An 86,533-nucleotide genomic window follows, 5' to 3' on the forward strand; every position below is an offset into this window, starting at 1 on the left:
TTTATACTCCAAATTTTCGCAATAAAACAACCATTTAGGTTATTTTACTTTTGCGAAAATTTTGAAAAAGCCTTCTAATGTTGCTGAGCTACGCTCAGGTTTAATATGGCTTTTTATAAAATAAAAATGCCAAACTGGGAAGGGGCCCTGATTTTTAAGGGATAGGGGAAACTGTTTTGGCTTTCAAATTTTAGTTTCCCCTGTCCTTTAAAGAAAAGAATTTAAAAAACTTTGGTCGCAAAGATTAGCTTGGCTCTAGCGAAGTAAAAATAGGAACTTTCTCAAAGAGAGTGTAAAGCATAAGAGTAACGCATGTTTTAATAGCAAAATCCTTAAGAGTGTTATGTATAGATTTTTACTTATGCTTTTTATAATGGTAATTGTTTAGATTATAATAGTAGTTAAAGGTTTTATATATACACTTATTGGCATTATTTTTACTATTAAATTTAATAATTATATTAAGATTAGCATAAATAAATTTTATTATTTTTTAAAATATTTGTATATAAAATTTAGTAAAAGAGCCACTTAAATTAATAAGTGGCTTTAATGCTAATGTAAGCTCTCAATATAGCTCATCGCACTAAGTGCGGCTACAGCACCATCAGCAGCTGCACTAACTACTTGTTTAGGTGCATCTTGTCTTAAATCTCCTGCGGCAAATAGCCCTGGAGTTGAAGTTTGCATTTTTAGATCTACTTTGACTTGACCAGTAGGCAAAATATCGCAAATAAATTTATCTCCATCTTTTAAAACTTCATTTCTTACATTTAACCCAACAAATGTAAATATTCCAGGAACGACTAAATCTCTTATACTTCCATCATTTAATTTAACTTTAACGCCCTTTACACCGGCTACACTATCGCCATATACCTCTTCTATTGTAGCGTTTAAGATTAACTCTATTTTCTCATTTTTCTTAACTTTTTCAACAGAGCTTGGAGCTGCTCTAAATGTATCACGGCGATGGATTAAATAGACTTTTGAGCAAATTCTTGATAAATATTCAGCTTCTTCAATAGCAGTATCGCCACCACCTAAAACTGCTACTTCTTTATTTTTATAAAAAAATCCATCGCAAGTAGCGCAAGTGCTAACTCCTTTGCCAAAAAATTCATCTTCACCTTTAAATCCAGCTCTTTTTGGAGTTGAGCCTGTGCAGACAATCACCGCTTTTGCCTCTTCTGTCTTGCCACCTTCTAAGGTAATAGTAAAGCTACCATCGCTATTTTTAGATACTTTTTCTACTCCAGCCATCTCATGCCTTAGACCAAATCTTGTGCATTGCTCAAGCCATGGAGCCATAAAACTCATACCATCCATTACGGTTGCTACGCCAGGGTAGTTTTCCATCTCAGAGCTACTGGTGATTTGACCGCCAGGCATTCCTTTTTCAAACATTACGACATTTTTTAACCCACCACGAGTAGCATAAAGCCCTGCACTAAGACCAGCTGGTCCCCCACCGATTATAGCTACATCTAACATAGTTTCTCCTAATTTTAAATTTATATCTATATAATATTTACAGATATTACATAAAAATAAATTTGATATAAAAGAATGATTTGAATTGAAGTGAGTTAGGGGCTTACAGCCCCTGTTAATTATAGAAGTGAGTTTATTTTTTCTGCGATTGCAGTTTTAGATTGAGCACCGATTAAAGTATCTTTAATCTCTCCATTTTTGAAAAATAGTAGAGTTGGAATAGAGCGAACGCCATACTCTACAGCCAAATCTTGAACTTCATCTGTATTTACTTTGCAGATTTTTGCCTTGCCATCGAACTCTTCGGCTAATTCATCAATAACTGGAGCTAACATTCTGCATGGTCCGCACCATGGAGCCCAGAAATCCACTAAAGCGACACCCTCTTTAGCGATATTGAAATTTTCAGCAGTTAAGTCAATATATTTACCCATTTTTATCTCCTTTATGGTTTATAGTAAAATTATACATTAAAAAAGTTAAACTAAAAATAACAAACATAATTTTAGGTAACTCAAACTTCATCAAATCAGAAAATATTATAAAATATAAAAGTTAATAAATTTTATTAATTATTAAATTTTAAAAAAATATGGCAAGAAATTTAATCAATATGTGATATTTTCTATCAATTCTATATCTTCGCCATTAATGCAGATTAAATCAATTTGATAAGGAATATTTGAGTTTAAACTTAGCATATAAAAATCTATAGCTTTAATTATTTTTTCTAATTTGGATTTGGTTACTCTATAAATTGTTTGATAATCTTTAGTAGAGGCTTTAACTTCGATAAAATGGAGAGTTGATCCATTACTAGCGATAATATCAATCTCTCCAAATTTGGTTTTGTAGTTTAACTCCAAAATTTTATAGCCATTTTTGGCCAGATATTTGGCTGCTTTTTTCTCAGATTCATGCCCAAAAAGATACTCTTTTAAGCCCAAATTTAACTCTCAATCCTAATCATAAATGGCTTAGCCTTGATGAAGTTTTCGTTTTTTAGGTTATCAATCACTCTTAACATATCAGCCTCTAAGCAAGTATGAGTGGTAAAAAATAGTGTAGCATACTCATTATCTTTGCTTTTGGCTTTTTGCAAGAAGCTATCTATTGAGAGATTATTTTGGCTCATTAAATTCGTAATCTTAGCCAAAACCCCCACTTCATCAGCAACTTTTAATCTTAAATAATATTTAGTTTTGATCTCATTTGGTTTTAATAACCTAAGTGGCAAGGACTCAAGTGGTGCTTTATAGCCAAGCATAGGGTTTCTAATCTCTCTAGCTATATCTATTAAATCACTTATAACAGCACTTGCAGTAGCACTTCCACCAGCACCAGCCCCATAAAATAAGCTCTCTCCCACAGCATCGCCTACGACGCTTACAGCATTCATAACTCCATTTACATTTGCTAGCATCTTATCCTTGCTTATAAATGCTGGATGAACTCTTAGCTCTAAGGTGCCTTCATCACGCTTAGCAATGGCTAAAAGCTTAATGGCATATTCAAATTCATTAGCAAAATATATATCTTCACTGCTAATTTCACTTATGCCCTCTATCATAATATCTTCTGGTTTAGCATGTACGCAGTAGGCAATACTAGCTAAAATTAGCAATTTATGAGCCGTGTCAAATCCGCCTATATCAAATGTCGGGTCTGCTTCAGCATATCCTAGCTCTTGAGCCATTTTAAGAGCTTTATCAAATTGAATTCCACTACTCATCATACTTGTTAAAATATAGTTGCTAGTGCCATTCATTATCCCTATAATTTTTTGGATATGATTTGCACTTAATCCCTCTCTTAGGGCTTTTATGATTGGAATTCCACCAGCGACACTAGCTTCATAGCCAAATGCCGTATCTCCAGCTAATGCTTCAAGCTCATTTCTATAGTATGCTAAAAGGGCTTTATTTGCCGTTACTACCGCCTTTTTACGCTCTAAAATTTTGCTTACTATCTCATATGGTTTATCGATCCCACCCATAAGCTCTACAAATACATCTATATCATCTCTATCTATCACACTTTGAAGATCATCGCTTAGTGGGATTATAGGGTTTTTGTGCTTGGATAGATCTCTTACTACACCTATTACGGGCTCTATGCTTACACCAGCTCTAGAGGCTATTAAGTCGCTATTTTTTATAAGGACATTAGCAACTTCACTTCCTACCGTTCCAAAGCCTAATATTGCTACTCTCATTGGACTTCTTTTAGATATTTTTTGATATTTCTTGCAGCTTGGCGAATTCTATTTTCATTTTCTATAAAAGCTATTCTTACATAGTCATCTCCAGCTACGCCAAATCCAGCCCCAGGGCTTACAGCTACACAGGCTTTGGTTAATAGCTGCTTGGCAAATTCTTTGCTACTTATGTTGCCTACTTGTGGTGGAAGCTTTGCCCAAGCAAACATACTAGCTCTTGGCTTGGCTATATCCCAGCCAGCTGCGCTAAATGCCTCTATGAGAGTATCTCTTCGTTTTTCATAAGTTTGTCTGATTTGCTCAACGCAATCTTGATCGCCATCAAGTGCCACGGTGGCTGCTACTTGAATAGGAGTAAACATTCCATAATCAAACCAAGATTTTATCTTTTTAAGTGCTGCTACTAGCTTTTTATTTCCACAGATAAAGCCTACACGCCAACCTGCCATATTATATGATTTTGATAGAGTATAGCACTCTACGGCCACATCTTTAGCGCCATCTACTTCAAATATGCTTGGAGTTTTGTATCCATCAAATGTAAGCTCAGCATAAGCTATATCGCTAATTATATAAAATCTCTCACGCTTTGCAGTCTCTACAAGCCTTTCATAAAAGCTCTTTTGGCATGTTACTGTAGTTGGGTTGTGAGGGAAATTTACCACTACATATTTTGGTTTTGGTATGCTATCTTTTATGGCGATTTCTAAATTTTCAAAGAATTTATTCTCATCTAATTCATAATTTATATTATAGATTAGAGGCATTTTGGTTACATTGCCACCAGCTATAATAAATGCTTGAGTGTGTATAGGATAGGCAGGATCAGGCACGATGGCGACATCTCCTGGGTTGGTTATAGCTTGAACTAAATGGACAAAGCCCTCCTTGCTACCCATAGTGGCGACTGCTTCTGTTTCAGGGTCTAAGATGACGCCATACTTTCGCTTATACCAATTACATATCGCAACACGAAGTTTATAGATACCTTGAGAGACGCTGTAGCCATGTGTTTTATCTTTCATAGCACTTTCGCATAGTTTGTCTATTATGTGCTGCGGTGTCCTGCCATCTGGATTTCCCATAGAAAAATCTATAATATCAGCACCATCTCTTCTTGCTGCCATTTTAATGGCATTGACTTCTGCAAAAGCGTAGTTTGGCAATCTCTCAATGGTATTAAACCTTATCTCATCAAACACAACTAACTCCTTAATTTGATTTTATATAAATTTTTAAACCTCGTTTAATATTTTCTAAGCTAAAAGCATCATCTATGAGTAAATAGTATGAATTTGGAGGAAATTTGATATAAATTTCCTTTTCTGGCTTATCTGATTTGATCTGAGTTATTAAATTTAAATCCCTATCAAGCACCCTTATATCGCATATCCAGCTATCTGATATATAGCTTTTTATCAATGCTTCACTCTTTTGATTTATATTTAAAAAATATGGCTCAAGTGGCTTAGCAAGGTCAAATTCTACATCGCTAATATAATCATGAGTAGATAGCACAGCCTTAGAAGCATCAATGCTATAAGTGAAGCTAAATTCTCCATCACGCTTAATATCTTTGATAAATATCTGGTTTTTGCCAAGCTCTTTATATAGTGTGCCAGGGTCAAGGATAAATCTTGAGCTCATTGAAATTTGCCAGACTATCCCTTCGGTGTTGCTTTTTAAAGATTTGCTTAAAAAATATGAGTATCCAATGCTTTTTAGTGCTTCAGATATACTCTTAAACATCAAAATATCAGAAGTTGGACTATAAAATGCAATTTCTAAATTTACAGGCTTAGAGTAGCTAATATTTAAAAGCGAATTTACCCTTAGGGTATTTGTGATTTTAGCATAGTTTGGGTTGCCGTTATTATCTATAAATTCAGATTGTATAGCAAATATTTTTTCTATTTTATCTCTATTTTTAGCGTAAGTTTGTTCTGATATAATGCTTTTAATATTGCTATATAGATCAAAGCCAAAACAACTCATAGCAAGGATAAATAATAGAGATATTGATTTTACCATTGAGCGCCTCTATTTAGCTTGACAAATTCAGCATAATCAATCTCTTTTATAACTCCATTTTCTACTACAAATCTCAATGGTTTTTGCAATGTAAATTTTTTCTGATTGCCATCTAATTCTAAGGTAAGCTCACCATGGCCTGTTTGGATTAGTTGGTCTATGCTTAAATTTATATCTAAAGCATTTTTGGTTGTGTATGATTTTTTATTTTTGCCATCTATGTTTTTGATGCCTATCCAAATGGATTTAGCTGGGATAATTTTAGCTATTTTATCTGCTTGATTTACTATTTGTGGAGTTTGAATCTCTATGCTTTGGATGGTTGAATTTGATTCTGTTATAGTGGCGTTATCATCGCTTATAGCTAGAGTTTTGTTATCTTCTATATTAGTGATATTTTCATCATTTTGTGCCGCTACGCTATCTGTGCTTTTTAAATTCTCTTTAGCGGATTCTACTACCGTGGTAGCGGAGTATGCAATGCTTTGGTTTTTCTCAAAATTTAGCAACTCTATACCATCTAAAATATTGGTAAATTTAATCAGCCAAACGATAGCTACAGCTATTAAAGCTATGATTAAAATTATCGTTAGAGCCTTGCTATTATCGCTCTTTGGAGTATATGCTGGAATTTTAGGTGCCACACTGCAATTAGAGCTACCAGCACAACCATTTTCTTTACAATAAGCATTATACTCATCTATCCAATCTTGAAGGTCTAGCCCATACTCACGACTTATGATTTTAGCAAAGCCAGAAGCGTTTAATTTACGAAGTTTTTCATAATTTTTCTCACACATATACTCTAAATATTCAGTCTCTATATGAGTGCGTTTAGTGATCTCTTTAAGATCCATTTCTAAAAGTTTTTCTATACCATTAGCCATTTACAATCCTATCAAATAATATTCCAAATGCCACGCTGACATTTAAGCTATCCCAATCCCTACGCATATTTATGCCTAGGATATTATCACACTTTTGTAATACCTTATTTGGTATTCCTTCACCTTCACTACCCATAATTATAGCGGTTTTAGGGGTAAATTTAAAATCTTTAGCACTCTTGCCACCAGCGTTTGCAGCGTAAATTTTAAATCCAACCTGCTTTAACTCATTGATAAAGCTCAATCCATCATCACAAAGAGCGATTGGCAACTTATACGCCGCACCGCTACTAGAGCGTATTATGCCTTGTATTGCTAGATTTTGGTTTTTTCCTACTACGATTACTCCTCCAGCTCCTAGGGCATATGCAGTTCTTACTATAGCACCGATATTTCCCACATCGCTTAAACCATATAAAATTGCCAAATAATCAGACTTTTTAATCTCATTTAAAGTGGCAAATTCATACTCTTTTACCTTTGCTAAAAAGCCTTGATGATTGCCACCACGGGCGAGTGCTTGAGCTTTTTGATTATCAACTTTTTGAATTTTCAAGCCAATTTTTGCTATTTGGTTGAATATATCTTTTTGAACCTCTTTTGCTAGATATATCTCTTCAAGCTTCTCTTTGTGATGTTTTAACAAATGTAAAAATAGCTGTTTTCCATAGATAATCATAGTGCTTATGGTATCTAAAAGCCCTTAAATTTTAGCTTATTTTTATAGATAAATTTAGCAAATTTTCTATTTTAATTTTGATTGGTTAATTGGTTATATATCTCTTTGACGCTTTTGCCTGTTAATTTGCTTAGTAATTTTGCCTTTTGCTTTGGCGGGATATCTAGTTCATCAATATCTGATATTATGATTTTTTCATAATTTGACACATTTGAAGCGGCAATTACTACGCACCATTCTCCTTTTAGGTTGGCGTTTTTTAGCTTTATTGCTAAATTTTGTGCTCTATCTTTAAATTTGGTTTCAAATCTCTTTGTAGCCTCTTTAATAGCGAAAATTTCTCTATTTGGCTCCATTTTTGCTACTGAAGTAATAAGCTCAAAAACTCTTTTTGGTGATTCGTATATAACTACTGGATAGGGTGAGTTAAGGGCATTTTGTAAGGCTATATCTCTGTCTTTTCCATTATTTGGTAAAAATCCTAAAAAGCTAAACTCCTTTTCTACTAGCCCGCTAGCTGCTACTGCTAAAAGCAAGGCGTTTGATCCGCTTAACACTTCGTAATTGATGGAGTTTTTCTGGGCGAATTTGACTAAGGATACTCCTGGATCGCTAATACAAGGCATACCGGCATCACTTACATATACTACGATTTTTTCTACCAATTTACTAACTTCAAATTTAGCAAAAAACTCACTCTCATTATGAGTGTGTAAGGAGTAAAACTCAGATGGCTTTATATCTAGATTATATCTTGAATTTAGAAGTTTTATAAAAGATTTAGTTACTCTACTATCTTCACAAATGATAATATCGCAAAGGTTCAAGATGTCCAGGCATCTCTTTGAAATATCATCTAAATTACCAATTGGAGTAGGAAGAAAGTAGAGCAAACTACTATTTTATACCATATTTTTTCTTAAATTTATCTACACGACCTGCGCTATCTACGATCTTTTCACTACCTGTGAAGAATGGATGACAAGCATTGCAAATATCTACTTTTATCTCTGCTTTATTTGATCTGCTTTTAAAAGTATTTCCGCAAGCGCAACTAACTGTGCATTCAACATACTCTGGATGTATATCTTTTTTCATTGCTTTTCCTTTTTTTTGAGTTTAAAAATTGGGATTTTATCTAAATTTGGCTTAAATTTCCTTGATTAATCTGCTTTCATTTGGCGCCATCTCTATTATCTCCCATGGGAGGCCTTGTTTATTTAGCTCATCCATAAATGGCTTAGCATCAAATTCCTCCATATTAAACACTCCATTTGCCTTCCAAATCCCCTTTGCTACCATCATTGAGCCTATCATTGCTGGCACTCCTGTGGTGTAGCTAACCGCACCAACGCCAGTTTCTTTATAGCACTCTTCATGGTCGCATACATTATATATATAGATTTTTTTTGGTTTTCCATCTTTTATACCAGTGATTACGCAGCCTATATTTGTCTTGCCTTTAGTTCTAGCGCCTAAACTTGCTGGGTCTGGTAGTAAGGTTTTTAAAAATTGAATTGGCACGATTTTTACCCCATTGTGCTCAACTTCATCTATTCTTAGCATACCGACATTTTCTAGGCATTTCATATGGGTTAGGTAGCTTTGACCAAAGGTCATAAAGAAGCGAATTTGCTTTAGAGTAGGGATATTTTTTACTAGGCTTTCTAGCTCTTCGTGGTATAGCAAATAGCTATCTTTTGGGCCAATTTTTGGGTAGTCCCAGCTAAATCCTATCTCCATCGGCTCGGTTTCTATCCATTTTCCATCTTTGTAGTATCTACCCTTTGCGCTAACTTCACGCAAATTTATCTCAGGATTAAAATTTGTAGCAAAAGAATACCCATGATCACCAGCATTACAATCCAAAATATCAATATACTCAATCTCATCAAATAGATATTGCTTCGCATAAGCACAATATACATTAGTAACGCCCGGATCAAATCCGCTACCAAGGAGCGCCATAGTATTAGCGGATTTAAAATCACCATCTTTAGCCCATTGAAGTTTATACTCAAATTTAGCTGTATCTGGGTGCTCGTAATTGGCCGTATCTATGTATGGAATTTTAGCCTTAGAGCAAGCGTCCATTAGGGTCAAATCCTGATATGGCAAAGCGACATTTAAGAGTAAATCGGCCTTAATATCCCTAATAAGCTTTACAACCGCATCTGTATCATCAGCATCTATCACCGCTGTATCAATATCTATATTTAATCTATCCTTTATAAATTTAGCTATCTTATCGCATTTGCTTTTGGTGCGACTTGCTAGAGTTATTTTGGTAAATACTTGCGAATTCATCGCACATTTTACCGTTGCTGCTTGGCTTACTCCGCCAGCTCCAATGATTAAAATATGGCTCATTTGCTATCCTTATATATGAAATTTTTAAATTATAGCTAAATTTAGCTAAAACTCCTTTAATTCTAGGTTGATAAATTTAAAAAATATTTAGCGAAGTTCAAAGGCAATCTCCATAGAAATGCTATATTTTTTATCTATTTTTTCTAAATTTGGCTTTGTGTTTTTAATAGCGTTTAAAGCTGCTTCATTTAGCAATTTATATTGGCTAGGGCGTGAGATTTTCTCATTGCTTATACCGCTTTTATCTATTTGAAACTCCACTCCCACTACGCCACTTAATCTAGCTCTTCTAGCAGCTCTTGGATAGATGGTATTTTTGGCTATTTCATCTTTTAAGGCTTTAAATACTGGATCGTTACTACCTAGTGGTATTATTTGCTCTTGGGTAGCAAAGTAGTGTTTAGCTGGTGTTTGCGTTTCTTGTGAGTTATGATCTGTTTGTTTAATTTGTGCTTTGGGAGCTGGATTTGCAGATGGTAGTTTCGTGATTTTTTCGGCGGTTTTTGGCTTTTGTGGCTCTGGTTTTTTAAAATTTGGCTCTATGCTTTGAACTAGGGAAATTTCAAAATCACTACTACTATTATCCTTGCCTAGATATATTTTGCTACCAGCTACTACAAGCCATAAAAGCACCACATATATAAGTAGCGAAAGTATAAATGATACTAGATCAAATACCCTTTGCATAGTGCTTAGAAACTAGCTTTTAATTTTATCCAAAAGCTCCTACCTGGCTCATAAACCCTAGTGGTAGCTGGAATATCTAAAGTTGCTATTGCGGCTCCATTTTTGCTAGTATGATAGCTATATAGTGCGTTATTTAAATTCATCGCTGCTAACATTACTTGGTAATTATTATATTTATATCCAGCATTTAATCCAATAGTCCAAAAGCTATCGCTATAGCCTAGGTCTTTTCCGGCGACATTGCCGTAATTCTCCTTATATCTATGTTGGCTAGCATTGGCATAAAAATCCAAATCAACAAACCACTCATTACGCACTAGCCCAGCTACAGCTTTAAATGCTAAAGGTGAGATTTGTGGTAGTGGGTCTCCATCTTTTAATCCATTTGTATTTTTCAAATTTTTACCATATACATATGATAATCCAGCACCTAATTTATAAAAATTATCAATTAAAATTTCCATATCCATCTCCCCGCCCATTAGGAGTGCATCTGTATTAAAAGCCGATGTAGTAGTGCCATAATTTAGGACAATATAATCATCAATTTTAGATAAAAATAAATTTGTGCTTAAATTTATATTTCCATCATCATAAAGAGCACCCAAATCGATTTGATGATTTTTTTCAGTTTTTAAGTTCATTCCATCAATCTTTTGAAACTCCCAAAAATCAGAAGTTCTCTCAGCTCTACCAACCCCAGCATAGAGGCTTAATGCGTCATAATATCTCTCATAACGCATAAATCCAGAGATTGGGGTTTGCATTTTAGAGCGGTCAAATATCCCTATATTATACTTATCAATCTCAACCCTATCTATTCTTAGACCGCCAAATATACCATAATTCTCGCTGAAATACTCACTTTGAGTAAATATAGAAGTTGTGCTAATTAGAGCATTTTTATTGTAATTTTGAGAAAAGACTCTATTTTGTGCGTCAGTAGCACTAGTGGCATTTTGTGCCATTCTGCTAGAGTGCTTATCTTCTTTATAAGACCCACCGATATATGTGGTTATATCATCAAAATTTAGCTTTATTTCAGCTTTAGTGCCTATAATCTCTCTTTTTGGATTGCTAATATTATATCTATTTGGCATTGCTGGTCTTAGGCTAAAATTATCCATCACATGATCTATATAGTGGTAGTAGCCTTGTAAATTTAGAGTGTGTTTGCCTAAGACTTGCTCTAATGCAAGGTTATAAGACTCTCTTTGGAATTTTGTCCCATCCATAGCTCTATCAGCATAGGCTGCCTCACCATTGCCAAAATCCGCACTTAAGCTAATAGCACTCTCATCGTTTGGAGTTATAGTGCCAATTATAGCTCCTTGTTTGCGAAAATATTCTGAATGGACAATGTTGCCATCACCATCTTTATAATTATCACTTTGATAAATTCCGCCATTAATTTGAATACTACCAAGCTCATTACCACCTATGGCCTCGCCACTTAGCTCTTTTTGATTAAAACTACCAGCTAACATAGATATATCAGCACCATAGCTAGCATTATCTAGTCTGATAATCCCCCTATCAAAGACCAATCCACCATTAACTAAAGCCCCATATCGCACATCTTGAGGACCTTTTATTATTTTTATGGAGCGATAGTTTTGTGGTTCGATATATGTGATGGCTGTATCCATTCTACCACCGCAACCGCCTTGAATTTCAGATCCATCTATATATATATAGGAAGTCTAGCCGAAAGTCCTGAGCGATATGATACTTCACTACCGCCACCACCTTTTCTAACCATATTAAATCCGCTTATATCAAGCAAGGATTTGGCTAAATCTGGAGAGTTAAGTATGGTATCTTTGGTTATTTGGGTGGTGGTAGGATTGTCTAAAATATTTTTTTCATAGCTTTGAGTTACATTTACCCTACCTAAATTCACATCTTGAGCATATAAACTCACAGCAGCACACAAAGCACAAAGCATTCTCATAAACTCTCCTTAAAGATTTATATAAGTAAATTTAATAATTATTTCAAATAGATTTATTCTCTAAATGATATTAAAATAATTATTAAATTAAACTTAGATTTACACTTTAATATTGCTTTTATTTATGCTGTTTAAAAGGGTTGTTATAGAAGTGTTATCTAAATTTTGTAAATTAGCAAATCTCTTAAAAGCGTCAGAGTAAATTTGCCTTTTGTTGCTATAAGTTGCGCTATTACTGCTTTTGCCTTTTATCGGCGTTCTTTTTTCATCAGCTTGTGGCTCATTTTGTGCTTTGGTTTGGGGATTATCTGTCTTATTTTCTTCTAATTTTACCCCATTTAAATCCATATCTTTGGTTAAATTTTTGATAAATTCCATACTATCAGGGCTATCTTTCCAATGCGACATAAGCTGAAATTTGACAAAATCTTTTATCTGTTTTTCTTGTGCTTTATCTCCTTTTTTATAATTCCCAGGATTAAGCGTATCTTTTATAGCGTAATCAACATCTATATATTTATCTATATTTTGGTATAGAAATATATTAAAAGCGTCCTTTTTATCTATATTATCGCCTAAATTTGGCATATTTTCTAAATTCAAACCGATATTTTCTAATTCCGATTTGCTAAAAGTTGAGTTTTTAAAATCTTTACCCAAAGCTAGATTAAAATCTATTAAAGCATTATTAGCTGTGTTTTTCCAGTTGATCTTTGCGTTAAACTCATCAACAAATCCTTTAAATATGCCAGTTGTATTTTGAATTAAGCCTGAAATTAAAAAATTACTATCTAAGCTACTTCTATACGCACCTTTTGTAGCCCCATCGCTATGGTATTGCATCATTTGTGTTAGCAATCCAAAGTCATTTGGTGGATTTAGTAAGGTTAATTCATTCTTATCATACAAAGCTCTGTCTGCTTTCATAGAAGGGTCATATATGGGAGTAGCTGCATTTTTAATATCCATTTAATAGCCTTTTTATACCTTTAAATTTAATTTTGCTAGTTGCTTTAATATCTCAAGCTCCGTTTTGCCATTATCAAATTCGCTTTTAATCATCTCGTAAAGCTTTTTTAGTCTCTCTATGGCTTCATCTTGATAAGTTTTATTATTTAATGAAAAGCCTTGGATTGGTGTAAAGGGCTTTTTTGTATCTTCTTTGTTAGCTTCATTTGAATTTGATTTATCATTTTTATATTCGCCAGCTTTTAGCTCTTTGAAAATATTCACTGCATTTTTAGCATCTTCATCGCTTATATCTAACCCATATTGTATCTTTATGACATGCTTTGCCCACTGGGCTTTGAAGTCTTCTACGCTAAGGTCTGAGTCTAGTAAGGATATGGTGTGTGGTAGCTCTCCTTCAAGCTCATAAATTTGCCAAGGGCTTATTATGGAGTTGGCATTTTGTAAGGCTAACTCTTCTACTGTGTATGGCGTGGTTCTAAGTGTGCGGCTTTTTGGATTTGGATTATACTGAAGTGCTTCTATCTGCTCTATTGCTATACCGCCACTTAAATCTATAAAATCTACCAAATCCTTAATCTCTTCTTTACTAAAATTTGGATCAAGTCCAGTTATCTTGCCCCAAATGCTTACTTTATCAGCACTATATCTAGTAAATCCACTTAGCGGTCTATTCTCATTTAGCCCAGTTAATTTTACTCGCTCTTGATAGCTTAGCAAAGATAAATCGCCATTGATGATATCAAATTTTTGCGCATATCCATATGTATCATCACTATTTTTTTGATAACCAAATGCTTTAATGAGCTTCTCTTTTTGAGCTTCATCTAAATTTAATTTTAAATTTAGTTTCACATCTTCTGAGCTTATTTTATATGGTTTTATGCCATCTTGGCTATTATCTAAATTTGCATTATTACCAACAACATTTTTTATCTTATCCATCCAGTTGTTGTAATCATATAGATTACTGCTTATGGTAGCTAAATTTCCTATCTTATCCATAATCTTATCTTTAAATATATTTTATGCTATTTTGACATAAAATATATTAAAGTATAATTTTGTAATATTATTAATGGCTATATTTTATATTCTATAAAGTTAATAATATCTACTTAACATTTTAAGTATAGGCTTAGCTAATTCTAATCCCTTGGAGCGATGTGAAATTTGGAGTTTTATACTCTCATCAAGCTGCCCTATAGTCTTATCAAACCCTTTTGGAATAAACATAAAATCATACCCAAAGCCATTATCCCCAAGCTCTTTATCAATAACCTTGCCATACATGAACCCATGGACGCCATATCTGCCATATTTAGAGCCAATACCAATACAAGCAGTATAAAATGCCTTAGAGTGGCTTAAGCCTAATTTTTTTAACTCGCTAATCAGTTTTGCTCTATTACTAGCATCACTAGCCCCATCACCACTATATCTAGCTGAGTAAATCCCAGGGGCAAAGCCTAGCGCTTCTACGCTTATCCCACTATCATCGCTTAGGGCTATGCACTCATTTTCTAAGCCAAGCTCTTTGATTTTATCATACACAGCATCTGCTTTTATCATAGCATTTTCATAAAAGCTCTTGCCATACTCTTGTATCTCAAAGGGCTTACATATATCGCCTAAAGCCAAAACTTCAAATTTATTATAATAAGCCTTAATCTCTCTTACCTTATCCATATTATTTGTGGCTAAAACTATCTTCATCCAACTCTCCTATTTAGAATTTTTCTAACCCAAAATGCCACCAAACCCATCATAACCACAAGGGCTAAGGCTAGCCAAAACTCATAGCTTTTATAGTTTGCTATATTGTTTCCTAAATTTATAAATAGCACCGCACTAATTAATTTGCCTAGCACCCCAGCAATGATAAATTTAACAAAATTAAACCCAAATGCCCCAGCCATGTAATTTACAGCATTATAAGGCACAATTGGTATTAATCTAAGCAAGAGTATTAGAGTAAATTCATCTTTACAAAATTTATTCTTAATAATCTCAAATTTATTAGCATTAAAAGCCTTGCTAAAATATCTTGCGATTATATACATAATAGCTGAGTTTATCCCGACCCCTATCATAGTGCAAAAAAGCGCCTCCCAAAAGCCAAAAATCGCCCCACCACCAATAGCCAAAATCCCAGCAGGAAATAAAAATATAGGCAAAACTATCCAAAATCCAGTATAAATAATCAAGCTAAATTGGCTATATTGACTTATGAAATTTGTCAAAATTTGCTGATTTAAGCTAGATAAAATCACAACACAAAGGGTTATAAAAACTATAAATAAAAACAATCTAACCATATTTTCTCTTTAAAAGAGTAATTTTAGCCAAATTTTTGCCAAAATTTGATAATAAATTTAAGCATATTTAGATAAAATTTACTCCATTTAATACAATTTTGGATTTTCAATGAAGCTTTTTGCTAGATATAGTTCGTTTATATATTTAAAATATTTTTTTATCATATTTATCTCTTTGATTGGATTTTATGTAGTTATCGATACACTAACTAATCTAAAAAATCTCCCAAGTAGTGCTAATTTACAGCTTATTTATGTTAGTTTGACTGCGTTAATTTCAGTTAATTATATCTTGCCAATATCTTTGGTTTTAGCGTTGATTGTAACTATGATTAATCTCATTCGCTCTAATGAATTAGTGAGCTTTTACGCTTTAGGAGTTAGTAAAAACCGCCTAATAATGCCGATTTTTACCATTGCTTTGGCTATTAGTTTTGGATATATTGGACTATGCTTTACACAATTTGCCTATGCTAAAGAGCGTCAAGAGTCGCTTGAGGATTTTCAAAGTTTTGAGAGATTTACTAACTGGATATTTTTGCGATTTGAGAATAAATTTATATATATTGATAAGCTTTTTGGGGATAAACAAAGTGCTAAAGATATAAAAATATTTGATATGAATGGCAGTCAAATTCTATCCCAAACCATCGCTAAAGAGGGTAGCTATAAGGATAATATCTGGATTTTAAAAGATAATACTATTATCACTTTACCACAAGATATTAAGCTAGGTGGTAGTGGATTTGAGATTAAAAATTTAGATGAGATAGTCGCACTTAATAACTTCCGCCCACGCATAATAGAGAGTATAAAAAATAGCGATAATCTCTACTCTATTGGCGATGCTATCGATGCTATTAGGACTTTTAAAAACGAAAATATCAATATAACTAAAATCAAATCCACACTATACTCAATGATATTTTTCCCGCTTTTTGCCCCATTTATGATATTGATATTATACTACTATATGCCACTTACTGGGAGATTTGCGAGTTTGGCAATTGCTAGTTTTATATCGATTTTTGTATCGCTTTGTGTTTGGGGGGTGCTATTTTTATTAATACGAATTAGTATTAATGGTGCAATAGCTGCTGAATTTGGGATAATTTTACCAATTATTATATTAATGCTATTTGCTGGATATAAGGTATATAAGAATAGATAAATTCATCTTATTAAGCCAAAATTTTATAAAATATAAGTATCATAATAGGCAAATTAACTAGGTGAATTGTGGAATTTGTAAATTATCTTGGGCAAGAAAATGTAGTTACATTTTTTTTACTTCTTGTTAGAACTGGTGCTTTGATGGTGTTTTTCCCATTTTTTAACCACCTACAAATTCCAGTTGTCATCAAAGCTACGCTCTCATTTATGCTTACTCTTTACTTATTTCCACTTGCCCCACAGGTAAATCTTGATGGATTAAACATTCAGTATTTGATCTTAGAGGCCTTAGCAGAGATTATGCTTGGGCTGTGTGCGGGGCTATTTTTGACCTTGGTTTTTGGTGCGGTGCAGTTAGCTGGAGAGCAAATTTCGATGATTATGGGCTTTTCGATGGCTACGGTTATTGATCCACAAAGTGGAATTAATGCTCCACTAATCTCAAATATCTTAAATTTGATTGTGTTGCTAGCTTTTTTGCTATTTGATGGGCATCATTTGATACTATATTTTTTAGCTTATGGGCTTGAGTTTATCCCTCTTGGTGGATTTTATCCTGAGCAAAATATCATTAAATACGCAGCTCAAGGTATGGTAAATCTCTTTTTATACGGCTTTATCATCTCATTTCCTATTTTAGCTCTTACTTTAATGTCAGATTTAATATTTGGAATGCTTATGAAAACCATGCCACAATTTAATCTACTTGTAGTTGGCTATCCTATTAAAATTACCATCGCATTTGTGGTATTGATGGCTATACTTGCTGTGATTGTGAAGGTTTTTACAACGCTAATGATGAAGGTTTTAAATGATTTACCAAGTTTATTTTACTAAATAAAGCAATACATAATGAAAAATTTCGTAAAATAACGCAAATTTTTTAAGGTGTCATCTATGAAAGTAATTTTGCTAAATAACAACCCAGCAGTTTCAAAGCTTATAAGTGTGAGTTTAAATAAACTAGGATATGAATTTGTAGAGATTGATAATTTAGAAACTCTAGCTAGTGATAATGCTGATTTGATTATATGTGATAGTGGGCTTTATGATAATCAGGTAGATTACTTACAATATGCTAAAAATCAGCTATTTTTACTCCCTAGAAATAGATCTGATGAGTATAATCTACCAAAAGAGCAGATACTACAAAAACCATTTTTGCCAACTGATTTTATAGATATGATAAATGGAATTTTAAAAGCTACCCCTATGGAGATTAAGCCTACAAAGCAAGAGTTAAATAAGCCTAATGATGGTATAAAAATAGGCAATGAATTTGGAGAAATTCAAGATATAGATGATATGAAATTTGACTCTGGCGATGATCTTAGCGATTTTGCTGATTTTAGCGATGATGAGCTACTAGATCATGATGGTGAAATAGAAGAGAAATTTGTAGAAAATGAAGTAAAAGAGCTAAAAGATGAGGATTTAGGGCAAGCCACAGATGAAATTAGTGATGATATCAGCCATATAGATGAGATTAGCGACCATACTGGTGGGAGCATAGATGAATTTAGCGAAATTAGCGATGATGAGATCAATGAAGTCAAAGATAAATTTGCTCAGATTGATGATATTAATAGCAATGATGATATACAAGCTATAGATGAGACCAAAGATGAATTTAGCGATATAGATGAAGTTAGTGATAATAGCGGCGATATTCAAGTGATAGATGAAGTTAAAGATGAATTTGCTCAGATTGATGATATTAATAGCAATGATGATATACAAGCTATAGATGAGATTAGCGACCATACTGGTGGGAGCATAGACGAATTTAGCGAAGTTGATGATGGAATTAGCGAGATTATTGATGAGATTAAAGATGATAAAATTAAAGAAATTAGCGATGATGAAGCAATTAACACTAGCGAAATTAAAGATAATGATGATAAGCCAAGCATCCAAGATATAACAAATGAGTATAAAAATATAGAACTTGATATATCTGCATTAGATGATTTGCCAGATGATGAAGTAAAATCTGAGCCCACAATAGAGGTTGAAGAGGTCAAAGAGCCAAAAGAGATTGATGATCTAGACTATACAGAGAATTTAGATAAGCTAAGCGATATGCTTGATGAGATAGATAATATGGATTGTAAGGATGAGGGTGTGAGTCAAACTATAGAAAATGAAGCTAAAATCGCTGATTTAAGTAGCTCTTATAAGGCTAATACAATTGATGAGATAGATGAAGTGGCGATTAAAGCAGCTTTAAATGAGGATATTAATCAAACGCTAGAAGAGACTAAGTTGGTAAAATCAGATGAAGCCACTAGTGAAAATGAGAACAAAGATGAATTAGCTAAGGTTTTAGCTACACAAATTAGCGATGAAATTAGTAAAGCTTTAAGTAGTAGTGCGTTAAAAGATATATTAAAAGATATTAATATTAATGTAAATATTAGTTTTAAAGGCGATAAATGAAAGGTCAAATTCTAATAATTAGCGGTCCTAGCGGAAGCGGTAAAAGCACGCTATTGTCTCGTTTAATGAGTGAATTTGACAATATATATTTTTCTATATCTAGCACCACAAGGATGCCACGAGATGGCGAACAAGATGGGGTTGATTATAATTTTATTAGTGTTGATGAGTTTAAAAAAGGAATTGATGAGGGTAAATTTTTAGAGTGGGCAAATGTGCATAAAAACTACTATGGCACCAGTCTTGAGCCGGTAGAAAAAGCACTAAAAGATGGTAAAATAGTGATATTTGATATTGATGTGCAAGGCTTTTATCTAGTTATGAAGAAGTATAGTAGCATTATCACATCTGTATTTATAACTACAAAAGATAGATATGAGCTTAAAAGACGCCTTATAAATCGAGGTAGTGATGACGCTCAAACTATAGAAAATAGGCTATTTAACGCAGCTACAGAGATAGCTCATATCGGCGAGTATGACTATTTAATAATCAACGAAAATATAGATAAATCATATGATTGTCTAAAATCTATATTTGTCTCTATGGGCTCAAAGAGCCAAAGTTTTGATATTAATGAAGTTATAGAGAGTTGGAATGAGTGTTAAATTTAAGATTTTTAAGGTAGAATTTACAATTTAATTTAAGGAGAGAATTATGGGTAGTATGAGTATAAGTCATTGGCTGATTGTGTTGGCAATTATTGTTTTATTATTTGGTGCAAAGAAAATTCCAGAACTAGCAAAAGGCATGGGTAAAGGGATAAAAAGCTTCAAAAAAGAGATGGAAGATGATACGCCATTAGAGCAAATTCAAAAGAGCGAAGAGACAACTCAAGCCAAAAAAGATGAGTCTCAAAAGAGTGCCTAATGAGTGCTAAAGATACGCTAAAAAGCGAGATAAGCACCATTTTAGGGCGTGAAGTTATAGTAGAAAAACCAAAAGATAAGATGTTAGCTCACTATGCTACGCCACTTGCTTTTATTCTAGCAAAAGAGTTAAGAAAGTCCCCAGTTGCTATAGCTGATGAGATGGCGAAAAAATTTAATTCGCCAAATTATGAGGTGAGTGCTGTAAATGGATATATAAATTTCAAATTAAGTGGCGAATTTTTAAATTCCCTAGCTGATAAGGCACTACAAAGTGGAGAAAAATTTGGCTCTAAAGAGATTAAAAATCCTAAAAGCATATTTTTAGAGTATATCAGTGCTAATCCTACTGGTCCATTGCATATAGGCCATGTGCGTGGTGCTGTTTATGGTGATACATTAGCTAGAGTGGCTAGACATATTGGTATGGGCGTGCATACTGAGTATTATATAAATGATGCTGGTAATCAAATAGACCTACTTGGTATCTCTATCTCTCTTAGGGCGCGTGAAATTTTGTTTAATGAAAGTGTAGAGTATCCGCCTAAGTATTATAGGGGAGATTATATTGATGAGTTAGCTAAGGAGGCTTATGAGAGATTTGGTAAGGATATTTTTGACTCCAGTCGCAACCTTGAATTAGCTGAATTTGCTAAGGATAGGGTACTTGAGATTATAAAAAAAGATCTAGCAGACGCTGGCATTATTATCGATAATTGGGCGAGTGAGAAATCTTATTATAGTGAGTTAGAGCCAACTCTTAAGCGTCTAGAAAAAAGCGGTGAAATATATAAAAAAGATGAAACAACCTATATCGCTTCTACTAAGCTTGGCGATGATAGTGATAGGGTTGTCGTGCGAAGTGATGGTCGCCCTACATATCTAGCTGGTGATATAATCTATCATAATATTAAATTTTCTAATGAATATGATACTTATATAAATATTTGGGGTGCTGACCATCACGGCTATATCGCTAGATTAAAGGCTGCTATACATTTTCTTGGTTATGATGAGAGTAAGCTTGAAGTGATTTTAATGCAGATGGTAAGCCTTTTAAAAGATGGTAAGCCTTTTAAAATGAGTAAGAGAGCCGGGACTTCTGTGCTGATGAGTGATATTTTAGCTGAGATTGGTAGTGATGCTTTGAGATTTATATTTATCTCTAAGGCTAACAGCTCAAGCCTTGAGTTTGATATTGATGAGTTAAAAAAGCAAGATAGCTCAAATCCAGTATTTTATATCAACTACGCCCACGCTAGAATAAATCAGATTTTTACAAAAGCGGGTAAAACCCCTGCAGATGTAGCTAATGTATCTTTAGCAAATTTAAGCGATGAGGGTAAAAATCTGCTATTTGAAGCACTGATTATGCCTGAAATTTTAGAAGATGCACTAAACCAAAGAAGTTTGCATAAAATCCCAGATTATCTAAAATCCCTTAGTGCGAGTTTTCATAAATTCTATAATGAAAATAGGGTTGTAGGTAGTCAAAATGAGAATGAGCTTTTAAAGCTATTTAGCGTTGTAGCGCTAAGCATCAAAGTGGCGTTAAATTTAATGGGGATAAAAGCTAAGGATATAATGGAAAATTAAGCGAATTTAAGCCAAATTAGATTAATTTCTATTTGGCTTAAGCTAGATTTACTTAGATTTTATATTTAGCTCTTTTAAGAACTCTTCGATATTGTATTTTGCTCTATAAGTCTCACTCATAAGGTGGATCATTATATCTCCTAGGTCTATTACTATCCAGTCATCGCTACTTTCTACACCTAAGAACTCCTCCCCAACTGGCTTTAGCTCACTTTTTAAATCATCAAGCAAGGCAAATCCGTGCCTTGGGGCTAAAGTGGTTGCTACAACTACAAATTTACTAAGATAATCTCTACCTTGCATATCTATAATTTCGATATTTTCAGCCTTTTTATCATCTAATATTTTAACAATTCTATTTACTCTATTTTGCATTTGTATCCTTGTAAAATTTTTTCACACTATCTAAAATAGTATTTGGAATTTGGTCAAAATCCAGCTTGGACTTAATCTTTGAAGATGAGATTTTAACATTTATATCTAGTTTTTGCAAATTTGGCTTAATTTCAATCCCATCTCTGCTAGCTACTACAAAGCTTACAATTTTATCAAGCTCATCAAATTTATGCCATTTATGCAGATTTTCTAGCTGGTCAGCACCGATTATTAGATAAATTTTATTAGCGTTTAATTTATCTTTAAAGTATTTAACGCTATCTATAGTATAAACTGCTTTGTTTTGACTAATTTCATAGTCGCTTACTACGATTTTGCTATCTAAATTTAGCCACAAATCCTTACACCACTCAAACCTTAGAAGCGGTGGTGCACTAAATTTACTCTTAAATGGGCTTAGAAATGTTGGAATAATAATAAGCTTATCAATATTTAGACTATTTAACGCTGATTTTACAATCATATCATGACCAAAATGCGGTGGGTCGAAACTTCCGCCAAAAATGGCTATATTCAATTTTTTTTAACCTTTTTTTTAGTAAAATAAGCCCTAATTATACCCAAAAAAGGATAAAAATGGCACTTAAAATAGCAATCAATGGCTTTGGAAGAATTGGCAGATGTGCTGCTAGGATTATACTTAATAACCCAGCAGAGTATGAATTATCCATTATTAACGACACTGCTGAGCGTAAAATGACTAGGTATTTGCTAAAATATGATACCGTTCATGGCGAATTTAATCAAGATGTAGAGGTCTTAAATGATGACTATATCGCTATTAATGGTAAAAAAATTAGAGTTTATAGCACACGAGATATAAATGATATGGATTTAAGTGGAATAGATGTAGTATTAGAGTGCACAGGTAAATTTCTAACAAAAGAGAAGTGTCAAGCCTACATCGCAAGAGGCGCTAAAAAAGTAGTTATGAGTGCTCCTGCTAAAGATGATACTCCAACATTTGTTTTAGGTGTAAATTCAGATAAATACGAAGGTCAAACCATCATATCAAATGCTAGTTGCACCACCAACTGCCTTGGTCCAGTAACTAGAGTATTAGAAGATCTTTATGGTATAAAAAAGGGCTTAATGACTACAATCCACGCCTACACAAATGGCCAAAGTCTAGTAGATGTAAAATGTAGAGATTTTAGACGCTCTAGAGCAGCAGCTGTAAATATGATCCCTACAAGCACAGGAGCGGCAAAGGCTATGAAGCTAGTAATGCCTAGCCTAGATGGCAAACTTCACGGACAAAGCGTTAGAGTTCCTGTGCCAAATGTATCGATTGTGGATTTGACCGCTGTGCTTGAGAAAAATGTAACAAAAGATGAGCTAAATAACGCATTTGTAGAGGCTAGTAAGGGTAGTTTAAAAGGCATTATGGCAGTAGATTTTGATGAGAGGGTTAGTGGAGATTTTATCACTTCTAGCTACTCAAGTATAGTCGCAGCTGACCTTACTCAAGTAATTTGTGGAGATATGATAAAGGTAATGGCGTGGTATGATAATGAGTGGGGCTATAGCAACCGCTTAGTAGAGATGGCTAAATTTATAAGCGAGAAGTGAGATGAGTGAGATTATTTCTATAAAAGATATTGATTTTAAAAGTGGTAGCAAAGTTCTTGTAAGGTGTGATTTTAACACTCCTATGGATGAATTTAATAACATCACAGATGATAGAAGAATTCGCTCAGTTATCCCAACTATAAGATATATTTTAGACCAGGGTTGCTCTGTGATTTTAGCAAGTCATTTAGGACGCCCAAAAAATGGCTACGAAGAGAAATATTCACTTTTGCCAGTGGCTAAAAGACTTGGTAGATTGATGGATAGAGAGATTAAATTTGCTCATGATGTAATCGGTCATGATGCTAAAGAAAAGGTAGAAAAATTACAAGCTGGAGAGATATTATTATTAGAAAATTTACGCTTTGAAAAGGGCGAGACAAAAGATGACGCAAATTTAGCTAAATCTCTTAGCGAGTTAGCTGATTATTTTATTAATGATGCGTTTGGCGTGTGCCACAGAGCGCACTCTAGCGTGCATTCGATTACTAATTATTTTGATAACGAGCATAAGGCGGCTGGATTTTTGCTGATTAAAGAGATTGAATTTGGCCAAAATCTAATCCGCCATCCAAGTCGGCCATTTGTCGCAGTTACAGGCGGATCAAAGGTAAGCGGTAAGCTACAAGCCCTAACTAATCTACTTCCACGCATTGATAAGCTCATCATCGGTGGCGGTATGGCATTTACATTTTTAAAGGCTTTGGGCGAGAATATCGGAAATTCACTTTTAGAAGAGGAGCTTGTAGAAGAAGCGGCAAATATCCTTAAAAAGGGTCGTGAGCTAGGAGTTAAAATTTATTTGCCAGTTGATGTGGTGGCAGCTCAAAGCTTTAGCAATGATAGTGCGATCAAGTATGTCCCAGTCCAAGAAATTCCAAATGGCTGGATGGGGCTTGATATTGGGCCAGCTAGTGTGAAGCTATTTAAAGAAGCTATTGCCGATGCTCAAACCATATGGTGGAATGGGCCTATGGGGGTCTTTGAGATGGATAAATTTAGCAAAGGTAGTATAAAAATGAGCCACGCTATTGGCGAGAGCTTTGCAACCACAGTAGTAGGTGGTGGCGATACGGCTGATGTAGTCGAGAGAGCTGGAGATACTGATGAGATGACCTTTATCTCCACTGGTGGCGGAGCTAGTCTTGAGCTTATAGAGGGCAAGGAGCTGCCTGGAGTTAGAGTGCTTTTAAGAGAAGATGATCTATGATTTATGCTGCAAATTTAAAATGCAACTACACAAGAAGTGGTTTTTTGGAGTATGCAAGGGTATTAGATAGAAATATAAGCGATCAAAGCGTGATGGTATTTCCGCCTTCAAGTGCGTTTTTAGAAACTAAGTTTAAATTCACTCAAGGAGCGCAAAATTTCTACCCAGCTAAAAGTGGCTCATTTACCGGTGAAATCGGTAGCGATATGCTAGATGAGTTTGGTATCACTACCGTTTTAATAGGGCATAGCGAGAGAAGGGCTTTGGGGGAAGATGAGCCATTTTTAAAAGCAAAATTTGATTTTGCTAAGCAAAATGGCTGGGATATTATCTACTGCATTGGTGAAGATGATATAACTCATATGAATGGTAGCACAAAAGAATTTTTATGCGATCAGCTTGAAAATATCGATTTAGAATATGAAAATTTAGTAGTAGCTTATGAGCCTATTTGGGCTATTGGGACTGGCAAGAGTGCTAAGGCTGAGTTTATAGCTGAAATTTTGGATTTTATCTCTACTAAAACGACAGCGCCACTACTATATGGCGGTAGTGTAAATATCACAAATATAGATGATATCAAATCTATAAAAAACTGCAATGGTGTTTTAATCGGGACTGCTAGCTGGGATGCGAATAAATTTTTAGAGATTATCAAAAAGGATTAATAATGATATTAGAAGGCAAAAAGGGATTGATAGTTGGCGTAGCAAATAAGATGAGTATAGCCTATGGTATCGCAAAAGCGTGTAAGGATCAGGGGGCGAATTTGGCATTTACATTTTTAAATGATGCTATTAAAAAGCGTGTTGAGCCTATCGCAGCTGAGCTTGAAAGCCCTTATCTATATGAGCTTGATGTAAATAATCAATCCCACCTTGATACTTTGGCTGATAAGATAAAATCTGATTTTGGCGAAATTGACTTTATCGTTCATGCTGTGGCTTACGCTCCTAAGGAGGCTTTAGAAGGTGAGTTTATCGATACTTCCAAAGAGGCCTTTGATGTGGCTATGAGTACTAGCGTGTATTCGCTTATTAGTCTTACTAGGGCTGTTTTACCGGTGCTAAAAGAGGGTGGTTCTATCTTGACTCTTAGCTATCTTGGTGGGGCTAAATTTGTCCCACATTACAATGTAATGGGCGTAGCTAAAGCCGCTCTTGAGAGTTCAGTTCGCTACCTAGCTCATGACCTTGGAGCTAAAAATATTAGAGTAAATGCCATCTCAGCTGGTCCGATTAAAACCCTAGCAGCTAGTGGGATAGGCGACTTTAAGATGATTTTACACTGGAATGAATGCAACGCCCCATTAAAAAGAAATGTCAGCATAGATGATGTGGGTAAAAGTGGAATGTATCTTTTAAGCGACCTTGCTAGTGGCGTAACTGGCGAAATTCACTATGTAGATGCTGGGTATAATATAATGGGAATGGGCGATGTGGCAGTGAATGAAAACGGTGTTACCATTCTTGCGTGGGATAAGAAGTGAATTTGAAAATATTGAGTTAAATTTTTAAATTAGATTTGTATATAAATTTAAAACTAAGTTGGATATATTCTTTAAAGTAATAGTCTGAATTTGCTACTTTAAAGAATTGTAAAATAGTTAAATTTATTTAGAAATTATTAAGATTTTAAGCAATAAAGCCTGATTAGCAATGCATAAAAATAGGGGTGGATTTTATGGAGTATTATACATTAAATGGAAATTGGAAAGGCGGATGGGCGTTAGATTTGCACACTATAAGTAGTGAGCCTTTAGGGGGGGGGCGTTATAATACTACACATACAGAAATAGGTCGTATGATTTACGATTTAAAATACAATGATTCAATCTCTCTTGATGACAAGATAAAATTAGCTGAAAAATTAGCAACCATCGCTGTTGATTTTTTAAATAGTAAGATTATGGTTACTCCATATATATGGGTTATAGTACCAGCTCCAGCTTCAAAAGATAGAGAAATACAGCCGTTGTATTTGTTGGCTGATAGAGTGGCTTATTTGCTTAATAAAGCGATTGATTTTGACTATATTAAAAAAATAAAAAATACTGATGAATTAAAATCCATAGATGATCTAGATGAGAGCTAGAATTTTAAAAGATGCTTTTAGATGCGATAAGAGATATAAAAATAAAAAAATTTTGTTAATTGATGATTTGTTTAGAAGTGGTGCTACTTTAAACGAAATTACAAAAACACTTTATACACAAGGCGAAGTTGATAATGTGTATGTTTTATGCTTTACAAAAACTAGGAGCAAAAGATGAATAATGAAAAAGTTTTTATTTCTGGGTCAATATCTATAAAAAAATTACCCGATATAGCTAAAGAAACCTTAGATAAAATAATTTATAATAATTTTGAAATTTTGGTTGGAGATGCTGCTGGTATAGATACATTAATTCAAGAATATTGTAATAGAAAAAATTATGATAATATCACAGTATGCTACATAGGTGATGAACCAAGAAATTTGGTAGATCCAGATTTTAAAACAAAAAAAGTAAATATTCAAGAACAAGATAAAACAGAAATAGAAAAATTAACACGAAAAGATATAAAAATGACAGAATACTGCACTTATTCTTTTGTAATATGGGATGAAAAGAGTAGCGGCAGTTATGAAAATATAATGCGTGCATTAAACGCAAAAAAAATTGTCAAAGTATGTTTGACAAAATCTCAAAAGTATTGTAATTCAAAAGAAGATAATTTTAAAAATAATATTGAAAATATATACACCGAGAATACAGGAATTAAAAAAGAAAAATTTATTGAATTGCTTAGGCAATCAAATCCTGATAACCCAAATTTGAAAAATACTAAAAAATTTAATGAGTTTTTAGTAAAAAATAAAATAGTTAAAAAAGATGAAAATGACAAATATATCCCAGCAGATGAATACAAAAAATATTTTATTGAAAAACGATCCAAAGGAAAATTTGTTAGCTATAATTTTACAAATAAGTTATACGCAACTATAGAAGAACTTATCAAAAAGGATTTAACCCAAAACTTGTTTGATAATTTTTAAGGATTTCAAAGTTTCAAACCGAGTTGGTTTATGGTATAATTCGCAAGAATCAAATTTAACCTATTTTATGGGTATTTGGTAGCGGTAAAGGGGTTTAATTTCTCCACTTTTAAAAAATTGCTAAAATAGGCAAATTTGTGGAAAAATTTAGATAAATCCTACTTTGCAAATTATACTACAAACCAACTCTTTAGCGTTCACATAAAGGTATTAATAGACCTGGGCAACTGCACCCCAGGTATCTACTCTCTATCATCGCAATAGTTCTTAAATTCACACTGTATACACGCTGCTATACTAGCATTACTATGTGGAAAAATCTCTTGATCTATCATCTTTTTAATACTGTTTATAACCTTATCAAATTTGATTAAATCATCATTTGTAATATCAAATATTTTAAATTTAAGATTATTGCTACAAATCAACATTATTTTAGAAAACGGCTTATTAAGATACTTGCTAGCTAATATTGAGTATGCTATGAGCTGCATTTTGGCTCCAGTGCTTAATATGGGTTTATTTTGATTTTTATATTCTGCTACTATAATTTCATCTTCGCACTCTATTACTAAATCTGCTATACCACTCATAGATAAATCTTGTAGATATAAATTATTATATACTCTTATAATCGGTAGTTTAAATTTAAGAAATTTTCTACTTTTAAATAGCTCATTTTGTCTATTATGGTATTGTGTGCCTAGGCTGACATACTCTGGATATAGTGGCTTAATATCACAAAATGTATAAAAGTATAAAATTCTAGGACAAAATATAAATTGCCGGATATGACTTATTAAAATCATCTAAATAATCTCATATGATTTACTCTCAAAATACTCTTTACTATAACCTAAGGTATCATCTATATCTAAATTTACAGAAGTTATAATAGCCTTATCGCTCTTTGAGCAATGTCTATGTAAAAGTGCTTTAATAGCGATTTTATCAGCTTTGCTTAACTCGCCATAAAAGACTGATTTTTGCACAGGCAAAAGATTAAAATCCTTTAATCTCTCAAAAAGCTTGGTTCGGTTTTTATTATCTTCTATATCATAGCAGATTAAATATCGCATTTACCACCTAAATATATAAGATTTATACCTAGTATCGCCGCAAAAATATGCTGAAATTTTATAAATTTGACGCTGGATAATGCTCTCTAAGGTGAGCTTTTTATGGTTGTATATCAATTTTTTGTTTAGTGAATTTAATATATTTGATGCTACTAACTTTTTTATTTGCATATTAAATTCGCCTTTTAATAGTGAGCGAATTTTGATGATATTTCTATCGACTACAAAACTTCTATACTCCTCCATAATATCCAGCGCTAAAGATGGTTTAGAGCTTCGCATAGTGTGTAAAACCCCAAAATATGGATTTAATCCAGCATTTATTATACTCTTATAAACTATATTTAGCAGTATGGCATAGCCGTAATTTAGCGCTTGATTTGTGATTTCTGTGCTTTCTTTTTTAGTGCGATGCTCAAAGCTATCAGGCAAAAATGAGTTAAGCTTAAGAAAATCAAAATATCTACTAGCGGCATTTGCTTCTATGGTGAAAATTTCATTTATATCTTTTATTTGTAAGTTTCTTAGCATATTGATCGCCTTATCCAAGCTTTGAATAGTTATATCTTTTGACCTAAATTCTTGATTTCTAGAAAAATATAAAATAGTCGAGCGTTGATTTTTAATCTTACCAATTATTAATTCTTTGGCTAAACTTAACCCCTTGGCATTTTCTTTAGAGGCAAATTGTTGCTTTAAGATATTTACCCCTTTGTGCTCATATAGAGCATGTGTAGCGCTAAATGTGTTGAAATTTTGAAAAAATATCTTTATTCCACGCATACTACAAGCAAAAATCAAATCGCTAGAAATAGTTATGCCATTTGAATTTATAGATATAGTTTTTAATGTTTTAAGGGCTATCTCTTTTATAATCTCTTTGTTTTGATATATTATAATTCTTTGAGATTTTAATCCTAAAAATAGCCCAAAACTATTAAGAACTAGATGTTTCATCGATTAAATTATCTATCATTATTTTTTTATTCATAGCCGATGTTTGTTTTACACAGTATGCGATTATTAGACTATCTTTTGTATCTTTAATTATAGTTATTTTCTTATCTCTTGGCTCTCCTAGTAGCTCTTTAAATTCACCATTTAAATATTTATCTATAAACTCATCACGACTAGTTTGGTCAAGTAAATTATAATCTCCAATTTGGCTTTTATCAAATTCAACCTCTATATCGTGTCTATTAGCTTGAGAGATTATAAACTCAAGTTTTGTGATGGCTGATGGGAGATTTTTAGTTATTGGAAGTTTATAAATTTGCTTTATATTTTTAGATTTTAATTTAATTATATTTATAATATCTGCTATTTTACAAGGCAGTATATTTTTGCTAAAAAATGGAATTTTGATTATATTTTTATTATCTAAATCTATATATGTTTTAGTAGCTATATCTGAATTGCTAAGTCCAGCATATCCTCCATTTTGCCTTATGATATAGTTAGGACTTTTAATTGCTTTTATAGGCAAAGAGTAGATTATACGAGATCTGTTTCTACTTCTTTTGGCTTGTTTGGTATAAAAACACTCTTTAAACAGCTCTTTTATCTCTTGATGTTTTAATATGTTTTTACCATCTTTTATCTCTATAATCTTGCTTTCATTAGCTTGTAAGATATGGTAGAATTTATCAATATTTTTTGTTTTTATTTTTTCATCTGGTGCTTTTAATTCATTTTTATTATTAAAAAACATACTACTTTTATCTTCGTTTTTTATAGCAAATATATCTTTTCGTATATAAAAAGATAGATGATTATCTAGAAATTTGAGTTTATTTAATAATTTAATATCGCCATCATTAAAGGCTTTAAATAATAAATCAAAAACTTTATGTGTGCTTATATAAAATTTACCTGATTTAAAATCATTAGTTATAGCAACCTTTTTGCCATTTTCTTTAGTATGCAAAAGCCCAAGATCAAGCAAGATATTAAATTCTTTATCTTTTAATATATTAGTATTTTCATAAACTAGCGAATACACACCATCATCAAATAGCTGTTTACGAGCTATTTTATTAGAGTTTAATTCTAGATATTTTTTACTTTGCATAGTTATTTTATTGCTATACTCTGGCCTAATATGATTATAATCATACTTAAATTCACGCTGACCTTTTGAGTTATTTATAAGTTTGCTATTAGCGTAATAAAATACTATACTAGCATCAATGCAGTGGCTATGACTATCTTGAATTTTGGCTTTTTGTAGCTCTTTATCTTCTTTGCTTAATTCATTTCTGATTGCACTTACTAGTTCTGCATTGATGAAATTAACACTAAATTCGATATCGCTACTTAAATTTAGTTTAGCTAACCTATCTTTTATCTTTTGTATTAATATATTTACAAATCTCTTTTGAGTTCCATTAGAATGCGTTTTTATCCTATCTAATTTTAAAATTTCAAGTGCTTTATTAAAGCTATTTGAACCCTTGTAAAATAGAGCATGTCTAAGGGCAATTTGCTCAAAGCTATTAAGATTATCGTAATTTGTAAATTTATTTATATCTATATTTTTTATCTTATCATCTATAAAATGCTTAAACTCATCAAGATTTTTAATTTTTACAATTTTATAGATTGACTCTAGGTAATCTTGATGTAAATTTTCTAAGGTGTAACTTTGATTGCCTTTTTGTAAGTTGGCTGTAGAGCTACTACAAATAAGATTTGCTTTAGAGTTGTATAGTGCCTTTGATCGTGGTAAAATATGGTCATATTCACAATTAGTAAGATCTATCTTTTGACCTGAATATGGACATATTAGATCCTTTGGTTTTTGGCGTTTGCTTATTAATTTTAAATCATAAGCGTTATTTTCAAAGCTAAATTTATTCATCTCTACATTAATATTTATACGCTTAATATCTTTTAAGCTTTCAGTCTCTATCGCAGTGCTAATCTCGTAAGCTAAGCGATTTAGATACATCTCAATTTTGCCATTTATAAGCCTAGCTGAATTAGATGGCAAACGGGTACAAATAGCCGTTTTTAAGCCAGAGCGAATTAAATTTTCTAGTGTATGACATTTGCAAGTTTTTAAAAAACCACGATTTTTTTTCATCATATATTATCTCGCCTAATTGACTTAAATAATTTATATTTGTGTTTAGATTATTTTGATCGAGCGGAGTTTTAAACTCAAAAATTTGATTATGATTGCTTATATTTTGGATAACTTTTGGGTATAATTCTAAAATGGATTTTATATCTTTATCGCCGATTTCATCGCTATTTAGCTTATGATAAAAGCCATTTTGATAGCTCTTTTTTAATTGACTTAAATCTTCAAAAAATCCTTTATAACTCTTATTTCCCTTAATCTTATTTTTTAGCATAAATTTTTCTAAATTCGCCAAATCATCATTAGTAATATGCCTACCAAAAAGTGCCGAAACTAACTCACTCTTATTTCCATTTTTATGAGGTGTATTTTTACCACATGGGATTAGTAAATTAGCAGATATTATCCCCTTTTTAGCATTATCTACTTCATCATAATACCGCTTAGCAAAATCTTTAAATTCCCTTAATTCATCGCTATTTAGCCTAAATGTATCAGCAAAGATTTTTGGATTATTATCAAGAGTTCTTGGATATAGACTTGTATCCATTAGACTATCTTTTGATACATCTAATATTCTTTGGAGATATTTGCACATATCGCAATCTTTTATAGCACTAGCTATCTAACCATTTTCATCTCGCAAGATATGCACAAAATCATCGCTATTTAAAATTTTATAAGTAGCACTAAGCAAATTAGCAGTGATTTTATCGCTATTTATTTGTAGCGTATTACACTTTTGTGGATTTTTGTTTTTACGGTTTTCATATGGTGGAATAGTTATTATAGGGTCAATGCCCTTTAGATACTCTAATGCAGATTTTTGATTTAGAGTATTTAGCATTTTTTCTTTATCGCTCTTTTTATCTATATACTCCATATAGTTTATATTTCTTATTAAATTTATCTTAAGTTTTTCATCATCAAATTCAGCATTAAATTTAGAATTAAAATATCTTCGCAAAACTCTAGTTTGCAAATTTGAGATATTTCCTACAAAATTATAAAATTCATTTAAATTATCAAATTTATCGCTTTTTTGTATTATAAATTCGCATTTATTATTGATTATATCTTTAATATCTTTTAGATAGCTAGTGCGGTGTTTATTATTTTTAGAAATTTCATTGCGGATACTTTGAATTAAGCTAAATATACTCTTACTAGCCTTGAATGCATTTTTATTGCTCTTATCTATGCTATTTAGAATACAGCTTTGAGTATCTAATATCTCTAAAATTTCGCTATTTGAGTGATCTGCAACCACCTCGTTTAATATTTTTTCAAATTCATCCTTGCTCTTACTAGCCCCAAATATATATCCATCTAATTTGCTTAAAAATTCCGCCACTTCATCATCTAAATTCTCATCAAATTCAATATTATGATAATTAAAGCCACGATTTTTAAAAAGCCCATAAATCATCTCTATTTGCTCTTTATTTAGCATTTCAATAGGTAAAATCTCGCCAATAAGCCTAAGAATAAATCTATCCCTATCATAACTGCGCCTAGTATGGCGGCGCGCTGTTCTATCGCTTTTAGAAAATTGTAATTGTTTATCAAAATATAGATTAAATGCTTTTTTATAAAGTATAGAATCTTCATCGGTATTTACTATAAATACGCCGTTATTTGCTGCTCCCATATCCACATTTATAGATAATTCACGCATTTAAAACCTTTAAAAATACTTATGATACTTTAAATAAATTTAGTCTAAAAGCTCATAAATTTGATAAACTACCTGGGGTGCCAAAGGCAGTTGCCCAGGTCTATTAATACCTTTAGGTGATTTCAAACGCTAAAGAGTTGATTTGTAGTATAATTTGCAAATAGAATTATATCTAAATTTTTCCACAAATTTGCCTATTTTAGCAATTTTTTTAAAAGTGGAAAAATTTAAACCCCTTTACCGCTACCAAATACCCATAAAATGGGTTAAATTTGGAACTGTTGCAAATTATACCATAAACCAACTCGGTTTGAAACTCAATTGAGCTACTAGACACTAAGCCATTTTGAGGTTGCAAATTATACCATAAACCAACTCGGTTTGAAACATTAAAATGAACCATCAATGGGTAGGAGATGAAAGTTGCAAATTATACCATAAACCAACTCGGTTTGAAACTACTTGTTCAGCTTTCACATCTATTATGTTATTTCGTTGCAAATTATACCATAAACCAACTCGGTTTGAAACATCTTTGCTATATGGTTTTACAATTACTCTATGCATGTTGCAAATTATACCATAAACCAACCCACAACCCTAAAGAGCCATCGTAAATATCTATAAATACCTATAAATTTAGGCTATTTTAGCCACCGCCGACAAACTCTACAATCTCGATTTTCATTCCATCTTTAATGCTAAATTCGCCCCAAGCACTCCTTGGGATTATTTGCATATCTACTTCAGCAGCGACTCTGCTCTCTTCATAGCCTTGTAATTTTATAAGCTTAGCAAGGTTAGAGCCATCATCAATGCTAATTAAATTTGAATTAAGCCAAATTTGGATCATTTCTCATCCAATCCGCAATACGCTCTATACTCCTCATAAGTCCCTTTGAAATCCACTATCTCTGCGTTGCCTTTTAGATGTAAAATTCTATTAGCAAATGCATCTATAAGCTCTCTATCGTGGCTTACGCAGATACAGCTACCGCTAAAATTATAAAGTGCCTCACCCAAAGCGATGATGGCTTCAAGATCAAGATGGTTATTTGGCTCATCTAATATTAATAAATTTGCTTTTTGTAGCATCAGCTTTGATAGCATTAAGCGGTGCTTTTCCCCGCCACTTAGACTGCCTACTTCCTTTTCTTGCTCGGTGCCACTAAATAGCATTCTACCTAGACATTTGCGTATCTCATCTAGATCTTTATTTTTAGAGTCTTGGAGCCATTCGTATAATTTTAGGTTGCCTGTGATTTTACTTGAGCTATCTTGAGCAAAATAGCCCAGCTCTATGGTAGCACCGATATGGACATTACCGCTACTTGCTTCTAGTTGGCCCATTATGATTTTACATAAGGTGGATTTGCCTACGCCATTTGTGCCGATGATAGCGACCTTATCCCCCTTATTCATTTTAAAATTAAAATTATCTAAAATCACATTTTCATCAAATTTTTTGCTTACTGAGATTAGCTCGATTAGCTCATTGCCTATATCACGATTGGTTCGAAATAAAATACTAGGATCACGGCGACTAGATGTTTTGATCTCATTAATTTGGAGCTTCTCAAGCTGTTTGGCTCTACTTGTGGCTTGCTTTGCTTTGCTTGCATTTGCACTAAATCTAGCTATGAATTTTTCTAGCTCTTCACGCTCTTTTAGCTTTTTATCACGCTCCATCTGGGCTTGTTTAGCTACTAAATTTGCTGCGATATACCAGTCATCATAGTTACCGCTAAATTCCCTAATTTGCCTAAAATCCACATCTAAAATATGTGTACAAACCCTATTTAAAAAGTGTCTATCGTGGCTGATGACAACTAGTGTGCCTTCGTGGTTGATTAACTCTCTTTCTAGCCAAGCTATAGCATCTATATCAAGGTTGTTTGTAGGCTCATCAAGAAATAAAATATCAGGTCTAGGAAATAGCACTTGAGCTAATAATACCTTAACTTTATCGCTACTTTCGATTTGGCTCATTAGCTTATCATACTCATGCAATCCAAGGGAGCTTAAAATTTTTTCTATTCTAGTTTCATACTCATAGGTTGGGTCTTCTTCAGCACTGATAATCTCAAGTTCGCTAAGGCGTTCATTGATCTCATCTGTGAATTCTTCGCTTAAATAGAGCTTCTCTTTCTCTTTTATCGCATCATATAATCTCTTATTTCCCCATAAAACAGCGTCTTTTAAGGTGAAATCTTCAAAAGCAAATTGATCTTGACCTAAGACGCCAATTTTTTTATTAGATTCTATGATTATCTCGCCACTAGTGTGTTCGATTTGACCGCTTAAAATCTTTAAAAATGTAGATTTTCCAGCGCCATTAGCTCCGATTAGACCATATCTGTTGTGCGAATTTAGCTTTAAATTCACATCTTCAAAGAGCAGTTGTGAGCCAAAACGATGAGTTAAGCCCTTGATTTCAACCATTTTGCCCCCTTAGTGTAGATCGGAATTTAATTTAATAGCTCTTTTGCTAATATTAGCCGTGATTTGACCTGTTTGGCTATTTTGGCGGTAGTGAATTCCATTAAGATTAGCTAGTTCAAGTGCTTTATAAATATCTTTATCAAACTCAAATTCAGGATTTACCTTTTTAAGGGCTTCTTTATCATTTATATAGACTTTTGTGCCTTCTAAAATAGCTATTCCAGCATCTACTATACAATCATCACCAAGTGGCACACCTGTTACTGAGTTAGCACCTAATAGACATCTTTTTCCTATGCTAATTGGATTGCCATTTGTCCCACTTAATACGCCTAAAATACTAGCTCCACCGCCTATATCGCTTCCATCGCCTACTTTAACCGAGCTTGATATCCTGCCTTCTACCATTACCGCACCAGTGGTTCCGGAGTTGAAATTGACATAAGACGCACCAGGCATTATGGTAGTACCAGGAGCTAAAACTGCTCCCATTCTAACTTTTGAGCTATCTAGTATTCTAGTGTTGTCGCTTGGAATTATGTGGTTTAGATAGCGTGGGAATTTATCTACGCTAATGATATTTGGATACCAGCCTTTCATTTTAAGCCAAATTTCATTCTCTCTTAAATGGTCTAATTCATGCGGATTTCCATCGCTATCCCAAGCTAAATTTGGTAATAACCCAAAGGCTCCATTTAGATTTAAACTTCTAATTTCAGCTTTATTTAATGATAGAAGATATAGTTTTAAATAGACAGCTTCAACGCTCTTAGGCGCTTCATCGCTATATAAAAATGTAACTACAAACTCAGCATCATTGTCCATTTCGCCATCATTTAAAATCTCATCTATAACTAGTAGATTTTGGATATTTTTATGCTTATCGCCTTCACACTCATTAATTAAAAAATCAAAAATACCCAGAGCATCTGCTATAATAGCTGAGCTAATTGGCGCTACAAATTCGCTTGTGCTATTATCGATTTTTATCCCATTTTTCTCAATTGCCCAGCTCAATATAGCCGCACTTGCGTAGTTTTCATTCATATTTACAACTGCGTAATTTACGCTAATTGTCTTGCCAGATTTACCTTTAATGCTTCTACCAATTGCAAATGCCATTGGGTCTTTATACCCAGCTTTGGAGCGAATCTCACCTGTAAATTTTTTTAATTCATCTAAATTTTTGATACTCATTTTTTTCCTTTATTTTAAATTTACTCTTTATCCATCATATCTTTGTATCTACTTATAGCGTTTTTACGCTCTTGCAAGTAGCCACTAAGCTTTTGTTTATTCTCTTCGAAAAATAGCTCAAAATCATCTTTTGTCTTTATTTTCTCTTCACCAAATTTATCCAAAAGCACATTTGAGCTTCCGACTAATACTAGATATTTTTGATTTTCATAGTTTAGTAAAACTACCTTATTTTGTGTATCTAGTGGCTTTTCATATATAATATCTACGCTCTCATTATCTAAATTCCAGCTTAAATTACCGCTTTGATTTAATGAATTTTTGGGAGTAGATAACTCAAATGGCTCAATCTTTGCTGTTTGATCTACTTTGTTTGATTTAGTGGATTTTAAATTTTTCTTAGCGTATTTGGTTTTTATATACATAGCAAATACAAACATCGCAAAAAGCACTAAAATCACTATAATATAGTTTGTATATAAGCTATCTTGATTATCCTTTTTGGTCGGTATATTAGATAGCGATGGCTGCTCTTTTGGCGTGTTTTTAACTGAGTTTTGTGGCTGATTTGCCTTAGGTGTTATGCGGATACGAAGTCCAAATTTATCACTTGTTTTAGAGGCTATTATAGATATTGGTTTTTGAGATTTTAGCTCTAGAGTTGTAGCGTTATTAATTGAAGAGATATTGATATTTTGTAAGATATTGGATTTTATCTCTTTATTTATTTTATCTTTTGTATTTACATCGCTTAATATTATATTGATGGTTTGGGGGTTGTTTTGCTGCTTTATCGTGCCATTATATGGCGCGTCAAAGCTTAGCATAATATCAATTCTCTCATCTCTTTGATAAATATTATGAGTAAGCAAATTTACAGCCCAAAGCGGTAACGCTAATGCTATTAAAAGCCAAATTTTCATAATTGCTCTCTTTTGAAATATTGGATTACAGATTTTGAGTCTAAGATCTCATTTATACGAATGGCGAGATTTTTCTCATATACCATCACCTCGCCTTTACCAAATATTCTATTGTTTATAAATAGCTCCACGCTCTCTCCGGCTGGTTTTTCTAGGTCTATAACGGAGCCAACTTCTAGCTTTAAAAGCTCCCTTACGCTAATTGTCGTCATGCCAAGATCGCTTATAAACTCCACGCCTATATCAAGTAGTTCATCATAGCCGTGAAATAGCCCATTTGGGCTTAGACCTTCATCATTCATGCTTTTTTGTAGCCTATTTTAAATGTTTTATTTTTCATTTTAAATATTTGAGATTTTTCAAGTCTAACTGGAAATCTCTCAACTTTACCTAGAAATTCAGGCGTTCCAAGCTTATAAGTTCCATTATTGTTATCATTTAGTAGATTTTTTGCATATCCTACGATTTGATTAGCAACTTCTCTGCTTAAATCACCTAAATCTGTTTTTTTACCCTCTTCTTTATTAAATAGCTTATCTACAAAAAGCTCTAAAGTCTCTTTTTTAAAATATAGATAAAATTGGATCTCTTCGCCATCTTTGTATATAGGAATACTAGCACCATATAGGTCTTTACCTAGGCTTTTTCCCTCTTCTAGTTTATATCCAAAGACATCAGTGCAAAAGTGTTTAGTAGCGTAATTAATAGCATTTAGCATTATAATCTCCTTAAGTTTTGGGTAGTATTATACAAAATTTAACTTTAAAAGAGATTATTTATAAATTTTTTGGCTAAATTTGTGATTATTAAATTTAGCCAAATTGCTATCTATTCAAATAACTCTTTTATCTTTTTATGAGCGGTTTGTGGGTCAAATTTGCTTGTTATCTCTACAATTTTTGTGCCTATGATCGCACCATCTGCATACTCTTTGATCGCTTTGACATCTTGAGAATTTTTAATCCCAAAGCCAATTGCAACTGGCAATTTACTACTATCTTTTATAGATTTAATCATATCTTTTAATCTATCAATTGAGCTTTGCTCTCCGCCAGTTACGCCTAGAGATCCTACAGCATAGATAAAGCCATCTGCATTACTAGCGATCTCTTTACTGCGGTTAGCACTTGTAGGGGCGATTAATCTTATGAGCGAGATACCGTGTTTTTGGCATTTACTAGCAAATTCCTTGCTCTCTTCATATGGCATATCAGGAACTAAAATACCGCTGATACCACACTCCTTGCTATCTTGTAAAAATCTATCTTCGCCGTAGCTTAAAATGATATTATAATATACCAAAAATACTAAAGCTTTTTTGGTTTTAATCTCTTTTAATATATCAAATACGCTATTTGTAGTAACTCCATTTTGACAAGCCTCAAAAGCCGCATTTGCTATGAGTTTGCCATCAGCTAATGGGTCAGAATATGGAATTCCAATCTCTAAAATATCAAGGCAACTCTCATCTAGTAAATTCAAAAACTCTTTTGTATATTCTAAATTTGGATACCCAGCCACTATATAGCCTATATTTGCCTTTTTATCATTAAATGCTTTTTGTATCTTATCCATAGATTGTTCCTTTTTTATACTCCATTATGGTATTCATATCCTTATCGCCCCGACCGCTTACATTTACTACGATATTTGAGCGTTTATTTAGAGTAGGGCAGAGCTTATCAAGGTAAGCTAGGGCGTGTGAGCTCTCAATAGCTGGTATTATCCCTTCTAATCTTGAAAGAAGTCTTAGGGCATTTACGCACTCATCATCGCTTACGGCGTAGTAGCTTACTCTGCCTATATCTTGTAAGTGGGCATGCTCTGGTCCAACCCCTGGATAATCAAGTCCTGCGCTTATGCTATGAACTGGCAAAATCATTCCAAATTCATCTTGTAATACTATGGTTTTCATGCCGTGGATTATCCCTTTGGTGCCTTTGGTTAAAGTGGCTGCGTGGTATTTGGTCTCTATACCAAGACCTGCAGCTTCAACGCCTATGATATTTACGCTAGGATCATCTAAAAATGCTGAAAATATACCTATAGCATTGCTCCCACCACCCACACAAGCTATGATATAATCTGGCTTAACGCCTTTTTCATCTAATTGGGCTTTGGCTTCAGAGCCGATTACGCTTTGGAAATCTCTAACTATCATTGGGTATGGGTGAGGGCCAACGGCTGAGCCTATAACATAAAATCTACTCTCTATCTCATTTACCCATGCTTGAATGGCTGCTGTGGTGGCCTCTTTTAGTGTGCCAAGCCCATCGCTAATAGGTACTACATTGGCTCCTAAAAGCTGCATTTTATATACATTTAAGGCTTGTCTTTTGGTATCGCACTGCCCCATATATACATCGCACTCTAGCCCTAGAAGTGCCGCTGCTGTTGCAGTGGCTACTCCGTGCTGACCAGCGCCCGTTTCGGCTAAAACCTTTGTCTTACCCATCTTTTTAGCAAGAAGTGCTTGAGCTAGAGCGTTATTTATCTTGTGAGCTCCTGTGTGGTTTAAATCCTCTCTTTTTAAATATATATTATGCCCGTAGTGCTCGCTTAATCTTTTGGCGTGATACATGGGGCTTGGTCTGCCGACATAATCTTTTAAAAGGGCGTTTAATTCAGATTTAAATTCATCGCTCTTTGCGATCTTTTCATAGGCCTCTTCAAGCTCCATTAGGGCGCTCATCACGGTTTCAGGGACGAATTGTCCGCCATATTTGCCAAAATATGCTTTTGCGTTCATTTTAAATCTCCTAAGCTAACTATTTTTAAAATTTCCATTACTTTATCGCTATCTTTTATTCCAAATTCATCTTCTATTTTGCTATTTATATCAATTAAATTTGGTTTAAGCTTTATTGCTTCTTTTAAATTTTCTACGCCGATTCCACCAGCTAGACCAAATTTGATATCTAAATTTTTTAGCAAATCCCAGTTAAATTTAACCCCATTTCCACCAATCTTATCCCCTTTTGTATCAAATAATATTTTATCATAGCTCCCTTCAGGCTTTGGCAAACTCTCTCCTACGCTAAAAACTTGCCACACCTCACAATCAAATTTAGTTTTATCATCTACTTTTTCATAGATTTGAATGGCGTCTAAATCCGCAAATTTCACTATTTTTGCCACTTCATCAAATGGTATTTTAGCAAAAACGCCAACGGCTTTTATACCAAATTTATGAGCCAAATTAGCAATATTTTTAGCCATTTCTTTGCTAATTTTTCTTTTACTCTCAGCGAAAATTAGCCCGATAAAATCCACTCTTTTACCCTTAAATTCGCACTCGCACACGCTTTTAGCTTCGCTTAAAGTTTTGATACCACAAATTTTGATTAAAGGACTCATTAGATAACCTTTTTTACTATGTAAAGATACTCGGTTACATATAAATCCCTTGAGTTTAAGTTTCTACTTGCTCTATAGGTTGGGTATTTGATCTTTACTTTTTCAACCTTGCCTATTTTATTTAAATTTGTTAAAAACTCGCTCTCTTTGATAAATCCATCTGAGTTAAATGAGATTATCAAATACTTTGCTTTAAACTCGCTTAAAAGCGTGAAAAACTCACTACCTGCTTTTGCTTTTTTATTATAATTCGAGCGGTTCCAACCATTTGGGATACCGCTAACTTTGCTGATTTGCTCTATATTTGGTGCTTTAAAATCGCATATTAAATTTAGCATAAAGTAGTTTGAGCCATAAGGGTGCTGATTATAAGGCGGATCAAAATACGCTATATCCACGCTTGGGGCTAGTTTAGCAAATTCATAAGCGTCATTTTGAAATACCTTAAATTCACTTTTAAAATTTGAAAAAATCGGCATTTCAAGCTCTATTTTGCCTAAAATTCTCTTTAAAGCATTCTCCCCGCTACCGCCAAATTTTCCAATGCCATCTTTATCCTTATAAAAGCCCTTAAAAACGCCACCTGTGTTTGAGTGAATGGAGGCCTGGCTAAGAAGTGGAGCTATAAAATATTTTTGAAATTCAGTTGGAATTTTTGAGATTTCATCTCTTAAACCGCCTAAAATCAAAGCATTTTGCCTTGAGTAGAAAACTCTTTCGCCTTTTTGGATATTTTTATCATCTTTTGGGGCGTAAATTTCACTGATGAAGCCCTCTTGCGGTGTGTAATTTTGTAAAATTTTATTGTGAATTTGCTTTAAGCTTGATATAAGCTCATTATCTGAATTTTCTAAATAGCATGAATTTATAACAAAAGAGTATTTTTCTAAATCATTTGCTAATATCAAATTGGAGTGCTTTTTAGCTAGTCTTGCGACCACTCCACTACCGCTAAAGACATCAGCAAAGGCGATTTTATCTTTTTTAAGCTCTTTTTTTATATCGCACACAACGCTATCAATAGAGCCTAAAAGCGATCTTTTATTACCCAAATAGCTAATTAGTTGATTTGTCAAATACTCTGTATTTTCGCTCACCTATTAGCTCCGGTGTAGTCTTGATAAAATTCCCAAACTTTACCGCTTTTAATCGCATTTAAGATTATATCTTTAGCCTCTAGTGGTGAGTTAGCACCATCTGCAGCATATAGGGCAAACATCGCATTTAAAAGCACTATATCAAATTTAGCCCCACTAAGCTCTCCTTTTAGCGTAGCTCTTAAAATATCAGCATTATAACTAGCATCTCCACCAGCGATATCAGCGTGAAATGCCCTATTAAAGCCAAATTGCTCTGGAGTGATCTTATACTCAAGTATTTTGCCATCTTTTACTTCGTGTATTAGTGTCTCATCACAAAGGCTTATCTCGTCCATTCCGTCCATGCCATGCACGACAAGAGCGTGTTTGCGACCTAAATTTAATAAAGTAGCCGCAATTAGCCCATTAACTTCTTCAAGATAGTTTCCCACTACTTGATTGCTAAGGCTTAAATTCGGATTAAGAAGTGGCCCAAGGATATTAAACACAGTTCCCACTCCAAGCCTTAATCTTACATCACGCACAGAAGCTGTAATAGGATGAAAGTATGGAGCATGGAAAAAGGCTAAATTTTGGCTATTTAGTCTAGATTTTAGACGCTTTATATCACTATCTAAATCTATGCCAATTTGGCTTAAAACATCGCTACTGCCGCTTTTAGATGTTATGGCTTTGTTGCCGTGTTTAGCTACTTTGATGCCTAAAGAGGCTAGTATGAAAGCTGAAGTTGTAGAGATATTAATGGTTTTTAAAGCATCGCCACCTGTGCCTACTATATCCATCATTGGTGAGTTATCATTATATGTTGTTGAGTATTTTAGTATATTTTTTACAAGTGCAGCAAGGCTATCTGGATATAGTGATTTTTCGCTTATTAAAACTAGCAAAGCACCAAGCTGAATTTCATCATAATTTTTATCATAGATCTCTTTGCAAATTATCTCATAATCGCTACTATCAAGCGCAAAGCCTTTTTGGAGTTTTGTAAGGAATGGGGCGAAATTTGCCTTTTTAGGGCTCTCGTCTTTTGTTTGATTTAATAAGAGAAAATTTGTAATTATCTGCTTTCCATACTGGCTAAAGAAGCTCTCAGGGTGAAATTGTATCCCAAAAATTTGATTTTGCCTATCCTCTAACGCCATTAAAACCCCATCGCTACTATATGCTGTGGCTTGCAAGTTTGGCGGGAGATTATCCACATATAAAGAGTGGTATCTCATCACATTAAATTCACTTGGTAATCCAGCAAAGATTATGCTATCGTTTTGGGTTTTGATTTGGCTAATTTTACCATGAACTGGGGTATCAAGCACCTTAATATCAGCTCCATTTACTAGCCCAATGGCTTGATGTCCAAGGCAAATTCCAAGTATAGGAATGCCTAAATTCGCTCTTAAAATATCAAGGCAAATCCCACTATCTTTAGGGTGTTTTGGTCCTGGACTTAGGATAATTTTAGATGGATTTAAGGCTTTAATTTCATCAATTGTAATCTCATCATTTCTAACACATTTTATAGGCTCTTTAGTCGTGTCTAAAATATATTGATATATATTATAAACAAAACTATCGTAATTATCTATCATCAAAATCATTATTTATCCCTTTTGGTTGCGTATTGCTCAAAGATCTTTAGGCAACTTTTTCGTTTATTGCAAATTTCTTCATACTCATTTTTAGCATCGCTATCCCACACTATCCCAGCACCAGCTCCGATAAATACGCTATTTGAATCTGAATTTGGCACGAAGATTGCTGAGCGAATGAGAATTGCCATTTGCATATCTCCATTAAAATGCCAAAATCCAATCCCACCACCATAAATTCCACGACTATGCCCTTCAAGCTCATTTATAATCTGCATTGCTCTAATCTTTGGACTTCCGCTAAGGGTTCCAGCTGGAAATATCGTAGTTATCGCCTCCATTGCTGTTGATGAGCTACTTAGCTCTGCGTAAATATCACTTACAATATGCATTACGCTCTCATAGAGCTTGATATGCATAGGATTTGTAACTTTTACGCTACTTGGAAGGGCGAATTTGCCTATATCATTTCTAGCTAGATCAATTAGCATTCTATGCTCGCTAAGCTCCTTTTCATCGCTTAAAAGCTCTTTTTTTATCACTTCATCTTCATTAGCATCAATCCCTCGTTTTCTTGTTCCAGCAATTGGGCTTGTGTGGATAATGCCCCTTTTAATCTCTACTACAAGCTCAGGGCTGCTACCTACGATGGTGCCAAATTCACTTGGGTAATAAAACATATATGGGCTAGGATTTTGGGATTTTAAAATTTCATAAAATTCAAGTGGGTCAAAATCGCTTTCTAATTCTAAAGTTTTAGATAAAACTACTTGGAAGATATCGCCATTTTTTATATAATTTTTAGCCGTTTTAATCATATTTAGATAATCGGTTTTTTGGCTATCTAGATCGCTTTTTATGGTGTAGAAATAGCTTTTATCTGATTTGACTAGAGGCTTTATATCTTTTAGATTATTAAAGTATCCGCTATCCCCATAAAAGCCATAAATTTTACTCTGTTTATCATAGTGTAAATATGCTTTAGCATCGCTATAATGATATATTGGGAACTCGTATAAATATGGCTTTATATCTGCGATTTTTTCAAATTTATATACAGCTTCGTAGCTTAAAATCCCAAAAAGTCCGGCAAAATTTGAGATTTTTTTGCCATTTTTAATCCTCTCATTTAATTTAGCAAAATCATCTCCGCTAATATAATCACAATCAATACCGATGATGACTTGCATCTCATCTTCAGCTAGATAAGATTTTGGATATTGGCGTAAAATTTCTCTAAAATATATGGTTGGATCACAGAGTAAAAGCATATTAGCTCCAAAAAGTTTTTTAAAAAAATATTATACAAAAAATTTTCTTTATCAATCTTAAAAATTACTATTTCAAAGCTAGATTTTATCTTAGGATTACTATAATTTGGCATTAAATTTAAGGTGTAAAAATGGTTGATATGATCTTATCTGGCGATACTATCTATTTTTTGATTGCGTTATTTGTCGCTATTGGGGTTGGCGTGGGGTTTATTAGCGGATTTTTTGGGATTGGTGGGGGGACGATTTTGGTTCCGATACTGCTAAATTTGGGTTTTGATATTAAGAGTGCAATTGGTATTAGTGTGCTTCAGATGTTTATGGGGGCGATGTTTGGTAGTTATATAAATTATAAAAATAAAAAATTAGTTTTAAATGATGGGATTGTAGTTGGTATTGGTGGGCTTTTGGGGGCTAGTTTTAGTGGATTTATCGTTTTAAATATGCCTGGTATTGTGCTTAAATTAGCGGTGCTTTTTATACTTTTTGTGGCTATAATTAAGTTTTTTCAAGCTGATGTAGTAAATGATAATCCAAAAGATATATCTAAATTTGTAATGTTTATTGTGGGGGTTTTTGTGGGTGCTGTAGCTATATCTGCTGGGATTGGCGGAGCGCTATTTTTAACTCCGATATTTGTGGGATTTTTGAAAATGGATATTAAAAAGGCCATATCAATTGGGCTATTTTTTGTTATATTTAGCTCATTTTCTGGACTTATCAGCCTAGGAAGTGCTGGGCTAGTGGATTATAAAAGTGGCTTGATGATTGGGATTGGCTCTATAATTGGGGTCTATTTTGGTGTTAAATTTGGTCATAAAATTGATAAAATAACTCAAAAAAGGTTAGCTCTAGGGCTATATATAATTATGTTTATTTTAATGTTAAAAAATATATTATTTTAATCATTTTAAATGGCTTTAGAAATATCAGCCTAAAAGCCATTTAAAATCTCTATAATCTTAGCTATTATTTTGGATTGAAAATCCTCTGTAGCTTGAGATTGTGAGTAGCTAAAACTAGATTTTTGACTTTGTAAATTTAAATTTGTTTGATAATCTTTGCCATCTTTAATAGCGATATATAGCGAGGCTTGAGCGTCGTAAAAATACTCACTCTCATATCCATTACCAAAGCTACTTCCAAAGCCAATATGTCTAAAACCGCCACTTCCAAAGCCAAATTCCATAAAATTATTATTTTTAATATCGCTATTTTGCCTTAGGTAATTTAAGGCTATTTTGATTGTAATATCTGGATTTTTATCAGCTTTTTTATAGCCATTTTGGATTAGGGCAGAGCTTAGATTGATATCGAAATTTTCACTTAAGTTTTGTGAATATATGCTAAAGCTTTTGCCCTTGATATTTTCAGTTATAAAAATGGGATTAGAAGTAGCAAGATAGCTAGTAAAAGCAGGACTACCACAACCTAAAAATATTAGGCTAATTATCAGAGAAAAAAATATATTTTTCATCAAATTCCTTTAAAATAAATTTGATTATTATACTACTTTTTCTCTATTTTTTGGTTTATAAAATAGACTAAAAACAGCACAACAAAGCTAATTATTAGCATAATGGCTGAGTATATGTGTGCTAGTTTATAGTCTAGTATCTCAACAGCATCATAAATAGCAATACTAGCAACCTTAGTCTCTCCATCAATGCTCCCACCAATCATCAAAATTACCCCAAATTCGCCTAAAGTATGAGCAAAGCTAATGATAATCGCACTTAGCAATGATGGCTTGATATTTGGCATAGCTACGCAAAATAAGGTAGTAATCTTGCCTTTACCAAGGCTATAGCTAGCCTCTATAAGCGAATTTGGCAGGGATTTAAACCCTGATAATATGGGTGAAAACATAAATGGCAATGAGTAGATACAGCTAGCAATTACAAGGCCAGTAAAGTTAAAAACAAGTCTAATATCAAAATACTTTTGCATAAATTCACCCAAAAATGAGTATGGAGATAGAAGTATTAAGATATAAAATCCAAGCACCGATGGCGGCAGCACAAGTGGCAATGATATTACACTTTCGATAACGGGCTTTAATCTAAATTCACACCTAGCCACAATATAAGCAAAAAATAAGCAGATGATAAATAGTATAATTGTTGTTATAAAAGCTAATTTAAATGATAATAGTAGTGGCGTCCAATCTATCATATAGTAACCTTTAGATTTGATATTTGTGTGCTTAGAGTGATGGTATCGCCGATTTTTAGGCTATTTAGGCTATTTGGTAAGGTGATTTGGTAAATTTGATTTGCATATTCGCAAGTGATTAAGTTTTGATTAATCTCTAAAATCGTGGCTAGAAAATCGATATTTTGGTGCGAATTTGAGTTTAAAAACAGCTCTTTTGGCGAGCCACTTTGGATAATTTTGCCACTATCTACTATAAATACACGACTTGCAAGTCTATAAATCTCATTTTTATCATGGCTAACTATGATTATACTCATACCATATTTTTTGTGAATTTGGCTTAGATACTCTTGGAGTTTAGTGCGTAAATTTGTATCCAAAGCAGATAACGGCTCATCTAAAAGCAGTAGTTTAGGGTGTCTCATCAAAGCCCTTGCTAAGGCTGTGCGTTGCTTTTGACCGCCTGAGAGAGTATGGGGATAGACATTTTTAAGCTCTAAAAGCTGGGTTAATTCAAGCAATTCAGTGGCAAATTTAATATCATTTTTAGCAAATAGTAGATTTTGCATTACACTCATATTAGGAAATAGGGCATAATCTTGAAAAAGATAGCCTATATTTCGCTTTTGTGGTGGTAAGAATATATCTTTATTATAATAAATTTGCTCATTATTACTAATTACTCCGCTATTTGGCTTATCAAATCCAGCAAGTAGCCTTAATATCGTGCTTTTACCACTACCACTCTTGCCATATAGTGCGACAAATTCACCATTTTCTACACTAAATTTCGCATCAAGCTCAAATCCATTAAATGATTTTTGGCAGTGGAAATTAATCATAATTTAGCCTAGTCGATTGATTTATACCCAAATTTAGCAAATATATCTTGAGCGGTTTTGCTTAGGATAAAGTCATAAAACGCCTTAGCTAGTTTATTATCTTTGCCGTTATTTAAAATTACCATCGCTTGGTCTATGCTAGTATGAAGTGAGCTATCAAGGATAGAGTAGTTGGTATATTGTAGCATTTGCTTAGCCTTTAGAGCGCTAGCTGCTACAAATCCTATATCTCCAGCTTTTATAGTTTGATTTAGAGCATCTCCTATGCTATTTGATTCTATGATTTTATGCTTTATTTCATCATAAATTCCAGCATTTTTTAAAGCCTCGATTGTGGCGGCTCCATATGGTGCGGTTTTAGGATTTGCGATTATTATTGTTTTTATATCTTTGTTTTGTAGTGAGTTTAGACTTGGCTCATAGCCTCTTACGCTTAGTATTGCTACGCTTCCGCTAGTGTATATTTGTGGTTTATCTACTGCGAAGCCATCTTTGTATAAGGTATCAGCAAAGCTGGTATTAGCACTTAAAAATAGATCAAATGGGGCTCCATTTTTGATTTGAGCTACTAATTTGCCGCTTGAGCCTAGTGTGATGTTGATTTTAGCATCTGGGTGAAGCTTGGTAAATTTACGCTTTATCTCTTCAAGGGCATAAGCAGTATTTGCCGCAGCGGCGACATTAAGGTTTGAAGCAAAAGAGCAAATCACAAAGGCTAGGAGAAGTAGAAGTGTTCTCATTATTTATCCTTTATATTTTAAATTTATACTTCAAAATTATATGATTAAATAGTAAATAGGCTATAAATAAAATGATATTTATACATATAAATTATATATTTATATTTTAAAGATAGCTAACCTAGCCAAAATTTAGCTAGATTAAATTGTGTAAATTAGGCTTGTGTAGCGATAATTATATGGCTAGCTTTTATAAATAGCTCAACTTCATCGCCTACATTAATTCTCATATCTTGAGCTGATTCATTTGTGATTATTGCGTGGATTATTTGGTTATGACCTATATTTACAGAAATTTTCGCATTTACCGCACCTAAGGTTGCTTGAGTAACCTTGCCTTTTAGTTTATTTGCTGCTGAAATTTTTAACTCTTTATCATCAGTTTTAGCTAAAATCACGCTTGAGGCTTTAAAAACAAAGATAATCTCCTTGCCAACTTCTAAATTTAACTCTTTTTGGCTATCTATTGTGATTATGGATTTTAGTAACACTCCATCGCTTAATTTAGCGGTGATTTGGGCATTTACCGCACCAATTTCAATATCTGTGATTGTAGCTTGGAGCTGATTTCTAGCGCTTAGTTTCATATTTATCCCCTTTAAGTTACTTATAATATCGCCATCTAAATCATTACAAATTTCATTTAGAAAGTGGTTTTGAGCCTTTAAGATTGCATCATATTTATCTATTATATCTTTTGCGTATTGGCTTAGCTCACTACCGCTATTTTTTCTCTTGCCATCGACCCTTAGAATGAGTGGCTCATCAGCTTTGGAGTTGATTAAATCCAGACAATCCCAAGCGTTTTTGTATGATATATCCACTACAGTTGCAGCTTTGGTAATGCTCCTAGTCTCATCTAGAGCCTTTAGAAGCTTAATATGTTTTGGCAAAAGCACCACTTTATCATTTAAAATTAGCTCAAGATTTATCCGTGCTTTCATAAAAACCTCTTTTATAAATTTATTTTTTAGTGTATTATAATATTTTTTTATTAAAAATTTGCATATATTTTATTAAATTTAAAGACAAATAGATTAAATATAGTAAATTGGTTGTTTATACTAAACTTAAGGTTGAGTTTAATATAATACTAGCTTTTTATTTTTGGAGCTTATTTATGCTTAGGATTTTTTTTGTTAATTGTATCTTTATCATTAGCTGTTTTGCTACTGATATTGATTCATTTGAAGATGAGTATATCGCTCAAGATAGCTTTGATCCGCTAAGTGGGTATAATAGAGTTATGACAGAATTTAACCATATATTTTATCAAAATGTGTTGATACCGACATTTAAAGGCTATGACTATATGATGCCAAATCCAGCTCAAGATGCTATAAGCAATTTTTTTGATAATCTACTCTTTCCTATTAGATTAGTTAATAATGTATTACAACTTAAATTTGCAAATGCTAGTGAAGAGAGCTTAAGATTTATCGCTAATACTATAGTTGGTTTTGGCGGAATTAGCGATGTAGCTACTAATGTATATGGGCTTAAAAAGCATGATGAGGATCTAGGGCAAACTCTTGGCTATTGGGGTGTTGGCGGTGGATTTCCCATTGTGTTACCATTTTTAGGTCAGACAAATTTGCGGGATTTAATAGGTATGAGTGGCGACTTTTTTATCAATCCAATGAGCTATACAAATGAGATATTTACAGATAATGCAAATAGATATTTTCATCTAAATTTAATAGCAAAATCATGGCGGGTAATCAATGATGGTTCTAAAGATCCAGAGCTGTATAATAAACTAACTAACGGCACAATCGATCTATACGCATTCTTAAAAGATGGATATGAACAACGCAGAAACGCACAAATTCAGGAGTAGAGCATGAAGAGAATTTTAATTTTACTATCTTTAATTTACACAATATCTTTTTCTATCGAGCTTAAAAGTATTGATGATACGCTTAGAGCGGATTTTCAAAAAGCTTTGAATATAATGAGCGATAATAAGATAAGCAAAGAGCAAAAACCGCTTAAGATTTTTGAGCTTTTTGATGGTTATTTTGATTACTCTTTGATGGCTAAACTCTCACTTTCTAAGCAGTATAAAGCTCTAAATAGTAGCCAGCAAGATGAATTTCAAAGGCTTTTTGTATCAAATTTAAAGCTATCTTTTTCTCAAAAGCTTGGATATTATAGCGACCAAGAGATTGAGTTTGTAAAAGGTGAGCTGACAAATAAAAATCGATATAATGCTCATGCGATTATAAAAAATAAGAGTGAAAACTACCCGTTGATACTTAAATTCCACCCTGCTAATGGGAGTGATTATCTAATTTATGATATAGATATTATGGGGGTTAGTATAATTCAAAGCTATAGAAGTCAATTTAGTGATTTATCGCAAAATACTGATTTTAACGAGATTATAAAGAGATTGCAAAGTGTAAATTTAGATAACAATACAACCATTAAATGAAAAAGATATTTAAATTTATAGTTTTATTTCCTAAATTAGTCTTGGCATTGAACCTAGCTATATCCATTGGGATTGGAGTATTTTCATATAAATTAGAGATTGATGCTTCAACCCAAACTTTACTTTTAGAAAATGATAAAGACCTAGCCATTTATAGAGAGATTGTAAAACACTATGAGAGTAAGAATTTTCTCATCATCGCCTATAAGCCAAATTCTAATCTATTAAGCAAGGAGAGCTTAAGCAAGATTGAGGCTATATCAAATGATCTTGAGAAATTACAAAGTGTGGATTCTGTATTTTCTATATTAAAAGCGCCACTTCTAACAAATAATCCAAATTTAACTATCAGCGAACTTGTAGATAATGTGCCAAATCTAAGTAAGGCTGGCATTGATATGAATGCTGCTAAAATGGAGCTAACAAATAGCCCATTATACAAAAATTCGCTCGTAAGTAGTGATTTTAAGACCACTTCAATTGTGGTAAATTTAAAAGATGATGAGAAATATGCTAATTTTATCGAGCAAAGAGCTAGATTAAAAGAGCAGCCAAATCTAGATAAAAATATGCTTGAAAATTTGGAGAGTGAGTTTAAAAAATATAGGGATTCTCAGCGTATTTTAGAGCATCAAACCATTAGCCAAATAAGAGAGATTATCAAGTGTCATAGTGGCGATGAGAAGCTATTTTTAGGCGGAATTAGTATGATAGCTGATGATATGGTGAGCTTTGTTAAGAGTGATTTGCTAGTGTATGGAAGTGGCGTATTATTACTACTTGGATTTTGCTTGTGGCTATTTTTTAGGCAGATTAGATTTGTGATTTTACCTATTGTAGTTTGCTTTTTAAGCGTGGTTTTAGCTAGTGGTTTGTTTGGGCTTTTAGGGTATGAGATTACCGTGATTAGCTCTAATTATATAGCACTTCAGCTTATTATTACTATATCAGTTGTTATACATTTGATCGTTGCTTATCGTGAGCTATATTTTAAGCATAGAGATTATACGAATATTCAGCTAGTTTATCTCACTCTTAGATCAAAATTTAAGCCATGTTTTTTTGCGATTTTGACTACTGTGATTGGATTTTTATCACTTTGTTTAAGTGATATTAAGCCTATTATTATGCTTGGAATGATGATGAGCGTGAGTATCTCTATATCGCTTTTTGTGGCGTTTTTTGTCTTTGGTAGTTTGCTTACACTGCTTAAGAAAATAGAGCCAAAAATGAGCTTTGAAAATAGCTTTAAATTCACACACTGGTGTGCGAAAATAGCCATTAAAAGGGCATATATTGTTTATATTATTAGCTTTATTATTGTGATAATTGGGATTTATGGTGTTAGTAAATTAAGGGTTGAAAATAGCTTTATAGGTTATTTTAAGTCAAATACCGAAATTTACCAAGGTATGAAGGTTATAGATACAGAGCTAGGTGGGACAATTCCACTTGATGTGATTATTAAATTTGCTTCTATCAAAGATGAGTATAGCAATGATGAGCTAGGGGATTTTGAAGATGAATTTGCTACTAACGAGCCTGAATATTGGTTTAATAGCTATAAGCTTGAGATTATCAAAAAAGTGGATAAATTTCTACAAGAGCGTGATTTTATCGGCAATGTCGGCTCACTAGCAACCCTATTAGAAGTAGGCAAGAGTGTAAATAACAATAAAGAGCTTGATCCGCTATCCCTTTCGCTAATATATAAAAATTTGCCAAGTGAGTATAAGGAGCTGATTTTAACTCCATATATAAATATAGAAAATAATGAAGCTAGATTTAGCATTAGAACACTTGATAGTGATCCAAATTTAAAGCGAGATGAGTTTATAAAATCATTAAAAAAAGATCTACAATCTTTGCTTGAAAATGAGCCAGTAGAGATAGAAGTAGCTGGTATAATGGTGCTTTATAATAATATGCTCCAAGCTCTATTTGCCTCTCAAGCTGATACGATTATCTTTGTTGTTTTGGCGCTATTTTTGGTTTTTATTTTGATATTTAGGAGTATTAAGCTCTCAATTATTGGCATAATTGCTAATCTAGTCCCACTTTGTGTGGTATTTGGCGTGATGGGAATAGCTGGAATTGCCCTTGATATTATGAGTATCACCATAGCAGCTATTAGCTTTGGGATTGGCGTTGATGATATTATCCACTATATTCATAGATTTAAGAGCGAAAGCCGTATTTATGGTATTAAGCGTTCAATTTTAAATTCTCATTTAAGCATTGGCTATGCGATGTATTATACATCATTTGCGATATTTTTAGGCTTTAGTGTGATGAGTCTATCTAATTTTTGGCCGACTATATATTTTGGCGTTTTGACTGATTTGGTTATGCTAATGATGCTTCTTGGGGCGTTAATCTTACTTCCTGCGTTGATCTTTTCATTTTATAAAAAGTCAATTTAGAGCCTAAGATGGCTCTAAAATTTAGCGATTTAAAAGAGTATTTATAAATTCTACTTCATTTAAATTATTTTTAGAGATAAACTCTTTAATGCTACTATCTTCAAATTTAATATTTTTGCTATTTAAGTATTTTTCAAATGCGGTTTTATCGCTATTTAAAGCTGCCATTGCACTACTTAAATTCGCATTCATAAAGCTAGAGTATAGCTCTTTTTGCGGTAGTTTTGACTTGTTTGAATTTGGAGCAAAAATCATAAATACTATAGCAGCTATTATGGTAGCACTGATAAAGCCAAGCTTTTTGCCAGTAAAATACTTCTTAAATGGGGCAAGATTAGCAAATATGTGAAGCACACAGGCAATCACCATTGCCATACCGATATATTCGTGGGCTATTTTGATGCCATAGCTTTTAAGATTAAAAAACATAAAAACACCAGTAACGCCGACAATGGCAAATGTAGCTATAGTAGCTATAGTGGCTATTGGTTTAGAGACTTTCATTGCCTATCCTTTGAGTTAAATTTGGCAAAATTATTTCAAAAGTATGTTAAAAATATGTTAAATTAAATTTAATTACTATTTTAAAATATGTAAAAATGAATAAGCACTATTTACCCCATCAGTATGTAAAGCATACCAAAGGGCTCGTTTCTCTTGCTCTATCGTTGCGATCGCACCGCTAAATACAACATCACATTGGATAATATGGATATTTATATTTGTGCTATCTATAAGCGGATCGCTGATGAGATTGGTTTTGATTTTAGTTAGTATGGCTAGTTCATCTGTAAAGTGGCAAGAATTTTCTGTTTTTAAATTTATATATGTTTTGATATGATTTACCCCCATTGTATTTTTAGCTAGATTGATTAGCTCCATCTTATCACTCATACTAGCTACCTCGCCAATTAGCAATACTTCTGCCCATTGTGAGACTACATCTATGTGGAAGTTGCTTAAATTTGGTGTTGCTAGGATTTTGGCTTGGATCTTTTTTTGGATTATATTATCTTTTATTATGGTGTAAATACCTCGCTCGTCCTTGCTAATTGTATATGTATCATAGATGGAGTTTAGATTTAAAAGTGGGGATTTAAAGGTGCAGCCACTGATGATAATGCTAGTCAAAATTGCTAATATTATAAACTTCATTGTGCCATTTTAGCCAAATTTAAACCAAAGCTTTCTTAAAAATATATATTTAGCTTGAATTTATTAAAATTTAGGTAAAATTTAGGCTTACATTGCGTAAATTCACTTATGCCAAAGGTTTAGATATATGCAACAAGGCAGAGTTTTCCTTGCTTCTGGGCTACTTAAAAGAGCTATAATTATCATAGTAATGTTTGTTACTATGAGTGTTTTTGGTCTCTATTTTATATTTTCTGATAGTAGTGTAGATGGAGTTGCTTATCTTGGTTTTTCTACCTTTGTGATTATACTTTTGGCTCTATTTTTAGAGGTAATTTTATATATTAGAAATAATCTTATCTTACCAATTGCAAATACCAAAATATTCATTGAAAGACTTGTAGCCAAAGAGGTCATTGAGCCGATTTCAAATTTAGATTTTTACCATATTAATAAGAATATTTATGAGTTTTTTACATCGTGGATCGGGGCTCAAAATAGCTTAAAATATTATATAGAGTATTATAGTTTGCTATTTGATAAGAGTGATATAAAGATCTTATTTATCGATGCTAAAGATGGTAGCATAATGGACGCTAGTCGGTGTGCGGTGGATTTTTATGGATATTCTAAGGGTGAGCTTTTGACTATGAGTATATTTGATATTCAGATAAATTATGATACCAAAGCATCATATCATAAGCATAGACTTTCAAATGGTGAGATTAAATTTGTTGAGGTTATTAGCACGCCAGTAAGTTTATATTTTAATGATTCATATTTTATGATTATATTAGATGCTACAAAAGCACAAGAGAAGATTGAAAGCTTAAATAGCGAAATTGCTATAATAGAGAATAATCCAGCGATTGTGGTTAAATTTACATATGCAGATCACTGGGTAGCTACTGAGCTAAGCTCAAATATAAATTTACTAATCCAAAGTGATGAAAAAAATATAGATATTAAAGCTCTGTGTCATAGCGATGATATAGCCTCTTTAAGCCTAGAAATTGAGCGTAAAATCAAGCTAGAAAATAGCATATATGATACAAAAAAAGAGCTTGATCGCTCATATAGATTTAAATTAGCAAGTGGAGAGTATGGGTGGTTTAGGGTATTTGTATCAAGCAGTAAGAATATAAATGGACAAATAGAAGTTATAATGTTTTTATTAGATAATACAGATCAAGAGATATTAAAAGAGATTTTAACAAACAAATTAAAAAGATGCGAAAGTAGAATTTTAAGTAGTGATTTGCTGGGATTTGAGTATTTTGCTAAGAGTGGGGCTTTGAAATTTAGCGTTGATTTTGTGGAGTTTTTAGGCTATAAAAATAGCATTGATATGGGTGTTAGCTCCATTGAAGATATTTATAAAATTGTATATAGAGATGATATTGATATATTAATAGATGAGTTAGATAGATATATAGAAGGCACTTCAAGGCTTGTTGAGTGCGATATAAGATTAATTAAAAAAGATGGTAAGCAAATTTATACTAAAATAAAAGCCAAAGCTCTAGATACGCTAAATGATTCTGATGAGATTATCGGAACTGCTACTGATATTAGCGACCATCAAAACTATATAGTCCAAAGTGCATTAACAAATGCTATAATGTCAAGCTCTATTAATGGCATTATGATATGCGATGTAAATGGGAATATCCTTGATATTAATGATAGTTTCTCTAAGATTACAGGATATAGCAAATATGAGATAATAGGCAAAACCCCACAAATATTACGCTCAGATAGGCACGATAATGTATTTTATGCTAAAATGTGGTCTGATATAAAGCATTTTGGTAGTTGGAGTGGGAAAATTTATAACAAAAATCGCGCAGGTGAGGTCTATTTGGAGCATTTGGTTATAACAGCTATTAAAGATGAACACGGCATAATCCAACGCTATATAGCATCATTTTATAAAATTATGGAGTAAGGAGAGAGATTTGAATTTGGATACGCAAAAGATTTACGAGCACGATATTCCAGATGGCTCTAAGCTATATTTTGGCTCTAGTGCTAAGCTAAAAAGACAGATTGAGTCTAAAGCGGCAGATATTTTAGAAAGTAGCGGTTTTAGTGAAATTATTACTCCATATTTTAGCCATCATCAAAGAGTTAGCGTAAAGCCTGAGAATTTAATACGCTTTGGTGATAAGCAAAATTTAGAGATTGCACTTCGTAGCGATAGCACCATCGATGTCGTGCGGATAGCCACAAAAAGGCTAAAAGATAGCAATACAAAAAGATGGTTTTATATCCAGCCAGTATTTAAATACCCAAATAGCGAGATCTACCAAATAGGCGCTGAGATACTAGGCGATAGTAGTATAATGCCTTGTATTGATATTGTTAGTCAAATTTTTAAGGAATTTGGCATTGAGGCGCACTTACAAATTAGCAATATCCAAATTCCAAAGATAATATGCCAGCTTTTAAATTTACCAATTAGCGTCTTTGAAAATGGCAGATTAGAGGTGATATTGGGTCTTGATTTACCATGGCTAAATCGCCTTGCTAACATTAAAAGCGACGCAGATATAGACTCAGTAATCGCTATTGCCCCAAGCGAGTTAAAAGAGCCTTTAAATTCCATTAAGGGATTAGCTAGTAACTACGAAAAACGCATATACGCACCTTTATACTACTCCAAAATGCGATATTATGATAAGCTATTTTTTAGGTTTTTATGCGATAATAGTATTTTAAGTAGTGGCGGAAGCTATGAGATAGATGGTAATATTTCAGCGGGATTTGCTATATTTAGCGATGCTGTGATAGAGAATTTAAGAAGCAAATAGAAGGATTGATATGACAAAAGCGGATTTAATTGTTGGAATTCAGTGGGGAGATGAAGGCAAGGGTAAAATTGTCGATATGCTCTCACAAAATTATGATTTGGTATGTAGAAGCGGTGGCGGACACAACGCTGGACACACTATATGGGTAGATGGGGTTAAATACGCTTTGCATCTAGTTCCAAGCGGAATTTTGCACCCTAATATAATAAATATTATAGGCAATGGCGTGGTGGTAAATCCTGAAGTGCTTATAAAAGAGATGTCGCAGTTTGAAAATTTAAAAGGGAGATTTTATATCAGCGATAGGGCACACTTAAATTTATCGCATCACTCCTTAATAGACCAAGCCAAAGAGAGATTAAAAGGGGATAAAGCCATAGGCACCACTGGCAAAGGCATTGGCCCAGCGTATGCTGATAAGATTAGTCGCACGGGGCATAGGGTTGGCGAATTGCTTAATCCTAAGCAACTTAGCGAAAATTTAATAAGCGATTTTGAGGCCAATAGGGCTTATTTAGACGCTCTTGGGGTGAATATACCTAGCAAAGATGAGATATACAAAGAGCTTGAAATATTTAAAAATTCTCTATCGCCATACATTGCTGATACTACTCAAATTCTATGGAAAGCCATAGATGAGAATAAGAAAATTCTTTTAGAAGGGGCTCAAGGCACACTTTTAGATATTGACCATGGCACATATCCATATGTTACTAGCTCAAATACAATCTCAGCTGGTGCTTGTACGGGTCTTGGCTTAAGCCCAAAAAGCATAGGAAATGTGATTGGAATTTTAAAAGCCTACACAACAAGGGTTGGCAATGGTGCATTCCCTACTGAAGATCACGGCAAAGATGGGGATATAATGTGCGAAGTAGGCAAGGAGTATGGCACCACTACTGGCAGAAAAAGACGCTGTGGATGGCTAGATGCAGTAGCCGTAAGATATGCTTCAAAGCTAAATGGAGTAGATAGCTATGCGTTGATGAAATTAGATGTTTTAGATGGATTTAAGAGTGTTAAAATTTGCAAAGCTTATGAGTATAGAGGCGAGATTATAGATTATGTGCCAGTAAATTTAGATGAGGTAACTCCTATTTATGAAGAGCTTGAAGGTTGGGATAGCATTAGCGGGATTAAAAATTATGATGATCTTCCGCAAAATGCTAAGCGATATATACAAAGGATAGAGGAGCTAACAGGAGTTAGAGTTAGCATTATCTCTACTAGCCCAGAAAGGAGCGATACAATACTAAGATGAATAATAAATTTTCGCAAATTGTAAAGGTTAGAGAAGAGGAGCTAAATAAGATTGAGATGAGCCTAGCTAAATCTAAGGCGATGTTTCGTGAGCTTAGTCGCTCTATGGATGCTATAAATACTGAGATAAATATGAGTAAATTTCCAAAAAGCGGCTCATCATCTAAAATTAAATCCACAATCGAACAACAAAAGCTCTTAAGAAGTCAAAAAGATAAGATAAAAGAGAAAATGCTACTTATGCAAAAGGAGATTATACACTTTGAATCTAAGTATAAAAAAGCATATATAGAGCTAGAAAAAGTCAAATATATGGAAAGAGAAGAGATACAAAAAGAGCTAAAAAACCTTAAGAAAAAAGAGAGCAAAGAGCTTGATGAGCTAGGCACTATGAGATACTCATTTTTGAAATAAGGATAGAATTTGAAATTTATATATTTTATACTTATTTTAAACACATTTTTATATGCTAATAGCGATGAGATTTTAGCTGATAGAGAGGCTAATATCGCTAAGAATTTAGAACTCATAGATAGCTCACGCCAGGAGCTAGAGGCTTATAGGGCGGCTACTACTACTTTATTTAATCAGCGTGAAGCTCAAATTTTAGCCAAAGAGCAAGATTTAAATAAAACCTTAGAGATAATAGCTCAAAAAGAAGAGAATATTAAAAGAATGCTTGAGAAAAATGAAAAAATTTTATCTGAGTTAAAAAGCATTACAAGCGATAAGGTTTTAGAGATATATGCTAAGATGAAAGACGCTCCAGCAGCTACGATAATTTCGCAACTTCCAAGAGATGAGGCGGCTAAGGTTTTACACTCACTTGAAGCTAAGAAAATATCTGCAATTTTTGCTAAAATGGATCCGCAAATCGCAGCTGAACTTACCCAAATTTTAAAAAATGATGAGCTTTTTAAAGAGTCAAATTCAACTAAATAAAATTTAATTTATCTTTCTATTTTTAGCTGATTTTATATATTTTTTTGATAAAATTAGCCAAAAAATTTATAAAGGCCATTTAAATGCGTATTAAACTCCCACATGCTCCATATATAGCAAGAAAAATTGCAATTGATCTATTAAATTCTGGTTTTATTAAATTTAAGAGCGGAACTGAGCCTATAGCGGCTGTGGCTAAAGATATTCTTTGTGTTGATATAAATAAAGAAAGAGCGTTAGAAGAGCGTGTAAAAGAGCTTTTGGATCAAAATGAAAATGAGATTGATTTTATGCAAGTTGATCGCAAGAGTATGTTTTGGCTCATTAAGAAAAAATTAGCCAAAGATTTTGGCGTAATGCTTGCTTATGATGATCGTTATAGTAGCTTATCACATGAGATTTTACAAAAATTATGGAAAGATGATTTAATAGATTATGAAGTTTCAGAAAATAGGGTAAAAAATTTAATTTATAACGCCATAGAAAGCTATCTAAAGCAGTATGAGGCTATCGAAGATAGTGTAATTGACCGCTTAGAAAACTATAAAAAGAAAGTTATCCCAGGCACAGATGAGTATGATTTGATATTTGAGAAATTATATGAAGAAGAGCTTCGCAAAAGAGGAATGATATAATGAAGGCTTATATATATTTAGAAAATGGTATCTATTTAGAGGCTAAGGCTTTTGGCAAGGGTGGAAGTGCCTTTGGGGAGCTTGTGTTTAATACGTCTTTGACTGGATATGAAGAGATCATCACAGACCCAAGCTACGCTGGGCAATTTATCATATTTACTATGCCAGAAATTGGGATTGTAGGGATAAATGATGATGACAAAGAGAGCAGTAAAATTCACGCAAGTGGTGTATTTATGCGTAATTTTAATGCCAATCCAAGTAATTTTAGATCCCAAGAGAGCATTGAGAAGTTTTTTTACGATCAAGGCAAATTTGGAATATATGATATAGATACTAGATATTTAACCAAAATGCTAAGAGATGGTGGAAATTTAAGAGCATATGTATCAACTCAAATTAGCGATAAAAATGAGCTAAAAAAAGCTTTAGAAAGTAGCGCTAGAATTGACGAGATCAACTATGTAAGCGTTGTTAGCACCAAAGAGCCATATACTCATCTTTTCACAAGATGGGAGCATAAAAATCAATCTTATGGTAGTGTCAAATCCATTGGCAAAAGGGTTGCGGTGATTGATTATGGGGTAAAAAGAAATATATTAAATGAGCTTTGTAGCGTTGGTCTTGAGCTTGAGGTTTATCCGCATGATGTAAGGGCTGAGGTTTTGATAGATAAATTTAATAAAGGTCAAATCCATGGAGTATTTTTAAGCAATGGTCCAGGCGAGCCTAGAATGCTAGTAGATGAGATAGCACAAATCAAAAAGCTAATTGCGGCAAATATCCCTATGTTTGGTATATGTCTTGGTCATCAACTACTATCTAATGCCTATGGTTATGAGACCTATAAGCTTAAATTTGGACAACATGGAGCAAATCACCCAGTTCAAAATTTAGATACAAAAAGCATAGAGATCACAGCGCAAAATCATAATTATAATGTCCCAGAGAGCATTTGTGAAGTAGCTACAATTACTCATAGAAATCTTTTTGATAATACAATCGAAGGCGTGTGCTATAATGGTGGCAAGGTCTTTTCAGTTCAGCATCATCCAGAGGCAAGTAGTGGGCCAAATGAGAGTAAGTATATATTTAATAAATTTGTAGAAATCTTATAATGGAGCTAACTACAATTCTTACCACTATTGCCCTTGGGATAGGCTTTAGCCTCTCTCATTGCATTGGTATGTGTGGTGGATTTGTAGCAGCTTGTAACCTTAAGCTTAGCAAAACAGATAGAATAACTCATTTTATCTTATCTCTTGGTTATCATTTAAGTAGAGTTTTGGCCTATGTGATTTTAGGTATTTTGTTTGGTCTTTTTGGCTCGGCAGTTATCTTTAGCGGCTTTAGCAAGGGGTTATTTATCTTTTTTGCTGGAGTTATCTTAATAATTTTATCTTTTGCCATTTTTAAAAGAGGTAGGCTCCTTTCTTGTATTGAAAATCAAAAAATAATCTCGTTTATAATGTCGCTACTTAGTAAATTCAGACAAAAAAATAGCACTATATCGCTTCTAATCTTGGGTTTTTTAAATGGGCTTTTGCCTTGTGGGGTTGTATATTATTTTCTAGCTATCTCATTTGGAAGTGGATCGATAATAGAAGGGGCGGCGATTATGGCTATTTTTGGTCTTAGTACTATTCCAGTTATGATGGGGTTTGGCGGTATTTTGTCAGCCATTGGTGCTAAATTTAAAAATTATATAAATTTAGTCTCATTTTTTATTATGCTTGGATATGGAATGTACCTTTTATATTTAGGATTTATGGTATTAAAATGAGATATTAATAGGGGTTAGCGTGAATGAGATTTTAAAGTCTTTGACTATTTTGTTTGTAGAAGATGATAATGATGTAAAAAGCTGGGTATCTAAGTCTATAGATGGCGTTTTTAAAAATTTGATTTTGGCTAAAAATGGAGATGAAGGGCTAAAGAAATTTAAAAAATACAATCCCGATATAGTAATTACCGATATTGTAATGCCTATTATAGATGGGCTAGAGATGACTAAGCAGATTAAGAGTATATCCAAATCCACTCCCGTAATTGTGCTTAGCGCCTTTAGCGATGAAGATAGATTGCTAGGTGCGATCGATGCAGGGGTTAATAAATATTTAATAAAGCCAGTTGGGATAGATGAACTTTTAGAGATTATATATAAATTTGCTAAGGATATGGGATTTAAAGTTGATTTTGGTAATGGGGTTAGATTTGATAGAGCTAAAACAGCCCTTATAAATAGCGATGGAGTAGAGATATCTTTGACTAAAAAGGAGATAGCATTTTTGATGCTTTTAACCCAAAGAATGGATACTTTGGTTTTACATGAAGATATTAAGCAAAGAGTTTGGACAGGTCAGAAGGTAAGTGAGGCGGCAATTAGAACATTTGTAAAGCGAATTAGGGATAAAATTGGAGCAAATTTAATCAAAAATATCTCTGGTCTTGGCTATAAAATCACAACAAATGATGAAAAATGAGTAAAATCGTAACATTAAATTAAATTTTGTTATTTACAGAGTTACCTTAAAATGCGGTAACTCCACGCATATTTATTAAATGTAAAATATTTTAAATTTATTTTGTTTATTTTAAGTTAATTTATATTTTATTTACCATATAATTATAGATATTTTTTAAAGATAATAAACTTTACAGGAGGACTTTTAATGCAGCCAAGTAATGCATTGAACTACGACTATACAGTCGCTAAGTACTTCATGTTTACCACTATTATTTTTGGTATAGTTGGTATGGGTATTGGTACTTTGATAGCCTTTCAGCTAGCATACCCAGATCTTAACTATCTAGCTGGTGAATATGGAACATTTAGTCGTCTTAGACCGCTTCATACAAATGGCGTTATCTATGGATTTATGTTATCAGGTATCTTTGCTACCTGGTATTATATCGGACAAAGAGTGCTTAAGGTCTCTATGAGCGAATCTAAATTTTTAATGTTTATAGGCAAGTTGCACTTTTGGCTATATGTGCTAGTTATAGCTTTAGCAGTTATTACTCTTTTTGCTGGTGTTTCTACATCTAAGGAGTATGCAGAGCTTGAGTGGCCTATTGATATTATAGTTGTTGTTGTGTGGGTTTTATGGGGAGTTTCTATATTTGGACTTATTGGAATTCGCCGTGAAAAAACACTTTATATCTCGCTTTGGTATTATATCGCTACATTCCTTGGCGTGGCTATGCTATATCTATTTAATAATATGGAAGTTCCTACTCGTTTAGTTACAGGTATGGGTAGCTGGATTCACTCTGTATCTATGTATGCTGGCACAAATGATGCATTAGTTCAATGGTGGTTTGGTCATAATGCAGTTGCGTTTGTATTTACAGTAGCTATTATCGCACAAATTTACTATTTCTTACCAAAAGAGAGCGGTCAGCCAATATTTAGCTACAAGCTATCATTATTCTCATTTTGGGGTCTTATGTTTGTCTATCTTTGGGCTGGTGGTCACCACCTTATCTACTCTACGGTGCCAGATTGGATGCAGACTATGGGATCTATATTCTCTATAGTTCTTATTTTGCCTAGTTGGGGTTCAGCTATAAATATACTTTTAACAATGAAGGGTGAATGGGGACAACTAAGAGAAAATCCACTAATCAAATTTATGGTTTTAGCCTCTACATTCTATATGTTCTCTACTCTTGAAGGACCGATTCTTTCAATAAAATCAGTAAATGCACTAGCTCACTTCACTGATTGGATCCCAGGGCATGTCCATGATGGGACTCTTGGCTGGGTTGGATTTATGACTATGGCTGCACTATACCATATGACTCCACGCATATTTAAAAGAGAACTTTATAGCAAATCTTTGATGGAAGCACAATTTTGGATCCAAACAACAGGTATAGTTTTATACTTTGCTTCTATGTGGATAGCTGGAATTACTCAAGGTATGATGTGGAGAGCTACTGATGAGTATGGTAACCTTGCTTACTCATTTATAGATACTGTTACTGTTTTAATTCCATATTATTGGATTAGGGCTATAGGCGGTCTATTGTATTTAATCGGATTTTTCATGTTTGCTTACAATATTATGAAATCTATCTCATCAAGTAAGCCTATAGATCGTGAGCCAGTTAGTGCTTCACCGATGGCTGCGTAAGGAGGAATGAATGTTTAGTTGGTTAGAGAAAAATCCATTCTTTTTTGCGGTATTTGTGTTTATCTTTATAGCTTATGCTGGTATTGTGGAAATTTTGCCAGATTTTGCTGATCGTGCTAGACCTGTAGAGCATAAAAAGCCATATACAGTCTTACAATTAGCTGGTCGTAATGTATATATAGCTGATAGCTGTAATGCATGCCACTCTCAATTAATTCGCCCATTTAAGTCTGAAACTGATAGATATGGTATGTATTCAGTAAGTGGTGAATTTGCCTATGATAGACCATTTTTATGGGGATCAAAGAGAACTGGACCGGATTTAGCTAGAATTGGTAATTATAGAAGTGTTGATTGGCATGAAAATCATATGAAAGACCCAGTAAGTGTCGTTCCAGGTTCTATAATGCCTGCGTATAAACATATGTTTAATAAAAATGCTGATATAGAAACAGCCTATGCTGAAGCTTTAACGGTTAAAAAGGTATTTAATGTCCCTTATGATATTGAGGGTATGCCAAAACTAGGTAGCTGGGAGGAGGCTCAAGCGCAGGTAAAAACAGAAGCGGAGGCTATTATAAGCCAAATGAAAGATCAAGATGTGAAAGATGCGTTTGCTAGAGGCGAAATTCGTCAGATTGTCGCATTGATTGCATATCTAAATAGCTTAAAATAGGGTTTGTTATGAGTATAGAGACTATGAGAGAACTTCAAGCTTATGGCTTTTATATAATGTTAGTAGCTATGGTGGTTATACTATATAGCTACTGGTTTCATTTAAAAAGGTCAGAAAAAGTAGGCAGAAAAGATTATGAAAAATACTCAAATTTAGCCTTAAATGATAATTTACAAGATGATGTTCTTGAGAGTCTCTCATCTTCAGACAAAGATGATAATAGGAGCGTTAAAAAATGAAATGGTTTAATCTAGAAGACAATGTAAATTCGCTTTCTATTCTTGGTGCTATAGCTATTATCTTATTGACCTTGATTGTCGTAGGTAGGCTATTTAAACTAATGAAAGTGAAAAAAGAAGGTGGCGAATTAAGTGAGCATAACTGGGATGGAATAGGCGAGTATAAAAACCCAATACCGGTTGGTTGGGCTGTGGTGTTTGTTTTGACTATAGCTTGGGCTATATGGTATTTCTTATTTGGTTATCCTTTAAATTCATATTCTCAAATTGGAGAATACAATGAAGAGGTAAAAAGATATAATGCAAACTTCCAAGCGAAATTTCACAATGCTACTAAAGATGAGTTAAAAGCTATTGGTGAGCAAGTATTTTTAGTCCAATGTGCGGCTTGCCATGGTATAACAGGCGATGGGATAAATGGCAAAGCGGCTAATTTGATAGAGTGGGGTAGCGAAAAAGGCATTTATGATGCTATTATCAAAGGCTCAAAAGGTCTAGGCTATCCACTAGGAGATATGCCAAATGCTGTTGATAATGGCATTGATGAGACTACTGCTAAGGCAATAGCTGCATTTACCGCTAAGGAGATAACGGCTATTAAATCTACTATAAATGAGGATTTAGTAGAGATTGGTCGTGCGGCATGGGCTACTTGTGCGGCTTGTCATGGAGAAGATGGTAAGGGTATGGATGGTATGGCTCCAGATCTTAGCACATATGGTTCAAGCGATTTTGTAGTAGAAGTTTTAAAACGCGGTAAGAGTGGTGATATCGGTCATATGCCTAAATTTACAGATACAGGACTTATTAATCCTACTCAAGAAAAAGCCGTTGGCGAATATATAATCTCGCTTTCAAAAGGAGAATAGTATGGAAAATATGAATAGATCTGTATTTGGTCTTGGCGGTGTTAGCGGTATGCTGATTGCTACTGTTCTTTTACTATCTATATTAGTTGTGCTTACATATCTTGGTATAGTAGCTCAGCAAGATGTAATGCAAAAACCATATAAATTAGTAGATCCATCATCTGTTGAGATGAGAAGTAGTGTTCAAAAAGCTGCTGAAGTTATGGTAATTAAGGAGTAAGATATGTCTAATTTACTAGAATCGTTGATTGTTATCGGACTTGTTATCGCAGCCGTTATCACTGCTTGGTCAGTTCTTACACCAAATAGTCTTTATATCGGATGATATTGTTTAATATTTTTAAGAGTGGCTTTATAGCTGCTCTTTTTGGTCTAGGTGCTTATGGCGTGGTTGTAGATAATGCTAATATTATAAGCGATGCGGTGGAGGTAAAATTAAATTTAATCGGCGAAGAGTTAAAGAGTAAAACTGGCGTTAGCTTGGATTTGCTTACTATATCTGATTTAAATGGTTCTACGCTAAAAGATGCCGCGTCTGGGCATATATCAACTTTAAAGCCACCTTATGTAGTTTTAGCTATATTTCCTAAAGACTTTTCTAGCAAGGCTGGTAAGCTTGATATTTTTGCTTCAAGTGATGCTTTGGGGCTTTTTGACAAAGAAGCCGTATTAAGCCCATTTCCGCAAACTGGCTCCATAATCCCACTGCTGACACAAAATAAGGGTAAGGATATTTATAATTCCTCTATGTTAAATGGCTATGCTGATATAGCCGACCAAATAGCATATAGCAAAAATATAAGCTTAGAAACCTCAATAGGCTCACAAAATAGAGACACTATAAATATCTTTAGATACTTAATATATGGGACAATCATTTTTGTGATTATTTTCTTAACTATTCGTAAATTTAAAAAGGCTAATAATGCAAACTCGTAAAACATTTTGGCCATATGGTATTTTAATCTCCATATTTGCCATAGTATGTGCTTGTGCTTACACTATATATTATTCGCTGGATTATCCTGTATATATGGATGATTACTACTTTGATAAGTATCAAAAAGTAGATAGCAAATTTAATGATATTCAAGCCGCACAATCAAATTTTAATAGAGAATTTAGCTTTGATTTAACTCCGCAAATTGAGCTAAATGGTGAGATTTTACCAAATGAAGTAGAAAAACTTCGTAAAAGAAAAACCGCCACAATAGTGCCATTAAACCAAGATTTTACTCTTAAATTTGATACAAATGCCACTAAATATAGTGCTAAAATATTACTCACTCGCCCAGATAGTAGCGAATTTGATAAAGAGTTAGCACCTCAAATTTTAGATGGTAAATTGATAATAAACAATCTTAATCTAACCAAAGCAGGTAGGTGGCAGATAAAGGTCAAACTCGCTGTTGATGAGAATAAAACTGGATTTTATCAAGTGGAGTTGTATGCCAAATAGGACGCTTTTTGTTCTTAGTTCATCTAGGAATGTAAGGGATTTTTACTCTAATGAGCTAGGGGCAAATTCGCTTTTGCCAAAAAGTATTAGTATAGCTGATTTTTTCACTCAAATTATCTATGTGCCTAATAGACGCTGTGCTACTCAAATAGAGTGTTTGCTCCATATGCAAACGGCAATTAGCAAGGTTAAAAATATCTCAAAAATCTTAAATATCAAAGATGAATTTTTGCTATTTTTAAAAAATTCACACTATCTTTTCTCATTTTTTAAAGAGCTTAGTAGAGAAAAATGCTCCATATCTGATTTAAATATGGCTGATACATACGCAAGCTATGAGGAGCATTTGGCTATTTTAGATAATTTGGGGCGGATTTATAAAAAGAGCTTAGAAGAGTTAAATTTATATGATGATATAGTAGTTAGCGATTGCTATGAGATTAATCTAAATTTTATTAATAATTTTGATAAGATTAAGTTTAGACTTGATGGGAATTTGACCGCTTTGGATTGGGAGATATTGATTAAGGTAAGTGAGCAAATTCCATTTATTATAAGCGTTGATTGTAGTAAATTTAATCAAAAAATTATAAAAGAGATTACCCATTTTACGGGTTTAAATTTAAAAATTGGCTATAGTTATAAGATTAATTTAAGCGATAGAATTATAGAAGAAGAGATAAAATTAAACACTCAGCCAACAATCAATCTTAAAGGATTTTCTCTTCGCAGCTTACAAGCGGCTTTTGTATTTGATGAGATTTCTAAGATGGTTAAGAGTGGAATAGAGCCGCAAAATATCGCCGTGATACTACCTGATGAGAGCTTTGCTTTGATACTACAAAATCTTGATGAGAATAATATGCTAAATTACGCTATGGGTAAAAGCTTGAAAAATAGCCCTATTTATATAATTTTGCATAGCATAAAAGAGGCAGTTATAGAAGAGCTAGAGTATGAATTTGATGAGAATTATATCAAAAAAGCCAAAAATCCAAACCAAATAATCGCCACTTTAAATGACTTCAAGCTACCTGTGCAGCTATATGGCGATATAAAAAATATATTTTATAGCAAGGCTGATTTTGATAGTTTTGAGAATTTGATAAAATCCATATCAAACTGCGTGAAAATAGATTCTGAAGTGGCTGAGATTATCCAAGGTGAATTATTTACCATTAAAAATCTTTTGCGTCAAATTGAGCTTAAATTTAGCGATATTTTTGAGCTATTTTTGCTTAATATCTCGACTAAAACCCAAAGTATGGTTGGTGGGGGATTGGTAACTGCGATGGGAATTTTAGAGAGTCGCTCAAAGGCGTATGATGGGGTGATAATTGTAGATTTTAATGACTCATTTGTGCCAAAAAGAAGCCATAAAGAGATGTTTTTAAGCTCATCAGTTAGGAAAAATGCTGGATTAATCAGCCATAGTGATAGGGAAAATTTACAAAGATTTTATTATGAAAGCCTGATAAATAGGGCTAAGATGGTATCTATTAGCCATGTTGAGAATGATGAGCAGATGGTATCTAGATTTATTAAGGATTTTAAAAATATCACCCATATTCAAATTCCGCAAATTTCATATGAAAACTCGCTTTATAAAGGCGGAAAATCTATTATTTTAGAGCCTAGCCAAATTATATTAGAGCACGATTTCTTTGATTCTCCAATCTCATTTAGTCGCTTAAATACATATATTAAATGCCCAAGGCAATACTACTATAAATACATTAAAAATATTAGCCAAGATAGATTTAGCGATAAAGAGGCGGTTGAGTTTGGAAGTGCTGTGCATAATGCATTGCAAGAGTATTTTGAGAAATCCCCAGATAAATTTAATAAAGATGAATTTTTAAAGCTATATAGCAAGTATGAAGATAGCGATACAACCTTGAAAAATGAGCTTTTTAAGATTAAGCTTGATGAGTTTGAAATTGAGCAAAATAGCCATTTTGATGATGGTTTTAGTGTTTTGGGTTGTGAGATGGAGATTGAAGCTAAGTTTAATGGAATTCCTATCAAAGGCAAGATTGATAGGGTGGATATAAAAGGCGATGAGATTTGGCTAATTGATTATAAAAGCGGAAGTGTAGATGGGGCATCACTCCAACTAGCATTTTACGAAGCGCTTTATATGGCGAAATTTAATAGAGAAGCTAAAGGCTTTTTCTACTCATTACAAGATAATAAATTTACACCAAATAAAAAAAGTATTGATGAATTAAGTAATACTTTAAAAAAGCTAAAAGATATTAATAAATCCAAAATTCCCTTTAGTCAAAATACAAATTCGTGTGTTTATTGTCCTTATACTCAGATATGCTTAAGGGAATTAAAATGAGTTTTGAGAGCTATTTATGCCTAGAAGCAAGTGCTGGAAGCGGTAAGACATTTGCACTTTCTGTTAGATACATCGCCTTATTATTACAAGGCAATCACCCAAGCAAGATTCTTGCGCTAACTTTTACGAACAAAGCTGCCAATGAGATGTTTCATAGGATTATAACCACATTTTGTAATCTACATGAAGATAAGCAAAAAGGCGAGTTAGCAGAACTTTGTAAGCTTTTAGACAAGGAGCCTAAGGAGATTTTGGCTTTAAGAGATGAGATGATGGGTGAGTTTTTATCAAGTGAGCTTAAAATATCTACATTTGACTCATTTTTTGCTACGATTCTTAGGCAATTTAGCTTAAATTTAGGCATTATGCCTGATTTTAATTCAGTAGAAAATAATAAAATATTAGTAAAGAATGAGTTTAAAAAACTGCTAATTTCTAACTCTATGATTACTAGCGTAGCTAAATATTTAAATAGCACAAATAGCAAGGAGAGCGATCTATTTGATAAGCTAGATATGCTTAGCCAGTGTAAATTTAAACCCTATAGCGCGATATGCCCTACCACCAAACTAGCGATGAAAAAGTATGAAGAGCTATGCGATGTAGCGTTAAAATTAAGTAGCCATAAGAACTATATAAAGAATTTTAATAAAAATTTAAGCTTAAAAGATATAGTTGAAAAGCCAATTGTCAAAGCTATAAATACAGATTATTTTGAAAAAGTAATTGATAATGCCGAGTTTAATAGTGCTAGAGATGCATTTATAAGTGCGGCTAAAGAGTATTATCTAGCTCTTGAGAAGTATGAAATAGCTCAAATTTCAAATTTGATTAATCTATATAAACAAGCTATTATAAATGTAAATCGCCGTGAAAATAGCTTGAGTTTTGCTGATATTGCAAACTGGGTAAATGAGCTACTAACGAGCAAAAATAAGCAAGATATTGATATGCTATATTTTCGCCTTGATGCTAGGATTAAGCATATTTTGATTGATGAATTTCAAGATACTAGCGTAAATCAGTATGAGATTTTAGAGCCATTAATTGCTGAAAGTGTGGCTGGAATAGGGCAAAGTGGTCTTGGGAGCTTCTTTTATGTAGGCGATACAAAGCAGAGTATTTATAGATTTCGTGGTGGGGAAAGTGGGCTTTTTAATAAGCTCAAAGATGATTTTTCACAGATCAAAACTCAAAATTTAGGTAAAAATTATCGCAGCGATAAGTTCATAGTAGAGTATGTAAATAATATTTTTAGATCAAAATATACAAACTATATAGATCAAATTCCAAATAGCAAAGATGATGGCTATGTAAAGGTTGATAGATTTGATTTTAATGAGTATTTGGATAAAATTTATGAAAATATCACCCATCTAAGCCAATCTGGCGTAGCATATAGCGATATGGCGATACTTTGCTGGAAAAATGATGATATTTATAAAATTAAGAATTTTTTAGAATCTAAAGGCTTGATAGTATCTACGCAGATGACAAATATGCTTATTAAAAGTGCTAATGTAGCTGCTGTGGTGGCATTTGTCAAATATTGTATTTTAGGTGATGAGATTTACTCCTTAATAGTCTATGAGATTTTAAAAAGCAAAAATGATAAATTAGAGTTAAAAATCGACGCCCCCATCTCTAGCACTCTTAAATTTATCGCAAAATATCTTGGCATTGAGCCTTATGATATTGATATGCTAAAGCTATATGAGATTAGCAATAACTATAGCGATATATATGATTTTATTTTTAATATTGATGAGGATCAGACCAAAAGTGCTAAAAGTAGCCAAAACGGCATTACTATAATGACACTTCATAAGAGCAAAGGGTTGCAGTTTGACCATGTGATTGTGATGGATAGTATAGCAAAATCTAGTGTAGATAGGAATAAATTTCTAATTGAGTATGATTTAAATTCAAATAGATGGGAGATTAGATTAAATAATAAAGCTTTTGAGAATTTAGGCGATGAGAGTTATATAAAGCTTAAAAATAGACAAAAAGAGCTTGATAAAATTGATAAGATAAATGCACTCTATGTCGCACTAACTAGAGCAAAGCATAGCTTAATAATCTTAGCAAAAGATGATCCAAATGGCAAGAATATATCATATTTTACGCAATATATAAGTAATCATAATACAGTGGAGTATCTAAATTTAGATGAGTGTGAGCTAGGAAGTATAAAACCAGCCATTAAAGAGCAAGAGAGTAGCTTGGTTAAGCCAGTTGAGCTTGAGCCATTTATCAAGGTAGCTCGTCAAGAGATTGTAAAAGATGATGAGATAAAAAGTGAGAAAAATCTAGATTTAATATATTTTGGAAATGCGTTACACTACTATCTTGAGAGTTTAAATTTTAATGATATAAAATCACAAAAAATAGCTAATAATTGCCTATATAATAGATTTGGGGCATATCTTGATAGTGATTGTTTAGAAGATATTATATCAAGGGCTAATAGACTTATAAATAATATAGAATTTTTAGAAATTATAGATGGCAAAGAGCTATATAAAGAGCAAGAAATTGGCTTTAATGGAGCATTAAAACGCATAGATTTGCTCTGTATGAATGAGAGCGAAATTTATATCGTTGATTATAAAAGTTCAGATAAAAATTTAGATAAAGATAGGGCTCAAGTGGAGCAATATTTGGAAATTTTATCCCAAATTTATCCAGATAAATCAGTTAAGGCGGCTATAATTTATATATTAAGTGAAAAGATTCAAATTTTAAAACTCTAATATAAAATTTTACTTAAATTCAGCTATTTTTAAGTAAATCTCGCTATAATTTCAGCTCTTAAATTAATATAGATAAAAGGCAAGATTATGACAAAGATAACAAAGCCAAATGAAGTAAAACGAGATTGGATAGTTCTTGATGCTTCTGGAAAGAGATTTGGTAGATTGCTAACTGAAGCCGCTACACTACTTCGTGGCAAACATAAGCCAGGATTTAGCCCAAATGTTGATTGTGGCGATTATGTAATCATCATTAATGCTAGTAAAGCAGAATTTACAGGTGCTAATAAAGCTCAAGAGAAGTTATATCATAGACATTCAGGCTATTTTGGAAGTGTAAAGAGTGAGAAATTTGGTGATTTATTAGCAAATAAACCTGAGAAACTTTATAAATTAGCAGTTCGTGGTATGCTACCTAAGACAAAATTAGGCAAAGAGATGCTTAAAAAATTAAAAATTTATGCTGGTAGTGAGCATCCGCACACTGCACAAATAGCTAAAGAAGGAAAATAATAATGGCAACAACATACGCAACAGGTAAAAGAAAAACAGCAGTTGCTAAGGTTTGGGTAAAACCAGGTAGCGGCAAAATCACAGTAAATGGTATGGATCTAAATAGCTGGCTTGGCGGACACGAAGCTATCAAATTAAAAGTAGTTCAACCCCTACTAGTAACAAAGCAAGAGACTTCTATGGATATAACTGCTACAACTTTAGGCGGTGGATATTCAGCTCAAGCAGAAGCACTTCGCCATGGTATCTCAAGAGCGTTAGCTTCTATTGATGCTACTTTTAGAGCTGCTCTTAAACCACAAGGTCTTCTAACTCGCGATAGCCGTGTTGTTGAGCGTAAAAAATATGGTCGCAGAAAAGCAAGAAGAAGCCCACAATTCTCAAAAAGATAATATCTTTATCAAAATTTCCAAAAGCTTTTTTGGCTTTTGGATCTCTTTTAAAATTTAATTTTCTATATTTAGTAAAAATTTATAATAGATTTTCATTAAGTTAATATTGTTTGCTTATAATTCCAATGTCCAACAGATAAACCTCCTTTTTGTAATAGTTTCGGAGTTGAGATTTCAACTCCGATTTTTCATCTCATTTATCAATCTTTTATATTGTTTTAAAGCGATTTAATGTATTATTCCTATATCAATCTATAATTGATTATAAAGGAATTAATATGAAAAAAATCGTTTTGGCACTTTGTGCGGCTTCAGCACTATTTGCAACTGACAAGTATGAATTAACCATAGTTGGCGGATACGCTCATCCAGAAGGAACTCAAGGCATTGATGACCAAAAATTAATAGGTCTTAGATTAGGCCGAAATCTAGATCTATCATGGCTAAGCCAAATTGAGTTAGGATTTGACTATACTCCAAAGGCTACATTTGAAGATCAAAATGGCAAAGCAGTAGGATATGATACAAGAATTGCTAGATATTTTGTAAATTTAGTCAAAGATTTTGCCTTAACTGATAGATTTTCTATCTATGCTTTAGCAGGTGCTGGCTATCAAGATCTTAGTCGTGAGGCAAATGATGCTGGTGATGATGGATTTGGTCAAGCTGGTCTTGGATTTAAATTTAAAGTTGTAGATAATTTCTCTCTTAAATTAGAAGCTAGAGATGCTATTAATTTTAAAGACGGAGATAACACATTTTTATACACTTTAGGTTTTGCTAGTAGCTTTGGTAGCTCATCAAAAGCTGAGCCTATCGCCACTCCAGTAGCACCTACTCAACCAAATTTAGTAGATGGCGATGATGATAATGATGGTGTATTAAATAGCAAAGATAGATGTCCAAATACCCCAGCTGGAGCTGTAGTTGATGAAAATGGTTGTGAAAAAGTAATTAGATTAAACCTAAATTTACATGCCAATTTCGCAAGTGATAGTGCAACTCTAACTCCAGAATATATCGCTAAAATCGATGAAGTAGCTAAGGTTTTAAATGCAAATCAAGAGTATAAAGTCATATTAGAGGGTCATACTGACTCTACTGGCTCACAAGAGTATAACCAAAAACTATCTGAAAGAAGAGCTAACGCAGTCGCGGCCGAGCTAATCAAAATGGGTGTAAGCAAAGATAGAATTCAAACGATTGGTTATGGCGAATTATCCCCAATTGCTACAAATAAAACTAAAGAGGGACGCGCTCAAAATCGCCGTGTTGATGCTAAATTTAGAAATTAATTATGCAGATTATAACCGGTTTTGATTATACGGTCATATTGGCATTACTTGCCAAATATGGCCTTAGACTTCTCTTTTCACTACTTATATTTCTTATTGGAAAGTGGGTTGTAGGTAGAATTTGTCTTATTTTACAAAGAGTTATTATTAGAGCTAAAGTTGATAAATTAATAGCTAGTTTTATCATCAATGCAGCCAAAACCATCCTTTTAATCATAGTTATTATCGCCGCACTTGCTAACCTTGGCATTGAAACTACATCATTTATAGCTATGTTTGGTGCAATCGGACTTGGCATAGGAATGACATTTAAGGATTCATTTAGCAATGTTGGTGCTGGGATTTTGATTCTATTTTTTAGACCATTTAAAATTGGAGATAGTGTAGAGATTGGTGGTAGTAGCGGTGTTGTTAGTGAGCTAAATTTATTTAATATGTGTATAGCAACTAGCGATGGCAAAAGCATAATTATCCCAAATAAACAGGTTATAAATAGCAAAATTATCAATTTTTCTATAACTCCCACAAGGCGGATTGATCTATCTTTTAGCGTTGATTATAAAGATGATTTGAAGTTAGTAAAAGAGCTGATATTAAATTTAGCAATCAAAAATGAGCTAATATTAAAAGACCCAATTCCAAGCGTATCAGTAAGCGCCCTTGGAGAGCATAGCGTTGATTTAGTGGCTAAATTTTGGGTGCTTAATGAGAATTATACTTCAGCACAATCTTCTATGCTTGAGAGTGTGAAAATTGCATTTGACGAAAGTGGAATTAGCATACCATATCCAAAGATTATAACTCATCATATTTATGAAAAAAGAGATGATAATGAGCAATAAACCTACCATTTTATTTGATCTTGATGGGACGCTTATAGACTCTACGGAGGCTATTTTAAATGGATTTTATAAAGCTTTTAAAGAGCATAATCTTACCCAACCTACAAAGAAGCAAATCTATTCGCTAATTGGCCATCCGCTTGAGTATATGTTTGCTTCCCTTGGTGTGCCAAAGCACCTTATAGACTCCTTTATCTTAATTTACAAAGATGATTATAGGCAAAACTATCTATCTCAAACTACTCTTTTGCCAGGCGGATTTGAAGCAGTTAGCAAGGCTAGTAAATTTGCAAATTTAGGTGTTGTTACTACTAAAACCTCTTTGTATTCTAAAAATTTGCTTGAAAATTTGGGAATTTTAAAATATTTTAGCGTTGTAATAGGTAGAGATGATGTAACTCACCCAAAGCCAAATCCAGAGCCGATTTTAAAGGCGTTAGAAGTAATTGGTAAAACTTCAAATATCTATATGATAGGAGATACACCAATGGATGCTAAAGCTGCTAAGAGTGTTGGTATTTTTAGTATCGGCGTTACTTGTGGATATGATAGTAGGGAGAATTTGGAGTTGATTTGTGATTATGTTTGCTCTAGTGCCTTAAATGCTATAGAGTATATTATAGCTCAAAATATAGTTAATTTATAAACAATTCATTGAATTTTTATTTAAAACTTATAAATTTATTAAATAAATTCAGATAATTTTTTTCGATTATTTTGATATAAATTTATGGTAAAATCATATTTTGAGCTATTTAATATTAATATAACTGATAATTTATATAAAAATAAATTTATAATTAACCTAGTTTTTAAGTTTTTATAATATAATTACCAATCTTAAGTTAAGTAAAATAATTAAACCAAAATAAGTCTTTAAATTTCTATCCCTTGTAGTAAAATTTAAGCTTAGAAAGGAAATATAGATGAATAAAATTATGAAGACCATGGATGGTAATGAAGCAGCAGCATATGCATCATATGCTTTTACTGAGGTTGCTGGAATATACCCCATAACTCCTAGCTCTCCTATGGCAGACCATGTGGATATATGGGCTAGTGAGGGTAAGAAAAATCTCTTTGGTATGCCTGTTAAAGTAGTAGAGATGCAAAGCGAAGCAGGAGCAGCTGGAACGGTGCATGGAAGCCTTCAAGCTGGAGCATTGACTACTACATTTACAGCCGCTCAAGGGCTATTGCTTAAAATTCCAAATATGTATAAAATCGCAGGTCAAATGCTACCAGGAGTAATCCATGTTGCGGCTCGCTCTATTGCTGCTCAAGCTCTATCTATATTTGGCGATCATCAAGATATATATGCTTGTAGGCAGACTGGTTTTGCTATGCTTGCAACTGGCTCAGTCCAAGAAGTAATGGATTTAGCTGGAGTAGCTCACCTTAGTGCTATTAAGGGTAGAGTGCCATTTATGCACTTCTTTGATGGGTTTAGAACTAGCCATGAAATTCAAAAAATCGAAGTGATGGATTATAGTGTATTTGATAGATTGCTTGATAAAGAGGCGGTTGAAGAGTTTAGACGCACTTCTATGAATCCAGAAAATCCAAAGATTAGAGGAACAGCCCAAAATGATGATATATACTTCCAAACTAGAGAGCTAACAAATAAATTTTATGACGCAATCCCTGATATCGTGGCGTATTATATGGATGAAATATCTAAGGTTACAGGTAGGAAATACGCCCCATTTGTATATTATGGTGCCAAAGATGCCACTAGAGTTATCGTAGCAATGGGCTCAGTAACTCAAACTCTTGAAGAAGTGGTGGATTATCTAAATTCAAAAGGCGAAAAAGTAGGCGTGCTAAAAGTCCATCTATATAGACCATTTAGTATTAAGCATATGTTTGATGTAATGCCTACTTCAGTAGAAAAAATAGCAGTATTAGACCGCACTAAAGAGCCAGGCAGTTTAGGTGAGCCACTATATTTAGATATCAAAGCTGCATATTATGGCAAAGAAAATACCCCAATTATCGTAGGCGGAAGATATGGCTTAAGCTCAAAAGATGTCGATCCAGCTCAAATGTTAGCAGTTTATGAAAATTTAAATTCACCTACTCCAAAAGATGGATTTACAATAGGGATAATAGATGATGTTTCATTTACTTCATTACCAGTAGGGGATAAAATTTCACTAAGTGATAAAGATTGTATAGAGTGCTTATTTTATGGGCTTGGAGCCGATGGAACAGTAGGAGCAAATAAAAACTCAATTAAAATTATAGGGGACAAAACAGACTTATACGCTCAAGCATATTTTGCTTATGATAGTAAAAAATCAGGTGGCTATACTAGAAGCCATTTAAGATTTGGCAAAAACCCTATCCGCTCTACATATTTAGTATCAAATCCGCATTTTATAGCATGTTCTGTGGCGGCATATTTGGATATTTATGATGTGGTAGATGGGTTAAGAGATGGGGGGACATTTTTATTAAATTCCATCTGGGACGCCAAAAAAACGATAGAGAAAATCCCAAATAGAGTAAAACGCATTCTAGCACAAAAAAACGCAAATTTCTATATCCTAAATGCTACCAAATTAGCTTATGAAATAGGTCTAGGAAATCGCACAAATACAATTATGCAATCGGCATTTTTCAAGCTTTCAGGCATTATAGACTATGAAGAAGCTCAAAAATATATGAAAGAGTATGCTTACAAAACCTATCATAAAAAGGGCGATAAAATTGTAGAGATGAACTATAGAGCCATTGATGAGGGTGCCAGTGAGCTTGTAAAAATCGATATTGATCCAAGCTGGGTAAATTTAAGCGATGATGTAAAAGAGGATAAATACAAAGGTAGCGATTTTGTAGAAAATATCGTTAAGCCTATGAACGCAGCTCGTGGGGATTATTTGCCAGTTTCAGCCTTTGTGGGGTATGAAGATGGCTCTTTTGAATCTGGCACAACAGAATTTGAAAAGCGAGGCGTAGGGGTAATGGTGCCAAAATGGATAGAGGAGAATTGTATCCAGTGTAATCAATGTGCCTTTGTATGTCCTCACGCTGTTATTAGACCATTTTTAATAGATGAAAATGAGATGGCAAATGCCCCACAAGGCGTAAAAGATAGAGCAATTGACGCTAAAGGCAAGGAGCTAACTGGATTAAAATATAAAATTCAAGTAAGCCCACTAGATTGTACAGGCTGTGAGCTGTGCGCTCATGAGTGCCCAAGCAAAGAGAAATCCCTAGTAATGGTGCCACTAAATGGCGAGATAGAAAAGGGCGAGCAAGAAAATGCTGATTATCTATTTAAAAAAGTAGTATATAAAGATGATTTGATGAATAAGCAAAGTGTCAAAGGCTCAGGCTTTGCTCAACCTTTATTTGAATTTCACGGCGCATGTCCTGGGTGCGGCGAAACCCCATATATCACCCTAATTACAAGACTATTTGGGGAGCAATTAATGGTAGCTAATGCTACTGGATGTAGCTCTATTTATGGTGGATCAGCCCCGTCGGCTCCATATAGAAAATCTAATAAAACTGGCAACGGCGTAGCATGGGCGAATTCGCTTTTTGAAGATAATGCTGAGTTTGGTATGGGTATGGAGATAGCTATGCAAACTATCCGCAATAGAGTAGAGAGCATTATGCTAAATACCAAAGACAAAGCACCAAACGCTATTGCTGCTTTATATAATGACTGGCTAGCTAATAAAAATGATAGGATCGCCACTCAAAGCATTAGAGATACCTTAGTCCCACTTCTTGAAGCAAATTCAAATTTTGAAGGGGCAAAAGAGCTTTTAAGCCTAAAGCAATACATAGCAAAAAAATCACAATGGATTATAGGTGGCGATGGCTGGGCTTATGATATTGGATATGGTGGGCTAGATCATGTATTAGCAAGTGGAGAAAATGTCAATGTCTTAGTGCTTGATACAGAGGTGTATTCAAACACAGGCGGTCAAAGCTCAAAATCTAGCCGAAGTGGCTCAGTAGCACAATTTAGCGCTAGTGGCAAGGCAGTCCAAAAGAAAGATTTGGGTCAAATTTCTATGACTTATGGTAATATTTTTGTAGCTCAAATCAATCTAAATGCTAGTCAAGCAAATGTTATAAAAGCTATCACCGCAGCTGAAGCATATGATGGCCCAAGCCTTATTATAGCTTACTCTCCATGTATCGCTCACGGCATTAAAGGCGGTCTTACTATGTCAGGAGAGCAAGCTGAGTTAGCCACGGCTTGTGGATACTGGCCGACATATGTATATGACCCAAGCCTAGTTTCGCAAGGTAAAAATCCGCTTAAAATTACCTCAAAAGAGCCTAACTGGGATAGATATGAGGAGTTTTTATTAAATGAAGTTCGCTATAACTCGCTTAAAAAAATAAATCCTAGTCACGCTGATGAGCTATTTGCTCAAAATTTAAGCGACGCTAAGCGACGCTATAGACAATTAAAACGCCTAGCCGCAGCTGATTATAGTGATGAGTTAAATTAAATTTAACTTTTTTGACTGATTATTTACCAAATCAGTTATATAATTTTGCTATTAACTGATTTGTTTTACTCCTTCATCGCCACGGAATTCCGTGGCTTATCACTTTTAATAGCTTCCATAAATCCATATTTTTTATTTTAAATTAAATTAAATTTAATTAATATTACAGATTTAAAATCAAATTTAAGTAAAACAATGAGATACAATAAATTTATAATTCGCCATCTAGGCATCTACTATATGCTAATTGCCTCTATGCTCTTTGCTGGGACTGGGGCATTATCGAAGATTTTAAGCAGTGAGCTTAGCTCCATTGAGATTGTCTTTTTCCGTAATATCATCGGGCTATTTCTTATTATTTTTATGATTTATCAAAAGCCACTTCATCAATCTGGTGGCAAATTTTGGCTACTTGCGTTTCGTGGGATTATAGGGACAATTGGGTTATATGCGTTTTTTTATAATATCGCTCATATAGACCTTGCGACAGCTTTTACATTTTCTAAGACTAGTCCGATTTTTACTGCTTTATTTGCGGCCTTTATCTTTAAAGAGAGGCTTAATTATCTTAGTTGGTTTGCGATTTTTATTGGGTTTGTTGGAATTTTGTTTGTAATCGAGCCAACACTTGGAATTAACAAAGATGAGTATATAGGTTTGCTTAGTGGGATTGGTGCGGCGATGGCATATACGAGCATTAGAGGACTTAGAAAGCACTATGATACTAGGGCAATTGTCTTATCATTTATGCTATGTGGGAGTGCCATTCCGCTACTATCAATGATTATTGGGAGCTTTTATTATAAGCCAAATTTGGATTTTTTGATTAGTCCATTTGTAATGCCTAGCTTAAATGGCTGGGGGCTAGTGATTGTGATGGGATTGCTTGCGACTGGGTTTCAAATCTATCTTACCAAAGCCTACGCCGCAAGCAAAAAAGCTGGTGTAGTAGCAGCTGTGGGATATAGCGATGTGGTTTTTAGTATGATTTTTGGGTTGATTTTAGGCGATCCTTTGCCAAGCTCTTTAGCGTTTTTGGGTATTATAATGATTATTGGGGCTGGAGTTTTGGTCGCGTTGCGTTTTTAGTCGAATTTAATGAGTTTTTATATACAATTAAATTTATTTTGAAGGGATAAAGGTATGAGAAAACTTTTATTTTGTATAATGGTTCTTTTTGGTAGGAGTGAGTATGGCACAGGTAAAGCCAAAGGTGGCGATTTTAGCTATAGGTGGCACGATAGCAGGAAGTGCTAATAGTGAATTAGCTACTACAGGCTATAAGGCTGGAGTTTTGGGTATTGATGTGTTAGTAAAAGCCGTGCCTGAGTTAAAAAATTTGGCTGATATTACAGGTGAACAAATCGCCAATATTGATAGCTCAAATATGACAAATGAAATTTGGCTTAAACTCGCTAAGCGTTGTAATGAGCTTTTAAGCAAGGTTGATGGCATAGTCATTACGCATGGCACAGATACTATGGAAGAAACGGCGTTTTTCTTAAGCCTTGTGCTAAAAAGTGATAAACCAGTAGTGCTAGTAGGTGCTATGCGACCATCAACAGCTATAAGTGCAGATGGCCCTAAAAACCTCTACAACGCCGTAGCATTAGCGGCAAATCCAAGCGCTAAAGGCAAAGGCGTTATGGTAGCAATGAATGATAAAATTTTAAGTGCTAGAGGCGTGGTTAAAACACATACTTTAAATTTAGACGCTTTCTCATCGCCTGATTTTGGTGATTTGGGTTATATCGTAGATGGTAAGGCGTTTTTTTATAATAACGCTACAAAAGCACACACCAAAGATACTCCATTTGATATAAGCAAAATCACAAATTTGCCAAAAGTAGATATACTCTATAGTTATTCAAATGACGGCAACGCCGTAGCAGCAAAGGCTCTATTTGCTAATGGCACTAAGGGTATAGTAGTGGCTGGAAGTGGCGCTGGAAGCATACACGAAGATCAAAAAAACGCCCTAAAAGAGCTTATGAAGCAAGGACTTAAGGTAGTTGTAAGCTCAAGAGTTGTAAGTGGTCGTGTAGCCATAAGCGATAGGGATAAAGAGCTTGGTTTTATCAGTGCTGAGGATTTAAATCCGCAAAAAGCTAGAGTTTTATTTATGTTAGCACTAATTAAAACTAATAATACTCAAGAAATTCAAGATTATTTCTTAAAATATTAAATAGGTTTAGCAATATTTAGCTATAATTTGCCAATTAAAATTAAATTTAAGGTGTAAAGATGATATTAATAGCGGGGCCTTGTGTTATTGAGAGTAGGGATTTGGTTTTTAAAGTTGCTGAGAAATTAGCAGAAATAGCAAATTTAGATTGGATAGATTTTTATTTTAAATCCAGTTTTGATAAGGCTAATCGCACAAGTATTAGTAGCTTTAGGGGGCCAGGACTTGAAAATGGGCTAAAAATTTTAGATGAGGTCAAAAGAGAGTTTGGCTTTAAAATTTTAACTGACATTCACGAAAGCTATCAAGCCAAGCCCGCAGCACAAGTAGCAGATGCATTACAAATACCAGCGTTTTTATGTCGCCAGACAGATTTGCTTGTAGCAGCAGCTAAAACCAAAGCTATGGTAAATATCAAAAAGGGGCAATTTCTAAGCCCAGATGCGATGAAGCATAGCGTAAAAAAGGTCTTAGAAACAAGGGGAATAAGCGAATTTGGCTATGAAATAGCTAGAGAAAATGGGGTATTTTTATGCGAGAGAGGCTCCACTTTTGGCTATGGAAATTTAGTAGTGGATATGAGAAGTTTGCCTATTATGAGGGAGTTTGCTCCTGTTGTTTTTGATGCGACTCATAGCGTTCAAATGCCAAGTGCGAATGGCTCTACAAGCGGTGGCGATAGCAGATTTGTGCCATATCTTGCTAGGGCTGCAGCGGCTGTGGGCGTAGATGGATTTTTCTATGAAACTCATATAAATCCATGCGAAGCTATGTGTGATGGCCCAAATATGCTTAGCCTAGATAAACTAAAATTAAATTTAGATGAGATAAAAAGGATTAGGGACGCTTTAAATGAGCAATAAGGGCTTTTTTTGGGTTATTGTTGGGGCTACATTTGAAGCGAGTTGGGCTTATGGATTAAAATACGCTAACGCTCCGCTTGAGTGGATTGCTACGGCTATTTTGGTCTGTTGTAGCTTTTTATCATTTATGCTAAGTTTTAAGTATCTTAGTGTGAGCGTGGCATATACTATGTTTATTGGCTTTGGGACTATATTTATAGTAGGTGCTGAGATTATCACTAACTATTTTAATAATGAGAGCATTAGCTTTCTTAGAATTTTATTTATTTTGCTTATTATCATCGGCGTCTTAGGGCTTAAAAGGAGCCAAGCATGATATATAGCATTGCACTATTTGGGGCTGGGGTTTGTGAAGTTTTAGGAGTGATTGTATTAAACCAAATGTCAAAAAGCAAAAGCATTGCTAAGCTCTTAAATTTCATACTCCTAATAGCTACTTTTGGTTGCTCTTTATCCTTACTTGGCTATGCTATGAATGAATTTGCAATGTCTGTAGCGTATGCGGTTTGGACTGGTATCGGTGCTGTTGGCGCTGTAGCCGTGGGGGTGGTCTTTAATGATGAGAAATTCACTATCCCAAAGGCGGTTTATCTATTTTTAATAATTTTTAGTGTAATAATGTTGAAATTAATTTAAGGAGTTAAGATGAATATAATAGAAGGAAATTTAGCCCTAAAAGGCGATGAAAAAATAGCTATAATCAACGCTAGATTTAACCACATTATCACAGATAGATTGGTTGAAGGGGCTAAAGACGCTTTTTTACGCCATGGTGGTAAAAGCGAGAATTTATCTTTGATTTTGGTGCCTGGGGCATTTGAGATACCAATGGCACTTCAAAGAGCCTTACAAAGTGGCAAATTTGATGCTGTAGTGTGCGTAGGTGCCGTGATCCGTGGCTCCACTCCGCATTTTGATTATGTCAGTGCTGAGACCACAAAAGGCATAGCCAATATAACGCTAAAATATGATAAGCCAGTAACCTTTGGCGTTTTAACCGTGGATAATCTAGAACAAGCCATCGAAAGAGCAGGCTCAAAAGCAGGAAATAAAGGCTTTGAAGCTATGGCTGGAGCTATTGAGTTGCTTGGTTTATATGAGAATTTAAAGGCTTAAAATGGCTACTAGACACCAAGTGAGACAATCTGTAGTAAGCTTACTCTACGCTAAAGAGATGGGTAGCGAGATGGAGCAATTTAGCAATGAATATTTAGAAGAAAAAAAGATTAGAAACGACCAAAAAAACTTCACAATCGCTTTATATAATGGAATTTTAGATAATCTTAATAGCATTGATACCTTGCTTAATAACTATCTTGGCAAGTGGAAGCTAGATCAAATCGGCAGTGTAGAAAGACAAATTCTACGCCTTGGAGCCTATGAGATGAGATATAGCGATATAGATTTAGCCATTGTGATAAATGAAGCTGTAATTTTAGCCAATGAGCTATCTTCTGAGTCTTCAATCAAGCTTATAAATGGCGTTTTAGATGCAATCGCAAAGGAGCTTAAATGAAGCTTTGTGTAGCACTAGATATGGCTAAAAAGGATGATTGTCTAGCTCTTGCTAGGGAGCTTAAAGGGCTTGATTTGTGGCTTAAAGTTGGGCTTAGAGCTTACCTTAGAGATGGGGCGAAATTTATAGAAGAGTTAAAAAATATTAGCGATTTTAAGATATTTTTAGACCTTAAAATTCACGATATACCAAACACTATGGCCGATGCTTGTGAAGTCATCTCATCGCTTGGCGTAGATATGATAAATATCCATGCAAGTGCTGGAGAAATAGCGATGAGAGCGGTTATGGATAGGCTAAATTTACTCCCCAAACGACCACTTATACTAGCAGTTTCAGCCTTGACTAGCTTTGATGATAGTGGATTTAAAGCTATTTATAACTCTGATATTAAAAAAAGCGTGATTAATATGTCTCAAATAGCGTATAAATCGGGCTTAGATGGAATGGTATGCTCAGTTTATGAAAGCCTAGCTATTAAAGGAGTCACAAGCGATAACTTCATCACTCTAACGCCTGGAATTCGCCCATTTGGCGAAGCAAACGCAGACCAAAAAAGGGTGGCTGATTTAGCTACAGCCATAGAAAATCACTCCGATTTTATCGTAGTTGGCAGACCTATATACACAGCTACCAATCCCAAAGAGATCGCTCAAAAGATACTAAGCCAAATTTAAGTAGCTTTTAAGTCTATAATTAGTATAATTCCACTTCTTTTTAGGACAGATGGGTGAGCGGCTGAAACCACACCCCTGCTAAGGGTGCAAGTCTTAATCGGGCTTCGAGGGTTCAAATCCCTCTCTGTCCGCCACTGAATTTCAATACATTTTTATCAATCATTTTCTATTTTTATTTATTTTATTGTTATCTTAGTTTTGTGTTATTTTATTTTTACTTCGCAAGTGTTACCATATTTGTTTTATAAAATCTGAGCGAAAGCTCAGCAACCTTAGAAGGCTTTT

Annotated in this window: 92 protein-coding genes, 1 tRNA gene and 1 pseudogene; 50 read left to right on the forward strand and 44 right to left on the reverse strand. The window is 33.6% G+C overall.

The features are described 5' to 3' along the window. Positions 1–555: 555 nt before the first annotated feature. From trxB to CSUIS19072_RS03845, 18 genes are all read right to left on the reverse strand, one after another. Entirely contained in the window at positions 556–1,494 is a 939-nt protein-coding gene (trxB, locus tag CSUIS19072_RS03760) for a thioredoxin-disulfide reductase (RefSeq protein WP_086237786.1), read from the reverse strand. A gap of 119 nt (positions 1,495–1,613) precedes the next feature. Further along, a complete protein-coding gene (gene trxA / locus CSUIS19072_RS03765; protein ID WP_086237785.1) occupies positions 1,614–1,928 on the reverse strand; it encodes a thioredoxin in 315 nt (104 codons plus the stop codon). A 174-nt stretch (positions 1,929–2,102) separates the two neighbouring features. After that, entirely contained in the window at positions 2,103–2,441 is a 339-nt protein-coding gene (locus CSUIS19072_RS03770; RefSeq protein WP_086237784.1) for a YraN family protein, read from the reverse strand. A gap of 2 nt (positions 2,442–2,443) precedes the next feature. Continuing rightward, a complete protein-coding gene (locus CSUIS19072_RS03775) occupies positions 2,444–3,709 on the reverse strand; it encodes a homoserine dehydrogenase (RefSeq protein WP_086237783.1) in 1,266 nt (421 codons plus the stop codon). After that, entirely contained in the window at positions 3,706–4,914 is a 1,209-nt protein-coding gene (locus CSUIS19072_RS03780; protein WP_086293460.1) for an LL-diaminopimelate aminotransferase, read from the reverse strand. Before CSUIS19072_RS03780 ends, CSUIS19072_RS03775 begins: the two co-directional genes overlap by 4 nt. A gap of 10 nt (positions 4,915–4,924) precedes the next feature. After that, positions 4,925–5,743 (reverse strand): hypothetical protein, encoded by an 819-nt coding sequence (locus CSUIS19072_RS03785; RefSeq protein ID WP_086237781.1) that lies wholly within the window; start codon positions 5,741–5,743, stop codon positions 4,925–4,927. Then, entirely contained in the window at positions 5,737–6,630 is an 894-nt protein-coding gene (locus CSUIS19072_RS03790; protein WP_086237780.1) for a hypothetical protein, read from the reverse strand. The genes CSUIS19072_RS03785 and CSUIS19072_RS03790 overlap by 7 nt, the downstream gene beginning before the upstream one ends. Then, a complete protein-coding gene (gene rlmB, locus CSUIS19072_RS03795) occupies positions 6,623–7,309 on the reverse strand; it encodes a 23S rRNA (guanosine(2251)-2'-O)-methyltransferase RlmB (protein WP_086293461.1) in 687 nt (228 codons plus the stop codon). The genes CSUIS19072_RS03790 and rlmB overlap by 8 nt, the downstream gene beginning before the upstream one ends. Before the next feature lie 71 nt (positions 7,310–7,380). Beyond that, the gene (gene rsmI, locus CSUIS19072_RS03800) at positions 7,381–8,202 is read right to left on the reverse strand and encodes a 16S rRNA (cytidine(1402)-2'-O)-methyltransferase (protein WP_086293463.1); all 822 of its coding nucleotides are present in this window, start codon (positions 8,200–8,202) and stop codon (positions 7,381–7,383) included. Between the two features lie 4 nt (positions 8,203–8,206). After that, positions 8,207–8,407, reverse strand: a complete 201-nt coding sequence (rpmE, locus tag CSUIS19072_RS03805) for a 50S ribosomal protein L31 (RefSeq protein ID WP_086237777.1) — start codon at positions 8,405–8,407, stop codon at positions 8,207–8,209. 51 nt (positions 8,408–8,458) lie between these two features. Then, positions 8,459–9,679: a saccharopine dehydrogenase family protein gene (locus CSUIS19072_RS03810; RefSeq protein WP_086237776.1), complete on the reverse strand. Its 1,221-nt coding sequence runs from the start codon at positions 9,677–9,679 to the stop codon at positions 8,459–8,461. Positions 9,680–9,766: 87 nt separating this feature from the next. Next, positions 9,767–10,366, reverse strand: coding sequence for an energy transducer TonB (locus tag CSUIS19072_RS03815; RefSeq protein WP_086237775.1), 600 nt, complete (start codon positions 10,364–10,366; stop codon positions 9,767–9,769). Between the two features lie 5 nt (positions 10,367–10,371). Next, complete coding sequence (locus CSUIS19072_RS03820; RefSeq protein WP_180381019.1) at positions 10,372–12,015, reverse strand: TonB-dependent receptor; 1,644 nt, start codon at positions 12,013–12,015, stop codon at positions 10,372–10,374. 35 nt (positions 12,016–12,050) lie between these two features. Further along, positions 12,051–12,320, reverse strand: coding sequence for a hypothetical protein (locus tag CSUIS19072_RS03825; protein ID WP_180381020.1), 270 nt, complete (start codon positions 12,318–12,320; stop codon positions 12,051–12,053). 99 nt (positions 12,321–12,419) lie between these two features. Next, the gene (locus CSUIS19072_RS03830; protein ID WP_086293465.1) at positions 12,420–13,289 is read right to left on the reverse strand and encodes a hypothetical protein; all 870 of its coding nucleotides are present in this window, start codon (positions 13,287–13,289) and stop codon (positions 12,420–12,422) included. A gap of 12 nt (positions 13,290–13,301) precedes the next feature. Continuing rightward, positions 13,302–14,294: a hypothetical protein gene (locus CSUIS19072_RS03835; RefSeq protein WP_086293467.1), complete on the reverse strand. Its 993-nt coding sequence runs from the start codon at positions 14,292–14,294 to the stop codon at positions 13,302–13,304. A gap of 99 nt (positions 14,295–14,393) precedes the next feature. Then, positions 14,394–15,005 carry a non-canonical purine NTP pyrophosphatase gene (locus CSUIS19072_RS03840; protein ID WP_086237771.1) on the reverse strand — a complete coding sequence of 204 codons (612 nt, stop codon included), beginning with the start codon at positions 15,003–15,005 and terminating at the stop codon, positions 14,394–14,396. Continuing rightward, positions 15,002–15,607 (reverse strand): TVP38/TMEM64 family protein, encoded by a 606-nt coding sequence (locus tag CSUIS19072_RS03845; RefSeq protein WP_086293469.1) that lies wholly within the window; start codon positions 15,605–15,607, stop codon positions 15,002–15,004. Before CSUIS19072_RS03845 ends, CSUIS19072_RS03840 begins: the two co-directional genes overlap by 4 nt. Before the next feature lie 109 nt (positions 15,608–15,716). Between CSUIS19072_RS03845 and CSUIS19072_RS03850 the strand changes: the two genes are divergently transcribed. The 6 genes from CSUIS19072_RS03850 to argS all read left to right on the forward strand — a co-directional run bounded on the left by CSUIS19072_RS03850 (position 15,717) and on the right by argS (position 21,684). Then, positions 15,717–16,778, forward strand: a complete 1,062-nt coding sequence (locus CSUIS19072_RS03850) for an LptF/LptG family permease (protein WP_086293472.1) — start codon at positions 15,717–15,719, stop codon at positions 16,776–16,778. 68 nt (positions 16,779–16,846) lie between these two features. After that, positions 16,847–17,617 carry a flagellar biosynthetic protein FliR gene (gene fliR, locus CSUIS19072_RS03855; RefSeq protein ID WP_086242214.1) on the forward strand — a complete coding sequence of 257 codons (771 nt, stop codon included), beginning with the start codon at positions 16,847–16,849 and terminating at the stop codon, positions 17,615–17,617. Positions 17,618–17,677: 60 nt separating this feature from the next. Beyond that, positions 17,678–19,219 (forward strand): hypothetical protein, encoded by a 1,542-nt coding sequence (locus CSUIS19072_RS03860; protein WP_086293474.1) that lies wholly within the window; start codon positions 17,678–17,680, stop codon positions 19,217–19,219. Beyond that, the gene (gmk, locus tag CSUIS19072_RS03865; RefSeq protein ID WP_086237766.1) at positions 19,216–19,827 is read left to right on the forward strand and encodes a guanylate kinase; all 612 of its coding nucleotides are present in this window, start codon (positions 19,216–19,218) and stop codon (positions 19,825–19,827) included. Before CSUIS19072_RS03860 ends, gmk begins: the two co-directional genes overlap by 4 nt. A 49-nt stretch (positions 19,828–19,876) precedes the next feature. Beyond that, complete coding sequence (tatA, locus tag CSUIS19072_RS03870) at positions 19,877–20,089, forward strand: twin-arginine translocase TatA/TatE family subunit (protein ID WP_086237765.1); 213 nt, start codon at positions 19,877–19,879, stop codon at positions 20,087–20,089. Continuing rightward, on the forward strand, positions 20,089–21,684 hold the full coding sequence (gene argS, locus CSUIS19072_RS03875; protein ID WP_086293476.1) for an arginine--tRNA ligase: 1,596 nt from the start codon (positions 20,089–20,091) through the stop codon (positions 21,682–21,684). Before tatA ends, argS begins: the two co-directional genes overlap by 1 nt. Before the next feature lie 48 nt (positions 21,685–21,732). On the opposite strand, the gene rsfS is transcribed toward argS, so the two are convergent. Together rsfS and nadD are read right to left on the reverse strand one after the other, a co-directional pair. Continuing rightward, positions 21,733–22,059, reverse strand: coding sequence for a ribosome silencing factor (gene rsfS / locus CSUIS19072_RS03880; protein WP_086237763.1), 327 nt, complete (start codon positions 22,057–22,059; stop codon positions 21,733–21,735). Further along, positions 22,049–22,597 carry a nicotinate (nicotinamide) nucleotide adenylyltransferase gene (gene nadD, locus CSUIS19072_RS03885; protein ID WP_086237762.1) on the reverse strand — a complete coding sequence of 183 codons (549 nt, stop codon included), beginning with the start codon at positions 22,595–22,597 and terminating at the stop codon, positions 22,049–22,051. Before nadD ends, rsfS begins: the two co-directional genes overlap by 11 nt. A 59-nt stretch (positions 22,598–22,656) precedes the next feature. Here nadD and gap point away from each other — a divergent pair, with 59 nt between their 5' ends. From gap to CSUIS19072_RS03920, 7 genes are all read left to right on the forward strand, one after another. Continuing rightward, entirely contained in the window at positions 22,657–23,652 is a 996-nt protein-coding gene (gap, locus tag CSUIS19072_RS03890) for a type I glyceraldehyde-3-phosphate dehydrogenase (RefSeq protein ID WP_086237761.1), read from the forward strand. Position 23,653: 1 nt separating this feature from the next. Beyond that, complete coding sequence (locus tag CSUIS19072_RS03895) at positions 23,654–24,862, forward strand: phosphoglycerate kinase (protein WP_086242209.1); 1,209 nt, start codon at positions 23,654–23,656, stop codon at positions 24,860–24,862. Continuing rightward, a complete protein-coding gene (locus CSUIS19072_RS03900) occupies positions 24,859–25,530 on the forward strand; it encodes a triose-phosphate isomerase (protein WP_086293478.1) in 672 nt (223 codons plus the stop codon). The genes CSUIS19072_RS03895 and CSUIS19072_RS03900 overlap by 4 nt, the downstream gene beginning before the upstream one ends. 2 nt (positions 25,531–25,532) lie before the next feature. Then, on the forward strand, positions 25,533–26,351 hold the full coding sequence (fabI, locus tag CSUIS19072_RS03905) for an enoyl-ACP reductase FabI (RefSeq protein ID WP_086293480.1): 819 nt from the start codon (positions 25,533–25,535) through the stop codon (positions 26,349–26,351). 194 nt (positions 26,352–26,545) lie between these two features. Next, the gene (locus CSUIS19072_RS03910) at positions 26,546–26,956 is read left to right on the forward strand and encodes a hypothetical protein (protein ID WP_086293482.1); all 411 of its coding nucleotides are present in this window, start codon (positions 26,546–26,548) and stop codon (positions 26,954–26,956) included. Beyond that, positions 26,946–27,134 (forward strand): ComF family protein, encoded by a 189-nt coding sequence (locus CSUIS19072_RS03915; protein ID WP_086237756.1) that lies wholly within the window; start codon positions 26,946–26,948, stop codon positions 27,132–27,134. Before CSUIS19072_RS03910 ends, CSUIS19072_RS03915 begins: the two co-directional genes overlap by 11 nt. Then, positions 27,131–27,901, forward strand: coding sequence for a hypothetical protein (locus CSUIS19072_RS03920; RefSeq protein ID WP_086237755.1), 771 nt, complete (start codon positions 27,131–27,133; stop codon positions 27,899–27,901). Before CSUIS19072_RS03915 ends, CSUIS19072_RS03920 begins: the two co-directional genes overlap by 4 nt. 242 nt (positions 27,902–28,143) lie before the next feature. On the opposite strand, the gene cas4 is transcribed toward CSUIS19072_RS03920, so the two are convergent. From cas4 to CSUIS19072_RS04005, 17 genes and pseudogenes are all read right to left on the reverse strand, one after another. Then, the gene (cas4, locus tag CSUIS19072_RS03925) at positions 28,144–28,710 is read right to left on the reverse strand and encodes a CRISPR-associated protein Cas4 (RefSeq protein WP_086237754.1); all 567 of its coding nucleotides are present in this window, start codon (positions 28,708–28,710) and stop codon (positions 28,144–28,146) included. After that, positions 28,711–28,980 (reverse strand): CRISPR-associated endonuclease Cas2, encoded by a 270-nt coding sequence (gene cas2 / locus CSUIS19072_RS03930; protein ID WP_086237753.1) that lies wholly within the window; start codon positions 28,978–28,980, stop codon positions 28,711–28,713. Beyond that, complete coding sequence (gene cas1, locus CSUIS19072_RS03935) at positions 28,981–29,937, reverse strand: CRISPR-associated endonuclease Cas1 (RefSeq protein WP_086237752.1); 957 nt, start codon at positions 29,935–29,937, stop codon at positions 28,981–28,983. Then, positions 29,918–32,068 (reverse strand): HNH endonuclease domain-containing protein, encoded by a 2,151-nt coding sequence (locus CSUIS19072_RS03940; protein ID WP_086293483.1) that lies wholly within the window; start codon positions 32,066–32,068, stop codon positions 29,918–29,920. The genes cas1 and CSUIS19072_RS03940 overlap by 20 nt, the downstream gene beginning before the upstream one ends. Continuing rightward, a pseudogene (locus CSUIS19072_RS03945) lies at positions 31,962–33,743 on the reverse strand (hypothetical protein). Before CSUIS19072_RS03945 ends, CSUIS19072_RS03940 begins: the two are co-directional and overlap by 107 nt. A gap of 649 nt (positions 33,744–34,392) precedes the next feature. Further along, complete coding sequence (gene thiS, locus CSUIS19072_RS03950; protein ID WP_086293488.1) at positions 34,393–34,596, reverse strand: sulfur carrier protein ThiS; 204 nt, start codon at positions 34,594–34,596, stop codon at positions 34,393–34,395. Then, the gene (locus CSUIS19072_RS03955) at positions 34,593–36,185 is read right to left on the reverse strand and encodes an ABC-F family ATP-binding cassette domain-containing protein (RefSeq protein WP_086293490.1); all 1,593 of its coding nucleotides are present in this window, start codon (positions 36,183–36,185) and stop codon (positions 34,593–34,595) included. Before CSUIS19072_RS03955 ends, thiS begins: the two co-directional genes overlap by 4 nt. Positions 36,186–36,194: 9 nt before the next feature. Then, positions 36,195–37,382, reverse strand: coding sequence for a 2,3,4,5-tetrahydropyridine-2,6-carboxylate N-succinyltransferase (locus tag CSUIS19072_RS03960; protein ID WP_086237748.1), 1,188 nt, complete (start codon positions 37,380–37,382; stop codon positions 36,195–36,197). Positions 37,383–37,402: 20 nt separating this feature from the next. Then, entirely contained in the window at positions 37,403–38,305 is a 903-nt protein-coding gene (locus CSUIS19072_RS03965) for a hypothetical protein (RefSeq protein ID WP_086293492.1), read from the reverse strand. Then, positions 38,302–38,607, reverse strand: coding sequence for a flagellar motor switch protein FliN (fliN, locus tag CSUIS19072_RS03970; RefSeq protein ID WP_086237746.1), 306 nt, complete (start codon positions 38,605–38,607; stop codon positions 38,302–38,304). Before fliN ends, CSUIS19072_RS03965 begins: the two co-directional genes overlap by 4 nt. Further along, positions 38,604–39,023 (reverse strand): chemotaxis protein CheX, encoded by a 420-nt coding sequence (locus tag CSUIS19072_RS03975; protein ID WP_086242202.1) that lies wholly within the window; start codon positions 39,021–39,023, stop codon positions 38,604–38,606. Before CSUIS19072_RS03975 ends, fliN begins: the two co-directional genes overlap by 4 nt. A gap of 110 nt (positions 39,024–39,133) precedes the next feature. Continuing rightward, positions 39,134–39,880, reverse strand: coding sequence for a tryptophan synthase subunit alpha (gene trpA / locus CSUIS19072_RS03980; RefSeq protein ID WP_086237744.1), 747 nt, complete (start codon positions 39,878–39,880; stop codon positions 39,134–39,136). Continuing rightward, positions 39,873–41,054, reverse strand: a complete 1,182-nt coding sequence (gene trpB, locus CSUIS19072_RS03985; protein ID WP_086242200.1) for a tryptophan synthase subunit beta — start codon at positions 41,052–41,054, stop codon at positions 39,873–39,875. Before trpB ends, trpA begins: the two co-directional genes overlap by 8 nt. Continuing rightward, positions 41,051–41,662 carry a phosphoribosylanthranilate isomerase gene (locus CSUIS19072_RS03990; RefSeq protein ID WP_086237742.1) on the reverse strand — a complete coding sequence of 204 codons (612 nt, stop codon included), beginning with the start codon at positions 41,660–41,662 and terminating at the stop codon, positions 41,051–41,053. Before CSUIS19072_RS03990 ends, trpB begins: the two co-directional genes overlap by 4 nt. After that, positions 41,662–42,759: a DNA adenine methylase gene (locus CSUIS19072_RS03995; RefSeq protein WP_086293494.1), complete on the reverse strand. Its 1,098-nt coding sequence runs from the start codon at positions 42,757–42,759 to the stop codon at positions 41,662–41,664. The genes CSUIS19072_RS03990 and CSUIS19072_RS03995 overlap by 1 nt, the downstream gene beginning before the upstream one ends. Continuing rightward, the gene (gene trpD / locus CSUIS19072_RS04000) at positions 42,756–44,357 is read right to left on the reverse strand and encodes an anthranilate phosphoribosyltransferase (protein WP_086293496.1); all 1,602 of its coding nucleotides are present in this window, start codon (positions 44,355–44,357) and stop codon (positions 42,756–42,758) included. Before trpD ends, CSUIS19072_RS03995 begins: the two co-directional genes overlap by 4 nt. Further along, a complete protein-coding gene (locus CSUIS19072_RS04005) occupies positions 44,357–45,619 on the reverse strand; it encodes an anthranilate synthase component I family protein (RefSeq protein ID WP_086237739.1) in 1,263 nt (420 codons plus the stop codon). Before CSUIS19072_RS04005 ends, trpD begins: the two co-directional genes overlap by 1 nt. A 131-nt stretch (positions 45,620–45,750) precedes the next feature. On the opposite strand from CSUIS19072_RS04005, the gene CSUIS19072_RS04010 reads away from it, so the two are divergent. Next, a complete protein-coding gene (locus CSUIS19072_RS04010; RefSeq protein ID WP_336526356.1) occupies positions 45,751–46,524 on the forward strand; it encodes a sulfite exporter TauE/SafE family protein in 774 nt (257 codons plus the stop codon). 29 nt (positions 46,525–46,553) lie between these two features. Here the strand turns inward: CSUIS19072_RS04010 and CSUIS19072_RS04015 are convergent, their stop codons facing one another. The 5 genes from CSUIS19072_RS04015 to CSUIS19072_RS04035 form a co-directional block, all read right to left on the reverse strand. Then, complete coding sequence (locus CSUIS19072_RS04015; protein ID WP_086237738.1) at positions 46,554–47,096, reverse strand: hypothetical protein; 543 nt, start codon at positions 47,094–47,096, stop codon at positions 46,554–46,556. 32 nt (positions 47,097–47,128) lie between these two features. Then, on the reverse strand, positions 47,129–47,794 hold the full coding sequence (gene modB, locus CSUIS19072_RS04020) for a molybdate ABC transporter permease subunit (protein WP_086237737.1): 666 nt from the start codon (positions 47,792–47,794) through the stop codon (positions 47,129–47,131). Next, positions 47,791–48,618, reverse strand: a complete 828-nt coding sequence (locus CSUIS19072_RS04025) for a sulfate/molybdate ABC transporter ATP-binding protein (RefSeq protein WP_086237736.1) — start codon at positions 48,616–48,618, stop codon at positions 47,791–47,793. The genes modB and CSUIS19072_RS04025 overlap by 4 nt, the downstream gene beginning before the upstream one ends. A gap of 8 nt (positions 48,619–48,626) precedes the next feature. Beyond that, positions 48,627–49,358 carry a molybdate ABC transporter substrate-binding protein gene (gene modA, locus CSUIS19072_RS04030; RefSeq protein ID WP_086237735.1) on the reverse strand — a complete coding sequence of 244 codons (732 nt, stop codon included), beginning with the start codon at positions 49,356–49,358 and terminating at the stop codon, positions 48,627–48,629. 155 nt (positions 49,359–49,513) lie between these two features. After that, positions 49,514–50,302, reverse strand: a complete 789-nt coding sequence (locus CSUIS19072_RS04035) for a TOBE domain-containing protein (protein ID WP_086237734.1) — start codon at positions 50,300–50,302, stop codon at positions 49,514–49,516. A gap of 176 nt (positions 50,303–50,478) precedes the next feature. Here CSUIS19072_RS04035 and CSUIS19072_RS04040 point away from each other — a divergent pair, with 176 nt between their 5' ends. Genes CSUIS19072_RS04040 through CSUIS19072_RS04050 form a run of 3 tightly spaced genes read left to right on the forward strand, consistent with a single transcriptional unit; the run spans position 50,479 to position 54,218 of the window. After that, a complete protein-coding gene (locus CSUIS19072_RS04040) occupies positions 50,479–51,198 on the forward strand; it encodes an MlaA family lipoprotein (RefSeq protein WP_086293499.1) in 720 nt (239 codons plus the stop codon). 3 nt (positions 51,199–51,201) lie between these two features. Next, positions 51,202–51,795, forward strand: coding sequence for a Tgt2/MlaC family protein (locus CSUIS19072_RS04045; protein WP_086237732.1), 594 nt, complete (start codon positions 51,202–51,204; stop codon positions 51,793–51,795). Next, positions 51,792–54,218: an efflux RND transporter permease subunit gene (locus tag CSUIS19072_RS04050; RefSeq protein ID WP_086293501.1), complete on the forward strand. Its 2,427-nt coding sequence runs from the start codon at positions 51,792–51,794 to the stop codon at positions 54,216–54,218. The genes CSUIS19072_RS04045 and CSUIS19072_RS04050 overlap by 4 nt, the downstream gene beginning before the upstream one ends. Before the next feature lie 21 nt (positions 54,219–54,239). Here CSUIS19072_RS04050 and CSUIS19072_RS04055 read toward each other — a convergent pair whose 3' ends face one another. Then, positions 54,240–54,722 carry a DUF4405 domain-containing protein gene (locus CSUIS19072_RS04055; protein WP_086237730.1) on the reverse strand — a complete coding sequence of 161 codons (483 nt, stop codon included), beginning with the start codon at positions 54,720–54,722 and terminating at the stop codon, positions 54,240–54,242. 75 nt (positions 54,723–54,797) lie between these two features. Next, entirely contained in the window at positions 54,798–55,373 is a 576-nt protein-coding gene (locus tag CSUIS19072_RS04060; protein ID WP_086237729.1) for a BON domain-containing protein, read from the reverse strand. Between the two features lie 127 nt (positions 55,374–55,500). Between CSUIS19072_RS04060 and CSUIS19072_RS04065 the strand changes: the two genes are divergently transcribed. The 33 genes from CSUIS19072_RS04065 (at position 55,501) to CSUIS19072_RS04230 (ending at position 86,382) form a co-directional block, all read left to right on the forward strand. Next, a complete protein-coding gene (locus CSUIS19072_RS04065) occupies positions 55,501–57,300 on the forward strand; it encodes a PAS domain S-box protein (RefSeq protein ID WP_086237728.1) in 1,800 nt (599 codons plus the stop codon). Positions 57,301–57,310: 10 nt separating this feature from the next. Next, positions 57,311–58,165: an ATP phosphoribosyltransferase regulatory subunit gene (locus tag CSUIS19072_RS04070; RefSeq protein ID WP_438939314.1), complete on the forward strand. Its 855-nt coding sequence runs from the start codon at positions 57,311–57,313 to the stop codon at positions 58,163–58,165. Positions 58,166–58,175: 10 nt separating this feature from the next. Further along, positions 58,176–59,426, forward strand: a complete 1,251-nt coding sequence (locus CSUIS19072_RS04075) for an adenylosuccinate synthase (protein WP_086237727.1) — start codon at positions 58,176–58,178, stop codon at positions 59,424–59,426. After that, positions 59,423–59,839 carry a flagellar FliJ family protein gene (locus CSUIS19072_RS04080; protein WP_086293503.1) on the forward strand — a complete coding sequence of 139 codons (417 nt, stop codon included), beginning with the start codon at positions 59,423–59,425 and terminating at the stop codon, positions 59,837–59,839. The genes CSUIS19072_RS04075 and CSUIS19072_RS04080 overlap by 4 nt, the downstream gene beginning before the upstream one ends. A gap of 9 nt (positions 59,840–59,848) precedes the next feature. After that, a complete protein-coding gene (locus tag CSUIS19072_RS04085; protein ID WP_086293505.1) occupies positions 59,849–60,367 on the forward strand; it encodes a MotE family protein in 519 nt (172 codons plus the stop codon). Positions 60,368–60,450: 83 nt separating this feature from the next. Beyond that, positions 60,451–61,002, forward strand: coding sequence for a DUF507 family protein (locus tag CSUIS19072_RS04090; protein WP_086237724.1), 552 nt, complete (start codon positions 60,451–60,453; stop codon positions 61,000–61,002). Then, positions 61,002–62,120, forward strand: coding sequence for a glutamine-hydrolyzing carbamoyl-phosphate synthase small subunit (gene carA / locus CSUIS19072_RS04095; RefSeq protein ID WP_086237723.1), 1,119 nt, complete (start codon positions 61,002–61,004; stop codon positions 62,118–62,120). The genes CSUIS19072_RS04090 and carA overlap by 1 nt, the downstream gene beginning before the upstream one ends. After that, the gene (locus CSUIS19072_RS04100; RefSeq protein ID WP_086293507.1) at positions 62,120–62,785 is read left to right on the forward strand and encodes a sulfite exporter TauE/SafE family protein; all 666 of its coding nucleotides are present in this window, start codon (positions 62,120–62,122) and stop codon (positions 62,783–62,785) included. The genes carA and CSUIS19072_RS04100 overlap by 1 nt, the downstream gene beginning before the upstream one ends. A gap of 19 nt (positions 62,786–62,804) precedes the next feature. Next, a complete protein-coding gene (locus tag CSUIS19072_RS04105) occupies positions 62,805–63,485 on the forward strand; it encodes a response regulator transcription factor (RefSeq protein WP_086293509.1) in 681 nt (226 codons plus the stop codon). A gap of 189 nt (positions 63,486–63,674) precedes the next feature. After that, positions 63,675–65,141 carry a cytochrome-c oxidase, cbb3-type subunit I gene (gene ccoN, locus CSUIS19072_RS04110; protein WP_086293511.1) on the forward strand — a complete coding sequence of 489 codons (1,467 nt, stop codon included), beginning with the start codon at positions 63,675–63,677 and terminating at the stop codon, positions 65,139–65,141. Positions 65,142–65,151: 10 nt separating this feature from the next. Beyond that, a complete protein-coding gene (ccoO, locus tag CSUIS19072_RS04115; protein ID WP_086237719.1) occupies positions 65,152–65,817 on the forward strand; it encodes a cytochrome-c oxidase, cbb3-type subunit II in 666 nt (221 codons plus the stop codon). A gap of 8 nt (positions 65,818–65,825) precedes the next feature. Continuing rightward, a complete protein-coding gene (locus tag CSUIS19072_RS04120; RefSeq protein WP_086237718.1) occupies positions 65,826–66,056 on the forward strand; it encodes a cytochrome c oxidase, cbb3-type, CcoQ subunit in 231 nt (76 codons plus the stop codon). After that, complete coding sequence (locus tag CSUIS19072_RS04125) at positions 66,053–66,925, forward strand: cbb3-type cytochrome c oxidase N-terminal domain-containing protein (RefSeq protein WP_086237717.1); 873 nt, start codon at positions 66,053–66,055, stop codon at positions 66,923–66,925. The genes CSUIS19072_RS04120 and CSUIS19072_RS04125 overlap by 4 nt, the downstream gene beginning before the upstream one ends. Position 66,926: 1 nt before the next feature. Then, positions 66,927–67,145, forward strand: a complete 219-nt coding sequence (locus tag CSUIS19072_RS04130) for a DUF4006 family protein (protein WP_086237716.1) — start codon at positions 66,927–66,929, stop codon at positions 67,143–67,145. 107 nt (positions 67,146–67,252) lie between these two features. Further along, positions 67,253–67,864, forward strand: coding sequence for a TPM domain-containing protein (locus CSUIS19072_RS04140; protein WP_180379366.1), 612 nt, complete (start codon positions 67,253–67,255; stop codon positions 67,862–67,864). Then, the gene (locus CSUIS19072_RS04145; protein WP_086242190.1) at positions 67,851–68,384 is read left to right on the forward strand and encodes a hypothetical protein; all 534 of its coding nucleotides are present in this window, start codon (positions 67,851–67,853) and stop codon (positions 68,382–68,384) included. The genes CSUIS19072_RS04140 and CSUIS19072_RS04145 overlap by 14 nt, the downstream gene beginning before the upstream one ends. Continuing rightward, a complete protein-coding gene (locus CSUIS19072_RS04150) occupies positions 68,338–70,731 on the forward strand; it encodes a PD-(D/E)XK nuclease family protein (protein WP_180381021.1) in 2,394 nt (797 codons plus the stop codon). Before CSUIS19072_RS04145 ends, CSUIS19072_RS04150 begins: the two co-directional genes overlap by 47 nt. Further along, positions 70,728–73,487 carry a RecB-like helicase gene (locus CSUIS19072_RS04155; RefSeq protein WP_180381022.1) on the forward strand — a complete coding sequence of 920 codons (2,760 nt, stop codon included), beginning with the start codon at positions 70,728–70,730 and terminating at the stop codon, positions 73,485–73,487. The genes CSUIS19072_RS04150 and CSUIS19072_RS04155 overlap by 4 nt, the downstream gene beginning before the upstream one ends. A gap of 87 nt (positions 73,488–73,574) precedes the next feature. Further along, positions 73,575–74,000 carry a 50S ribosomal protein L13 gene (gene rplM, locus CSUIS19072_RS04160; RefSeq protein ID WP_086237711.1) on the forward strand — a complete coding sequence of 142 codons (426 nt, stop codon included), beginning with the start codon at positions 73,575–73,577 and terminating at the stop codon, positions 73,998–74,000. A 2-nt stretch (positions 74,001–74,002) separates the two neighbouring features. Beyond that, on the forward strand, positions 74,003–74,392 hold the full coding sequence (gene rpsI / locus CSUIS19072_RS04165) for a 30S ribosomal protein S9 (protein ID WP_086237710.1): 390 nt from the start codon (positions 74,003–74,005) through the stop codon (positions 74,390–74,392). A 278-nt stretch (positions 74,393–74,670) separates the two neighbouring features. Continuing rightward, a complete protein-coding gene (locus CSUIS19072_RS04170) occupies positions 74,671–75,687 on the forward strand; it encodes an OmpA family protein (protein WP_086237709.1) in 1,017 nt (338 codons plus the stop codon). A gap of 2 nt (positions 75,688–75,689) precedes the next feature. Then, positions 75,690–76,529 (forward strand): mechanosensitive ion channel family protein, encoded by an 840-nt coding sequence (locus CSUIS19072_RS04175; RefSeq protein ID WP_086293518.1) that lies wholly within the window; start codon positions 75,690–75,692, stop codon positions 76,527–76,529. Beyond that, positions 76,519–77,175, forward strand: a complete 657-nt coding sequence (locus CSUIS19072_RS04180; protein ID WP_086293520.1) for an HAD family hydrolase — start codon at positions 76,519–76,521, stop codon at positions 77,173–77,175. Before CSUIS19072_RS04175 ends, CSUIS19072_RS04180 begins: the two co-directional genes overlap by 11 nt. Before the next feature lie 280 nt (positions 77,176–77,455). Next, entirely contained in the window at positions 77,456–81,007 is a 3,552-nt protein-coding gene (gene nifJ / locus CSUIS19072_RS04185) for a pyruvate:ferredoxin (flavodoxin) oxidoreductase (protein WP_086293523.1), read from the forward strand. A 195-nt stretch (positions 81,008–81,202) separates the two neighbouring features. Continuing rightward, positions 81,203–82,096, forward strand: a complete 894-nt coding sequence (locus tag CSUIS19072_RS04190) for a DMT family transporter (protein ID WP_086237705.1) — start codon at positions 81,203–81,205, stop codon at positions 82,094–82,096. Positions 82,097–82,199: 103 nt separating this feature from the next. After that, positions 82,200–83,192 (forward strand): type II asparaginase, encoded by a 993-nt coding sequence (locus CSUIS19072_RS04195; RefSeq protein ID WP_086293525.1) that lies wholly within the window; start codon positions 82,200–82,202, stop codon positions 83,190–83,192. Between the two features lie 59 nt (positions 83,193–83,251). Beyond that, positions 83,252–84,055 (forward strand): 3-deoxy-8-phosphooctulonate synthase, encoded by an 804-nt coding sequence (gene kdsA, locus CSUIS19072_RS04200; protein ID WP_086293527.1) that lies wholly within the window; start codon positions 83,252–83,254, stop codon positions 84,053–84,055. Then, on the forward strand, positions 84,045–84,371 hold the full coding sequence (locus CSUIS19072_RS04205; protein WP_086242183.1) for an SMR family transporter: 327 nt from the start codon (positions 84,045–84,047) through the stop codon (positions 84,369–84,371). Before kdsA ends, CSUIS19072_RS04205 begins: the two co-directional genes overlap by 11 nt. Beyond that, positions 84,368–84,691 (forward strand): DMT family transporter, encoded by a 324-nt coding sequence (locus CSUIS19072_RS04210; RefSeq protein ID WP_086242182.1) that lies wholly within the window; start codon positions 84,368–84,370, stop codon positions 84,689–84,691. Before CSUIS19072_RS04205 ends, CSUIS19072_RS04210 begins: the two co-directional genes overlap by 4 nt. Before the next feature lie 9 nt (positions 84,692–84,700). Next, entirely contained in the window at positions 84,701–85,171 is a 471-nt protein-coding gene (gene ribH, locus CSUIS19072_RS04215; RefSeq protein ID WP_086237700.1) for a 6,7-dimethyl-8-ribityllumazine synthase, read from the forward strand. A 1-nt stretch (position 85,172) separates the two neighbouring features. Continuing rightward, positions 85,173–85,571, forward strand: coding sequence for a transcription antitermination factor NusB (gene nusB / locus CSUIS19072_RS04220; protein ID WP_086242181.1), 399 nt, complete (start codon positions 85,173–85,175; stop codon positions 85,569–85,571). Then, positions 85,568–86,248 carry an orotidine-5'-phosphate decarboxylase gene (gene pyrF / locus CSUIS19072_RS04225; RefSeq protein WP_086242180.1) on the forward strand — a complete coding sequence of 227 codons (681 nt, stop codon included), beginning with the start codon at positions 85,568–85,570 and terminating at the stop codon, positions 86,246–86,248. The genes nusB and pyrF overlap by 4 nt, the downstream gene beginning before the upstream one ends. A 43-nt stretch (positions 86,249–86,291) precedes the next feature. Further along, positions 86,292–86,382: transfer RNA gene (locus tag CSUIS19072_RS04230), tRNA-Ser, on the forward strand. Positions 86,383–86,533 lie beyond the last annotated feature (151 nt).

This window comes from Campylobacter sp. RM19072, from assembly GCF_024723485.1.
GTDB classification, from domain to species: domain Bacteria; phylum Campylobacterota; class Campylobacteria; order Campylobacterales; family Campylobacteraceae; genus Campylobacter; species Campylobacter porcelli.

What these genes read in the sequence shown, in the direction of transcription:
- cas1 (WP_086237752.1), bottom strand. Translation starts at nt 29,937, where the DNA reads ATGAAACATCTAGTTCTTAATAGTTTTGGGCTATTTTTAGGATTAAAA.
- CSUIS19072_RS03920 (WP_086237755.1), top strand. Translation starts at nt 27,131, where the DNA reads ATGAATAATGAAAAAGTTTTTATTTCTGGGTCAATATCTATAAAAAAA.
- CSUIS19072_RS03820 (WP_180381019.1), bottom strand. Translation starts at nt 12,015, where the DNA reads ATGGATACAGCCATCACATATATCGAACCACAAAACTATCGCTCCATA.
- modB (WP_086237737.1), bottom strand. Translation starts at nt 47,794, where the DNA reads ATGATAGATTGGACGCCACTACTATTATCATTTAAATTAGCTTTTATA.
- CSUIS19072_RS03915 (WP_086237756.1), top strand. Translation starts at nt 26,946, where the DNA reads ATGAGAGCTAGAATTTTAAAAGATGCTTTTAGATGCGATAAGAGATAT.
- pyrF (WP_086242180.1), top strand. Translation starts at nt 85,568, where the DNA reads ATGAAGCTTTGTGTAGCACTAGATATGGCTAAAAAGGATGATTGTCTA.
- carA (WP_086237723.1), top strand. Translation starts at nt 61,002, where the DNA reads ATGAAGGCTTATATATATTTAGAAAATGGTATCTATTTAGAGGCTAAG.
- argS (WP_086293476.1), top strand. Translation starts at nt 20,089, where the DNA reads ATGAGTGCTAAAGATACGCTAAAAAGCGAGATAAGCACCATTTTAGGG.
- CSUIS19072_RS03895 (WP_086242209.1), top strand. Translation starts at nt 23,654, where the DNA reads ATGAGTGAGATTATTTCTATAAAAGATATTGATTTTAAAAGTGGTAGC.
- CSUIS19072_RS03960 (WP_086237748.1), bottom strand. Translation starts at nt 37,382, where the DNA reads ATGAGTATCAAAAATTTAGATGAATTAAAAAAATTTACAGGTGAGATT.
- rsfS (WP_086237763.1), bottom strand. Translation starts at nt 22,059, where the DNA reads ATGCAAAATAGAGTAAATAGAATTGTTAAAATATTAGATGATAAAAAG.
- thiS (WP_086293488.1), bottom strand. Translation starts at nt 34,596, where the DNA reads ATGATCCAAATTTGGCTTAATTCAAATTTAATTAGCATTGATGATGGC.
- gmk (WP_086237766.1), top strand. Translation starts at nt 19,216, where the DNA reads ATGAAAGGTCAAATTCTAATAATTAGCGGTCCTAGCGGAAGCGGTAAA.
- CSUIS19072_RS04175 (WP_086293518.1), top strand. Translation starts at nt 75,690, where the DNA reads ATGCAGATTATAACCGGTTTTGATTATACGGTCATATTGGCATTACTT.
- trxB (WP_086237786.1), bottom strand. Translation starts at nt 1,494, where the DNA reads ATGTTAGATGTAGCTATAATCGGTGGGGGACCAGCTGGTCTTAGTGCA.
- CSUIS19072_RS03785 (WP_086237781.1), bottom strand. Translation starts at nt 5,743, where the DNA reads ATGGTAAAATCAATATCTCTATTATTTATCCTTGCTATGAGTTGTTTT.
- ribH (WP_086237700.1), top strand. Translation starts at nt 84,701, where the DNA reads ATGAATATAATAGAAGGAAATTTAGCCCTAAAAGGCGATGAAAAAATA.
- gap (WP_086237761.1), top strand. Translation starts at nt 22,657, where the DNA reads ATGGCACTTAAAATAGCAATCAATGGCTTTGGAAGAATTGGCAGATGT.
- CSUIS19072_RS03955 (WP_086293490.1), bottom strand. Translation starts at nt 36,185, where the DNA reads ATGGTTGAAATCAAGGGCTTAACTCATCGTTTTGGCTCACAACTGCTC.
- CSUIS19072_RS04050 (WP_086293501.1), top strand. Translation starts at nt 51,792, where the DNA reads ATGAAAAAGATATTTAAATTTATAGTTTTATTTCCTAAATTAGTCTTG.
- CSUIS19072_RS04145 (WP_086242190.1), top strand. Translation starts at nt 67,851, where the DNA reads ATGCAAACTCGTAAAACATTTTGGCCATATGGTATTTTAATCTCCATA.
- CSUIS19072_RS04120 (WP_086237718.1), top strand. Translation starts at nt 65,826, where the DNA reads ATGAGTATAGAGACTATGAGAGAACTTCAAGCTTATGGCTTTTATATA.
- kdsA (WP_086293527.1), top strand. Translation starts at nt 83,252, where the DNA reads ATGATATTAATAGCGGGGCCTTGTGTTATTGAGAGTAGGGATTTGGTT.
- rplM (WP_086237711.1), top strand. Translation starts at nt 73,575, where the DNA reads ATGACAAAGATAACAAAGCCAAATGAAGTAAAACGAGATTGGATAGTT.
- CSUIS19072_RS04125 (WP_086237717.1), top strand. Translation starts at nt 66,053, where the DNA reads ATGAAATGGTTTAATCTAGAAGACAATGTAAATTCGCTTTCTATTCTT.
- trpB (WP_086242200.1), bottom strand. Translation starts at nt 41,054, where the DNA reads ATGAACGCAAAAGCATATTTTGGCAAATATGGCGGACAATTCGTCCCT.
- CSUIS19072_RS04170 (WP_086237709.1), top strand. Translation starts at nt 74,671, where the DNA reads ATGAAAAAAATCGTTTTGGCACTTTGTGCGGCTTCAGCACTATTTGCA.
- CSUIS19072_RS03775 (WP_086237783.1), bottom strand. Translation starts at nt 3,709, where the DNA reads ATGAGAGTAGCAATATTAGGCTTTGGAACGGTAGGAAGTGAAGTTGCT.
- CSUIS19072_RS04090 (WP_086237724.1), top strand. Translation starts at nt 60,451, where the DNA reads ATGCGTATTAAACTCCCACATGCTCCATATATAGCAAGAAAAATTGCA.
- CSUIS19072_RS03860 (WP_086293474.1), top strand. Translation starts at nt 17,678, where the DNA reads ATGAAAGTAATTTTGCTAAATAACAACCCAGCAGTTTCAAAGCTTATA.
- CSUIS19072_RS03835 (WP_086293467.1), bottom strand. Translation starts at nt 14,294, where the DNA reads ATGGATAAGATAGGAAATTTAGCTACCATAAGCAGTAATCTATATGAT.
- CSUIS19072_RS03840 (WP_086237771.1), bottom strand. Translation starts at nt 15,005, where the DNA reads ATGAAGATAGTTTTAGCCACAAATAATATGGATAAGGTAAGAGAGATT.
- trpD (WP_086293496.1), bottom strand. Translation starts at nt 44,357, where the DNA reads ATGATTTTGATGATAGATAATTACGATAGTTTTGTTTATAATATATAT.
- CSUIS19072_RS03975 (WP_086242202.1), bottom strand. Translation starts at nt 39,023, where the DNA reads ATGCTAAATGCTATTAATTACGCTACTAAACACTTTTGCACTGATGTC.
- rlmB (WP_086293461.1), bottom strand. Translation starts at nt 7,309, where the DNA reads ATGATTATCTATGGAAAACAGCTATTTTTACATTTGTTAAAACATCAC.
- CSUIS19072_RS04205 (WP_086242183.1), top strand. Translation starts at nt 84,045, where the DNA reads ATGAGCAATAAGGGCTTTTTTTGGGTTATTGTTGGGGCTACATTTGAA.
- CSUIS19072_RS04060 (WP_086237729.1), bottom strand. Translation starts at nt 55,373, where the DNA reads ATGAAGTTTATAATATTAGCAATTTTGACTAGCATTATCATCAGTGGC.
- ccoN (WP_086293511.1), top strand. Translation starts at nt 63,675, where the DNA reads ATGCAGCCAAGTAATGCATTGAACTACGACTATACAGTCGCTAAGTAC.
- CSUIS19072_RS04100 (WP_086293507.1), top strand. Translation starts at nt 62,120, where the DNA reads ATGGAGCTAACTACAATTCTTACCACTATTGCCCTTGGGATAGGCTTT.
- modA (WP_086237735.1), bottom strand. Translation starts at nt 49,358, where the DNA reads ATGAGAACACTTCTACTTCTCCTAGCCTTTGTGATTTGCTCTTTTGCT.
- CSUIS19072_RS03825 (WP_180381020.1), bottom strand. Translation starts at nt 12,320, where the DNA reads ATGAGAATGCTTTGTGCTTTGTGTGCTGCTGTGAGTTTATATGCTCAA.
- CSUIS19072_RS04190 (WP_086237705.1), top strand. Translation starts at nt 81,203, where the DNA reads ATGAGATACAATAAATTTATAATTCGCCATCTAGGCATCTACTATATG.
- CSUIS19072_RS03850 (WP_086293472.1), top strand. Translation starts at nt 15,717, where the DNA reads ATGAAGCTTTTTGCTAGATATAGTTCGTTTATATATTTAAAATATTTT.
- CSUIS19072_RS03965 (WP_086293492.1), bottom strand. Translation starts at nt 38,305, where the DNA reads ATGAAAATTTGGCTTTTAATAGCATTAGCGTTACCGCTTTGGGCTGTA.
- rpsI (WP_086237710.1), top strand. Translation starts at nt 74,003, where the DNA reads ATGGCAACAACATACGCAACAGGTAAAAGAAAAACAGCAGTTGCTAAG.
- CSUIS19072_RS03845 (WP_086293469.1), bottom strand. Translation starts at nt 15,607, where the DNA reads ATGGTTAGATTGTTTTTATTTATAGTTTTTATAACCCTTTGTGTTGTG.
- CSUIS19072_RS04130 (WP_086237716.1), top strand. Translation starts at nt 66,927, where the DNA reads ATGGAAAATATGAATAGATCTGTATTTGGTCTTGGCGGTGTTAGCGGT.
- rpmE (WP_086237777.1), bottom strand. Translation starts at nt 8,407, where the DNA reads ATGAAAAAAGATATACATCCAGAGTATGTTGAATGCACAGTTAGTTGC.
- CSUIS19072_RS03900 (WP_086293478.1), top strand. Translation starts at nt 24,859, where the DNA reads ATGATTTATGCTGCAAATTTAAAATGCAACTACACAAGAAGTGGTTTT.
- CSUIS19072_RS03815 (WP_086237775.1), bottom strand. Translation starts at nt 10,366, where the DNA reads ATGCAAAGGGTATTTGATCTAGTATCATTTATACTTTCGCTACTTATA.
- nusB (WP_086242181.1), top strand. Translation starts at nt 85,173, where the DNA reads ATGGCTACTAGACACCAAGTGAGACAATCTGTAGTAAGCTTACTCTAC.
- nifJ (WP_086293523.1), top strand. Translation starts at nt 77,456, where the DNA reads ATGAATAAAATTATGAAGACCATGGATGGTAATGAAGCAGCAGCATAT.
- CSUIS19072_RS03830 (WP_086293465.1), bottom strand. Translation starts at nt 13,289, where the DNA reads ATGGATATTAAAAATGCAGCTACTCCCATATATGACCCTTCTATGAAA.
- CSUIS19072_RS03790 (WP_086237780.1), bottom strand. Translation starts at nt 6,630, where the DNA reads ATGGCTAATGGTATAGAAAAACTTTTAGAAATGGATCTTAAAGAGATC.
- CSUIS19072_RS04195 (WP_086293525.1), top strand. Translation starts at nt 82,200, where the DNA reads ATGGCACAGGTAAAGCCAAAGGTGGCGATTTTAGCTATAGGTGGCACG.
- CSUIS19072_RS03810 (WP_086237776.1), bottom strand. Translation starts at nt 9,679, where the DNA reads ATGAGCCATATTTTAATCATTGGAGCTGGCGGAGTAAGCCAAGCAGCA.
- CSUIS19072_RS03990 (WP_086237742.1), bottom strand. Translation starts at nt 41,662, where the DNA reads ATGAGTCCTTTAATCAAAATTTGTGGTATCAAAACTTTAAGCGAAGCT.
- CSUIS19072_RS04155 (WP_180381022.1), top strand. Translation starts at nt 70,728, where the DNA reads ATGAGTTTTGAGAGCTATTTATGCCTAGAAGCAAGTGCTGGAAGCGGT.
- CSUIS19072_RS04150 (WP_180381021.1), top strand. Translation starts at nt 68,338, where the DNA reads ATGAGAATAAAACTGGATTTTATCAAGTGGAGTTGTATGCCAAATAGG.
- CSUIS19072_RS03940 (WP_086293483.1), bottom strand. Translation starts at nt 32,068, where the DNA reads ATGATGAAAAAAAATCGTGGTTTTTTAAAAACTTGCAAATGTCATACA.
- CSUIS19072_RS04065 (WP_086237728.1), top strand. Translation starts at nt 55,501, where the DNA reads ATGCAACAAGGCAGAGTTTTCCTTGCTTCTGGGCTACTTAAAAGAGCT.
- CSUIS19072_RS04180 (WP_086293520.1), top strand. Translation starts at nt 76,519, where the DNA reads ATGAGCAATAAACCTACCATTTTATTTGATCTTGATGGGACGCTTATA.
- CSUIS19072_RS04080 (WP_086293503.1), top strand. Translation starts at nt 59,423, where the DNA reads ATGAATAATAAATTTTCGCAAATTGTAAAGGTTAGAGAAGAGGAGCTA.
- CSUIS19072_RS04035 (WP_086237734.1), bottom strand. Translation starts at nt 50,302, where the DNA reads ATGAAAGCACGGATAAATCTTGAGCTAATTTTAAATGATAAAGTGGTG.
- fabI (WP_086293480.1), top strand. Translation starts at nt 25,533, where the DNA reads ATGATATTAGAAGGCAAAAAGGGATTGATAGTTGGCGTAGCAAATAAG.
- CSUIS19072_RS04045 (WP_086237732.1), top strand. Translation starts at nt 51,202, where the DNA reads ATGAAGAGAATTTTAATTTTACTATCTTTAATTTACACAATATCTTTT.
- CSUIS19072_RS04010 (WP_336526356.1), top strand. Translation starts at nt 45,751, where the DNA reads ATGGTTGATATGATCTTATCTGGCGATACTATCTATTTTTTGATTGCG.
- fliN (WP_086237746.1), bottom strand. Translation starts at nt 38,607, where the DNA reads ATGAATGATGAAGGTCTAAGCCCAAATGGGCTATTTCACGGCTATGAT.
- CSUIS19072_RS04040 (WP_086293499.1), top strand. Translation starts at nt 50,479, where the DNA reads ATGCTTAGGATTTTTTTTGTTAATTGTATCTTTATCATTAGCTGTTTT.
- CSUIS19072_RS04210 (WP_086242182.1), top strand. Translation starts at nt 84,368, where the DNA reads ATGATATATAGCATTGCACTATTTGGGGCTGGGGTTTGTGAAGTTTTA.
- CSUIS19072_RS04075 (WP_086237727.1), top strand. Translation starts at nt 58,176, where the DNA reads ATGACAAAAGCGGATTTAATTGTTGGAATTCAGTGGGGAGATGAAGGC.
- CSUIS19072_RS04025 (WP_086237736.1), bottom strand. Translation starts at nt 48,618, where the DNA reads ATGATTAATTTCCACTGCCAAAAATCATTTAATGGATTTGAGCTTGAT.
- trpA (WP_086237744.1), bottom strand. Translation starts at nt 39,880, where the DNA reads ATGGATAAGATACAAAAAGCATTTAATGATAAAAAGGCAAATATAGGC.
- CSUIS19072_RS04015 (WP_086237738.1), bottom strand. Translation starts at nt 47,096, where the DNA reads ATGAAAAATATATTTTTTTCTCTGATAATTAGCCTAATATTTTTAGGT.
- CSUIS19072_RS04005 (WP_086237739.1), bottom strand. Translation starts at nt 45,619, where the DNA reads ATGCTTTTACTCTGTGATCCAACCATATATTTTAGAGAAATTTTACGC.
- trxA (WP_086237785.1), bottom strand. Translation starts at nt 1,928, where the DNA reads ATGGGTAAATATATTGACTTAACTGCTGAAAATTTCAATATCGCTAAA.
- CSUIS19072_RS04055 (WP_086237730.1), bottom strand. Translation starts at nt 54,722, where the DNA reads ATGAAAGTCTCTAAACCAATAGCCACTATAGCTACTATAGCTACATTT.
- ccoO (WP_086237719.1), top strand. Translation starts at nt 65,152, where the DNA reads ATGTTTAGTTGGTTAGAGAAAAATCCATTCTTTTTTGCGGTATTTGTG.
- cas4 (WP_086237754.1), bottom strand. Translation starts at nt 28,710, where the DNA reads ATGATTTTAATAAGTCATATCCGGCAATTTATATTTTGTCCTAGAATT.
- tatA (WP_086237765.1), top strand. Translation starts at nt 19,877, where the DNA reads ATGGGTAGTATGAGTATAAGTCATTGGCTGATTGTGTTGGCAATTATT.
- cas2 (WP_086237753.1), bottom strand. Translation starts at nt 28,980, where the DNA reads ATGCGATATTTAATCTGCTATGATATAGAAGATAATAAAAACCGAACC.
- CSUIS19072_RS03910 (WP_086293482.1), top strand. Translation starts at nt 26,546, where the DNA reads ATGGAGTATTATACATTAAATGGAAATTGGAAAGGCGGATGGGCGTTA.